Consider the following 112,984-nt stretch of genomic DNA (forward strand, 5'->3'; position numbering starts at 1 on the left):
CCTGTACGCCTTCCCGAAGATCGACACGGAAATGTACCACATCCACGACGACGAGCGCTTCATGCTGGATCTGCTCAAGAGCGAGAAGATCCTCATGGTGCAGGGCACCGGCTTCAACTACCCCACCCCGGATCACTTCCGCGTGGTCACGCTGCCGTGGGCGTCACAGTTGGAGAACGCCATCGAGCGCCTCGGCAACTTCCTTTCGGATTACCACCAGCACTAGCGGATGACTCGCCACCCCGCCTTGTGCCAGGTGGGGATATCGAGGGCGTTGCGGGCGTCGATAATTACTCGCTTGTCGACGCCCACCAGCGGCTCCAGGAACGCATCCCACTCGGTCGCCAGGATGCACAGGTCCGCGCCAGCGGTGGCCTGCGCGAGCGTGCCGGGAAAGTCAAGGTCGGGGTAGGCGGCGCGGGCGTTGTCGAGGGCCTTCGGGTCGTGGACGCGCACGCGAGCACCGGCCTCGAAGAGGCGCTGCGCGACGTCGAGCGCCGGCGAATCCCGGATGTCATCCGAGTTCGGTTTGAACGCCGCCCCCAACACCGCGATGGTGCGCCCCTCCAGCGTATCTAGCTCCCGTCGCACCAGGTCAACGATGCGGGCGCGGCGCCCCTGGTTGATGGCGTCGACCTCCCGGAGGAAGCGCACCGAATCCCCGGCGCCGAGCTCTTCGGCGCGCGCGATGAACGCCCGGACGTCCTTCGGTAAGCAGCCGCCGCCGAAACCGAGGCCGGCGTTCAGGAACTGGCGCCCGATGCGCGCGTCCAACCCGATCGCGTCCGCAAGCTGGGTGACGTCCGCGCCTGCGGCGTCGCACACCTCCGCGACCGCGTTGATGAACGAGATCTTCGTGGCCAAAAACGCGTTCGCCGCCACCTTTACCAGTTCAGCGGTGGGAAGTTCCGTCACCAACATTGGTGAGCCATGCTCAATAGGAGTGGCGTACACCTCCCGCAGCACCTGCTCCGCGCGCCCACCCGGACGCTGCCCCACCACGATCCGGTCCGGCGCCAACGTATCGCTCACCGCGTGGCCCTCGCGCAGAAACTCCGGGTTCCACGCCACCTCCACCACATCCGGGAGGCGCTCCTGCAGGCGGCGCGCCGTGCCCACCGGCACCGTCGACTTGCCCACCACCAGGTGCTCCCCCTCAAGGATTGCGGAGAGGTGGGAGGTGGCGTCGTCAAGAAATGAAGTGTCCGCGGCGAGCCCACCGGAAACCTGCGGCGTGCCGACGGCCAAAAAATGCACCCGCGCGAACCCCGCCACCTCGCGCAGATCCGTCGTGAAGCGCAGGCGACCCGACGCCGTGTGGCGCTTGAGTAGTTCATCGAGGCTGGGCTCGAAAAACGGCGCACTCCCCGACTGCAGGGCCGCAACCTTGCGCGCATCCGTGTCCACCGCCAGTACCTCGTGGCCCAGCTCAGCCATGCACGCAGCGTGTGTCGCCCCCAAATACCCCGCGCCGACCACCGACAATCGCATACGCGAGGCCTCCTACCGGAAGTTCAAGTACGCCTTCGACGGCGTCGGCCCCCGCTGCCCCTGATACTTCGAACCCAACGCGCCACTGCCGTACGGCACCTCCGCAGGCGACGTCATCGCGAACAACGCCAACTGGCCGACCTTCATCTCCGGCCACAACACAATCGGCAAATTCGCCACATTCGATAACTCAAGCGTGATGTAGCCCGAAAACCCCGGATCGATAAACCCGGCCGTCGAGTGCGTCAACAGGCCAAGCCTGCCCAGGGAGCTCTTGCCCTCCAGACGCCCAGCCAAATCCGCCGGCAACGTAAACTTCTCCAACGTCGACGCCAACACAAACTCGCCCGGGTGCAGCACAAACCCCTCGCCCTCAGGGACCTCCACCAGCGTGGTCAGATTCGGCATCTCCTCACGCGGATCAATATGGGTATAGCGCGAGTTATTGAACACGCGGAAGAACCGATCCAAACGCACATCCACCGACGAAGGCTGCACCAACGCAGCGTCATACGGCGCAATACCGAGGCGTCCCGAATCAACGGCGTCACGAATGTCATGGTCTGAAAGAAGCACGGCGCCAAGTCTAGCCTGCTTTGGGGTGGGGCTAAAGTAAACGCATGCACCGAATCCTCTCGACCATTCTCCTGACCGCCGCTCTCGCGGTCAGCGGCGCCCCAATCGCCACAGCGAACACCAGTGACATATTTAACGACGCCTCTTGCGTCCCCGCCGCCGACAAAACAACACCCGTGCTCTATGTACACGGCACCTCCGCAAACACCGAAAAGTGGGCCCAAAACGCCGTCGCCCTCAAAGCCGCAGGTTACTGCGTATGGGGCTTCAACTACGGCCGTGGCAGCGGACTGCCCTCCCTCTTCCCCGGTTCCTACGGCAACGCCGACATCAACAGCTCCGCGCGCGAACTCGCGCGCAACGTTGAACGCGTCAAAGAAGCCACCGGCGCCGAGCAAGTCGACCTTGTCGCACACTCCCAAGGCGGACTGCTGGTGAAGAAATACATCGCCGAACTCGGCGGCGGCAACAACGTCCGCCGCGCAGTCACCGTCGGCGCCACCTTCCACGGCACCGACCTCAACGGCGCCGGCCGATTCCTCTCCCCCATCGCCCGCGCATTCCCGCGTCTCGCAGCGTTCTTCGCAGGACCAGGCGCAATCCAACAACTCAACGACTCCCCCGAGATCCAGGCCCTCAACGCACTCCCCGACACCCAAGCCGGAATCGTGTACACCTCGCTCTATTCACCATCCGACGTCACCGCAACCCCAAACAGCACCTCAATCCTGCAAGCTGTCGACGGAGCGGACGTCGCAAACATCAACATCGAAGCATCCTGCTCGAACTCTGGCCGAGTCCTGCACCCCAACATGCAATCCGACCTCACCGTCGCAGCCCTCACCAGATGGGGACTCGAGCGCACCGCCGACGACCACGCCCCAAGCCAGCGCGCCTGCTCACTCAGCGCGCTCCCGGAGGTCGCCGGCGCCGACCGCTAGCGTTTGGTAATGCAGCAGCGCGGTGCTAAAATTACGCACTGCTGCATTACATGCGCTGCCGGCGTAGTTTAGTGGTAGAACATCAGCTTCCCAAGCTGAGAGTGCGGGTTCGATTCCCGTCGCCGGCTCCACTATGACGTCGAAAATGATAAGTAGGCGTTTGCGTTAGCGCGTACGCCCCAAGGGGGTCAAGAAAATCGCTTGCGTTAGCGAGTGTATAGCGCATTAGCTCTGACCTGCGGAAGCGCTTTCCTCTCTTTCGGCTGAGCGAGCGTTTGCGTTAGCAGGCGTTGATCTGGTCAAGGCGGACGCTATGGTCGGCGACCTCGGTAACGAGTTCAGCGTCGTGGGTGATGACAATGACGACGGCACCAGTGTCAGCGAGTTTACGCATTACTCGGGAAATCGCGACAAGGTGCTTGTAGCCAACACCGGACGTGGGTTCGTCGAAGATGTAAACTTTCTTGTTCGCAGCAAGCGCTGTAGCAATAACCAGGCGTTGGCGCTGCCCGCCAGAGAGTGCTTGGGGATGGTCAGCCTCGTGGTCGGCAAGGTCGAGTTCTTCAAGGATCGCGTGGGCATCGATGTGTTGCTTTTCGGCTTTGGTCGTGCCGAGCGTGACTTCGTCGATGACGGTATCTGAGAACAACTGTCGGGTAGGGTCTTGCATCACAAGGTAGGCGTCACGGCTGGGGAATTTTTGTCCATTGAGTGTGATGGATGCGTGTTTGGCTTTTTCTAGTCCGCAAACAATGCGTGCCAGGGTTGATTTCCCTGAACCGCACGGGCCGAGGAGCGCTGTGATTTTCCCTGCCGGAAACAACACGTGGTTAATATTGAGGACTGTGTTTCCGTGGCGGTAGGCAAAGGTGAGGTTGCTGATCTCCAGCCCCTCCCCTGCCGGTTCCGGAAGTTGTGGCATAGGCACAGTTACTAGGGATCGCAGTCCAAGCTGTTTGCGCTCCTCATCCGAGGTAGCGTAGAACTCTTCGCCGGTTGCGGTGAGGACGATGTTGCCTTTATCGAAGTAGTAGACACGGTCAGCGATCCCGGAAAGAAAACTTAGCCGGTGTTCAGCAATGATGATCGTGTGTCCATCAGCTTTGAGCCTGGCGATGAGTGTGGCGAGTTGGCCGATAAGATCAGCTGATAGGTTCGCGGTCGGCTCGTCAAAGACGATCAGCGACGTGTTGTTGCACATGGCGACGGCGCAGGCCACGCGTTGCATCTGCCCGCCCGACAGCTGTGTGACGCGGGATTCCAACAGGTCGGCGATACCTAACTCGGCTGCAACCTCGTCAATGCGGGCACAGATCTCCTGCGGGGCGCGGCCGAGATTTTCTGGGCCGAAGGCGAGTTCTTGGCGCACGTGAGTGGTGTAGAACTGGGTGCGTGGGTTTTGAAACACTGTCGAACAGTGGTGGGCAAGCTCTGATAGATCTACTCGTGCCACGTCAATGTCGTCGACTGTGACGCTTCCGGTAAGGTCGCCGTCGTGAAAGTGTGGGATGAGCCCGTTAAACAGCCGTAACGCGGTGGTCTTCCCCGATCCCGATGCGCCACACAGCAAGGTGACGGTTCCGGGTGTGATGGTGATGGTTGCGTCATTGATTGAGGGGTGGTCTGCTCCTCGATAGGTGAAGGTGACGCCGGTGGCTTGGGTTATTGTCATAGGACGATTCTCCATATCGCGAAACCGATAACGATGAGCAGAATGACTGCGTCGATCACACGGAATTTCACGACCGTGACTGAGGTGGGCTTTGCGGTTCCGCCCAGTCCGCGCACGAGGGCGGCCGATGCCAGTTCGTCCCCGCTGCGTACCACGGTCGATAGCAGCGGGATTGTGAAGTACTGGGCCGCGCGCAGGGAAAGCGCGGACATGCCGCGTAGTTTCATCGCATCTGAGATCGCTTTAACCTCGTGGCCGATCACAGGCAGCACACGTAAGGCAACCGAGATTGGGATCGTGAAACAGGTTGGGATTCGTGAGCTGGCGAGTGCTTTTTGCAAGGTGGCGGGTCGGATCACGCCGATCGCGTAGGCTCCCATTCCTGCGCTGACACTGAATCGCCACATCCACTGCAAAAACAGCACGAGGAACGCGCTGACCGTTGACTTCCACACCAGTGGTATCACGAAGACGAGCCCGCCGAGGACCGCAAACGTGGCCAGGTAGACGGCCACCCAGCTCGGGCGCACGAGCGTGTTGGGGTTGATCGCAGCGCTCGCCAGCATCACGGCGGCGAATCCGCCCAGAGCACACACGAACCACGGCGAGTAGGCACTGTAGATCGTGGTGGAGACGATGACGAGCGCTACGATAATCGTGCGCGGGTCGGGAAGTTTAGACAAGACCGGCCCGTTCAAAGTGCTTACGCGCCACCCTGGTTCCCAACAGACCAGCAAGCCAGCCCACGATGAGCATCACAACGAAGAAGCCCAACAGAATCGGAATCGTGACAACCTGCGCCATCTTCGCGGCATACTCGGCGCCCATTTGTTCGGCGATCTGCGACATATATGCGTCTTGGTCCATAAATAGCGGCATCCACGGGGAAACATAGATCGGCAGAATAAACAGTGCGTATGCCAGCGGAACGCGAACCTTCACGCTCTTCGGCCCCTTGGTAATGACTAGGTCGGCGAGCAGGCCGAATACAGCGGCCACCGCGATTCCCCCTACCCAGTGGCCGGTCACGAAGAAGAGGATTTCGATGATAATCAGCATGATTGTCAATGCCCCCATCTTCGGAGTGCGTGCTGTGAACAGCGCAAAGACGATGCCGTTAACGAGAATAGAAAGCAAGAAGCCGGCATACATGGCGGCGGGGATGAACCCGAGCATTCCGAATGCAAACACGATGACGAACATCAAGGCGGTGAAGACGCCAATGTTGATGAAGTCGCGCGTGTTGAGGCGCGAGGATGTAGGCGTAGACATAGTTTTTCCTTTCATGTGCTTATACGTGCTGTGTTTAGACGAGTTGCCATCCAGCTGCGTTGATGCGTTCTTGCCAGAAATCGCGGTATTGACCCGGCTGGTTGACCAGCTCGTCGTGGCACCCGCGCTGGGCGATACGCCCATCGTGGGAGAGCACAATGATTTGGTCAGCTTGGCGAATGGTTTCAAGTTTGTGGGCGATGACAATTAGTGTGGAGTGCTTACGCAGCTCGTTCATCGCCGCAACAATGTTGGCTTCATTTTCCGCGTCCAACGCGCTGGTGGCCTCATCGAACAGCACGATCGGGGCTTTCTTCACCAAGGCGCGAGCGATGGACACTCGTTGGCGTTCCCCACCTGACAGTGCACGCCCGCCAGCACCCGCCAATGAATTCCAGCCGTCTGGGAGGCGGTTGACAATTTCCGTCACGCCCGACAGCTCAGCGGCCCACCTGATTTCTTCATCAGTAGCTTCGGGATTGCCAAGGCGAATGTTGGCTTCGAGAGTGTCGTTGAATAAGTAGACGTCTTGGAAGACCAGAGATATCTGGCGCATCAAATCTTCGGTGGTCTGCTCGCGCACGTCCACTCCGCCAACGCGCACGCTGCCGGACTGCACATCCCAGAAACGTGCAACCATCCGGGCGATCGTCGTCTTCCCGCACCCAGATGGACCAACCAGGGCACACATGCCGCCTTGCGGGACATGGAAGGACATATCGTGCAGCACCGGGGTGTCCGGATCGTAGCTGAAGGTGACGTCCTCGAAACGAACATCACCAGGTGCCCTCACTGGTGTAGAGGCATCGGGTTCGGACAGTTCGGGGGCATCCATGACCTTGTCGACGTGGTTCATCTGCTGGCGGCGTTCTTCCAGCCCGGTCATGCAGCCACCGATGTCTTGGAGCATGGTGGTGAACCGCAGGCACATGCCGATTGTGACCACGGCGTTCAGCGCATTCATTTGCCCGCCGAGGGCGAGTTGGGCGGTCAGCCAGATCATTATCACGACGAGGGCTTGGACGAACATTCCATTAATCAGGTTCGCTAATGTTTCGATCCACAATGCTTTGCGGCTTTTGCGGTCAGCCTGTTTGAATGCCCGATCAAGGGCCGGGTAGTCGTCGGCGACATGGCAGGAGCGCAGCGCGCCTTGGCAGGTGGCGAATTCGACCATGCGAGCCGCCAATTCTGACTCAGCTGGTTCGGAAACCTGCTTACCTTTATCAAGAAGCACGCGGGAGATATGGAGGAAGGCGAGCATGATCGGGAACGCGATCGTCAAGGTCAGTCCCAGCCGCCAATCCCAGAACCAGGTTCCCACAGTGATCACCAGCACGGCTGAGAGTTTTTGGACGAGGGAGAAAATGAAGTGCGCCGCCGACTCGCCCAAGTTCATCATTTCCTGGGTGACCATGCGCGACAGTCGGCCAGAGCTACCCGAATCGAACACTCCCAACGGTAGGCGGGCTACTTTGTTACCTATTGCGTGGTGGACGTCGTGAATGAACCCGAGCGCGCCAATATAGCCGGTGCGCATGCCATAAAACTCGGTGCCTACACCCGCTACCGAGATCACCGCCAAGGCGATGAGCCAGCCCCAAAACGATAACCCCCACACCGGCATTCCGGTCGCTAGGGCACTTGCTGCGGGAAGCAGAATCAGCAGGGCAAAGCCGTGACACAGTCCTGAGACCGCACCCCACGCTTGACCGACCGAGAGGTCACGCCACGAGGCGGGTTCCATCAAACGCTTAAAGCGTGGCAGCAATAGTTGATTCATCGTGTCATCTCCTCACATGCACCTTGGGCAAGAAGTGCCTGATAGTGCGCATTACCCAACAGCTCGTCGTGTTTACCGACCACAGCAATGCGCCCGCGTTCCATGACGACAATCTGATCCGCGCCCCTGATCGAGGCCAACCGGTGGGCGATCACAATCACGGTTCTGCCTTTGGCAAGAGTCGAGAGAGCTTGTTGAATTTTCGATTCCGATTCCGGGTCCGCCATCGCCGTCGCCTCGTCCAGCACCAACACTGGGGCATCAACCATGAGCGCCCGGGCGATCGCGATACGGGCTGCCTGCCCGCCCGAAACGTGGGTGTCCTCCCCCAACACGGTGTCGTAACCATCTGGCAGGCTCATGATGAACTCGTCGATCTGCGCGGCTCTCGCCGCCTGTCGCACCTGATCCAAGGTTGCGTCTGGCGCGCCCAGGGCAATGTTGTTGTGGATGGTGTCGCGAATAAGCTGTGCATCTTGCAAGACGAACGCGACCGTCGAATACAACAAATCCTGGGAAATGCTCTTTAGATCAACCCCGCCGATAGTGATCGTGCCAGCGTCCGGGTCATCGAAGCGGGCAATTAAACTCGCCAACGTCGACTTCCCCGCACCCGACGGGCCAACCAGCGCGGTCACCGTGCCTGCCGGAATGCTCAGGCTCACCTCGTCTAATGCCTGGGTGTCGTCATAGGCATACGACACACCCCGAATCTCGATATCATGACCGTGTGGTGTCTGTGGCGCATCGGGCTGACTCAACGCTGGTAGCTCCATGACGTTCACCAGCCTCACTGCCGCAGACCCTGCGAGCTGGTACGACCAGGCGATGGTTGCGACTGCCATCAACGCTCCCGGCAGCACCAAGGCGATCAACGTCGTCGTTATCACCTCGTAGATGCTCACCCAACCGGCGTTCATCATCAACGCGCCACCGCCAAGGTTCACGATCAACAACACCGGGATCGACACCCACGAAAATGAGGCGACCGACATCGACACCAGCGGCATACACCACGCCCGGTAGAACTTAGAAAACTCGTTAGCCGCATCTAAATAGGCTTTATGTGCTCGGCCGACCTTGCCGAATGCTTTCACCACTGAGATACCGGCAACGAACTCGGCCATCGTTGCCGAAACCTGAGCGAGCTTGGTGTCCATTTGTGCGGTCTTCTCATTCATCCCACGCATCGACATGCCATACATGCCCACATAAATCGGAATCGTCGCAATCGACAGCAGAGCGAGCCGCCAATCCACCACAAACGCATACACCAACAAGGCGAGCGGGGATACGATCGCGTTCAGTTTCTCAATCGGCCCATGCGCGATCACTGTATGCACCGTGGCCGTATCATCCTGAATGGTCTTGCGGATCTTCCCCTCACCCTCGCGGGTAAACCACGACAGCGGAGCAGTCGACATTCGGGCGGCAATTTGCCGACGCATCTGATTACGCAACGACAGGTCAATAAAATGCGTCACGCCCAATGCAACAAAATATAAGGTCAACCGGGCCATGTATGCGCTGACGAGGAGCATGACGATCCAGTTCACCCGCGCCGGGTCCACCTGGTCTTGCATAAGTTCTCTGCCAAGCTCCACCAGAGCCACATACGGGGCAATAGCCAACACGCCTGAGAGAAAAGCCAAAACCTGCGCGATAAACAGTTTGCCTTTCACCGGCTGCGATAGCTGACGGATCGCGTTCTGGCCAGCGACAGATTTTTCCTTCGCGGACCCATACTCACCGTCAACAACCTGATCCGTTACACTATCGTTCACGTAAACACCATCCTTATTAGGTAAGTCTAACCTTACTCGCTTTCTGGGAGGTGTACCTAACCGTGCACATCAACCGATACGAGCATCACCCTTTCAAGGCCATGCTTACCTGTTCACCGGTGCGGAATACCAACCGGATCGTATCCTCGTCTACGATGGCGTGGTCAATGAGTGCGCTCCACTCTACATCTGTAAGAACGAAGGCTCTTGGGCTGGAAGTTTGCTGCGCCCGCGAAATGGGTTCGCACCGATCAAGCACTTCAGGACTGTCCAACACGAACTTGAAGCAAGTCCATCTACTGCTCAAGAGTACGAAACACTCACAGAGTTAATTCTCGAAACGCTCAATCAAGCCGGTATTGAAACACTCCGTGCCCTCCAACCACTAGCTGAAAGCGATGACACCCCCTAACCAGATACCCGCTAACGCAAGCCCACCCGCAGATCCCCTTGGCTTCAAACGGACGCCACCCCCAGTGGGCGTTACAGCGATGACTGCCGGATCGCCGAACCTCCAGCGAAGTAGCGAGCAGTCTCAAAAACAGCTAAATCCCAGCTCAACAGGGGTTTAGTGGCTCATGCGGCTTTTATCATTTTCGACGTCTAAGTCTCCACTAACACCCCTTTTGCAGGGGTGTTTACGTTTGCCGTTTTTGAGGTGGGCGGAGACGCGAGTGACAAAAGACGCAACCCGCGCCCGGAAAAATTTGGTCGCCATAACCGCAGGCCGTAAAGGGGCTAGACGTCAAGAGGTGCGTCTTTTGTCACTGAAGCGAAAGGGAAGAAGCCAAGAACAGAGACCCTACCCGCAGCGGACGATGGGCTGCGGGTCGTAGACCGTGGTGGTGGTTTCGCGACTGAGCTCGTTGCCGGCGAGGTCGGTGATCACGCGGGTGTCGGAGGTGGTGAAGCCGGGGGCGCCGCCGGATGGGGCGCAGTCGGGGCCGGTGACGGTGCGGGGCTGGGGCTGGGTGTAGGCCCAGCGTCCGCCGTTGATGGACTGCACGTTGACGGTCTTGACACCGAGGAGGCTGACGGTGATGTTGCCGCCGCCGTAGTTGGTGACAATTTTGACGGGGTGGTTGCTGTCGTTGCGGAAGGCGAGGTCGATGGCGCCTTCGTAGACGGTGGCTTCGCGCCCGGCTGGGTAGCGGGAGATGTAGTAGGAGTGCGGGGTGGATGCGACGTCGGTCATGCCGGCGAAGTAGGCAGCGTTGTAGAGGGTGGTGGCGAACTGGGAGATGCCACCGCCGACGGCGGTGCCGCCTCGTCCGTTGATGATGATGCCGGATTCGACGTAGCCCTGGGCGGTGCCGCGGGGGCCGGTGTAGCCGTTGAGGGAGAACGTTTCGCCCGGATTGACGATGGCGCCGTTGACGGTGTTGGCCACGATGCGGATGTTTTCCCCGGAGGCGCCACTGAAGCCGCCGGTGGTGAAGGAGCCGACGGTCTCGTTGAAGGTGGCTTGCTCGGCGTCGGCGGTGGTGAAGGTGGCGGGGACGTCTTTGTAGGTGGCGTCCCAGGTGCGGTCGGCGTTGTGGAGGAGGCGGTCGTCGAAGCCTTTGAAGGTGGCGTCCCAGTCGACGTTGATGCCGTCGACTGAGGGTTCGATGCCGCCGCTGGTGAGTACCCGGGCGTTCTTGGCCTCGACTTCGGACTCGTGCAGCTGCTCGCCGAGGATGGCGCCGGCTGCCTTGTGATCCACGATGGGTTTCAGGGATTCATCGAAGTGGAGGATCTCGCCGATGCGTTCCTTCGGGATCACGGCTGTGACGTCCTCGCGGCCGTTGACGGTGAGTGGCCCAGAAAGGGCGCGGTGGACCGGGCCGTCCATCGCTTCCTTCAGGGCGGAAGCGCCGATGCGTGGCGCTATTGGTTGCGGCTCAACGGTGACGCCGTCGGGGTTGAGCCAGTGGGCGGTCAGCTGGGTGCGCAGGGCGTCGGCGGGGACGTCCTGGCCGTCCTCGGGGGTACGCTCGCGGGCGGTGCCGCCCTCGAGGGTGATGGCGGCGTCGATGGGGTCGCGGTGTAGTTCTTTCTGCAGGCGGGTGATTTCGGGGGCGAGTTTCGCGTCGTCGACGCTGGGGACGACGGCCACTTCGTGCTCGCGGATCAGGCCGCTGAGGCGCTCAATCGGGCTTGCGGACTGCAGCCCCGCCGCCTCAATGGTCGCCGCGTAGTCGATGCCGAGTCCGGCGCGCTGCGGCACCACTTCGGCGCGCTCAGGTCCGGAGGTGACGGTGATGGGGCGCGAGGGGGCGTCGCCAAGTTGGGCTTTGAGCTCGGCTTCTGCTTCCTGCGGGGTGAGTCCGCCGATGGCGACGCCGCCGACGGTGGTGCCGCGCGGCACGTGGCCGCGGTTGAGCGCCAGGTCGGCGAGGTAGATGGCGAGCAGCACCGCGAGCACGCCCACGGAGAAGCCGATGAAGATCTTTGTTGCCCTATTCACCCGCCCCAGGGTAATAGAGTTTGGGCTATAACCCAACGTCAATGAGTTGTTGTTGGACGCGGGTGGCGGCCTCGTTGATGCGGGACTCGGGGATTTCGCCCTTTTCGACGCCCGCTACGACACCATCGATGATCCGCGCGATGTCGTGGCCGGAGGACCAGAGGGCTTGGTCGGCACCCGCGCTGATGGCGAGGCGGACCGCCTCGGGCGTGGGGGCGTATTCGAGGATGCCGCGCATGCCGGAGAGGTCGTCGGTGACGGCCACGCCTTCGAAAGGGACACCGCCGGGGTAGTCGCCTTCGCGCAGGATGCGGTAGGCCTCCGGGTTGAGGCTGCTGGGCACGCCCTCGGCGCCGAGGCCGGGCACGATCATGTGGCCGACCATGACGCTGGCGCGCGGGAAGCGCTGCAGCAGCTCGCCGTAGGGGACCAGGTCGAAGGCGTGCAGGTCCCCGATTGGGGGCGTAGTGGCGAGCTTCTTGTGGGTGTCGCCTGAGGCGCGGCCGTGCCCCGGGAAGTGTTTGAAGGTGGGGGTGACGCCGGAGTCGAGAAGGCCTTGGGAGAAGAGCCCGGCGATGCGGGCGACCTCGGCGGGGTCGCGGTGGAAGGCGCGGTCCCCGATGATGGCCAGGTCGGCGGCATCGATGTCGACGACCGGGGCGTAGTCCACGTTGATGCCGTGGGCGCGAAGCGAACGGCCGATGTCGTAGCCGGTGCCCTGGATCACCGCGGGTGTGCCGGCGGCGAGGCGACCGGGCGCGGGGAAGTCCCCCAGGATGTCGGTGTGGCGTTGGACTCGGCCGCCCTCGAAGTCGATGGCGACGGTGAACCCGCGCGGGTACTGCTCGCGGAGAGCGTTGATGTCGTGGCCGGGGTCGTCGAGAAGCTTGGGGTCGGCCCAGCTGGGGATGATAAGCCCGCCGACGCCCTGATCGAGGGCCGCGCGGGCCTGGTCGTAGTTCTTCACCCCGACAACCATGAGGGAGGCCACCCGCGCACGCAGGTCCTCCGGGACGCGCTGCTGGGCTGGCGTTTTGGGGACGATCTCGGTGATCGGCACCGTGTCGGTGGGCAAAAGTGGGATGTGGTTGTGGAGCGGAGCGGGCGTCGTCACGGGTTGTGGGGCCGGCTCGGGCGCGCACCCGGCGAGCACGACGACGAGCCCCGCCGTCACCGCGGCGGACCCCCATACACGTCTGGTACGCTTTTGCACATGTCAAACCGTACTACCTTGCCTTCCGTTGTGGCTAGCGCCGTCGTCGGTGTTGTGCTCGGCGTGGTGGGCGTGATTGGGGTAGCGGCGTTCTCCGGGCAGAATTCCGTGCCGGTGTCCAACGCCGTCCCGGCAGACGAGGCCGTGCTTGGCGGCCCGGAATATGGCGCGCGCTAAACTCCGCAGCCTCACTCCCCACTTGGTCGCGTGGGCAATCATCGCGCTGATTGTGTGGGCGCAGGCGCCGGGGCAGATCGCCGCGGACACCAAGTTCGACCTCACCACCAACCCGGCCGGGTTCCTCGCACAGGCGATGCACGCCTACACGGACCGCTTCACGCTCGGGCAGCTGCAGAACCAGGCGTACGGATACCTCTTCCCCCAAGGCGTGTTCTTCCTGCTGCCGCTGCCCGCGTGGGTGTTGCAGCGCTGCTGGTGGACACTACTGGTCGGGTTGGCGTTCTCCGGGACGTACGCGCTGGCCAGACGGCTGGGCATGCGCGGGGTGGCGGGCCCGGCGGTGGCCGGGGCGCTCTACGCGTTCAGCCCGCGAATCCTAACCACGCTGACCGCCATTTCTTCGGAGGCGTGGCCGGTGGCGTTGGTGCCGTGGACGCTGCTGCCGCTCCTGGGGGACCAACGCCGGGGGCCGCGCCTTGCCGCCGCGCTACTGCCGGTGGCGTGCATGGGCGCGGTCAACGCGACGGCCACCATCGCAGCCTGCCTACCCACCCTGCTCGTGCTGTGCGCGCAGCGCCACTGGCGCGCCGCCGCACTGTGGCCGGTGGGCGCAGTGCTGGTCAACGCGTGGTGGCTCGGCCCACTCGTGGTGCTCGGCCGCTACTCCCCACCGTTCACCGACTTTATTGAGTCCGCCTCAGTGACCACCGCGTGGCTCAACCCGATCGAGGTTCTGCGCGGCACCACCAGCTGGGCCCCGTTCGTCGACGCCGAGCGCGCCGCCGGGCACCTCCTGGTCACCGAGCCCGTATTCGTGCTGCTCACGGCGGGTGTGGCGGCGCTCGGCGTCGCGGGGCTAGCCCGGCGCGACATGCCCGCCCGCGGCCCGCTCGTCGCGGTCTTCGCGGTGGGCGTCGGCCTGTTGTGTTTCGCGCACGCCCACCCCTTACTTTTCGACGCCCCCCTCGCCGCCTTCCGCAACCTGCACAAGTTCGACCCGTTGGTCCGCCTCCCCCTGGCGTTGGGGGCCGGGTGGGTGGTGTCCCGGGCGCGAACCCCGCAGCTGGTCGGCGCCGTCACGCTGGTGGCGGTCGCGGTATCCCCGGCGTGGTCGCTGCGCCTCCTCCCGCAGGGCACCTGGCAGGAACCATCCGAAGATTGGGTCGCGGCAGCCCGCTGGCTCGACGAACACGCCACCGGCACCCGCACGCTCGTCGTCCCCGCCGCGCCTTTCGCCCGCCAGACCTGGGGCTGGACGCGCGACGAACCCATCCAGGCGCTCAGTCAGGCGCGCTTCGCAGTGCGCGACGCCATCCCCCTCGTCGACCCGGAGGCGATCCGCGGCCTCGACGGCCAGGTCCGCGCCGTGGACTCGGAGGCGCTGCGCGCCATCGGGGTGGGCGTCGTCGTGGTGCGGCACGATTTGGAGGAGGCGGTGGCGTCGACAAGCGTGCCTAATCTTGGCGAGCCGACCGTGCGCTTCGGGGACGTCGATATCTATGCGCTGGAGCCCACGCGCGACATGATGCTGACCAGCGCCACCCCCGTCCGCGTCGACGCCGGCGGCGAGGCCCTGCCCCTGTTGTGGCGCGAGTTCGGCTACTTCCCCGCCACCCTGACCAGCGGCGATGCGGACATCGTGACCGATACCCCGGCGCTGGCGGTGCGCAACTACGGCGCCGTGCAGCGCGCGCAGTCCGCGCACCTGGCCACCGCTTCGGAGGGCAAAGACGTGCGCAACCGGGTGCCAGACTACCCGTCTGCGGGCACACCCGTCGGCGTAGCCATGGCAGGCAGCGCTTCAGCTTCTTCCTCCGCCGCCGACGCCACCGCCTTCGGCGGCGCCCGCGCCTCCCGGTCACTGACCGCCGCATTCGACGGCCTCGACGACACCGCCTGGTGGCCCGCCGCCCAAGACCCCCACCCGTGGCTACGCTTCACCCCCAACGCCGACACCGCCACCATCACCGCCACCGCCAACACAAAAGTGCAGGTCACGGACGCTTCCGGCGAGCGCACGCTCAGCCTCGTCGCCGACCAACCCCGCACCATCAGCGTACGCGGCGAAACCACCCTCACGCTCACCGAACCCGTCGGCATCACCGAAATCGACGCCGGCATCCACCGCATCGTCGACGTCCCCGGCACAGCCGACACCTACTTCTTCCAACGCCTCATGCCCGAAACCACCACACTGCAGCGCGCCTTCACCACCGCCGAAGACGCCGAATGGCACCTCTCCTCCCCCGCCCTTATCGACGGCTCCTCCGCCACCAACACCGTCTTCCTTCCCGCCGGGCGCCACGAATTGGTCACGGACGCCGAAACGATCACGCTGCGGCGCGGGCCTGCGCCTGCTGTTTCTTGGGAGCCGGTTATTGGTGGCGCAGTTGTGCCCGCCGACCAGGACCGCCTGCTCATCACCACCCGCGCGTTCAACCCAGGGCTCCAAGCCAGCCTCGACGGCGAACCCCTCACCGCCCAACGCATCGACGCCGGCCAGCTCGCCTTCCGCATCCCCGCAGGCCACGGTGGCACCCTCACGTTCTCCTTCGCAGGCGAGCGCCCCTACCGCCTCAGCCTATTCGGCGGGGCGGCGCTCAGCCTGGTCACCGCGCTGGTGTTGCTGTGGTTCGCGTGTCGACGCCGGTTTGTTGGCACTCCGGCCCGCCCCATCCCCGGCAGGATGGTGGCAGCGTTGCCGCTGGCAGCCGCGCTGTGCATCAACCCGGTACTCGGGATCGTCAGCGCCATCGGAGTCTGGGCGGTGCGCCGCTTTACCCTCCTGGCCAGACGCTACATTGCCGCCGGCGCCATCACCGCCATGGGATTGTGGCTGGCCCGCGCGCCCTGGCCTTCCGCCGGGTACGCCGGCGACGCCGCCCTCATGCTCGTGGCCGGATGCGTCGCGGTGGCCTGCCTCGCCTGGCCGGACTAGATTTTGGTTGCCCGGCCGCCTGCTGAAAAAGTTCCCGCGCTCGGGAATTTTGGGTTTTCGGCCGGTTCCGGTCGACCGACGTGACGTTTCCCCAGGTCGCGTCGTCTGTCTACGAAGAAAGTTCCCACGACCGCTGCTTCTTCGCACCAGATTCCGGGTTTCCCGCGAGTGCGTTTGCAAACCCCCAGGTCGCGCAAACCTCATGCAGGAATTTGGTGCGCACCCGGCCGCCCCTCGCCTCGCACACTTTTAACACCTCGCCCGGAACGAATTCGAGTGACAGCGCGCCATCTCCTCAGCGCAGTGTCGGGGACATCCCGCTGCTTCTACTTCCCAAGGCGACAAAGTCACTCCATATACAAGCGCTCTGCGATGTGCGGCAGCAATCACTAGAATGATCGCAGTCGGTGCTCACAGCAGAGCTGACAAAAATTGCAGGAATCAAAGACCAGTGCTTTGAGTAGATAGCACGCCCGAGATATTGCGAAAGGTGTCGTTATGTCTGAGAAACTGACGATCATTGGATCATATTTGGCTCTATTCGCGGCGGTACTGGGGCTTCTTTCCGGCCAGTTTCTGCTTGCGACGGTAGTCGCGGCGATTGGCGTGTGGGGGTTGCGGTCGCATAATCGGCGCTCAGCACTCGATGATGTTATTGCTTCTGATCTGCCAATCCCTTCGGCAGCAGAGTTAAAGAGCTATCGGGAGAAGAATCCAGATCTCTCTTTTTCTGAAGCAATCGTTGCTTGGCAGAAGGGTGAATCAGCCTGAATTCTTCGGGTTGCAGGCGATAGCTTTACCGCGTCTTCAGTCCATCACGCCCCAACGATGCTGAAAGCGTGGGATTACAAGCGTGCGATGGGCCCACCGCGGACTAGGCAGGCTAGATGACGATAGCGGAGTACGAGGGGTGAATCTGAGATTTATTGGGCTCCACCCCGTAAATTGGCCCGTTCCCATTAGGGCACGGGCCAAAGAAACGTCGGAAAACTCTCACACAACAGGCGGGTGATCTACCAGTTCTGGAGCAAGCGAGCCCCAAGTGGCGACTGCAACGTCACCTTCATGGAGGCCGTGGAACCGATCAGGATGCACTTATCAGGCGATCCTGGAATATTCCCTTCGTACACTCTAACTTTTACTGATGTCGCGGTCTCCGATGTCTCCGCGCGGTATCCGTAGCAAGTTTCGGTTCCGGCGGGGAAGAACACTCGAATTTCTGTCGGACTAATTACTTGATAGCCTGCCCATTTGACTTGACGCTCATTTTTGAGATCGTTGCGCGCCTCTCGGTCGAAAGGTTTTTGTCGAGTTTTGTGGACGATCCCCATTGCACTGCTGAGTTCGTCGCCGACAGGTGTGGCTGAGACTATTCCTATGGTACTTCCCACTATCGCAAACACAGTTAAAATAACGCCGACCAAATGTACAGTTTGCGCATTCAAACCTGCGTTTATGCCGAATTTAGATAGTATGCCAGACATTCTCACTCCTTACTTCACTGGCCGACTCGCCGTTGAATCAAACATGTCCCAAATCTTGGAGGTTATGATCGGCGAACCGAGATACGACGCACCGTTTTCAGGACCAAACGAACTCACGGAGCGGATATGCCCCAGAGTTCCGTTGAAGTCTTCTAGCCATGCGCCACCGGATGCACCACCGCCAAAGTTGCACCCATATGACATGTAGAAATTGAAGGACGACCAATTTTCGTTTTTCACCGGTACCGTACACCGAAACATAGCGGAACCCAGGAAACGTTTGCGGGGATATCCAATTATGTCAGCTTTGAACGAACCTGCATTTCCGGAGCGCAGTCCATGGCCTCCAACCGCATCGACGAGACGTTTCCCTCTTTCTGAGTTGACAGTGACAAACCCGAAGTCAGAAGCAAACCCACGAGGTGTAGCTCCATAGTTGGCCCAGTCAGTAGTTGTGGTCATAAAATTGGCCTTGAATCTCCCATGGGGTGCAACACCGATCGTATATTCTGGAACGAATACCCAGTTTTTATGAAACTCACCTCCGCTCCCGCTATGAACGCAGTGACCGGCAGTAATTACGGTACTTTTGTTGTCTGAGTTTACGGCAGATGCGGAGCAGACGTGATCTTCATATTGGCCATTGACTTTCTTTGAGAAAAATACTTTTCCATTCGCAGCACCGGAATTGCCGATTCGAGAGTGCGCCTCACTGGCCGTTTGAGATGAGGAGAACGGTTCAATAGGTTCTGATGCTTCTTGTTCACGTTCTGGCACTTCAGGGGAAACGACAACCTCTTTGCTGTTTGACGTTGCTCGGTCCGCCGCAAATGGCAAGTCGAGGGTTGCATCAACAGGAGTGGCTCTCGACATGCGATCCAGTGTCCAATACTCATCCAGTGTCATCTCCGAGGAAACTGATCTAGTCGACTGATCATTCGGGTTAATTACTCCGACCGTGGTTTCAGCTTCTTCTCCGATGAATGATTCCTGAGCATGGACTGCCACTGGCGCCACAGCCATGGCCAGACAAGCCGATGATGCCAGGACTGTAGCCCGGTTGAAGATCTTTCTGATATGGGAGTTGAGATACATGACAGCTCCTTGAGGTAGGGATGAAGGCTGCGTTCGTATGAGATAAACACATTGGTGTCGATATTATCACGCATGTTACTCTTTTTCCATACTGTGATATGCAACACAATCTGTCTCTGGGGCTGGCATCGAAGTTACATATGCACCCCACCTACGCTGACTCTTGTTGAATGCCTACCCAGAACAGTTCCATACCAAAACGGATCAACCCCCTACCACCCCCTACGCAGGGCAGATGACGGGCGCGCCGGAGACTGGGTCGTACAGGACCCGGGCTTCGATGCCGTAGACCTCTTCGAGGAGTTCGGGGGTGAGTACGTCGAGGGGTTCGCCGTGCGTGACCACGCGGCCGGCTTTCATGACGAGGAGTTCGTCGCAGTAGCGGGCGGCGAGGTTGAGGTCGTGGATTGCGACGACGGCTTGGCGTTCGGTGTCGGCGACGATGTTGCGGATGATGGTGAGCAGGCTGACTTGGTGGTGGAGGTCGAGGGCGGAGGTGGGTTCGTCGAGAAGGAGGAGTTGGGGTTCGCGTACCAGCATCTGGGCGACGCCGACGAGTTGGCGCTGGCCGCCTGACATGTGGCAGACCATCCGGTCGGAGATATGGAGGATGCCGAGGCGGTCCATCATCGCGGCGGTGGCCTCGAGTGGGTTGGTGACGGCGCCTCCGGCTTTTGCGGCGACGACCATGGATTCGAACGCGGTCAGCGACGCGCTGGTCAGCAGGTCTTGGGGGACGTAGCCGACGTCGTGGGGCTCGCAGGTGGTGGTGACGGTGCCGGACGTGGGGGTTTTGAGCCCGGCGATAGTTTTGACCAGGGTGGACTTACCGGCGGCGTTGGGGCCGAGGAGGCCGGTGACGGCGCCGGGGGTGCCCAGGCGAAAGGTCATGTCGTGGAGGATAGGGGTGCGTCCGTAGGCAACGTTGAGGTCTGTGGCGACGATCATGGTTAGTGGCCTGCCTTGCGGTAGCGGGAGAAGATCAGGAAGACGAAGAATGGGACGCCGACGATGGCGGTGATGATGCCGATCGGGATCACCAGGCCGGGTTTGACGGTGATGGAGACGGCGTGCGCGGCGGTGAGCAGCAGCGCGCCGGCCGCGGCGGAGGCGGGCAGGTAGAACTTCTGGTCCTCCCCGACCAGCATTCGGGCGATGTGGGGGCCGACCAGTCCGATGAAGCCGATGACGCCTGCGAAGGCCACGGAGGCTGCTGCCAGCAGGGATGCCACGATCAGGGTGGTGACGCGCAGGCGGGAGACGTTGATGCCGAGGGAGGCGGCGCGGGCGTCGCCAAGTCGGAGGGCGGTGAGCCGCCAGGCGTTGAACACCACGAACGGGATTGCGGCGGCAAGGAGGACGCCGATGATGCCGTCGGCGAGCCAGGTGGCGCGCTGCATGGAGCCGAGCGTCCAGAAGACGATCTGTTGCAGCGCCTCAAGCGTTGCGCCGTACTGCATGAGCGACAGCAGCGCCTGGAAGAAGAAGGACAGGGCGATGCCGAGCAGGATCATGGTTTCGGCGGCGGCGCCGCGCCACACGGCTGCTGCGGCGACGACGGCCACCGCCACCAGGGCGGCCAGCGCAGCGGCGAGCGCCAGGTTGAACTGGGGGTGCGCGATCAGGTTGATGCCCAGCACGATCGACATCGCGGCGCCGAACGCGGCCGCCGCCGAGATGCCCAGCGTGAACGGCTCCGCGAGCGGGTTGTCCAGGATGGTTTGCATCATCCCGCCCGCAAGTCCCAGGGACGCGCCGATGAGCAGCGCCATCACCGAGGCCGGCAGGCGCAGGTCCCACAGCACCACGGAGGCTTGCTCGGGTGCGGTGTTGGGGTGGAGGAGGGCGTCGAGAAGCTGGGAGGCGCTGAGGTTGATCGGGCCGACCACCGTGGCAACGACGAAGCTGATGAACGCGACGAGCAGCAGCGCGCTAATCGCGATGAGTTTGCGTCGTCCTCGCTGGTGGTAGGCGCGGATCGCCTGATCTTGCTGGTTCATGGTTCCCCTACTGCTGTGCCTGGGCGAAGAACGCGCCGGAGTAGTCGAATGGCAGCCAGTCGGCGTGGAACTGTTCGAAGTCCTTTGCCGGGTCCATGTCAGCGAAGGCTTCTGGGTGCAGCCACTTCGCGAACGCCTCAAGTGCGAACACGTTGTACGGGTTGTCGTAGAACTGGTGGTAGACGGCGAAGTACTTGCCCTGCTTCGGTGCCTGCAGCAGGTCCAGGCCCGGAGTGCCCAGCGGGTTATTCAGGGTTTCGGCGGCGCGCTGCGGGCTGGACTGGTAGCCGAGCTCGACGTGGCTGAAGGTGTCCGGCTGGTCGGGCTTGCGTGCCCACTCGCCGCCGGTGACGATGAGGTTTTCGGGCTGCAGCTCGATCATCTTCTCAGCGCTGAACTGCTTAGAGTCGGCGGTGATGAGCTGTTCGCCCAGGTTGTTGCCGCCCGCGGCGGTGAGCAGCTGGCCGAGGTTCGCCTTGCCGGGGGTACTGCAGCAGTCAACGAAGCCCGCGGCGGACCAGATCAGGCCGTCTTTCTCTCCGTCCTTTGCGACGGCCTCTTCGACCCGACCCTTGATCTCTTCGACCTTCGATTCGTAGAACTCGCCGTATTCCTTGGCGCGTTCCGACTTGCCCAGCAGGTCGCCGAGCAGCTGCACGGAGCTGACGGTGTGCTCGAGTGGGGACTGGCGGAAGTCGGTGAAGACGTACTTCATGCCGGTCTGGTCCATCTTTTCCAGGAGGCCGGATTCCTCGGCGACTTTCTTCTGGTCGAGCGTCATCACGACGACGTCCGGCTCCTGCGCCATGAGGGTCTCCAGGGAGACGTCGCCCTTGCCGATGTTGCCGATCTCCTGCGCCTTCATGGCGCCCTCGCTGATTTCGAAGACCTTGTCCTTGAACGCCGGGGCGGCCTTGGTCAGGTCGTTGCCGTAGGCCACGACGTGGTCGAAGGGGTCCCCGCCGAGCAGCGCGGTGGCGAAGACGCCACGGCCCTCGCCGAGGACGATGCGCTCCGGCGCGTGGTCGAAGGTGACTTCGCGGCCGGTGACGTCGGTGACGGTCAGCGTCTTGTCCGCCGGGGTCGGCTCGGCGGATGGGGTGGTGTCGGCGCTGTTGCCCGAGCACGCGGCGAGTGAGGCGGCCGCGCACAGGGCGACGGCGCCGGTCATTGCTTTACGCAGGATGTTCACAGTGGTTTCCTTGCCGTATTACGATTGTTCCAATAGAGCGAACAAACGATATACCAGGCAAGGCTTACCTAACAACCCCCGCGCGGAGCTGGTGCACCACCCGCGCGCCGGGCACCTCCACCCACGAGTAGAACAAATAGCTCACCACCAGGCTCAACGCCACTGTCAGGGTGAGGACGGGGACGAAGTGGGCGTCGAAAAGCCCTACCCCCAAGATTGGGAACACGAAGTAGAGCACCGCCATGTGCCACAAAAACAGCGAGTAGGACCACCGGCCCAGCAGCTGCGCCGAGCGCGTGCACAGCGCGGTGCCGTGCAGGCGCGGCGCGAGCGCGAACGGCACGATCCAAAGCGCCGCGAACAGCGCGCCGAGCAGCACCCGGACGTTGAACTCGGCGGCGCTCGGGTGCTCCAGCCCCGCAGGGCCAAGCACCCCGCCCGCCCACGCGACCGGTAGCGACAACGCCGGGAACACCCAGCGCAGCGCCGGCACCCGCGGCCGCCACGTGCGCCCGGCGCGCTCGACTTCCGCGCACAGCAGGCCCACCGCGAACCACGGCGCAAAGGAGATCGGCCAGATCTGCAGGTTCAGCTCCCCTGGCGTCTGCTCCGGGCTGGGGATCAGGTGCGGCCACACCAGGGCGGCCGCCACCGCCACCGCCAGCACCACGGCGCGGCCCCGGCGCCCGCACGCTAGGTAGGCGGGCAGGACCAGGTAGAACGCCACCTCGACACAGAGGGACCAGTGCTGGGTGAGGCCGTCGATAAGACCGCCAGAGACGTAGAGCTGCGTGAGCGTCAGGTTGGCCAGAAGCGGGCCGGCGCGCACCCCCGCGAGCGGCGGCAACGTCACCACGATGATCGCCACCGACACCACGTACGCAGGCACAATGCGTGCGACGCGGCGCCAATAGTACTCGCGCGCCGGGCGGGGCTCGCCGCGCGCCAGCAAAAACGCCGACAGCGCGAAGAAGACGGCCACGAAGTAGTCGAAGCGCGCAAGCAGCGGCGAGTCGGTGGCCGTCTGGAACGCCACGTGCGTCACCACAATGCCGAGCGCCGCGATACCGCGCAGGCCCGCCAGTTCCGGGAGTACGTTAATGTTTCTGATGTGGACATTGTAAGCAAACGGCGCCTGGGCATCTGCGCCGCCATCATCGCGGTGTGCGTGGCGCTGAACTTCCTGTCCCCGCTCATCATCAACCACCAGCGGGTGCTCGCCCCCACCGAAAGCACCCTCCTTTTCGACGGCCCCTCCGCCCTCACCCGCACCCTCCTCATCACGGAGGGTCCCTCGGAGGAGCACCCGAAGAAGAAGGCGCTGACCATGTCCGCCACCGTCCGCAACGAGGGCACCGTCATCGCCGAGGACTCCTTCGAGGTCAACCCGGCCTCCGCCTACCCCACCAGCGGGCGCCAGGGCCTCGGCTACGTCCTGCCGTACAACCCGGAGCGACGCTCCTATCCCTTCTACGACCCGCTTGCGGACCTCGTCGTCCCCCTGGACTACCTCGGCGCCGGCTGGGTCGCCGGCCTGGAAACTTACAAGTACACCGCCACCATCGACGTGCCCGAATACCACGCCGAGCGCACCATCGACGTCGAGCGCCGCACCGGCCGCCTCCTCGACGAATCGTGGACCATCACGCGCGGCCCCCTCAATGGCCTCTACACACTCAGCGAAGAGAACAAGGCCACAGCGGCTTCCGCCGCACTTCACGACGTCCACATCCTCAAATCCCTCCAGGTCATGGCGTTCGTAACCCGCCTGGTGAGCGCGCTCGCGCTCTTCTACGCCTTCGTCCTACTGGTGCGGCGCCGCCGTGATTAAGGGGCGTCTGCTCTCCTGGCTGCTGTTCGCCTACGCGGCGGCCCTGGTCCTCGGCGTGACCTGGCCGTTCCTCGCGCCGGGCGAGGCGCTCGCGTACCGGGACATGCTCGTCCTGCCGGACATGGCGCTAACTCGCGCAGCCCTCGGCTTCGGGGACCTGCCAGCCCGCAACGTCCCCCAGGACGCGCTGCTCGCTGTCCTCCCCTTCCCGGTGCTGGCGGTGCGCGCGCTCGTGGTCGGCGCCGCCGCCGCTGCCGCGTGGGCGGGGTGGCAGATCGGCCGCGGCGGCTGGGGCCGGTTCGCGGCGATCACGGTCGCGGTGTGGAACCCGTTCGTCGTCGAGCGCCTGTTGCAGGGGCAGTGGTCGGTGGCGGTGGCCGCCTGGCTGCTGCCGCTGGTGGCACTTGGCGCGCGCGGCAGCATCGCTGCCCAGTGGGTTTGTTCGCTGACCCCCACCGGCGCCATCGCGGCTGCCCTCCACTCCAGGCGCTGGCTGTTCAGCGCCCTGACCTGCGCGCCCTGGATTGTCGCCGGTGCAGTTGCCGCTTTTAGCGGCGGACAGGGCACATCCTCGGCGCAGGCCGCCGCCATGTTCGCCCCGCGTGCGGAGGGGAGCGTCGGCACCCTCGGTGCACTGCTCGGCCTGGGCGGGATCTGGAACGCCCACGCCGTGCCCGCCTCCCGCACCTCGGGCTTCGCCGTCTTCGGCGTGCTGCTTTTTGCCGTGCTGTGCCTGGCGTGGCGCCACGTCCCGCGCCGCCTCCTCGTGCTGGCGGGCCTCGGGTTTGCACTGGCGCTCGCGTCGTGGGCAGGCTGGCTCACCCCCGTCATCCAGCACGTTCCCGGCGGCGGCCTCCTTCGCGACGCCCACAAACTCCTCATCCTCGCCATCCCCGCCTACGTCACCGCCGCCGGCAACCTCCCGGAGCTTCGCGCCCAGCTCGCGGGCAGTTTCGCCCTCCTCCAGCTTCTCGACGCCCCCTTCGCCCTCTCCGCCCTCACGCCAGTCCCGGCGTCTTCCCTCCCGATCCCGCACGTCGACGACCAGGGCCGCGACGTCTTCTTCGTCGACCGCCCCACCCTCACCCGACGCGCCGACGGCGCCACCATCGTCGACCCCGCCCCCAAAATCATGAATGTCGTCGAGTCCGGCGCGCTGCGCGTTGGCGACGTGGAAGTCGACCCGCCGTCCCCACGCTGGTCCGCCCTTAACGCGGATGTGGGGCTTGCCGCCTCGATGGGCGTCGGCGTGGTGGTGTACCCAGATGGCCGCTCGGTAAACACGGGTGCTGCGCCCGTCGGTCTGCCGCCGCTTGGCCTCGGACTGTTCGGTTTGTGGTGCGTCTCGCCCCTGATTGCGGTATTGACCAGGCGTATTAGATAGTTGGGGCGCGCCCATTATTGGAGCATTTGCAGTATTCTTGCGCGTAGGTTAAAGTGAACTCCAGGTAAACAAGAGTTTAACAAGGAGCGTAACCATGCAGATTCAGTTCAACACCATCCAGAAGCGCGTACTTCGCAACATCCGCCACGACCTCCTCGAGGCCTGGACCCCACAATTCAGCGAAGCCGAAATCAACAACACTTTCGACACCGTCCTCGCCGAGCACTGCAGCACCGCAACCGTCGAAGACTTCATCCCCGTCCTCGTCGAAGCCGAGATGCTCAACCGCCTGCGCACAGACAGCCTCCTCGCGGCCGCCTAAACTCCGGCTCGCTGATACTCAACGCGCTCTGTCCTACCCCATCCCCTTCCCCCTATCCGCGATAAAGTTCCCGCGTCCTGCGTCCGGGAACTTTTTCGCGTTTTCGGGGGCCTCGGCGGCCCTTCGGGAAAGGTTTCCCCAGGCCACTTCGTTTGCTCGCTCGTGCCCGCCGAAATAGTTCCCCAGCTCACCGGTTGTATCCGTTAGTGTCGCGCACAAGTAGCCCGCGCCCAGCCCCGTGCTTAGCGAAGATGCTCCTGCGCTACAGCGGATAATCTTCTTGGAGAAGTCACACCCTAGAAGCCCATGAGAGATAGCTGTTGTTATAAACAAAGCAGACAGCTAGACCTACAGGCCAAATAAGAGCCATCAGCCCGGAATAGGGAAACTCCACGTGCAGCGCACCGACGATAGGCACCGCGAAGACAGGAAAGAAGTACAGAAAGCTTTCCTGCAAGAACTCTCGAACTGGGCGCTGGGGAAAAAGGTGAACCGATCGCCATACTGCAACACCTGTCACCGCGAATCCGACAAGGCCAACACTAGTAGGCAAGACACCGTCTCGACTAAGAAAGGTATAGAAGCAGTAGTATAAGGCCAAACCCGTAAAGACCAAGGTGAAGCAAGCTTTTACCTTATTTTCCCGCGTAACCTTAGCCATTACGAAACAACCTCTTGAATAATGTTCAGGACTCTCTCCAATGGAAGGGGGCCAACATTACCAGTTGCTCCAACCTTTAGAGAGACAATTGTTCTGCGCGTGAGCAGCGGTAGCCCAACCTGAAATAACTACGCAGTGACCGCCCCACCAAATCGCAAGATTCTGGCCAAGTGGCAGCGGAATAGCAAACCAAAATGATGAAATAGCAGCTACTGCCGCAGCGCCCGCTGCCATTCGCCTAGTTCCTTCCTTACTGATATAGGGCTGATCAGGTTCGTAATACCACGTTTCAGGCCCTCCAGCGATGCACTCACCAGTGGAGCGCCCTCATATGGGAAAACAGAAAGACAAAAGCATCAAACGTTGAGTACTAGTTCAACACTTGATGCTCTTTCTGTGAAAACATTCAGTCAGTGAGCTGAATGGTCAGAGTAGGTTTTCCGAGTCTATTTCTTTCCATCGTTGAGCTGCCGTGCCACGTTGTTTAAATGCACTTACGAGGTCGCGAGCTACTGCGGGATGTCCTACGATGTGGCTTACTTTTGATAGTAGTTCGTTACTATCAGTCGCTTCTGAGTTGAGGAAATCTAGGATTTCTTGTCGAGTCCTGTATTCTTGTTCGAAGGTGAGGTCATGGCATAGGCACGCTTTATCCCACGCTTTATGCTCTTCGGGGGCTGAGCTGAGTAGGATTGCGATCCGTCCTTGGTTAAGTTCTAATTGGGAAATGCGATGCTCGATATTGTCCATGTTTTTATAGGGCCAGCCAAGCAATAACGTCTGCGATCATCAGCGAGTAGGACGTACCGACGATTGGTTCTAGGGCTGTTGTGAGCTTTTCTTTCACGATGTGGTGCTCCAGATCCTCCGTAGATATTGGCAGTGGTGCTAATAATGATAACTTCTACCGAGCTATCGCGCAGGCCGAATTTCGGCGATCTAAGATTGCTTCGGTCACCAACCTTCAACTTCCTCACACCTAGTGAACGGGGTGAAGGAAGTCAATTGAAGTGCCCCAGATTTTCCCATCTGCTCAGACGGAACAAAACCTGGGGCACTTCAGTCTTTCCAAAGGGAACGAAGAATGTCGGCAACATCGACTACGTAGCGGGTTGGTTCATCAAGGCCGCAGAGTACATGGACGACCACACCGTACGCACGGCATTCGTATCGACCAACTCGGTTGTCCAAGGCGAACAGGTAGCAAACATTTGGTACCCAATCACCCAATTGGGCTTCCACATTGACTTCACGCACGACACCTTCCGTTGGGCGAACGAAGCAAGTGACCACGCTCATGTCTTCTGCGTCATCGTGAGCTTTTCAAAGCAAAAGGTCACCCCGCGCTTATTCCACTACGAGACGCCAGACTCAAACCCGATGGATCTCCACCCGAGCCGCCTCAACACATACCTGGCCGACGCGCCGGATATTTTCGTCTGGAATCGCAATAGGCCCCTTTGGCCCGACACTGTCCCCTTGCAGGTCGCGCATTTTCACCCAGCCCGACCGTTTTTGGGCGACCAGCGGCGCACTCCTTGAACACCTCGACCGGAACGAAACCAGAACAAAACCAGTCCCGAAACCGGCACCACCCCCAACGCCACCAACCTGCTATCGTGGTGCACAGGCCACTCAGCGAGCACCAGCCCGACCGGTTTCCTCGGGCGCAATTGGAAACCACCCAAACCTGTAACCCGGTGGCTTTCCGGGTCCCTGTGATTGATCCCTAAGCCTGCACAAGGTACACGGGCACAGTGCACATGAGAATTGGGAACTACCACGGTGCTGGGGGTGGCCGCCTATTTTTGAAGGAGGATGCGATGTTGTTGGCAGAAGCGCTGGCGAAGCGGGCGCAGGCACAGGATCGGCTGAATGAGTTGGAGCGTCGTTTGACGCGGAATGCGCGGATCCAGGAGGGGGATACCCCGGTGGAGGATTCGGAGGCGTTGCTGCAGGAGTCGGCGTCGGTGTTGCAGAGCATTGAGACGCTGGTCCGCCGGATTAACCACACGAATGCGTCGACGCCGTTTGAGGGGGACGCGACGTTGACGGATGCGATTGCACGCCGGGATGCGTTTTTGCGCGCCCGGAGGTTTTATAGCGCGGTGGCGGATGCGGCGTCGGCACGCGCGGATCGGTATTCGGCCTCCGAGGTGCGGTATGTGTCCACGGTGGATGTGGGCCAGTTGCACGCGATGGCGGATAAGGCAGCGAAGGAGTACCGGGAGCTGGATACGAAGATTCAGCAACTGAACTGGTCGACGGAACTGCTCTAAGGGCGCGCGAGAGAGTCGATGAACTGGGTGAACTTGCGCCCAGTTTCCGCCCACGAGTAGGTCCCGGCGCGCTGTTGCGCCTGGGTGCCGAGGGTGTGGCGGAGGGGGGCGTCGTCAAGAAGGTGGGCGACTTCGGTGACGAACTCGGCGTGGGTGTCCACGAGCATGCCGGTTTGCCCGTGCTGCACTGAGTCGGCGAGGCCACCTGCCCCCGCGTAGCCGATGGTGGGGACGGCGTGTTGGGCGGCTTCGATAACGGCGATGCCCCAGCCTTCTTTGGCGCTGGGCATGAGGTGGAGTTGCGCGCGGGCGAGCAGGGCGTGTTTGTGGTCGTCGGCGACGTGGCCGTGGAAGATGACGCGCTCGCCTGCAAGGTCGCCGGCGTAGTCGCGGAGTTGGTCTTCCCACCAGCCGGAGCCGATCACGTCGAGCACCACGTTGTCGAGGGCAGCGACGGCGTCGATGGCGTGCTCGATCTGCTTGTGTGGCACGAGCCGGGAGAGGGTGACCACGTGGGTGCGGCCGTCGTCGGCGAGGGTGGGCAGTTCGGCGGGCACGGGGTCCACCCCGTTTTCGATGATGCGGATCGCGGCCGGGTCCACCCCGAGCGCCTCCAAATCACGTTTCGAGGCCTGCGAGACCGTCACGTAAGGCGCCCCGCGATACACCCGCGGCGCCACCTTGGATTCCAGCCACCACCCGAACCGCCCGATGATTGGCCCGGCCACCGGCCACTGTTCCTTGTGGCAGTGGTGGGTGAGCAGCACGGTCGTGGCCCTCGAGTAGAGGCGTGCGAAGAAAGGGATGCCGTTTTGGGTGTCCACGATGAGGTCGGGCCGGTGCCGCCACGCGGCGAATGGCGCGAGCAGGTAGACGCTGTATTTGCCGCCTGCGCGCTCGAAGCGGATGCCGTTTCGCCGGGTAACGCGCGGAGCGTCGGTGTGTTTCGCGGTGCGGTAGATCACCTGGTGGCCGGCGGCCGCGAGCGCTTCGCCGACGCGTTCCAGGTACGCCTCGGAGCCGCCACCTTGTGGGTGGGTGGAGTCGCGCCAACACATCAGCAGTATCTTCATTGTCATGTACCGTACCCGCCGCCTGGCCACGTTGGCACGTTCGTTGCGCTTGTTGCACTCGTTTCGCTATGAGCAGTTCCGCCCCCGCATCTTTTACGAGGGGTTGGCCCGCGACACCTACCAGCTTCTCGACGCCCTCTCCGCCGACCTCACCTCCACCCCCCTGCGGGGCAAGTCGGTGTTAGACGTGGGTGGTGGGCCGGGCTATTTCGCCAAGGCCTTCGCGGACACGTTCTACGTGGGCGTGGAGCCGAGCGTCTCCGAGCTGTCCGCCGCCGGCATTTCCGGCTACGGCTCCGTCCGCGGCGACGGCACCGCCCTCCCCTTCGCCACGGACTCCTTCGACGTGGTGTACTCCTCCAACGTTGCCGAGCACATCCCGGATTGGCAGACGATGGCTGAGGAGATGTTGCGGGTGGTCAAGCCCGGCGGCCTGGTGGTGCTGAGTTACACGGTGTGGCTGGGCCCTTTCGGCGGACACGAGACCGGCCTGTGGGAGCACTACGTGGGCGGCGAGTTCGCCAGGCGTCGTTACGTGGCCGTCCACGGGCACGAGCCGAAGAACAAGTGGGACGAGTCCCTCTTCGCAGTCTCCGCTAAGGAGGGTGTGGCGTGGGCGGAATCGACCGGCAGGCTCCTCGCTGCGTTCCCGCGCTACCATCCGCGCTGGGCCTGGTGGCTCACGCGGGTGCCCCTGCTTCGCGAGTTTGCGGTTTCTAACCTCGTCGTCGTGCTGCGCGGGTAGGATCGGCAACTATGAAACTCCCGATCCAATTCCAAGCCCCGTCCATTTTCGCAGCTGTGCTGGCGGTACTCTCCATCGTGGTGGCAGTCGTGGTTGGCGAAACCAACGCGAAGGCACCCGTCGTGGAACCGCGCGGCGAGCAGTCCGTCATCCAGGTGGTCACCGAAGACGGCAAGTCAGCGGGCGTATGCGCACTCGGTGGTCTGCGTCAGGAAAAGGTGCACTACACGGACAAGAACTCCGTCTACTACTGGAAGCTCGAGCCGGGGGAGGAACGCATCGACGCATCCTGCCCGAGTATTGGGGCACTGTCCTCCGGAAAGACACGGTTGGAGGGCCACGCGCAAGTCAGTAACTTTGAGAAGCCACAGGTTGTCACAATCACTGTTCAATAGCGTCGAGCGGTAGAGGCTTACAAGGAGCATCGTGAACTGGCAGTCCCGCTTCTCTTCCGCTTTAGCGTGATCTGCGATCACCTCACTGATGCCTTTTATTTGGTTTTCTTCCACCCCTCGACGGGGTGGTCACTTTTGTATACGGTTCCCCTGTTTGTGCTTGCCAAGTAAGTGGGTTGCTCTATCTTCTAAAGTGCATAGCAAATCCGCTGTGCTCCAGAGAGTAAGGAGAAATAATGCCTACATTCGCTCTTCGCACCGATTCCACTGAATCCCCGCGAAACCTGAATCTGCACGCAACCACCGCTCCAGCGGAATGCTGTGGATGTCCGTCGGAAAGCCGCTGTGCGGCTTACTGCCGAGACAACTACGAAGCCATCGGTGGCTACTGTGAGGGCTTCCTCGACCTGCGCTGCGTCTGCGTGTAAAAGAGAACAGGATTGTGTGCCGCCGATATCGGCGGCACACAATCTATTTTTCTAGGAGCATGGAACATATGCTTGAAGTTAGCGATATCAGCAAAACCCTCTCGGGAAAACGTATTTTCGATAAAGTTAGCCTTTCCGTAAAGCAGGGCGAATTAACTGCTATCACCGGACCCTCCGGGAGTGGCAAGACCACCTTACTTAGATGCATCATCGGAATCGAGCAACCAGACTCTGGTACGATTTCGCTCTCTGGCAAGACCTACTCAAGTTTCCCCGAAAAAGAGCGCCGTGACTTTCGGCTCAAGAATATCGGTGTAGTAGATCAAGGAAACCGCCTCATTGAGGATCTGACATGCCGCGATAACATCCGGCTGATTGCTGAGATGTCCCAAGGTGGAAGAAAGACGAGTCTCACTACGGCGAGGGAAATTCTCAGGCAATTAAATATGGAGTCGTATGAAAATCGTTATCCAAGTTCTCTCTCAGGGGGCGAACGTCAGCGCATTAGCGTTGGATGCGCGCTAGCTAACCGCCCCTCACTAATTGCTGCAGATGAACCAACCTCTAGTCTCGACGATGAAGCTGCCGGGGTTGTGATCGATCTGTTCCTAGAGTTTGCCCAGAAATTCCAGGTTCCGGTGGTGGTGGTTACTCACGATGCCCGAGTAACTAAGCATGTATCCACTGTCTACGAGATCGGTGGTTCGTGTGTATCTCGGTGACCTAGCGAAGCGGAATAGAAGCGAAGTATTCGTTGTGGGCTTTTTTAACCTGGCGCTGCTGGTGATTCTGCTTCTTCCGCTCATGGGAATAATGATGCTCGTAAATGCGGATGAACGCACCCAGTGGCAGTCTCCGGAGATTATCGCGGGACAGCAGAGCTCCGCAACATGGCGGATCGCTTCCGGCGACGGAGTTTTGGAACTGACATCCGCTACGCCTGCCTACCTCAGCAAAATTCCTCTTCAGGGGCAGGCTCGATCGTTCGACTGTGCCACAGGGGCAGGTGATAACGCTCCGGACAGGTTCGTTCGATACATGGAGGATTTGGAATGCACTTCCACAATTAAAAAGACGGCGGTCGCAGACTCCCGGATGGTGAACATTGTTATGCCAACAGATAAGGCAGTGGAAAGCTCCGTCACTGCAACCAAAGATTCAGCATCTGTATTTGATCAGACCATCATGTATATAGTTTTGGTCTACTTTATTGTTGTCGTGCTTCCTTGCCTGGTGTGTTTTTGGAATGTGTCCAAGATCTTCGACCCTGCATGGGAGGAAACTGCTCGGGTGCTTGCGCTACGAGGCGCAGGGAAGTGGGTCGCGGCTGCGTTGCTGTCGGCTGCACCGTTGGCCGGTCTTCTCGTGAGCGTTGTACTTTCAGTAGCCCCCTTATATCTCGTATCTCGCATTCTCGAAAAGGTGGTCTGGGAAGGCCGTGGGTTCCTCCCTGCGGATGCTTTGGCTGGCCTAGTAGGAGCATTTGGCTGCGGGGTCCTTATCACCATCATGGTGGGCGTCGCGACGTACCTGAGGAGGATGAAACTCTTTGCAACGACTGCATAAATGGCAATTAGCTGCTTTTCCTGTTGGTATGGTTGCAGCGGCTCTTATGGCCATCGCATCCGAGATATTTTCCCTCCCAATCCTGGTGCCTCTAGCCTTCCTCCCCATCATTGCTGGGCTAGTGTATCTTGCGCCATTTCTAGCCCTCGGCGCCGGCTGGTGTTATGAAAAGGTCTTCGGCGGAGGGATCCAAGGGACTCTAATATCAGCTTCCCTTCGCTACCGTGCAACCTCCATTGGTTCGAGCGTAGTGCTCTTATTCTGCATCTGCGCAGTATCGACTGTGACAGTTGGTTTAGCGAATGCCGGACTTGGACAGGTGAGCTCGGGACTGAGTTACTGGAAGCCGGGGATTCACTGGGGAGCTCTTCGCGATGATGCTGAGGTTGAGTCCACCTACGAAGAATTCATATCTCCGGGGGTAATGGGAACATTTGGACAAGGGCGACTACTGCGGGAAAACCAACGTTCAATAAACGCGTTCGTTATGTCCTGTCATGAATATGCAGAGCTAGCCACTGACGACCCCGAATGTCCAGCGGATGACGCCGAATCACTGCTGACCCCGGTGGGAATGGACGCAGCAGCTCTATCTTCTCAGTTTGTCATCCCAGTCACAGACACTGAACTAGACCTACCGCCACTACGGATCCAAGAAGTTCCCGGACTAACGGAAATTCTCATTTCGACCTCCAGTGAAGAAATCAACAACGTGGGCAGATATCTATACGCAGATTTGGATCAGCTCCCATCTAATGTTGTTTTGTCTGCAACCATGCAAACCAAGTCCGGATTGACATCGCAGGAAAGAATCGACAATGTCAACTCTGCCATGTCATCCGGGTACGGTGAAGCGGCATCTGCGTTGACGCTCAGTATTATGCTGTTCGGTTTAGCAGCAGTAAGTGGAATCACTATTGCAGCAATCAGAGACCGCACTAGGTTAGTCAAGGTTCTCACCTTACGGGGAGTACAAAATACGGTCGCTAAGAATCTTGTCCGCATCGAAACGATCAGCCTTACTCTCCCCTTCGCGCTGTTTGGATGTATCAGTGGCACTCTTCTAGCTGCTGCAGTCGCTCAAGTATCGAGTCTAAACCCTCGGGATGCTTTCACTCCTCATGCACTGGGGATACTGGCGGCTTACGTCGTTGCAGTACCTATCATTACTGAAATCCAGCTTCACAGAACGGACGGTCAAGATGATTAATCCTGCATGGTTGGTCCAGTTAGTGGGACTTCGGATTGTTGACAAGGTAGCTGATCCCAAGCGGAGTGATCTTGAAGTAATTTCGGCACTGGCAGAAGAAGGGATCTCTCACATTGAAGCCTCAATCCCGCATCAGCGGATGATCAGCAAGCGCTCCATTAATGCTTGGGCAGAGGAAAGAGGAACTCTGTTTCTAACATCCTCCAACCCAGGTGGTGTCTCGACTGGTTTCAGTCTTTCTGGCAGGTCTGTGAACCATCCGGGAATCACGATAGAGGATTGGCTTAACTCGACAGCTTTTTCTCTCGCGGAGTTTCCCATGAATTATCGAGAAGACGGCTCCATTCTCGCTATCAACCGTCTGGACAGGGAAGATACTAATCGTCTTATGTCATTTCTTGGAGTTCGGGGCCTTTTGTCCATCAGCACACAGGATCGTTACAAGCCATCGATAATAGAACGACTTCAAAGAGGGATGACTGGAGCAAAAAGAGCATCGGGACGGACGAAAGTAGTTGATAGTTCTAGTGACGATATCCCCCTTGGCGGACGCACATCATTCCAGATGCCTACTTTTTGGACTGACTGGGCCCTAAAACTATGCCAAGAAGAAGCATTGCGCTCCACCGCTATTTGGACCAGTGCCCTCAAAGAGCTTCCCGAAATGGCGAGCGCCGTCGTGTGGGAAAAAATGAATCCCCGCCTGACCATCCTCCAGGGAGTGGCGCGAGAGATGGGATATGCCCTCGAATTCGCAGTTACCGATAACGCATTCCTACGACACGTCATTGGTACTCCGGATTATTCCCGGATGGGGTATGACAGCCTTAGAAACACTGTAACTAGGGTCCCGGTCGGTTTTTGGGGCCACACGCTTAATGGTGCAACTGGTTCTGCGACGCGAGGGCGGCAAGAGCACCATTTCGTCATGGCTAACTCTCCGCGCATCTTCTCTGAACTGCACAACGGACGCCTCATGTCCGAAGGCGTTATCGATGAAGGGCTGCTGAGGGAAACTTTTAAATCCCCCCGAAATTTGTCCCAGGAGAGCTTTTTTATCTTTCGGAGTCTGGAGTTGGAGTTATGGCTAAAAAGGCGAGTGTAGCGAAAAACGGGGAAAGCTATTTTCTATTCAGCCTCTCACAGTGGGAAATTTACGAAATTCCCCATGAAGTTTATTTAGAGGTAAAAGCAATGGAAGCCCCCCTTACAAGCGAACAAAATGCTAGTCAGTGGGTTTCGGCTGAAGTAAGAAAAGAGATTGAGCGTTGGATACAATGACGACCCTAACTGGTCTCCCTTCCCTTGTGCTGACGGCAGGCCTAGTAGTACTTTCCTTCTCTGCAGTAAAGAAACTCTGGGCAAATCTGGTAATCCGGACGGGAAAAACCAAGTTAGTCGGGGTAGAAGTTTCCGACTGGTTAGCAATTTCATCAGAGATCATTGTCATAGGGATTGGGGCGTGCGCCCCCCTCCCTTACTCAAGCCTGGTGATAGCGCTATATTTCCTAGCTTTGCTAGTGGTTGCTTTCCTTCTCCGAGGAACACAATGCAATTGTTTCGGAATATCCGAAAATATTATTGACACAGTACACATATCGCTTCTAGCTATCATTTCGATAGCAAACATGGGGTCGATCTTCATAGAGAATCCTGCGCATTCAACCCGCTCGGTGTTACTAGGACTGCTGGCGGGTGGGGCCATTCTAATCATTTGGCAAAACAAGCGACCGTCTAGTCAGACCAAGGCCGAGAGTGCTTTACCCCCTGTACAGGAAGTGGGCTTCGAGAATATATCCGGAATCACCGTTTTCACCCAGCAGGGATGTAATTCTTGCCGCGTCTTAAAAAGTGTTCTCAAGGATCGAGACTTCTTTATACCTCTTATCTTCGAGGACGAGAAGCATAGCAGTTTGGTCCGTGCTCACCGGATTAGTAGTTTTCCCACTGCTCTTGTTCATTTCTCCGATGGTCCTGAATGCCCTAAGACTCGCCAGCTGAATGGGATTACTGAAATCATCGGATTTCTCGCAAGGAGCCGCGCGTAGATGAATCAGGAGCAAAAGGAAAAGCAGCTTTTCGGCCAACCCGTTTCTTGGGCTTTCGGACTGGCCAAGCCAACACTAATCTGGGTGATATTTAGCTGGGGAGTTTCGTTCCTTCAAGGTTTTTTAATGGTACTTCCGGCCAAGGGCTTAGAGCTGGCTTTAGCTGGGTACGCCCAAGGAAACATAGACACCGAAGACGTCATCTTATTCATCGCATTCACAGTCGCTGGGCCAGCCTCGCTGTTCATTAGCCAGCTCGTCACTCTAAAAGCGAACATAGTTCATTTAAGCTCCCTATTCTCCACTGCTGTAGAGGAGCTCTCCTCGCGGGGAGCCGCACGACCTGACCCAGATAGACTTCAATCCCGACTAATGAACGATGGTGGCGCCCTTGTCGACACGTGGCGAAGCTTGCCAAACACGGTTTTCTCGTCGATTGCGGCATTCTCGAGCGCATTTGTCGTCCTTGACGATATGACGGTCGACGCTATGATCATCATCGGAACGACATCATTATGCGCAATCCTCAGCTCCAAATGGCTGGCTAACAAATCCTCTCTAGCCTGGAAAGATAACATGGATAGCCTTGCCAGTTTTTCAAAAACAATGCGGCAACGATTTGTTCCTGATTTTGCAGATGTCGTAGAGGCAGCCGCTGCTGAGCAGTGGGCGAATCAGCGGACACAAACCAGCGCTAACAGTTATTTTCGGACCTCAGCCCGTCAATCCTGCTATTCCAGTATCACAACATTCGTACCGTCTCTGATCAATCATCTTTCCCCTGCGTTCATCTTACTCTGGTACCTTTACTTCGCCCAGCAGAACGATATTGCATCGACAGTCGCTGTAATGACTTTCGCTACGTTAGTCGCTCGTCCACTATCTAGCCTGGGAGATTGTTTCGAAATAGTGAAGAGAGGCTCCCTAGCACGAGAGACGCTCGGCTCACTGTTCCACAGACGAGATTTCCACCTAGTGCGCGGTTCCCAGGAAGTCCTTAACCCACCGAATGGTCTAGTCAGGGTAACAGGGCCATCTGGTAGCGGAAAGAGTACTTACCTAAAATCCACGATCCTTGACCCAGATAGAAAGATTTCTGGCCAAATCGGCTACTGTCCCCAGACCAATGTCTTCTTGGATGGCACAGTCGCAGAAAACGTTGCAATGGGCCGGAATATCCCTGCCAAAGAAATCGACAAGGTTTTAGACGCGCTTGGCATCACTTCTGAGCTTCAAGCTCGAGGCGGTTCGCAAGCACACATTGACGGAAGCGGTACGGACATATCCGGGGGTCAGGGCCGCAGAATATCCCTAGCCAGAGCGATCATTGGAACCCCCTTGGTCATAGCGCTAGATGAGCCATTAAGTGGACTTGACAACGATAACGCGAATCGCGCTCGAGCACTGCTGTCTGACCTGGCGGTCAAATATCCCTTCATTGAGGTCAGCCACCAAGGCAACGTAATCGACCTGCCCGCACAAACTATAGAAGTTGGAGAAATTTAATGTTACCATTTTTCAGAATTTTATCGTACTCCTTTTTTGTAGAAACAAGAAGCTGGGTAAGCGATAGGTTCATCAATGAGTTCATGGAGGTGGCTTCTGCCCTCGATAATGGAAAATATCTGCCCGTCTCTGCGCTATTGTGTACTAGCTCCCACTTTCTAAACCCGCATGGTCCATGGAGATGGAATGGAAAGAGCGTTTCCCTACAACAAAGCAGTCAAGCCGTTATGCCCGGTTTTATAGAAATAGGAACTAAAAAATCATCAATAAATAAGGCATTATTTCAAATGTCCCACAGCATACTTGTGGATATCGTCGACAATGAAACCAGAAGACCGCTCCTGGAAGGTTGTTGCGTGGCGGACGCGACCAGAGGCCGCGACATTGAAATCGTCACGACGAACGATATGGTCAAACGTCTGCTGGAAAAACGATGATCGAAATATTTAGCATCTCATTCTCTGGTTTTTCCCACACCGACATCCCCACTATCGAACTTATTAAGACAGTGAATGATTGTAAGGATGGATCCAGGGTCAGAACGTGCGCCATTAGCCTCCCGGTGAGCTCCCTCACCTCAGCATCTACGGCCATAAGATGCGCTAACCTTATCGTGAAGAAGCTTATTGAGATGCAGGGCGTTAATCTTGCGGGGGACCCGGTGCCTATTAATATCGTGGGCGTTAGCGAAAGCTGCGGTGTGATTAGGTTTATATTAAACAGTACGATAAATGTTCCAATTAACGCGGTTCTAGTATCAGCTTGCTTCGACCGTGCTCGAACCCCATTTGGCGGACCGTTTTCTATCAGCACTCCCATAAGTTCAGAAACTCCGCTGAGGCCCACCCCTCCGTGGTTCGATTGGAGAAGAGCCCAAGTTGATAACCGCCACCACTTGCTTGTTTGCCACGGAACGCAGGACTTGAATCCTTCTACCCCGTTCTTAGACGCGTGGGGTTTTTTCTTGCGAACAGCGTCTGAGCAGGAAGATGTAACTCTAATACAAGTGGGTGGGTTGTACCACGGGTACGAATGCTTATCGGCAGATGGTGTTTATGACCACGTAATGAAATGGATAGCAGAAAGAGAGAAGTAGTGAAAGAAGAGCTGTGCGTTATTCCTTACTCGTACAAGTATCCATCGCCTCTAAGTAAGAAGCAGAATCGTTTCACTTGGCGCCTACTCACGGAAATCGAGGGGAGCCATTTCGACGAAAAGTTAGCTCAATATGTTATTGCGAAATTTGCTGAGCAGAATATAGAGTGTCGAATTGTTATAGCGCGTCGAAACTATCCTGATCAGAACAGATCAGAGTGGACCGAATGGGTTGAAGTGAACGGAAATTATGCATGTTCCAACGCTACCGTACTGGAGTATTACACCCCTGTATTTGAAGTTTTCCTAGAGGCATAACTGGCACTTCACATCCAACGATCCGTCGAGAGTAAAAAGCAATGACAAACCCGGCATACACGAAGCTTTTCTTCGTCGCATATATGTAATGGCAGCCGCCTGCCCGCAGATTGTTCGGGTCCTGGGTTTGAATTCACACTCCACCCAATTTAGGCGCAGAACAGGCGCATTAGGCGTACGGGTTGTGATCCGCCTTTGCTTTCGCCAGAAACGTCGGCCTGTCGCTGTTGCGACCGGCTATTTGGTAGCAGTGTCGTGACTATCCGGTAGCGCTTCAGTGAGTTTCTGGTAGCAGCTCAGGGCGCTCGGGATGATACTTCCGGTAGCCGCACCACTCGGATGCGGCGTGTACTGGAAGGAGTCCGCTTATGACGGATTACCGTGCGGTGATGACGCTGCTGATAAAGAAGCGTTCTTACCGCCAGATTGAAGACCAGCTCGGGTGCTCGCATCGCGCGATTTCCCGGGCGAACCAAGCGCTGCGAAGCCTTGGCTTGACCACTGTTGAGCAGGTCGCTGCGCTGACGAATGACGAGCTGGACGAGATATTCGTTGATAAACGCACCAGCGGGCAAGGCGAATTCGTCCCGATTGACTTTGACACGGTCGTCAAAGCATGCACAGGGCGTACGAAGCAAACGCTGCAAGTATTGTGGGCTCGCTACACCACCACTGCCGCCCAGCCGGGCTAGCGCCATTACAGCTACGACCGATTCCGCCAGCTGGTTGCCTCCTGTCAGATGCGGCAGAAACTAGCGGCGATCTCTTCCGAGGTGAACGCGAAAATTTTGCTGAAATGGCTCTGCACTCACTTCAACTACCCCTCCCCCGACATCCCGGATTTAAAGGTCCAATTTGGAGTTGCCAGCACCAGTAGTAAACTTTCCGGGTAAACCGGATTCGTAAGAAGAGAAGATCAAATCACAGTACTTCCGCTTGTATACGAATTAGTTTTGCGGTGTTCGAAATCGTTACGGGCTACCAGTATCGGCATAAGAGCCCTTAATTCATCGTATGCTCGACTTGAACGGTAGTCATCTACAACATTTCCGCCGATACCTTTAGGGTCGTCACTTTCGATTACAATTACGCCGGCTTTTTCTCGCCCCACCTGAAGACGCAAAGCGGCCAAGCTTCGCGCTCTCAAGCGGAACTGTTTTGCAACTTCCGTAGGAATGGAGTGACGTTCGCTCACCTCGTCAACCCACTGATCTTTCTGGGCCGGTAGGTCAGTCTCGACGCCCCAACCAGTTTCCCACGCACGACTAATGAGTCCCTGGTCATCCGGATAGGACTTTCTCCCAAAATCTCGAAATCGGGGGTTCGTCGAGCGTCTTCCCAGCGGAATAAAAACTCGGTCCGTAGGGTCATGCGCGTAAATAGTGATCCGCACGCATTTACCACTCGAAAGCTTGGTGTTTCCGCCCGAAGTTAATCCTAACTCTTCGGTAAGCTCTTCTAATAGGTCGTCAAGCCGACGATCTAGTGTGGCTAAAACTTTTTGGGCTAGCTCGAGCTGCTCGTCTCGCTCTATTAGAGTCTTTTCTCGTCGTCCCTCAAGATACATTCCCCAAACAGCCAGACCCATCGCAGTGCAAATCAGGGTCGCGTCTGTACGAATCGCGAACTGCTCGGGCAGGAATCCAAAAGTCTCGTGCAGCCTGGAATTCCCCACCATAACGGTGAACCACGCTGGGACTTGGGCCCCAACCATTACAACACGAGGAAGATATTCTGATATCCGATCGATGCGTCTAGCAATCGATAACACGCGATCTGACGACATTGCTAAGCAGGGGCGAGAAGGTTAGTGCCGGTAGAGAGATCGTCCTGCTGAAGTTCGGGAATCAACTGCGTTAGTAAGCCGAATATTTCCGAGGTTGCACCTGCAGCTTCGGCAAATTTCTTAACCCGAAGATACAAATGCAATTCCAGATTGCCAGTTCTGGAATCGACACAAACGTCACCTTCAATCAGCGCAGAATGGGACACCTCCGCGAGGGCTCTTCCAAACTGATTCGCCAGACTGACGCTGTCTATTGAAGGATCGACGATGATGACCACTGACGACTTAACAGTTTTCACCGTTTCAACGGCATTCCACTTCCGCTTCTTCACTAGTCCACCTCCAAACGTTCCCCCTTATCTTAACCCACCCACACGAGACAATAATGAAGTGTCCTGGGTTTAGTTCCTACCTCAGGAGGTAAGGAAGGATTAGGCACTATGCCCAGAAAGTATGCCGTTGAGTTCAAGGAGAAGGCGATCCATCAGATCATCGAAATGGTCCGCCTAGAGTCTTGCTCACTGCAACGCGCCTACACGGAGGTCGGTGAGCTGCTTGGAGTATCCCACCACACGTTGCGGGCTTGGTACCGTGACAGCGCTTCAGTACGAGATAAATCTGATGCGCCAGGCGGCGAAACAATAGAAGAAGAACTCAAGCGTCTGCGCCGAGAAAACCGCGAACTGAAACGAGCAAACGGGATTCTCAAAACTGCTTCGGCTTTTTTCGCAGCGGAACTCGACCGACCCACGACCAAATGATCTCCTACATCGACGCGTACAAAGATCAATTTGGGGTCGAGGCCATCTGCCGAGTTCTAAAACAGGCAGATCGTGGATTTATCACCTCCCGCGGCTACCGAAAAGCCACCACGCGTGTTCCCAGCGCAAGGGCCTTAAGCGATAGCTTGCTCATCCCAGAGATACAGCGTGTGTATGCGGAGAATTTCTCGGTCTACGGCATCCGCAAAATGTGGCACGCGATGAACCGTGAAGGCTTTCATATCGGTCGTGACAAGACTGCACGTCTGATGAAACTCGCAGGTGTTTCCGACCGCAGACGCGGGCGAACTCCGGCCACAGCGATCAGCCCGAAGACACCGGATCATCGCCCGGACCTTGTTAGCCGAAACTTCCGTGCGCAGGCACCAGGCAGGCTTTGGGTTGCCGACATTACCTACGTTCGCACCCTGTCAGGATTCGCCTATACCGCGTTTGTCGTGGATGTATTCAGCCGAAAAATTGTTGGTGTCGCTACACGCTCGACAATGCGCACCGACGCGCTGCCGATGGAGGCATTGGAACATGCGTTAACGACTGCAGGACGAATCCATGGAAACCAGCTCATTCACCACAACGATCGGGGCAGCCAGTACGTGTCACTGAAGTATTCCACCGCACTAGCTGAATCCGGAATCCGCCCGAGTGTCGGAACAGTCGGCGACTCCTACGCCACGCATTGGCGGAGACAGTCAACGGTCTCTACAAAGCTGAACTTATCCACGCCCAAGGCCCGTGGACGTCGGTCGGAGAAGTCGAACTGGCCACCTTGCGGTGGGTGCATTGGTGGAACACTAAGCGCCTTCACGAAGCATTGGACTACGCCACCCCACAAGAAATAGAAACCGAGTACTATCTCACCCAGCCCATCAACGCGGGGCCGTAAAAGAAGCGGAACTAAACCCAGGACGCTTCAAACAAACCGCATCCGACACCGCTACCGGATACTCACTTAGGCGCTACCAGATACTCACCAGATACTCACCACACCGCTACCATTTCAATCTTCTGAACACCTGTCGCATCAACCGACAGTTTATTCACGAACGATATTGGTACGGCACGGCCCTCGTGCCATCACGTGCAATCAAGCGTGTGTCGATTCGAGGTAGTTGGCACACCGTATGTCCGCGTAGTCGGTACCAGGGGTTCCACGTACCTGGTACCGCAGCGTTGTTTTCTTCCAACGTGATGATCTCAGTGTTAGGACCACGGATTTAGTAACACTGTGGTGAGTATCCAGTAACGCCCGGGTGAGTATCGGGTAACACCCGGGCGTTGACTATGAGCCGCTACTGCGTATTGGCTTCGAGTCGCATGTTCGGACCTTCCAGCGTGATAATCTCAGCGCCAACGACAAGCCGATTCAAAATCGACTCGGCGATGACAGCATCCGGGATGGACTTGTACCACTCATCGGGCGTGAACTGGGAGGTGACAATCGTTGACCCGCGGTGTTCACGCTCAGCAAGAATATTGAGCAGTTGGTGTGCTGTGGCAGCATCAATCGGCGTTGTTAAGAAGTCATCAAGCACGAGTACGTCTGCCAGGTGGAGATCTTCAACGAAACTCCATGCGCGCGGTGTATTCATCATGGCATAGCACCATCAGTTGGTTGGCCAGGGTGTCTGTGCGGAAGAAACACACAGAGTAGTCGGCCGATCAGAAAAATTTCTACCACGACTTGCCCAATTTTGATTGGATCACTGTGATTGCCAAACTGAGTCTTGAGGTCGCGCCGAAGCGCGCGATGAGGTGAGAGACATGCTTTTTTACCGTCGCTTCGGAATACTTCATTGCGGAAGCTATTTCAGCATTAGATAGCCCCTGGCATATGCAATGTAGAATGCGCGCCTCTACCTTAGTTAGGTCCTCATAGGCTGAAAAGAAGTCCACTCGGTGGGCTGCTGGGGGTGTGGAAACTTTGTCAGGGATGTAATCAACGAGTCTGCTCAGGGCCTGTGGAGATACCGTGATTCCGCCAGTGGTTGCGTCTCGAACTGCGGAAATAATTGCCTGTGGTCGTGAACTCTTAAGAACATAACCAGCACCACCACCGGCCAACACTCTGAGCATTGTCTCGTCACTGTCAAGTGCAGTGATCGCCACGAATGGAGGCGGGTCCGTTCGTCGTTGAACCTCGCTCAACAACGTCACCCCGTCCATCTCCGGCATGTGAATATCGGCCAGAATGATATCGAGAGGGACGTTGTCGAGCACGGTGAGAGCCTCGACTCCATTGTGCGCTTCTGCCACAACGCGGATGTCTTTAGTAGTGGCGAAATACTGTCGGAATGAGGATAAGACCCGTGGGTCATCATCAACGAGAAGAACCTTCATTTGCGCAGTATGTTCGCTCATTTCTTGTAGCTCATTTGCACCATGGCAGGGCTGGATGATGTTTACAGGAGAAGATATCGGTAATAGTGCCGAGGATCGCAACAGCGTTATTTTCCATGTGGGACTCTTGAGGCTGGGAAATTTGCGGCGTTACGGAGACTTGTTCAGCCACCGCCGAGGGGGCGATTAGCAAGGTCACGATTAATGCTGCTGTGAGGGGAGCAATGGAGCGAGGTCGATGGAAAGGTATCATTCTCTGTCCTCTTTCTGCATCTAGGGGGCATCTCTGGGCTATCTCATTATCTCGCATCAAGTAGCCTCCGCTGCCCACAAGCGAAGGTTATAGACGAAAGTGACCACCGTTCTGGGGGTGTCATTGTTTCTGCTGAGGGATCCGTAACTCGGTATTCCATCGGGTGGAGCTTGAGACTGTCCGCATGTCGCCTCCGATACCTTCGGCTAGCTGTGAAATAGCCGGAAGACCCAGTCCGGTGGTTAAATCCGATGCCGGTTTTCTGCTGCCAACAGTATTGATGAAGCTGATGGTGACATAGCCGTCGTGGTCCTCCACAGTGAGTGTCACTGTAGAACCGGGATTTGCGTACTTGATGATGTTGGTGGCCACTTCTTTCAGTACCTCTCGGAGTACGACAAGGCCATCTGAGTTAAGGGAAAGGACCCGGAAAGAGCCCCTTGTTTCCACGGTAAAACCATGTGCTTTTAGAAAGCTGACTATCTGATAAAACTGGTCGGCGGCAGATGATTCCAAACCGCTCGAGCAGGATGGGGAGTCGCTGCTAAGAATACGCAGTAGACTCCGCACCTCTTTCATGGAATCGCGCGCCTGCTCTGCGATTGCGGCAAGTTCCGCCTGGGTTTCAGCAGCAAAACCTTGCTGCAGACTAAGCGTTTCTGCACGCATCACCACTGAGGTCAACGACGCTGCTACAGAGTCATGCAATGCTCTTGCTAACGATGTTCGGCGAGCTCGGATGTCATTATCCCACTGCTCCATCAAGTCTCTTCTCTGAATGATGACGCGGTAAAGGATGTGACCGAGAAGAACTGCAGCTGCAAGGAATAACGCCCAGACGGTAGATGCCAGCAGATCAGGAGGAAACAGGACCCCTTCTGAAGGGTTGACTGAACCTGAGTACCAAATCAGGGTACTTCCGGCTGCCGCCGCTACTGTGTGGCCACGGTAGGCAACAACTGCAGCGACAAGCGGAGCAAAGAAGGTAAAGGCCGTGGCTCGGATATCTGGCTGTGCCGATAAAAGAAGAAATAGAACGAGATATCCGGCCCAGGTAGGGAGCGGGAAACGAGGTACTGCAATGAGACATAAGAGATTCAATGCAGTCGCTGGAATCGTCCAGGGATTGGTAAAAGTACCAGGTTGCAGGAAAAAGTTAACTGCCACCGCCAGGATCCCTACGAGTCCAGTCCAGTAGGGGAGAGGCAAGGGCTTCAGCTTGGACCATATTTTTATCAATGATGCTGGCTTCATATTTACCCCATACTCCTGAAGCTTCTTCTGACTGTCAGCAATCTTAACTGTATGTGATTCTGAAGCTACAAAACGTAATTCCCTCTTACTTGTTTTCAGGCAGATACGACGACTCTTCTCCTGCAAAAGCACCTGTTTAAGCGCTCGGTTAAAGACCGTCGGACTTCTAGGCGCGTAATCCCCGGAAAAGTTTCTTGTAAATTAGTACAAGCTCGCCGACACTCTCAACCAGCATACTGAGGTGAAGTGTCCTAGGTTTTATCCTGTTTGATTAGACAGAAAAATCTGGAGTATGCCAAGATGATTTGACCAGGACGCAAAGGACCGTACGGCCCGCCTTATCGATGCTCGTATCTTGGTGGGCCGGAGACTATCCTCATGAGGATGCGTGCATGATCGTGGCATCGAAAACGCGAGGTTGCTCCGTGAAAATCAAGCGCTCCGCGATACTAATGAGACACTAGGGCTGCCTCACCTTTCCACGTCGGAAATAATCCAGTTCATCGATGAATACCGAATTCGTTTCTCTGTCGAGTTCATCTGTGAGACGTTGAAAGATAGCCAAGCTAGTGGGTGCGTCATATCGCGTGGTTATCGCCAGGCCAAGGCCTGCGGTTAAAGTGCTCGGCGCCATTGTGATGTTTTACTCGTTGAACGCATTAGTGCTATTCATCGGGCCCGGTGTCGGTGTGCGGAAATGCGGCATGCTCTTCACCGTGACGGAATCGATATCGATCGTGAGCAAACTGCACGGTTGATGCGACAGGCCGACGTTTCTGGCAAAAGCAAAAGCAGATCACAATCCGTAAGCCTGATGCGCCTCCTCTTCGCCAGAACTGGGTGGAGCGTGAATTCAAACCCAGGACCCGAACAATCTGTGGGTGGCTGACATTACGTATGCACGACGAAGAAAAGCTCGTGTATGTCGCGTTTGCCATTGGCGTTTATTCTCGACGGATCGTTGGATAGGCGCTATCAGATTCCATGCACACCGAAGTTTTACCGCTGCAAGCTCAGCCAGACGATCGCGTCTGCTGAAGAAACAACAGGTCTCAGTCACCACCCGGATCACGGGTCGCAGTATCTGGGCGTTGTCTACAACGAGCGACTCGCCCAGCACAGGTTCGCTGCTTCCACCGGAACTGTTGGTGACACCTATGACAATTGACAATGCTCTTGCTGTAATTGTGAACAGTTCCTACAAGAACGAGCTGATCCATACTCGCAGGTGAAATGATGCTGTCGAGGGAAATCGCGATGTTCGAATGGGCGTCATTGCGGAACGAGACAAAGCTCCACCAAAGCTTGAGATACCGGAACCTGGTCGAGGTGGAAACCGAATTTTGGAAGCAGATCCCTCCACTGGCAATAGAAATTAAGGCAAAACCTAGGAACAAAACCCGGTGCACTTCTGTCGCAGAGTATGCGCTCAAGAATCAACGCCCTGCTGCTAACACCACGCAAAGCAAAGCTCTGAACAGGCAATCGGCAGATTGCACAGCGACTGAATTACGCGGAAATCACTATCACAAAGAAAGTATCGGCCCTACTGCGTACCCACCGAATGCAGAGCAAAGCGGAGCTGGCAGCTCTGGCGAGTAAGTTCACATAAGTAAAGGCCCGCCACACGGCGGGCCTTTCATCTCAGCGGATTACTTACGCCAGAAGCTTACTTGGCGGCGTTGACGCGCTCCTCGAGCTTGTCCAGCTGCTCGAAGATTTCCTTCGGAACGCGGTCGCCGAGTCCAGCGAAGTACTCGCGGGCATCTGCGACGTCGCCCTCCCACAGCTTCGGATCTGGGTAGAGGGCTTCCTTGACGTCCTCGATTGGCTCGTCGAGGCCCTCCAGGTCCAGGTCTTCCGCGCGGGCGGTGTAGCCGACCACGGTCTCGTCTGCGCCGACGCGGCCTTCGATGCGGTCCACGATCCACTTCAATACGCGGGAGTTCTCGCCGAAGCCTGGCCACAGGTAGCGGCCGTCCTCGCCGCGGCGGAACCAGTTCACCAGGAAGATCGCCGGCATGCGGTCGCCGCCTTCGCGGCCCATGTCGATCCAGTGCTGGAAGTAGTCACCGACGTTGTAGCCGATGAACGGCAGCATGGCCATTGGGTCGTGGCGCAGGGAGCCGACCTTCGCCTCTGCGGAGGCTGCGGTCTGGCCGGAGGACAGCATCGCGCCGATCATGGTGCCGTGCTCCCAGTCGTGCGCCTGGGTGACCAGTGGCACGGTGTCTGGGCGGCGTCCGCCGAAGAGGATGGCGTCGACCTTGACGCCCTTCCAGTCGTCGTACTCCGGTGCGGCGGTTGGGCACTGTGCGATTGGGGTGCAGTAGCGGGAGTTCGGGTGGGCGGCCTTCTCGCCGGACTCCGGGGTCCAGTCGTTGCCGTGCCAGTCCACGAGGTGCGCTGGGGCGTCGCCGTCCATGCCTTCCCACCAGACGTCGCCGTCGTCGGTGAGGCCGACGTTGGTGAACAGGGTGTTGCCCGGCTCCATCGTCTTCATGGCGATTGGGTTGGACTTGTAGTTCGTACCAGGTGCGACGCCGAAGAAGCCGTTTTCTGGGTTGACGGCGTAGAGGCCGTCCTCACGCAGGTGCATCCAGGCGATGTCGTCGCCGACAACCTCGGAGGTCCAGCCCTCGAGCGACGGGGTGAGCATTGCCAGGTTGGTCTTGCCACATGCGGACGGGAATGCGCCGGTGATGTGGTAGACCTTGCCCTCTGGGGAGGTGAGCTTCAGGATGAGCATGTGCTCAGCCATCCAGCCCTCTTCCTTCGCCATGACGGATGCGATACGCAGGGCGAAGCACTTCTTCGCCAGGATTGCGTTGCCGCCGTAGCCGGAGCCGTAGGACCAGATTTCCTTGGTCTCTGGGAACTGGGAGATGTACTTCGTCTCATTGCATGGCCATGCGACGTCTTCCTGGCCTGGCTCGAGCGGTGCGCCGACGGAGTGGAGGCACGGTACGAACTTGTCGCCCTCAATCTTGTCCAGTGCCTCCTGGCCCATGCGGGTCATCACACGCATGGACATGACCACGTATGCGGAGTCGGTGAGCTGAACGCCCAGCTTCGGGTCTGGGTCGCTGATTGGGCCCATGCAGAACGGCACAACGTACATGGTGCGGCCCTTCATGGAGCCGCTGAAGTGCTCGCGCATTTCAGCCTTGAGCTCGGCTGGGTCACGCCAGTTGTTGGTTGGGCCTGCGCCGTCCTCGTCTTCGGTGGCGATGAAGGTGCGAGACTCAACACGTGCGACGTCGGAAGGGTTCGAACGTGCAAGGAAGGAGTTCGGGCGCTTCTCCTCGTTGAGCTTGATCAGCGTGCCCTTCTCCACCAGCTCGGCTGCGAGGCGGTCCCACTCTTCCTGGGATCCGTCCGCGAAAACCACCTTGTCCGGGTCAAAGAGGTCGACAGCGTCGTTGATCCAAGCAATGAGCTGCTCATTGTCGGTTGGTACGTTGCCTTCGATGCGCTTCACGGCAGTGGTCATAATCTCTCCTGGTCAAAATAGACAAACCTCTAGGTCCTAAGCCTATCGAAATCACGGTTACGCTGGTCTGCCTCCAGCTTTTCGACGCCCACCCCGGTCATAACCAGTGACATACTTCATAGAAACGACCAAGAGTGAGCATGTAAATGTGCCCCAAAAAGGGGTGTGCCCGAACGGTGGAGCGTCGATAAATATTGGCCGTACGCAGCGAAAACAACATTCTTTCACCGTGCAAACCCGTAAATAAACGTGACCGGACCCACATTCACCCCATTCCGGGGGCAATTGGGGGAATTGCATTTCAATCCACCGTGTGGACAATGAACACGATGAACATGTCTGAGAATTCACGCCCTGGCATGGGCGAACTGCCCCACGGGCGGCCCCCGCAAACTGAATTTGATACCGGCCTGGACTACCCGCGCCTCGGCTCGGTGACGTTCCGCCGCGGCACGCTGACGGACAACCAGGAGGCGCTCTTCGAGGAGCACTGGCCGCGCCTGGGGCAGATGCTCAGCGATACCCCCATCGACGTCGACGAGTGGTTCGGCCGCACGGGCCACCCGACGATCCTCGAAATCGGCTCAGGCACCGGCACCTCCACCGCGGCGATGGCACCGCTGGAGGCGGACACCAACGTGATTGCCGTCGAGCTGTACAAGCCGGGCCTGGCGAAGCTGCTCGGATCCGTGGTGCGTGGCGAGATCGAGAACATCCGCATGGTGCGCGGCGACGGCGTCGAGGTCCTGGCCCGCATGTTCGGCGAGGAAAGCCTCGACGGCGTGCGCATCTTCTTCCCCGACCCGTGGCCGAAGGCCCGCCACCACAAGCGCCGCATTATCCAGTCGGGCACGCTGAACCTCATCGCGACGCGCCTGAAGAAAGGCGGTGTGCTGCACGTGGCCACTGACCACGCTGGTTACGCCGAGTGGATCGACGAGCTCGTGAACGTGGAACCCATGCTGGAATACAAGGGTTGGCCATGGCCGGAGGCGCCGTTGCTGACAGACCGTCAGGTCATCACTAAATTCGAGGGGAAAGGGTTGGAAAAAGACCACACGATCCGCGAATACCTCTGGGAGAAGAAGTAAACCATGCAGGACCTGCAGGACAAGACGCACCCCTACACGCCAGGGGCCGAACCCGGCCCAGAAACCTACCTGCTCGTCTGGGACGCGCCGAACCTTGACATGGGGCTCGGCGCGATCCTCGGCGGGCGGCCCTCCGGGTCGCAGCGGCCGCGTTTCGACGCCCTCGGCCACTGGCTGATCGGGCTCGCGGCGAAGGCCTCGCAGGAGACCGGCTCCACCATCGAGCCGGAAGCCACCGTGTTTACCAACGTCGCCGCCCACAACGCAGAATCGGTCCGCCCGTGGGTGGACGCGCTGCGCAACGTGGGTTTCGCGGTCTTCGCAAAGCCGAAGACTGCTGAGGATTCGGACGTCGATCAGGACATGCTCACCCACATCCGCCGCCGCCTCGACGAGGGCGTGCTGCGCGGCGTCGTCGTCGCGTCGGCCGACGGCCAGAACTTCCAGGAGCCGCTCGAGCAGCTCGCGGAAGACGGCCTGCCCGTGACCGTCATCGGGTTTCACGAGCACGCCGCGTGGGCCGTCGACTCCCCACTGCTACGCTTCGTCGACCTCGAGGACATCCCGAACGTCTTCCTGGAGCCGCTGCCGCGCATCAACCTGGAATCCCTGCCGGACGGCGGCGCATGGCTGCAGCCGTTCCGCCCACTGACCTCGTTGCTGCACAACACCAAGGAAAAGTAGGAGCTGGCCGTGTTTTACAGGTGGGGACATTTCGCGTACCGGCAGCGCAAGGTGCTGCCGATTGTGGTCATCGCGGTGATCGTGGTGCTGCAGGTGCTCTTCGGCTCCAAGCTGGGCGAGCGCCTCTCGCAGGAAGGCTGGGAGGACCCGCGCGCGGACTCCACCACGGCCGCCACCATCGAGAACGACACGTTTGGCCGCGACAACGCCGGTGATGTCATCCTGCTCGTCCGCGCCCCACAAGGCGTGGCCGATCCCGCCGTGTTCAACGAGGCCAACCGACAAATCGAGGCCTTAAAAACCCAGTTCCCGGACCAGATCGACCACATCACCAGCTATTTCTCCGCGCCGAATCAGCAGCAGATCACCGAGGACGGCACGGCCGCCTTCGCCGCGATCGGCCTGGCCGGCGACGGCGAACAGACGCTGAAAGACTTCCGCACCATCCAACCCGCGCTCAACGACATCACGTTGCCCGGCGACGCCACCGTGCAGATCGCCGGCGCCACCGCCGTCGCCGACGCGCTGGACACCGGCATGGCCAACGACATCGCCCGCGCCGAAAAAGTCGGCCTGGTGTTCGTAGCCATCATCCTGCTGTTCGTCTTCGGTGGCGTGGTCGCCGCGGCAATGCCGCTGATCGTCGGCATCCTGTCCATCATCGGCTCCCTGTCGCTGCTGTCCATCCTGGCGCAGTTCCAGCAGGTCAACATCTTTTCCCAGTCGATTATTACGCTGCTCGGCCTGGGCCTGGCCATCGACTACGGCCTGTTCATGGTCTCCCGCTTCCGCGAAGAACTCGACCGCGGCGTCAGCACCGAGGAGGCCGTCGCCGCCACCACAACCACCGCCGGCAAGACCGTGTTCTTCTCCGCGCTGATGGTCGGGGTGGCGCTGTCCGGCCTGCTCATGTTCCCGCAGGCCTTCCTCAAGTCCGTGGCCTACGGCGCAATTAGCGCTGTGATGCTCGCCGCGGTCATCTCCGTGACCATGCTGCCGGCGCTGTTCGGCATGCTGGGGCCGAACATCGATAAGTGGTCGGTGCGGCGGACGTCGCGGAAGGGGCGTCGAATAGAAGACACCGTGTGGTACCGGCTGCCGGCGTGGGCGATGCGCAACTCCAAGAAAGTCGTCGTCGGCGCGACAGGCGCGCTGCTGCTGCTCACCGTGCCGATGGTCGGCATCACCTTCGGCGGCATCAACGAAAGCTACCTGCCACCCAACCAGGAAACGCGGCAGGCGCAGGACGCCTTCAACGAGGAGTTCCCGGCGTTTCGCACCGACCCGATCAAGCTCGTGGTCACCAACGCGACCAACGAGCAACTCGTGGACGTGGTCCTGCAGTCCCGCGAAGTCACCGGCCTAGCCAAGCCACTGTCCCCGTCCCAGGCGACGAAGGACGGCACCACGGTGCTCTCCGCACCGCTGGCGGACCGCAACGGCGGCCAGGCAGTCGTGGACCAGCTGCGCGCCATCGAGGCGCCAGCAGGCGTCGGCGTCTACATCGCGGGCACCCCTGCCATGGAGGTCGAATCCATCGAAGCACTCCTGGAGCGGCTGCCGTGGATGGCGCTCTACATGGTGCTGGCCACGTTCCTGCTGATGGCGCTACTGTTCGGGTCGCTGATCCTGCCGGCGAAGGCCGTCATCATGAACGTGCTCGGCATCGGCGCCACCCTCGGGTTCCTCACGCTCGTCTTCGTTGACGGCGTCGGCTCCGACCTGCTCAACTTCACCCCGGGCCCGCTGATGAGCCCGGTGCTGGTGCTCATCATCGCGATCCTCTACGGCCTGTCCACCGACTACGAAGTCTTCCTCGTCTCCCGCATGGTCGAGGCCCGCCACAACCGCGCCACCACCGACCAATCCATCAAGTACGGCACGGCGCACACCGGCGGCATCATCACCGCGGCCGCCGCCATCATGATCGTGGTCGCCGCCGCCTTCGCCATGAGCGACATCGTCATGATGAAGTACATCGCCTTCGGCATGATCGTGTCCCTGGCCCTCGACGCCACCATCATCCGCCTACTCATCGTGCCCTCCGTCATGCACCTGCTACGCGAGGACAACTGGTGGGCACCACGCTGGGTCAAACGCGCCTACCGTAGCCTCGGCGAAGGCTCCAGCTCCGTCCCACTTATCGACGCCCCCTCCGACCCCACCCACACCCCCGTCGACGAGGCGATCGCCCTCGACCCATCCCCCGCCCGCGCAGGCCGGACCGTCAACGAGGACTCCGAGCTTGTCCCCTTCACCGAACTGATGCAGGAACTCGAGGCCCGCCGGGCACTCGAGCAGCTGAAGAAGCGTGAACTTGAACGCTAAGTGGCTGCGCTGGACAGCACCCGTCGTCATCCTGATTGTCGGCCTGGTGCTGTTTCGCGACCGCCTCCCCTTCCTCGGCGAAGCCTGGACCACGCTGCGCCGCGCCCACCCGCTGCCGCTGGTCGGGGCCGTCGCCACCGCGTTCGGCGCCATCGCCGCCATGGCCGCCGTGATGCTGGTGCTCCTCAACATCGAGGGGCGCATCGCCGACCTGCGCGGTTGCATGAACATCACGCTCGCCTCCAACGCCTGGTCCACCACCGTCCCCGGTGGCCCGGCGCTCTCCGCGTGGCTGACGTTCCGCGTCCACCAGTCCCGGGGTGCGACCACCGGCCTGTGTGCCTGGTTCTTCGTCGTCTCCGGCGCCTTATCGACAGTCTGGATGACCCTCATCGGCATCAGCGCCGTCGTCTTCATGGGCGCGAAACTGTCCGTGTGGGCCCTGGCCGGATCGTTGCTGGGCACCGCCGCCGTGGTCGGCGGCCTCTACTGGGCCACCCGCAACCCCGCCGTGCTGAAACGCTGGCTACGCTTCCTGCCCGCCCGCGTCGCCACCAAAGCCAGCGGCGTCGTCGACCAAGTCGCCGCCATCCAAATGTCACGCCGCCGCTTCACCGCAGCCGCCGCATTCTCCCTGCTCAACCAGGTCCTCGACCTGGCCGTGCTCTACTTCTGCGCCTGGTCCGTCCTGGGCGCTGCCCCAGGTTTCGACCCCGGCCTCAACCAAACCTCCGCGATGGGCATCACCCTCGCGTTCATCATGACCAAACTCGCCGGCGCCGCCCAAGTCACGCCCGGCGGCGTGGGCACCGTGGAGGCCATCCTCGCCGGCTCCCTGGTCACCGTCGGCCTCACCCTTGTCGACGCCACCGCCGTCACCGTCCTCTACCGACTCATCTCCTTCGCCCTCATCACCGCCATCGGCTGGGTCGTCCACACGGCGGAGTACGCCGGGCGCGGCTACATGCTGGGCAAGGCGTGAGGTTGGTCCCATCGCCGCCGAAACCTAAATGGGAGTAACAGGATTGTAGTATTCCCCTTTTCGTATATATTTTCGAGGATTACTACAATCCTATTGCTACACTTTGCAGATTAGGCCGCGCCGTCCGGCCACAACCGCAAATCTGTTCACAAATTCGCTAAGCGGGTTTTGCGGCACCGACCAGCGACCTACCAGCGCAACCAGGCACCGGGTTAGACTGTCAGGCATGATCAAAAAACCGTACGCAATTGCTGCTGACTACGTTGCCATCGCCGCGTTCGCGCTGCTCGCGCGCATCGCGCACCAGACCGAAGAGATGCCGCTGAACTTCTTCGGCTGGTTGGAAACCTTCCTGCCGTTCGCGACTGGGCTGGGGCTGGCGTGGCTGGCCACCCGCAAGGATAAGGGGTGGCTGATCTGGCTCATCACGATCGTGGTCGGACTGATCATCTGGGGCTTCTACCGCCACAAGTTGCCGCATTACTCGTTCGTGATCGTGGCGAGCAGCATGTCGGCGCTGCTCATGCTGGGATGGCGCGGTGCAGCGAAACTGATTCTGAAGCGGCGTTAGCTCGACAGCCAACCCATGTTGGCGAGGAAGTCGCCGCCCTGGAGGGCGTAGATCATCCACACGAGGTGGTTGATGATGTCTCCGGCGATGTCGAGTGCAGAGGAAAGCATGAAATTCTTCTCCTTTGAATTTTAGAGGGGACTGATGGTGTGCTTCTTCGGCAGGTCTTGCTCTTGTTTGGTGGCAAGTTGGCGAAGGGCGCGTCGTAACGAGATGCGGGTTTGGGACGGCTCGATCATTGAGTCGATGAACCCGCGTTCGGCGGCGACGTATGGGGAGGTCATGGTTTCGTCGTAGAAGTCCATGAACATCTTCTTCATCGCCTCGCGCTGGACGGGGTCCTCGATGGCGGCGAGCTGCTTGCCCTGGATCATCACGACCGCGGCGGAGGAGCCCATGACGGCGATCTGCGCGGTCGGCCAGGCGAGGTTGATGTCGCCGGTGAGGTTCTTGGACCCCATGACGGCGTAGGCGCCGCCGTACGCCTTGCGCACGATGAGGGTGACCTTCGGCACGGTGGCCTCCACGACGGCGAACGCCAGCTTGGCGCCGCGGTGGATGAGGCCCTCGCGCTCCTGGTCGACGCCGGGCAGGTAGCCGGGCGTGTCCACGACGAAGACGAGGGGGATGTTGTAGGCGTCGCAGGTGCGGATGAAGCGCGCGCCCTTGTCGGCGGCGTCGGCGTCGATGCATCCGGCCTGGTACATGGGGTTGTTGGCGACGAAGCCGACGGTGCGGCCGTCGATACGGCCGAAGGCGCAGATGAGGTTCTCGGCGTAGCCTGCCTGGATTTCGACGAGGTCCTCGTCGTCGCCGAGTTGCACGAGGAGGTCCATCATGTCGTAGCCGGCGTTGGTGTCGTCGGGCATGAAGGTGTCGAGGGCGGAGTCGTCGAGGTCTTCGTCTTCGGGGGCCCATTCGACGGGGGCTGGGTCGAAGGTGGACGTCGGCAGGTGAGCGAGGAGGTCGCGGACGTAGTCGAAGGCTTCTTCCTCGGAGCCGACGACGGCCTGGATGTTGCCGGACTGCTCCTGCACGCGGGCGCCACCGAGTTCGGCGGAGGTGATGTCTTCGCCGGTGACTTCGCGGATGACGTTGGGGCCGGTGACGTACATTTCGGACTGGCCGTCGACGGCGACGACGAAGTCGGTGGTCACTGGCGCGTAGACGGCGCCGCCGGCGGATTTGCCCAGCATGATGGAGATCTGCGGGCTACGGCCGGATAGCGGGAGCTGGCGACGGGCGATCTCGGAGTACATGGCCAGGGACGTCACGGCGTCTTGGATGCGGGCGCCGCCGGAGTCCTGGATGCCGATGACGGGGCAGCCAATCTTGATGGCGAACTCCATGACCTCGACGACCTTGCGGCCGAAGGTCACGCCGACGGAACCGCCGTAGACGGTTTTGTCGTGGGCGTAGACGGCGACGGGGCGGCCGTCAACACGCCCGTAGCCGGTGACGACACCGTCGGAGTAGACGGCTTTCTCGTCGCCGGGTGTGCGGGCCAGGGCGCCGATCTCAACGAAGGAGCCTTCGTCGAGCAGCGCGGCGATGCGCTGGCGCGGGGTGGTGTTTCCGGCGTCGTCGCGGCGCTTCCGCGAGCGCTCAGAACCGGGGTCCTGCGCTTTCTCTAGACGTGCACGCAGGTCAGCGAGCTTTTCTGCGCTAGTTGCCATTATCAATCCATTCGTTCATGTACTTGCCCACGATGCCAACCGCGGGCTCGTCAACTACTGCCAAATGGTCGCCCGGCAGGTGGACGATCGTCAAATCCTTCACGATAGCGCCCCAGCCACCGTCCTCGTCAATGTGGGCGTAGGCCGGCTCCAGGGTAATGGCGCCGTCGTGCATGCGCTCGGCGCGGAACAGCAGCACCGGCACCTGCACGTCTGCCCAGCGGGCGAAGTCGAGGCGGTTGAGGATCTGGTTATCGACGAAGGACGCGCGCTGGTGCTCCAGCACACCGGCGGCGAGACCGTGCTCGGAGGCGTCGGTGGTGGCCAGGAACTCGGCCAGCATGTTGAGCACCGCGTCCTCCCCTGCCGTCTCCAGCAGGTCGAAGGGCACCGGGAAGTCCAGCCCGTAGGTGTCCTTGGCAAACTTGGCGTAGCGCTCCCAACGCGCCTTGGTCTCCTCCGGGGTGTCGGGGGCTGGCTCGGACGGCTGGGTGGTGTCCAGCAGCGCGATGTACGCGATGCGGTCGTTGCCCAGCTGGTGCGCCACTTCGTAGGCGAGTGCGCCACCGAAGGACCAGCCCGCGAGCACGACCTTGCCCTCGGGCGCGATGCGGTTGATGTCTTCCACGTAGGCCGCGGCGCGCTCTTCGAGGGTGCCCTCGAGACGCTCGACGCCGTACACCGCGACGTCGTCTGCTAATCGACGAGCCAACGGCTGGTACACCGCACTGGACCCACCGGCCGGGTGGAACACGAACACTGGCGGCTTGGTGGTGTGCTCTGGCTGCTGCAGCACCCGGATGTTGCCCTCGACCTCGGTTTCGAGGCCCTCGCGCACGATGTCGGCGAGCGGCTCGAGCGTTTCCGCGTCCTTGACCTGCTCCGCGGTCACGGTGATGCCGGAACGCTCGCTCAGGTGGTTGGCGATGGCTTCGGCCTGCGCGTCGTCGATGGCGGGCAGCTCGGAGGTCACGCCCGCGGCGGCGGTGCCGGTGAACTTGGCCCACGCGCCGAAGACCATGCGCTCGGAGGCGTCGCGGGGTGCGACGCCGACGCCCTGGGCGCCCTCAGGCTTCTCGGCGGGCTCGGCGGCAGCAGCATCGGCGGGCTCAGCGGGCTCGGCGGCAGCCTCAGCGGCCTCCGACTGCACCCCGGCGACCGCGTCCTCGACGATGCGGATGACGTCGGCGACGGAGGCGTCGCGAAGCGTTTGTACTGGCAGTGGCGGGATCTGGAAGTCGTTTTCCACGCGGTTCTTGATGCGCATGCCCATCAGCGAGTCCAGGCCGAGGTCGATGAGCGGTAGCTCGTCGGGGAGGTCCTCGGCGTCGTAGCCCATGGACTCGGACACGATGGAGCGCAGGCGCTGGGCGACGGACTCGCCGGAGTTCGGGTCCCAGCGGATGGCGTCGACGTCGGCGAGCTCGTCGGCGACGGGCGCGGCGTCACCAGCAACGTCAACCGCCGCGGCCGGAGCAGCGGTCGTTGAGTCTTCCTCAACAGCACCGCCAAGGTCGAGCGCGGTGGCGAAGCCTTCCGCCAGCAGGGTGTCCTCGTGGAACACCTTCACGCTCACCCCGCCGAGCGAGGTCGCCGCGATCGTGGTTACGTCGCCCTCTGCAGGCAGTACGTCGTGGTCCTCGTATGCCACCACCCGGGAGCCGGGCAGAACTTCGGCGGCGACGGCGTCGATAATCTGGTGCGGGCTAAACAGCGTGTCCGCGGCGGTCGAGTACGCGACCTGACCCTCCGGCAGGCGCACCTTCGCGCCGAGCAGCGAGGTGTGCGCGGACGCGGGGCGCGCATCGGTCCAGAATTCGGAGCGCTTGAACTGGGTCAGCGGGGCGTCGATACGCGGGCCGCGCCCGTAGAACGCGGTGAAGTCGACGGCGGTGCCGGTGACGTACAGCTTCGCGGCGAGGTCCAGGATGGACTCCACTTCGTCGACCTTGCGCTTGCAGGTAAACAGCAGCTGCGCGTCGGGCTTGCCCGAGGCGAACGCGGTGTTCATCAGGCCCATGATCGCGACCGGGTTCGGCGCGACCTCCACGAGCGTGGTGTAGCCCTCGGCGAACGCGGTCTCGGTGGCCTGCTGGATGTAGACCGGCTGGCGCGTCATGCGCAGGAAGTATTCGTCGGTGTGCACGACCTGGCCCGGCTGGTACACAACGCGCTCGTCGACGCTGCTCAGCAGCGGGATCCGCAGCGGGTGCGCCTCAATGCCGGCGATCTGGGCAGCCAAATCGCCCAATATCGGGTCGAGCGCACTCGTGTGCCCGGCGCCGCGCACGCGCATCAGTCGCGCGAACTTACCTTCCTCTTCCAGCTTTTCGACGAGCCCCTTCACCGCACCGACGGGGCCGCCGACGGTGAGCATGCCGGGCCCGGCGAACACGGCCGCTTCAACACCCGTGCCCTCCAATTGATCGGCGCTCAATTCGACGACGGCCATAGCACCCTCGGCGTCGGTGTCGGCGGTGAGCGCTTCGCCCTCACCCATCAGTCGAGCGCGGTGGCACGCGATCACCATCGCGTCCTTCGCGCTGATGCCGCCGGAGGCGTAGCCCGCGGCGATCTCACCCATGGACATGCCCATCACTGCTGCCGGGCGGATTCCGGCGGCGTCGAGCATGTCGGTCAGCGCGATCTGGTAGGCGGTCACCGCGACCTGGCCGGTCTCGGTGTCGTAGGTCAGCCCGTCGTCCTCGATGATTTCGATGATGGACCAGCCGGCCTCGAACTGGACGATGGAGTCCAGCTCACGCATCCGCTGCGCAAACAGCGGCGAGGATGCCATGAGCTGCTTCGCCATCTTGCGGTGCTGGGAGCCGAAGCCGGAGTACACAAACACCGGGCCGAGTGCGTTCGGCGAATCCGCCACGGCGATCCCGGGACCGATTTTGCCCTCGGCGACCTGGCGCAGCCTCTTTACTGCCTCCTCGGTCGTGGCGGCAGTGACTACCGCGGCGGAACGGCCGTGGTTACGCAGCGCCAACGAACGCGCAAGAGGAATAAGGTCGGCGTCCGGGCGTCCCTCGAGCGCGTCGGCCAGCTCGGCTGCCGCGGACTTGCGCCGCGAGGTCAACAGGCCACTGACGGGCAGGACGGCCGCTGATACACCGGTGAGCGCCTCGGGGCACTGCGGCGCTGCCTCGTAGTCTGCGGGATCGAACTCCTTGACCACGACGTGCGCGTTCGTGCCGCCGAAGCCGAAGCCGGAGACACCCGCCACGCGACGGCCGGAGTACTGCGGCCACTCGCGCGGGTCCTCGACGACCTCGAGGTTGTTGGCGTCGAAGTCGACGTAGCGGTTCGGGCCCGCGAAGTTCGCCATGGCCGGGATCGTGTCGTGCTGCAGGGCCTGGACGACCTTGATCAGCGCGGCCACGCCCGCGGCGGACTCCGAGTGGCCGATATTCGACTTCGCCGAGCCGAGCAGCAGCGGCTGGCCAGCCTCGCGTCCGGCACCGCAGACCTGGCCCAGCGCGGTGGCCTCAATCGGGTCGCCGAGGATGGTGCCGGTGCCGTGGGCCTCCACGAGGTCGACGGTGCGCGGGTCCACGCCCGCGTCGGCGTACGCCTGTTGCAGCACATCCACCTGGGCCTCCGGGTTCGGGGCGGTCAGGCCGTTGGAGTGGCCGTCCGAATTGGTGGCGCTGCCCTTGATCACGGCGAGGATGTCGTCGCCGTCGGCGATGGCGTCCTCCACGCGCTTGAGCACGATGAACCCGGCCGCTTCCGAGCGGACGATGCCGTCCGCGTCATCAGAGAATGCGTGGATCTTCCCGGAGGGCGAAATCACGCCCAGCTCCGAGAACATCAGGGAAGCAAACGGGTTGGCCAGGATGTTCACGCCGCCGGCGAGGGCGACGTCGGCTTCGCCCTCGCGAAGGGCGCGCACCGCGTGGTGCACCGACACCAGCGAGGAAGAGCAGGCCGTGTCCACGTTCATGGACGGGCCACGGAAGTCGAAGGCGTAGGAGATCCGGTTCGGGATCACCGCGCTGGACGCGCCGGTCAGCGCGTACGGGTGCGCCTGCGCCGGGTCAGCGCCCATGAGCATGCCGTAGTCGTTATTCGAGGAACCGACGAACACGCCCACGCGCTGCCCACGCAGCGAGTCGGCGGGGATGTGGGCGTCCTCAAGCGCCTCCCAGGCGACCTCCAGCATGATGCGCTGCTGCGGATCGATATTCTTCGCCTCCAGCGGGGACAGGCCAAAGAACTCGTTGTCGAAGGCGGCGATGTCGTCGAGGTAACCGCCGTCGGTGGCTTCCTCGCGCATCTTGGTGCGCAGGAACGGGTCCGAGTTGTACTCGGACCAGCGGCCCTCCGGCAGCGGGCCGGTCGTGACCTCGCCTGCGGCGAGCAGCTCCCAGTACTCGTCCACGTTATTCGCGCCCGGGAACCGCCCGGCCGTGCCGACGATGGCGATGTCGTGACCCTTCGCCTCCACGTCGCGGCCGGTGGCGACGACGTTCGACGCCGCCGGGGCGTCAGCGGTCAGCGCGTGGGCCAAGGCAGCGATCGTCGGGTACTGGTAGGCCACGGTGGGGTCAATGCGTCGGCCCAGTAGCTTCTCCAGTTCCCCGGAGAGAACCACTGCGTCGCGGGACGAAAGTCCGTAGGACTCAAACGGGGTGGTCGCGTCAACGCTTTCCACACCCGTCGTCTCCGCAACCCACTGCTGCAGCCACTGGTTCAATGCATTCTCACTCATAGCATCCAACCCTATCGGTCGTGCCTTTCTTTTCGTTATCAGCCTTGGTAGTTCTTCGCGTTGACTTGGCGCGCAATTTTGCCCGAGGATGAACGCGCGATTTCGCCCGGCGCGTAGAAGCGGATGTCCGCCGGCGCCAGTCCGTGCTTCGCGGTCACGGCGGAGCGGATCGCGGCGATGGCGTCGGCGTCGCCGTCCGGGGTGGCGGTGTCCGCACGCTCTACCAGCAGCACCAGCTTTTCGACGTCCTCCCCCGGCACCGCAAACGCAGCCACCGAGTCCTTGCGCACATGCTCACTGGCCTCCATGACGGTGGCCTCGATGTCCTGCGGGTAGTGGTTGCGTCCTGCAACCACGATGAGGTCCTTGACGCGGCCGGTGATGTAGAGGTGGCCGTCGAGAAGCGTGCCCAGGTCCCCTGCTGCTAGCCAGCCGTCCTTCGGCAACCCTTCTTGGCGGGTGGCGCCGATGGTGTTGCCGAAGGTGTCGGCGGAGTCGCGCTCGCGGTCCTGGTAGCCGAGGGCGATGTTCGGGCCGTGGGCCCACAGCTCGCCGATGGTGCCCGGCGCGACCTCGTCGTGGGTCTGCGGGTCGACAACGGCGAAGTGCATCCAGGACACCGGCTGGCCGTTGGAGGCCATCGCTACGCCGTCTTCGGCTTCCACTGCCTCTACCGCAAGCCCCTCGGTGAGCTTGTCGCGGTCGAGGGTGACGAACTTGGGGCGGTCCGGGGTCTGCGGGGTAGAAACGAGCAGGGTCGCCTCCGCGAGCCCGTAGGAGGGGCGCAGCGCCTTGCGGTCCAGGTTGAAGCCCTCGTAGGCCGCAATGAAGCTGTCGACGCTCGTCTTGGTCACCGGCTCCGAGCCGATGATGAGCGCCTCCAGGACGGACAGGTCCAGGTCCTGCGGCGCGTGCTCGACAGCACGTGCGCACAGCTCGAGCGCGAAGTTGGGCGCCGCGGTGAAGACGTGGATGTCCTCCGGGTCGCTCTCGCAGCGGCCGAGGCGTTCCACCCAGCGCATCGGCTGCTGGATGAAGTCACGCGGGGTGAATAGCTCGAACTCGCTGCCAAGGATGATCAGCATCATCGAGATGATGATGCCCATGTCGTGGTGCAGTGGCAGCCAGCACGGCACGCGCATCGGCTGTTGCAGCTTCGCGGCCGTGTAGATCTGGATGACGTTGGACACGATGGACTCGTTGGTGAGCATCACCCCGGCCGGGTTGCGGGTGGAGCCGGAGGTGTACTGCAGGAAGGACACATGGTCCGACGTATCGACGGTCCCCTCCGCCTGCCCAGCCACCCAGCCGGCAGCGAGCGTGTCCGGCAGTGCGTCGACCGCGATGATGCGCGGGCGTTCCTTGCCCGGCAGCTCCGCGAAGAAAGCGCGCACTGCTGGCGCGCCCTGCTTGTTGGTGAGCACCACGTTGGCCTCGGCGTCGGCGAGGACGGCGCGCAGGTGGCCTTCGTGGCCTGGCTCGGTCGGGTCGTAGAGCGGCACAGGGACCTGGCCGGCGTACATGGCGCCCATGAAGCCGAAGATGTACTCGGGGCAGTTGCCGGCCAGGATGGCCACGCGGTCCCCCGGTTTGCCGATCTGTTGCAGGCGCGCAGCCACGGACTTGATACGTGCGTTGACTTCGGCGCGCGTGAACGTGCGCAGCGCCCCGTCTGGGTCCGCGGAGTAGTCCCACGAGCGGATGTTGATGGTGTCTGTCGCACCGGCCTGGGCTGCCGCCCCGTAGAGCATCTCGGTCAGGGCCGGGATGGTGAAGTTCGGCGGGAGTTTGATCTGGCCGGTTTCGTCGATAAACCGCTGAATCAGTGCTTGGAGATCCATGGGCACTCCTTTTGTCAGGTCCTAGAATCTAGTTAGTTTCTAGAAAGAATCAATTACGGACATTGCCCAATCTACAGCCCATTGCGGCGTAGTGGTACCCGGAATCACATCCGGGTTCGAGGCATACATCGCGTGATTGCCGTTAGCCAGCAACAACGCAGCCGCGCGATCCACAGCATTTCCGACATTCTGCGGCGCGTCACAGATCGAATCGTTCGGCGCACAAATCTCGTACGCGCGGTCAGCCACCTGGCCGAAGCCACCCTGCCGCGCACCGGTCATCGTTGCGCCTGGCGTCGCCGCGCTCACAACCATCTGCAGTGGGCGCAGCGCAATCTCAGCGCCAACACCACGCAGTTCAACACCAGGGTTCACGCCGACGCCGTTCTCACGACGCCCGTCCGCAATCATCAACGAGCCCAGCAGGCGCTCCGGCGGCAACGCGTGCGTGCCTGCGCCAATCTGGCTCGTAATATCGCCCGCAATCACCGCGCCCTGGGAGAAACCAGCCACAATGAACTTCGTCTTCGAGCACTGCTCCGCCACAAACGCAATCTCACCGTTCGCGCGCGCCGTGCCCTCGGCACGGGACTCGTCGTAGCTCATCTCGTTGCGGCCCTGCGGAGTCTGGATGTTCCGGAACTGCGCCGTGTACGGCACCGTGAACACGCGCACCTGGTCAATCGGGTAGCGCTCCTGCAGCGGCTTCGTAATCGACAGCATGAAGCTGTTCGGGTTCGCCTGCGGGGCGAAGGGGTCGTCGTCAATTGACGATTCCCACGTGCCCGGAATCGAAACAAACTCCACCGCCGGGCACCAATCTGGCTCCTGGCGCGCCTCCGTCGACGTGCCCGGCTCACCCGGCTCAACGACACTCGGCCCGTCCTGGTTCTTGAGCCACTGGAATACCCCCAGCCCAATCGCCGCGAGCACCACAATGACCGCAGCTACAACGCCTGCTCTGCGCATATTACTCCCTTACTTGCACAGCTTGGACTGCGCGGTTTCACCAATCAGCGCCGCCACGGCATTCGCATCCAAATCGGTGCGGCGCTGCTCTACCAGCTGCCCCGCAACCGCATCGCGCGTCACGGAGTCACCATTGCACACCGTCGCGCCCGTCGCCGTCAACTGATCCTCGACGCCCTTCACATTCACGCCGCTTTGCTGCAGCTGGTCAAGGAACGCCTGCTCTTTCGGGCTAAACGTCGGCGCCTGCTCCGGAATCGAGGTCACCTCACGCGCCGGCTGATCCGCCGGGCCCGAGTGTTTCGACGCCGGCGCCGCGCTCCCCGACGTCGTCGGCTTCGCAGTGCCAGACGCCGACGACGTTGCCGTCGGCGGGGCCTGCGTCGCCGTTACGTCATCGCTTTCCACCGTCGTGCCACCGCAGGCCGCCAGGCCCAACGCGAGGCAGAGGCTTGCGCTCGTCAGCAGTCGCTTCATCGCCGCTCCTTACTTCCGCTCGCGGACCACGCCGTTGACCTGCTCCAGCGTTCCGTGCTGGAAGTCAATCACCAGGCCACCGGCAGGGATTTCGCGCATGTCCGAGGTCGGCCAGCCCATCGCGCCCTGCTCGTAGCCGCGCTTGCCCCACTCCTCGAAGATGTCGCCATAGAGCACCACGTGTGCGCCGGTCTCTGGCGACCAGTAGATGTTGCCCTTCTCGAACTGCTGGAAGAACCCTCCGCGGATCGCGATCTCGTTGCTCTTCGGGTAGCCCAATGCGCTCGTCGCCGTGCCCAGCTCGCCGTACTTCTCGGCGATCGCGCCGTGGACAATGTTGTGGCTCTTGTCCGGGTTGCGGGTCAGGAACCCGCCCTGGAACTTCTGCACGTAGCCCTTGCCCACCTGGTTCGCCTCAGCAACCGGGTACTTCAGGTCGCCCGTCTCGTAGCCGTTCTCGCCCCAGGCCTTGAACATGTCGCCAGGGATGGCGTACGCGCCGGTCTGCGGCGTCCAGTAAATCGAGCCGTTCTCGAAGTGGACGAAGCGGCCGACGCCGTCCGGCGTCTTAGTCTCACCGGTGGTCGGGAAACCGAGCCAGCTCGACGCGCCACCCAGGCCGCTGTACTTCGCCAAAATCGCGCCGAACAGCGGGTACGCACCCGTCTTCGGGGACCAGAACGCGGTACCACCACGGAAGTCCTCGGCCTTGCCCTTGCCGTCAGCGACGTCGTACTCGTTGTTCACGCAGCTGCCGATCACGCCAGACTTCGTCGCCTCAGCGATCGCGCCCACCGGGTTGCAGTCCGAACCACGGTCAGCCTCCGCCAACGCCAACGCATTCGCGATGTACGGCCAGGCCTGCGTCATCTCAAACTGCCAGTACTCCCACGAGTGCACACCCGACGGACGGAACTTCACAACCGGCTTCACCGGCGTCCGCGACGCGTAATCGACGAAGGTCTGCGTCGACAAGCGAGAAATCACCTCAAGCCCGACACCAGCCGGGTTCGCAGCGCCCTTCGCCACCGACTCCGGGTTACCAAAGTCATCGCGGCCCGAGCCCGAGGACACGTACACCGTCATGTCCTTCAACGCCTCAATGCCAAGCTTCGGGTCGTGGTCAATCCAGTCCTGCGACCCAGCCGGGCCCCACATCGCCTCCGAGTCGTAGCCGCCCGCATCCATCTGCGCGGCCTTAATCGCCGTCGGCATACCCGTGGTTGTGGTGTCCAAGTAACCAGAGAAGGAACCCACGAACTTGAACAGGTGCGGGTTGCGCTCCACCAGGTTAATCGCGGCAGTACCACCCATCGAGATACCCACCACGGCACGGCTATCATTCGAGCGGAACTCGTTGTTCAGCACCGGGACGAGCTCCTTCGTCAAGAAGGTCTCCCACTTGTAATTCTTCCCGTTGTTCGGGCGCTGCCAATCCGAGTAGAACGAAGACTCGCCACCAACCGGCAGGATCACGTTCACGTTCTTGTCAGCGTAGAACTGCTCAATATTCGTCTCGATGGTCCAGCCATTCTCATCATCACGAGCACGCAGACCATCCAGCGCCCACACCTCAGGGAACTTCGCCTGCGGATTCGAGTGCCAGTCACGCGCCAGCAGGATCTGCACCTGCATCAACTGCTCCGGCATCGCCGCCGAACGAATAAACACAGCCACGCGGCGGTTCGTCAACCACTCAATGCGGTCCACGCTCACGCCCTGGGGCAGGCCCGGGATCTGCGGGTTCTTATCCACCTCAATCGGCGTCCGCTTCGGCGGGTCCGACGGCCGAATATTATCCGACAGCCCACCACGGTTACTCGACAGCGGCAACGACGACTGCGCCGCAGCCGACGTCGACAACACCGGAACTAACGACGCCACCATCGGCACCGCTGCCGCAACAATCGCAGCCTTCTTCATCCGATTCATAGGGGAACGGGTCTCACGCATGAATTTCCTGCCTCAACTCTTCTTCTGGGCTTTTGCCATTTTTTGGGTGTGCACAACCAGCGCCGCGTGCTCTACAGCCAACTCCGAGGGTTCCCCTCCCCCGGAATCAACCAGCGACGGCGCTAACAAATCACTCTAAAGGTTAAGTATGCCTTGAGAGTTTAGCCACCAGACACGCCGTTGCGCCACCAAGATATTTGTTTGTGGGTGGATATCGGTGCCAAAAGACGCAATCATTTTCGACTAGCCCTTTTTTGACCTGCAAATACGAAAAGTACCAGTTTGCGAATTGCGTCCTGTGGCACTCGCGCCCTTAGCGCAGACAAAAAGAACCCCGCCAGGCGAGGCTGACGGGGGCAAGGGCCAAAAACTACCAGGCGTTCATCACGTTGAGGATGCGAGGCTTCGTGTACTCGAGCTGCTGGCCGAACTGTTCCCAGTTGTGCAGGCCAACAGGTGTGAACACGGCGGTGTGCTTGACGCCGGTGGCTGTGGCCTTGGCGCTCCACAGGCGTGTGGTGAAGTTCGCGACCATCTCGAGCGCGATACCGGCGGCCTTGTGCTGTGGCAAGTAGCGGTCGTCGCGTGCGGATGGAGTGCCGCTTCCGGCGGAGACGTAGACGTCGCGGCCCCGCAGGTTACCCATGTTCAGGAATGGGTCGTTCTCGTAGCGGCGGGGATCAAAGATGGAGCCCCACATGGCGTTGAGGTTGTAGAGGCCGCCGTCGAGAAGTGCGAGGCGCAGCGCGGTTTGGGCGCCGGGGATGGTGGTGGTGAGGTAGCCGGAGTAGGACAACACCTGGCGGAACTGCTGCGGGTGCAGCGCGGCGAGGTTGATCGCGGCGGTGCCACCCATGGACAGGCCGAGGATGGAGTTGTTCGTCGGGGATACGCCGAAGTGGCGCTGCAGGTATGCGGGCAGCTCCTTGGACAGGAAGGTGTCCCACTTGTAGGTGACGGGGCTGTTGAAGTTGTAGGTGGCTGGCGCGTTCCAGTCGGTGTAGAAGGAAGACTGGCCGCCGACAGGCATCACGAGGGTGATGTTGTGGTTGACGAAGGTGCGTGCTGCGTTGACGTCTTGGACCCAGGCGTTGGTGCGTTCGGTGGCGCGGAGGCCGTCGAGCATGTAGAGGCCGGCGTTTCCGCCGCGCTGAGCGGGCTGGATCTGGACGGTGATGTGGCGGCCCATTGCTGGCGACCAGACGGTGCAGCGTTGTACCCAGTAGCCGACGCGGTCCCACTCGCAGGTTCCGGTGGAGTCGGGGCGCAGCCAGTCACGGTTAGCGGCTTGTGCTTGGGGGGCGGCGACGATCATCGACAGCGCGGTCAGGAGCGCTACCACTAGGCCCATGAGTCCGTGGCGGTTCTTCATACAGCGTTTCCCTTTCTCAGCAGTTTGCTACCAAACTACACGGGTACCGCTATGGATACCCAAATCCTCGCCTTGGCTGAGCCGTGCCTGTTCGTCGTCTGTGAGGTAGCTGAGGTAGGTGGAGGGGTCGTCGGAAAGCTGGAGGGTTCGGCCGTTACCCAGCGAGTATTTGATGTTCTTCCAGAAGCGTTCGCGGCTCATTGGCTCGCGGGAGGTGGCGAGCAGCTCGGCTATTTCGGGGCTACGGAGTGCGGCGCGGGCTTGGCGTGCTTCGTCCTGGTCGATCCACTCAGGTAGCTTTGAGAGGTCGACGGCCGTGTCCGCAACTTGCCATTCGGCGGCAAGCTGCTTGTCGTGCCCGACGCGCCCTTCGGGGTCGCGCGGCATACGGGCCGCGAGCGGCGTCGCGAGGCCGACGGTATCGAGGACGCGCACGTCGAGCGGCGCGTTCATGCTGGTCATCCCGAGGTTGATCAGGTAAAGCGACAACGGGTAGGCCTGCAGTTCGCTGTCAGCCTCGGGGACGCGGGGGCGCGGGTACCAGGAGTAGAGCTCCGGGTCGCGGCTGATAAGCCCCGGTGCGATTTGGGCGGCGTGGGCGTCGCGGGCCTCGATGACAGCGTCTGTGTAGTTCGTCATGAGTTTCGAGCCCAGGAAGTCTTCGGCGTAGCGCGGCGGGTTGTCTGGTTCGCGGTTGACGGCCATCGTCCAGAATTCGCGCTCGTCTACGATGCCCAATTCTTTCGCCGACCTGCTGTGGATGTCTTCGTCGAGCGGGTGGGCACGCACCACAATTATCGACGCCCACACCACCAACACCAGCGCAACCACCAAGTTGAGGCGCGTCAGTGGGGCGGCCATCACCGGCAGCAGCAGCGCGAAGAGCGGCAGCAGCCACATGCGTCCGTGCATGAAGTCGCCGCCGACGCGTAGCACGTACAGGATGTGGATCAGCGCGCACCCCACGACGAGCGCCACGATGGCGGCGCGACGTCCGGTGACGAGGAGGCGTCGTAAAGAAATAAGGAGTACCGCGATGACCAGCAGGAGCGGCAGGTACAGCGCGTAGGGCCCGATGAAGTCCCAGGCGTATGTGGCGCCGTCGGCCCACTCGCTGCCGGAGGCGGACTTGGCCACCGCGGTGTGCGGGGTGAGCAGGCCGTAGTAGCCCATGCGGAAGATCTGGTACGCGGCGGGCACGGGCAGCGCGGCCGCCAGGATGCCGAGCGTCTTGCGCGGCGAGTACACCAGCAGGACGAGGCCGGTGAGACCGCCGTAGAGCGCGAGCTCTGGGCGGACCAGCCACGACAGCCCGCACCAGAAGGCCAGCCAGTAGCCGACCACGGGGGCGGCGCGGCGTGCGGTGCCACCCGCCCACTGGACGAGCAGCGCCCACCACGCGGCCAGCCACAGCAGGGACAGGCCCCACTCCAGCCCGGAGGTGGCGAAGTCGCGCGCGGGCGGCAGGGCGAAGTAGACCAGGATGCCCAGCGGCACCACCGGCGCGGCGCGCCAGAACCTGCCCGCAGCGTAGGTGGCCAGCACCGCCGCGACGACCGTGCACAGCAGCGCGAGCCACATCGCGATGGTTTCCAGGCGGGCGTCGCTGACCATCGCGAACGCGGTGATCAAGTACTGCCACAGCGTGGAGGTGTTCGCCTCCACGCGCTCACCGGCATTGAAGACTGGGCCATTGCCGGCCAGCAGGTTGCGCACGGTGCGCAGGACGATGAGGCCATCGTCAGACATCCAGCGCCTGGTCCACCCGCCCCAAAATGCGAACACGCCCGCAATGGCGCACGACAGCAGCAGCGTCACCCGGGCGTTGATCTTCATTGCGCCAATGTTACTAAGCCAGCGCTGGCACCACGTAAACTGCCAGCACAATGCACAGGATCCAGGCCGCGGCCAGCATCTGCAGCACGCGGTCTTCCAGGGCAATCTCGTCAGGCGCGCCGCCGTGACCACCGTCAACCTTCGCGGCGTAGCGCAGGATCGCGATGACGAACGGCACCATCGAAATCTGGTACCACACCGCGGCCGCACCCTCGACCGAGTTGGAGAGCTGGAAGCCCCACAGGGCGTAGCTCATCACGACGGCGGTCGCGGACAGGGTCCACACGAAGCGCAGGTAGGTGGCCGTGTAGCCCTCCAGAGCCTTGCGGATCTTCGCGCCCGTCTCCTGTGCCAGCAGCAGCTCCGCGTAGCGCTTGCCCGACGCCATGAACAGCGAACCGAACGCCGCGACCAGCAGGAACCACTGCGACAGGTCAATGTTCGCCGCCACGCCACCGGCCATGGTGCGCAGCATGAACCCGGAGGACACCAGCGCGATATCAATGACCGGGATGTGCTTCCAGCCGAAGCAGTAGCCGAGCTGCAGCGCAATATAGATGCCAATCACGAGGGCGAGGGCGAAGCCGTCCGTCGCTAAGAAAGAGAGGCCAAGCGCTGCGACGATGAGCACCACCGCCATCGCGTAGGCCAGGTTGATCGGCAGCATGCCCGAGGCGATCGGGCGGAAGCGCTTCGTCGGGTGCTCGCGGTCGCTCTCCACGTCGCGGGCATCGTTGACAAGGTAGATCGAGGAGGCGCCGAAGCAGAACACCACGAACGCCAGCAGCACGTCCAGCGCGGTGCGCGAGGTCCACGCCTCCGTCCCAGCGGCCAGCGGAGCCGCCAGCACCAGGACGTTCTTCACCCACTGCTTCGGGCGAAGGCCCTTCACCATGGCGTCGGGAAGGTTCTTGGGCGGGACGCGTACCTGCTGGTAGTCGACGCCCTCGGTGTGGGGCTCTGGCTTCAAAAAGGGTTCGTGCGGTTGCGTGTTGCTCACTTCAGCTGCCTTTCCACCTTGATCGTCGCTTTGGCGCACCCGGCGCCGAGCAAAGCACCGACAATAGTATCCGTCGGGTAGTGGACGCCAAGGAGGTTGCGGGAGAACATCATCACGGGCACGAGCAGCAGCGGCCACTTCTTGCCCGTGATGTCCATCAGGTGCACCGCGGCCGCGCCCGTGTTCGTCGCATGCGAGCTCGGGAACGAGAGCTTGGAGGGGGTGGCCACGCCAATGTTCACGCGGGGGTCATGCGGCCTTGGGCGCCGCACAATCCGCTTGATGACGACGCTCGCCGCGTGCGCCACGAAGGTGCCCACGCCCAGCGCCAGCCACTTCGAACGCCTCTTCTTGTCGACGCCCGCCCCGAGCCCCGCGACGGCCAACCAGCCAAGGTCGTGCTCGCCGAAGTGGCTCAGGCCCCTGGCCGCCTTGACGGCTGCCGGGGAGTACGCCGCGTTCTGGATCGCGACGAGGATATCAGCCTCACGCTTGCTCATCGAACACCTTCCCCCAGTTCTCTGCGCTAGTCAGCGCCGGTTTCGCGCTCTGGTACTGCTGGCGCAGTTCCTGCCAGCGCTCCTTGATTTCTTCCTGTAGCGCCTTGGTGTCGCGCAGCAGGTCGTCGGCAAGCGCCTTGTTGCGCTTGCGGAACGCCACACCCGTGCCACCTGCCGTGGCCACCGTCGCCGAGTCGAGGCGGGCCAGCGTGAACCAGCGGGCCTCCTCCGCGGTGAGGTTCAGCTGCGGCGCCTGCCAGTGCTCCTGGTTCTCCTGGGTGAACTGGTGGCGCAACGCCTTGACTGCCCACGGGATCTTCTTCAGCTTGGCCAGGCGCCCGCCGATGTTCTTGGTGGGTACGCCCGGCGCGCCCGTCGGCGCTGGCAGCTCCGTTGCGGAGGCGACGACCTTGGCGTCGTCGTAGTTTGCGCGGATCTTCTGGATGCGCGGCAGCGAGGTCTCGAGGATGTCGAACAGCTGGTCCGGGCCTGCGAGGAAGTCCTTCATGGCCTCCAGCTGGATGGCCATGGTGGAGTACTCCATGCACATGATGTGCTTGTAGGTGGACTTCAGCATGTTCTTCAGCATCGCGTCCGGGGAATCCGGGCCGTACAGGGAGGCGACGATGAGGCGGTTACGCATGTGGAAGTACGCCTGCCAATCGATGGCGTCGTCCTTATCGGCCCAGGCCATGTGCCAGATTGCGACGCCCGGCCAGGTGACCGTGGGGAAGCCGGCCTGCTTGGCGCGCAGGGCGTACTCGTTGTCGTCCCACTTGATGAACAGCGGCATCGGAAGGCCGAGCTTCTCCGCGACGACGCGTGGGAAGAGGTTCATCCACCAGCCGTTGTAGTCCACATCGACGCGGCGGTGCAGGGCACGCGACGTCGTCTTGCGAGGGTCCAGCTCTTCTTCCTCAGTGCCGAGGTAGCCCAGCGGGTACTTGGCAAAGTCATGGTCGTACACCGCGTGCTCCGCGGCGCGGAACATGAACACATCCTTATCGACGGCCTCTCCCGTCGTCCGCAGCTGCGACCGGTCCTGCAGGTTCAGCATCTGTCCGCCGACCAGGATGGGGGCCTTCGCGTAGCGGGCGGCCTGCACCGCGCGCAGGATCGAATCCGGCTCGATCGCGATATCGTCGTCCATATAGAGGATGTATGGGGCGTCCGTGGTGCGCAGCGCCTCGTACATGATGCGGCCGTAGCCGCCCGAGCCGCCCAGGTTGCCCTGGCGGAAGATCTGCAGCTTACCCTGCAGGTTCTTCTCCGCCTCCTTGAAGTCCGGCAGGTCCGACGGGTGCTGGTCGCCCTGGTCGGGCATCAGCACATCGGAGATCGATTCGAGCACGAACGGGTCCTCTGCCAGCGCGTGCAGGGCGTTGACGGCGTCGCGAGGCCTATTGAACGTCGGGATACCCACCGCGACCTGCTTCGGCTCCGGGCCGGTGGTCGTGCCGTCCGGCATCGTCTGGGCCTCCGGCTCCTTGTCGGAGAACCAACCCGCGTTGCGGATCGTCGTGTCCGTTTCCGCCGTGACGTCGAACCACAGCCAGCCGCCGTCCTCGAAGTTGCGCAGCGGCAGCACTACCTCCAGCACGCCGTCGCTGGCCTCAGCGTTTTGCACAGCGATGCGCTTACCGTCGTGCTTCGAGCGGTAAATGGAGACAGTCGCCTGCCCCTCAACCTCCATCGCCAGCACAACGTTTTCCAACTGCGACCAGCGCCGCCAATAGGATGCCGGGAACGCATTGAAGTACGTCTCGAAGGAAACTTCCTCCCCGGCGGGGATGGATACGCTCGTCCGGTCCGCCCACGTCAGGCGCTGCTTGTTCTGCTCTGCCTCGATGAGGTACAGCATGCGGACGTCGTGCGGTTCGCCCTTCTTCGGCATCAGCACTCGCTGAAGGACTTCTACTGCAGTCGTGGTTTCCACAGGTCTCACTTTCGGTGCCTAGTTAGAGTTTCGTCCTAAGCGTAGTGCGTTCGCGGGCGCCGGTGCATGTTCGGCGCTCTCATATGTGGGTGCACATGAAAAATCTGGCGGGCACCAACCCCCTTGTCGGTGCCCGCCAGTTCGCGTTCGCTCTGTGTTAGTTGTTAGTTCGATGCGCGGTCGATCGCCTCAAGGATCGTGCGCGTATCGTACGTGAGCAAGTATTTGAGGAACTTCATGACACTCTCCCTTCGGTTTTCATTTACTTTGTTGCCCGTTTGTTAACTTGCTGTTTACTTTAAAGAATTAGTGGGTGAAAGTCAAGCATTTATTTTCACCCACTATCTCGCTTTTCCGTTTACGCAGTTCAGAGCGACTTTTCGACGCCCCCACCGTTACCCCTGTGACTGGTGTGAAACTGTGCTAGGTTGCAACCATGAACCGCAAAGCCCTCGGAGCCCTCGCAGCCTACTGCTGCGTCGTCATTGCGTTAACAATGTGTAAAGCGTTCTTCCGCATCGGCTACCTCTGGGACCCAGCCAACCAACGCCGCCGCGGACTCTCGCTACAGCCCCTCGCCGAGCTTCACGACGCCCAATCCTGGTTCGCGCCCCTCTTCGGCTACGGCGGCAACATCGCCTTCTTCATCCCCATCGGCGTGCTCGCATACGTTGCCTTCCGCGACGCCCGCTGGGCCGTGCTGTTCGGGTTCGGGCTGAGCCTGGCCGTCGAAACGGGACAATACATCTTCTCGCTCGGCTACTCAGATATCGACGACCTCCTCATGAACACCGTGGGCACCCTGGTGGGCGTCGGCATCGCGCGCGCATGCGGCCCGCGCCTGCACACCTTCTGGATCGTGCTCGGCTACGTCGTACCACTCTGCTTCCTCGGCCTCGTGTTCGTCGGCGAGCGCCTCGGCGACCCCTCCAAGGTCACCGAAGTCTACTGACATGCACTAGCCTTGCAACCTATGGATTTCTTAATTGGCGGGGCAGGAATTTTGCTCTCCGCATTCGCGGCCATGTTCATCTCAGGCTCGACAGGCGCCATCATCGCGGCCGCCAGCGCGATCGTGGGCGTGGTGTTCCTTATTAAAGGTGCGCAGCGCTAGCGCCGCCGCACCAGCTGGACCGCGCTCAACAACACCACCAGGCCGATGGGAATGAGGAACATAAAGAGGTTGATGATCGGCAGGGACATCTCCGCCCGATACTCTTCCCACCGCGCCACCGCCATCGACCCCCACCCGACCACCAGGCACACCGCGGCTACCCACGCCGTCACAACTGCCCTTCTGTAGCCGCGCCCCCACGCAGCTTGCGTGAACCAGACCGCGCCGCCCAGCGCAAGCAGCGCCGTCGATGCCTCCACGATGCCGCACACCATGGTCATAGTCATGAATTCCACGGAGCTACCGAGCAGGATCTGCGTACCGATCGCCAGCGCGAGGCACACAACCATCGCCGTCGCGTAGGTCCGGAGAATGCTTCGAGGTTCCATGTGCACATGGTACAGAGGTTTCCCCTCCTATCCTTTTGAAAAAGTTCCCCGCCCAACTTTTTCAGTGACCACCACCCGCGGAACAGCACGTCAATCCCTCCGCTACGGACCCAACGCCCCAATCGGCGCAACAATCACACCGTCCGCACGCCTGTGGACCGGACCCCCTGAGGTCACGATGAGCAAAACTGTTTCCTGTTCAAGCTGATCCGCAAACCGTTTAAGCGTATCTGCGGCGTGGTCAAGAATCTCTGGCGTATAGCCAAGCTTCACTTCGACGAGTAAATCAACATCGTCAAAGCTGACTACAGCATCCACTTCGAGCTTTGTATTCAGCCTTGCGTGGTACACCGTCTTGCCAGTCAAAGCGCGTAATTCGTGCACAACGAGCGACTCAAACAGTTGCCCAAAATAGCGGGCATCCTGCATCAGATGATGTGGGCCTCGCTCAAGGACAGCCATGGCGAACGAAGGGTCAGCGAGGTGACGCTTGGGAGACTTTCGCAACGTTGCTTTTGTCCTCAGGTGAGTCGACCAGGCTGGTTGATCCACGGAGACGAAAATCCGAGAAAGCGCGTCAAGGTAGTCACGCGCCGTATCGCGACTCACTTCGACGTCGGTTGCAATCGTCTGTAGGCCAAGCTCTGTCCCCACGGCTCTTGCAATAGAGCGCAAAACTCTACGAACCCGTTCCGAGTCGCGAGTCACATCCCCAACCGTGTGAATGTCTACGTCCGCGACTGTTTGCATGTAGTCGCGGACGTTTTGAATGGCATCTTCCAAAGAAAGATCCACGTTGTAGGGCAGGCCACCACGACACATCCGATTCGCTAGATCCGCAAATACGAGCGGCGGAGTTGCAAAAGCAGGAGACTTGCCAGCAACGACATCCCGCAAAGATACTGAGCCATCCGATTCGCCCGATTCAAATAGCGTCATGGTCGACATCGTCAATCGCGCAAATCTACCTGCCCCGGAGTGGCGAGTCGCGTTCACCCCAGGCGCTGTCGAGCCTGTGAAAATGAACTGCCCTTTCGCTTTGCGTCGATCAATTTCGTGTCGCGCAAAATCCCACAGGCGAGGATGCAGTTGCCACTCGTCGACAAGGCGAGGTGCCTCCCCATCGAGCAGCAACCGTGGATCGGTAGCCATCGCCAATGGGACGCTGGGATCGGTTTCAACATTCAAAATGCTTCCCGCTTGTCGGCTTGCCGTCTCTGTTTTCCCGCAGCCTTTTGGTCCCTGGATGAGCACCCCACCTTGCCGCCGAAGCGCTGCCTCTAATTGAGCGTCCGCAATGCGGGCAATATACGAATCCACCATGAGGATAAATCATAGCCATGAACTGCCTATTCCGCACTTTGAAATGGTTTCACTCGTCATTTTGAAATACTTTTACTCGGCAGTTTGGAATGGCTTTACTCGCCACTTTGAAATCCACTCCTACCAAAACCGAAAATCTGCTACAGCCTTGCCCCTGGCCTGGAATACGAGACACGTTGTGCGGTCCCGCTGCCGGGATAGCCGCGCGTAAATCCGCTAACGCCACCGAAGCCATTCCTATCCGCTCGACTGAGAGAGGCTTCATGGCTACGTCTCCATCCTCGGCAGCTCAGACTGCAGAAAATCGGCCGCTGTCCATTATGTTTGCGGCGGCGCTTGCTGCGTTTATCGCTACGTTTAATGAAACGTTCCTCAACGTCGGCTTCACCAACATCATGGCCGACTTCAACATTGGCGTCTCGACTGTCCAGTGGCTCGCCACGGCATACATGCTGGGCGCGGCCGTCATGACGCCCACCACGGGCTTCGTCTCCGACGGCGACGTGCTCGACGTCATCGGCGACTCCGTCCCGGCGCTCACCACACCGTATGCGCTGCTCGCGCACAACGACTCGACGGAGTTCGGTACCGACGTCGCCGTAGTCCTCGACCGGCCAATCGTCTCCATCGCGACCAAGTCCGTCATCACGGTGAACGTCAACAACGACCTCGGGCACATCTCCTCCGTCCTCGCCGATAAACACCTAAAGAAGGCGCTGGTTGTGGCGGATGACGACACCGTCGTGGGCATCATCAACCGCTCCGACATCAACCGCTACCTCGTATCGACGTTCGTCGACCCGGTCCCGAGCGCCTAGACAAGGATTGCCCATTAGGCAAGGCATACCTTAGAGTGGTCACGTTAGGTCAGGGAGACCTAACGCGAAATTCTTTAACCACCTACGAAAGGTGCAACCTTGACACTCTTTACCCCTCGCGCCCTGAAGGGGATCGCAGCCACGTTCACTGCGGCGCTCATGCTTGCCAGCTGCTCCACCGGATCAAGCGATTCGACAACCGCTCCCGAAACCTCCAATGCCAACGGGTCAGAGGAGCGCATTGTGACAATGGGTCTCGGCGACGTCGATACGGTCCTTGCGCTCGGTGAACAACCGGTCGGTTACGCCACCTGGCAACAGGAAGGTTCGGGAGACCCTTCCGGACTTGGACCATGGGCCAAGGACAAACTCACAGTCGACCCAAACCCGATCCGGGATACGACCACCGAGTTCAGCACCGACACTGCCGAAAGAGTTGCCTCGCTCAACCCGACAAAGATCATTGCGGTGAACAGTGGTCTCGAAGCTGACAAGAAGGCGCTGCTCGAGCAAATTGCGCCAACTACCTTCCACTCGGATGCATACGAAGATTGGCAAGTGCCGTGGGATGAGCAGATTAAGGAAATCTCCAAGGCGTTGAATAAGGAAGCCGAAGGCGAAAAACTCATCGCCGATTCCGAGCAGGCTTTCCAAGATTTCCGCGAAGCTCACCCTGAGTTGCAAGGCAAAACAGCGGTAATCGGCATGCCTTACGACGGAAAGTTTGGCGTATACACCTCGGGCGACGGCCGCGGCTCCTTCATTGAAAAGCTTGGTTTCAAGATCCCAGAGAAGTTCAACGGCGATGGCTCCAGCTTCTTCCTCGACTGGTCGCCTGAAAACTACGTCGACTTCAACGACGTGGACTACCTCTTCGTGCTGGACTACTACGGCGCAATCGATGCGCTGAAGAACGACGAGAATTTCATGGACCTTGATGTCAACAAGCGTGGCGGGGTCTACTGGCTAGACACCGATACCGCCAATGCAATGAGCATGCCGAACCCCCTCACCATCCCGTACGCAATCGAGCAAATCAAAAAGTCGCTCTAGAAGTGGTGCTTACCGGGGGACAACCAGTGGGCCCCCATTTACCGGGTCGGTTGCCACGACAGCAGGCAGATCAAAAACGCTGTTCAGCAAAGTCTCCGTGACCACCTCGGCAGGCGCACCGACCGCACGAACCTCGCCACGCTGCATCACGATAAGTTGATCCGAGTAGCGTGCTGCGAGGTTCAAATCATGCAACACCATGAGCACGGTTCGCCCCTCTTGATCAGCGAGTCGACGTACGAGCGACAAGACCTCGACGGAGTGAGACAGGTCGAGGTATGTCGTCGGCTCGTCCAAAAACACGAGCGGAGTGTCCTGCGCCAAGACCATCGCGATCCAGGCACGCTGGCGCTGTCCGCCAGAAAGCCGTTCGAGTGGACGATCTGCAAACTCTGCAATATTGGTCAGTTCCATCACCGCATCAACCGCACGCGCATCCTCAGCAGAAGCCTGTCGTAGCCAAGACTGATGCGGGTGGCGTCCGCGGCTGACCAAGTCACGAACCGTCAGTCCCTCGGGGGCGACAGGCGTCTGTGGCAATACTGCTAGCTGACGCGCAATCTCTCGGCGCTTCATTTTCGACGTGTCTACGCCGTTCAGCATTACCGTGCCGCCATCGCGCGCAATAAGCCCTGCTGTAGCTCGCAACAGCGTAGACTTGCCGCAACCGTTGGGGCCGATGATTGTGGTGACACCGCCTTGGGGCACGTCGAGATCAATGCCGTCAACGATGACGGAAGCCCCATAACTCACCTTGAGATTTCGAACCTGAAGCATCATACGGACACCTTTCGTGTTGCGCGTAGCAGTGTGTAGAGCAGTGCTGCGCCACCAATCGCAGTTGTAGCTATGCCCACCGGCAAGTTCCCCGGCACCAGGGTGCGCACTGCTAAGTCTGCGCCAGACACAATCGCCGCGCCAGCGAGCATCGCTGTTCCTAAAGGTGGCGTTGCTGCTTGTGTGATCTTGCGTCCAATCTGTGGCGCAACAAACGCCACAAAAGCTATCGGACCAGACGCCGCGACGGCCACCGATGCCAGCACTACAGCCATGAGCATGAGGATGAGTTGCATATGCCGGGGCTCCACCCCGAGGCCAGCAGCCGTATCCTCCCCGAGCGAGAGCGCCTGCAGATTGAAGGCTGCCCACCGCAAGAACGGAACGACGACTGCCAGCGCAATAAGTACGGCGAGTGCATCGCGCCAGCTAGCAGAACCCACCGAGCCGGTCACCCACGCCTGCGCCTTGCCCACGTCACGATAGTCGGCGCGAACGAGCAGGAACGAGGTATATGCCATCGCCAGTGCATTGATAATGATCCCGGCGAAGACAAGCTGGAAAGACCCGAGACCCGCGCCACGGCTCAGCCACCAGATTGCCGCAGACACTGCTAATCCACCGAGGAACGCACTGAGCGGGACCCCCAGAAGATGCAGCAGCATTCCGGAGCTTCCACCAGCAAGTAACGCAGTCAATGCGAAAGCGGAGGCACCCGAAGTGACGCCCAAGATGTCTGGGCTCGCCAATGGATTCCTCGTGATGGTCTGGAAGATCGCCCCCGCAAAACCAAGCGCAGCTCCTACTCCCAAAGCAGTTACCACCCGCGGCAGACGCCACTGAACAATCACCGTACGAGCCAATTCTGTGGATTGGCCCATGAGCGCAGAAGCGACATCCCGCACCGTAAGCCCGAAGTCCCCGACTATAACGCCGCTAAGGGCCGCGGCGAGAGCCAACACCGCAAGGACACCATTCGTCACGAAAACCCGCATCACAGTTTCGCCCCTTTGCGCAAGAGGTACAGGGCGAATGGGGCACCAACGAAGGCGAGCGTGATGCCCACCTGCAATTCGCCGGGCCTGGCGATGACGCGGCCGATAACGTCGGCAAGCAAAAGCAACGTGGCCCCAGCCAACGCGGAACACGGTAGTACCCAGCGGTAATCGGGCCCCGTGAAGGCGCGCACAAGGTGTGGAACAACCAGACCGACGAACCCGATTGGGCCCGCCCCAGCCACCGCGGCACCCGTGAGCAATGCAACCAGGACGATGCCCACGGCCCGCGAGAGGGGGACGCTCACGCCAAGTGCGCTTGCCACATCGTCTCCCAAGTTCAGGAGGTTCACCCTGTTTGCCATGGCGAAGGCCCCCACTAGTCCGAGGAGAATCACCGGGGCAAGCACCGCGACCACCTGCATGTCGCGCCCAGCGATAGCGCCCGCCGTCCAAAACCGCATCTCGTTGAGGCTTTGTGTATTGGTCAGCACGATGCCACTGGTGAGCGCACTACAAACCGCGCCCAGCGCAGAACCACCGAGCACAACCATGATCGGGCTCGATCCCAGGCTCCTCATACTGAGTGTGAACACGAGCGCCACCGCAAGTATTGCGCCGAGGAATCCCACCCCAACAGTGCCCAACACCGTCATTGAGCCATGAAAGGAAATGGCTGCAGCCACCGCAAGCGCCGCACCAGGGCCTACACCCAGCAAGTTTGTGTCCGCGAGCGGGTTTCGAGTGTGCCCCTGCAGCAACGCCCCCGCTGTGCCCAACGCTGCCCCCACCAACAGGCCGAGCAGGGTGCGCGGAACCCGAAGCTGTGCAATGATCTTCGCCTCGTCGCTGGAGGCCTCAAGCCTTTCGGCTCCTCCCGAGAATGCCAACACAATTCCGTCGCGAACCGCGCCCAACGTTGCCCCGAAACCCATTTCACGCGCCCCGAACAGAAGAGACACTAATGCCGCGCACACGGTGGAAGCCGCAAGGAAAGCGACAAGCCCTACACGTTTATCCACTTTGTAACCCCGTTATCGCCAATACCCCATAAACGACACGTGGTGGCGAGGCACACCCGCCTCTTTCACCAGGAGCCGCCGCATCGCCGTCACAGCCGTGTTCTTCCCTGCGATCCAGTAATAGGTGTGCCCTGCAGTATCCGACGTGGGACCTATCAATTCTCCACTGCTGGAATACGTGGGTGTCTCCCAGACTTCATCGAGCTGGGCTTCATCCACAAGACCAGGTTCTCCATTTTCCAACGAAGCGGAGGCACAACGGGATCCAACTTCCTGTTTCAGCTGCGCAAGAAGCAAGCCTCCATAGTCGAAGTCCCCCTCTGCACGAAAATGCCACCGGACATCAACCTGTGAAGGGAAGTCGATGGGCAGGTGATTGCCGGCGGGCACCTCGATATCAACCGAACCAGCGAGCCCCTCGGGCCAATCCTCCAGGATACGAGCCATTGCAGGCAACGCGGTTTCATCGCCGTAAAGACGGGCAATCCCAGCAGATCCGGGGTTAAATTCAATACCAACACCGGAATCATCGTCGCGGGTTGGTCCAATAATCAGCAGCTGCTGTCCAGGGTGAGCGTCTTGTGCCCACGCCGAGGCGGGACCGGGACTATCGCTGTGCAAAACAAAATCCACATCCACTTCGTCAGGGCTGTCAGCACTTCGCCGGAACTCCCGAATGGAATAGGTACGCAGGTGTCCGCGCGTGTGCTCCGGCATCGCACGCCATGTGTCCCACCACCCCTCTTCGGGAAGCTCGAACAGACCGCTGGCAGGCGGGATCAGCAGCTTGATACGCAAATCTCTGATCGGAACGGCGGGCCCCATGGCGTCGACCCCGGTGAACGTCACCCGCTGGAAACTCGGCGCAATACGTTCACTCCGGACGACGGTTGCAAGAAAAGACCTAAAACTCACCCCGTAAATTATATAGGCTTGCCTAACCTATAGAAAGTGTGAAGTGCGCAGTCCCCTAGCGCCCGCGTAGCTGGAGTCGGCTAGCCACCTTCAAAGCAGGTGACAGCAGGGGCATCATCAACCGCTACCTCGTATCGACGTTCGTCGACCCGGCGAAGTAAAAGGCGGATACATTCTCTTTAGCGATGGGTAGGACGCACTGATCGGAACCGGTTTAGTGCTTGTCCGACGCAAGCGGCCCTGAGCTTCCCTGTCACCAGGAGTGAGCGCGCTCGTTGTTCATATCGTCGTCGGCACCCATCCATTAAGCTCTGACACAGTGATTTCGACCCGCCATTTCGGCTGAAGGGAATAACATGCGCAGGCCTTACTACAGGACATCACGCGGACGCGTCATTGCAGGAGTCTGTGCGGGGCTCGCAGAACGCTACGGTCGCAGCCCAGAAACAATCCGTTGGTGGTACGCAGTAGCGCAACTATTTAGCTTGCCCGCCATTGCCACCTATATCCTCCAGTGGTTGTTGTATCCGCTCGACGATAGCCCTGAGCCGCCGGAAACTGAACAACCTGCAAGCTGACCAGCCAAGAGACGAGGTGGCGTGCCAGGTACCGCGCGCCACCGAATCTATCGGCAACGTCCTACACGTACAGGTGCAGTCCCGTACATTTATGGCATACCTATTAGTAGCTACATGCCGCTAGGTGTTTCCACATGTTTCATTTCCTTCCGTTACTAGCCATCCTTCTCGACTACTTCCTCGAAGTTCCGGATACAGCATCGGAGCCTGAATCACTGATAGGAAGCATCATCAGCACCTTCGGGCCATTTTCCGCGTTGGTGTTTGGAATAGTGGCACTGCTCTTGCGGCCGCTACCTCGGAAGTTTGCTGTTATCTCCAGCGCAGCCGGCCTGCTAGGTCTCATCGCAATCATTGTGCCCATGGTCCTGGCCCCCAGCCCAGAATCGTTTATACACGTTTGGATTCCGCTTCCGGCAGGGTTACTGCTCGCAGGAATCTACGTCCTCATCATTTCCCACATAGAGCAGGCCAATCCCGTGTTAGTACTTCGTCAAGACACGAGCAGGCTATCGATGCCCGGCGCGATCACGGCCGCTTTTCTCATTCTTACTGCGGGGCGGCTACTCACTGCCCATGCGTGGCCGTCCCCGGAGGCAATCTTGGTAGGCACCGTCTGTACCCTGGCCACGCTCGCGTTTTATGAGATGAATTGGAAGTACCTGGTTGGCGCTGTGGTCATTATTCAAGCTGCGCAAATGTTTTATTCCGTACTCCCATTCGAGGCATACATGCTCCACGAGGTGCAGCTTGCCGTCAAGGTTGCTTGCATTCTCGAGATTATCCGCGCAGGCACCCGCGAACATCTGCTGAAGCAAGCATCGCGCAGCGAATCCCCGCGCAGCTGCTGAGGAAAAACGTGTAAGCGTGGCTTGTGCCTTCCGGCGGATCTGCACCGATCAGATCGATAGCACTACCCGCTCATAGTCTTCTACCAGCACGTTCGGCACTTTGAAATGGTTTCACTCGTCATTTTGGAGGTCCATCCCCACCGACAGCACAAAGCCCTCAACCGAGCGCCCATGCCACTTCGCCCTGACAGATGCTCTAGACACTGCCATCATGCCCAGGCTGGCAATTGTTCACCCATTCGGTACAGATGGTGAGGCAATCATTGGGAGCAGGTGCGCTTTCCACCTATCCTTTGATGTTGCTTCAAATAGCAAAGGATAGATGTCTAAGTTTATAGGTTAGGTACGACATCACAACTTTGCATGCTAACTTATGACGTATGGTGTGGCCGAGTGTGACTTATGAGACTTTGCCGTGGCAGGCTGCAACCGAGAATATATCGCGTCGGGCGCAGCTATGTACGCCGCGAAAATACGAGAGCGCCATAGTCCCGCGCATCGCTGACGAGGAATTGCAGCTACGCCCTGAAACGCTTGCAGCCGCGGATCGAGCAACCATCGCGGTGACGCGTTTCGACGCCACACACGCCACAGACCTCATTCCTTTTATCCCACTTTTGCTGCGCGGTGAAGCCGTCGCATCGAGTAGAATTGAACAACTTACCTCCTCGTCTCGCAAGATATTTGAAGCGGAACTTTCTGGTTCGGGGTCGGCCAATGCAAAGCTGATCGTGGCGAATGTTCGACAGATGCAACGGGTGATTGCAGTTGATACAGCAACAACTGAAACGTTGTTGGCGATGCACAGTGTGCTTCTGCAGGACACTGCACCGAGGATCGCAGGTCGCCTGCGCGAGCAGCCGGTGTGGATCGGTGGACCGTACAACCACCACCCGGGCGGTGCATTGTTCGTTCCGCCGCACCACGATCATGTACCGGAGCTGTTGGCGGATCTGGAGAGGTTCATGTCGCGCCGCGACATCCCAGCGTTAGCGCAGGCCGCGATCGCACACGCTCAATTGGAAACCATCCATCCCTTCCCTGACGGAAACGGGAGGACAGGGAGAACCCTCGTTCATGTGTTGCTGAAAACCCACGGCATCAGTGTCAATGGGTCGGTGCCAATCTCTGCAGGTTTGCTATCCCATATTGATGACTACTTTGCTGCACTGGACGCATACCGGCAAGGTGACGCCGACCAAATCGTCAACCTTTTCGCAGCAAGTGCGCTCGAAGCCGTCGAGTACGGCACGTGGATCGCAGATGAACTGAATACGCTGCTGGATGAGTGGAAGCAACAGTTGGCCGCACGCTCCGATGCCCTTGTATGGAGAGTGCTCCCGTTGTTGTTGCAGCGGCCGGTAATCACCACGCGGATTGTGGTAGAGGAATTAGGAGCGACGCAGACCTCAGCAGGAAATGCGCTCGAAGCACTCGCGCAGGTCGGCATCGTTACCGGAGCACAGCTGGACAGACGCACCCGCGCCTGGCGAGCCCCCGACGTGTTGGATTTGCTCGATGAGTTCGCCGAGCGGAGGCGACGCACTTGAGACGCAGAGCCCAGCGCCGCGATACCTTCGGCGAGAATCACTTGGTTGGCCTTGATGGCAACGGCGGCGCTGGCACGCATCGCACTGATCGTGGCAGGACCTGTGCCGAATATTCTGTGGGCCACGCTGGTGGGCGCAGCCGCTGGCTGCCTGGTACGCATCACCGATAGGAAGAAGCCGTAGCGTAGGGCCAAGAGCGACCCGCGCACCAAATCCCCGAATTTCGGTTGGGCGCCGAGACGTTTCCCCAGGTCGCGCGAAGTCGACGCGGGAATTTGGTGCGCGTACAAGAGAAAGAGTGCCAATAGACACAACCCGAATTACCCTAGACATTCAAACTAGCAGGTAAGAAATGTTCTAGATATAAACGGGTGCGTCCTTTGGCACTCACCCCTCAAGACCCCGCCGAAACCCCAAGCGAACCCCTAGTGCCCGCGCTTCTGGTCCAGCGGCTCGCCGTCCTCGAAGTGGGGGCGCAGGTGATTGTCGAACAGGGACAGGGCAGCGCCGATGGCCATGTGCATGTCCAGGTACTGGTAGGTACCCAGGCGGCCGCCGAACAGGACGCCGTTCTTGCGGGATTCCTCGGCGGCGAGTTCGCGGTATTTCAGCAGCTTGGCGCGGTCTTCAGGGGTGTTGATTGGGTAGTACACCTCGTCGTCGTCGGTGGCGAAGCGGGAGTACTCCTTCACGATCACCGTCTTGTCCGTTGGGTACTCGGTGCGCTCTGGATGGAAGTGGCGGAACTCGTGGATGCGGGTGTAGGGGACGTCAGCGTCGTTGTAGTTCATCACCGAGGTGCCCTGGAAGTCGCCTGTGTCCAGTACTTCCTGTTCGAAGTCGAGGGTGCGCCAACCGAGGTGGCCTTCGGCGTAGTCGAAGTAGCGATCGAGCGGCCCGGTGTAGACCACTGGGATGCCGGTGAACTCGTCGCGGATGTCGAACCAGTCGGTGTCGAGGCGGACGTCGATAAGTTCGTGATCGGCCATGTTCTCGAGCCAGGCGGCGTAGCCGTCGACGGGCAGGCCTTCGTACTTGTCGTTGAAGTAGCGGTTGTTGAAGGTGTAGCGAACTGGCAGGCGGGAGATGATTTCCGGCGGTAGTTCGGTGGGATCGGTCTGCCACTGCTTGGCGGTGTAGTGCTTCACAAATGCCTCGTACAGCGGCTTGCCGATCAGCGCAATGCCACGCTCTTCGAGGTTCGTAGCCTCGGCGGGGTCGCGACCCTCGCGCTGTTCTTCGATCAGCTTGCGGGCCTCGTCCGGCGAGTAGTACTTACCGAAGAACTGGTTGATCAGGCCCAGACCCATTGGGAACTGGTAGGCGGTGCCGTCGTGCATCGCGAAGACGCGGTGCTGGTAGTCGGTAAAGGAGGTGAAGCGATTGACGTACTCCCACACGCGCTCGTTGGAGGTGTGGAAGAGGTGCGCACCGTACTTGTGCACCTCAATGCCGGTTTCCGGCTCCTTTTCGGAGTAGGCGTTGCCGCCGATGTGGTTGCGCTTCTCCACCACGAGCACCCGCTTACCCAGCTCGCTGGCGGCTTGCTCTGCCACGGTGAGGCCGAAGAATCCGGATCCAACAACAATGAGGTCGTAAGTCATACGGCCATTTTGTCACATTTCTTTTCGACGCCCCTCCGCACGACACGCCAAGCCTCAAGATTCACTTGAGACTTTAACTTGCACTACACTTCACTGGAGTAACCTTTATCCCTATAGCCACAGGAGTTGAATCGTGCAACAACGCAAACGCCTGAACGGGTCCCCCAGCAGGGTGCGCCCTCTCATGGCTGCGGTGATGTCCGTGGCCCTCGTTGTCGCCGGAGCGTTCGGCGGCAACCACATTGTCCAGGTCCAGTCAGCGGCACCGGCGCAGATGGACGTCTATAACGCCAGCGAGTCCTTCGCCAAGGGTGCGAATATCACCGTGGATGACGCAGCGGTGCGCACCCAGGGCGGGGAGACCGAGGAGCGTCGTGTGGTCAAGGAGTTCACCCGCGACCGCGAGTTCACGCTGTTTGGCCTGACGTGGAAGGGCGACCGCGACATCGTCGCCTACGTGCGTGCCCAGCGTGCCGACGGCAGCTGGACGGAGTGGTTCGAGATGGATCCGCTCGATGCAGCACCCGGCACCGACACGTTTGGCACCGAGCCGATCTTCGTGGAGCCGACGAAGCGTGTTCAGGTCTCCACGGGCAACGTCGATCTCCTGGAGAACGGCCGCAAGGACTCCACTGCACCGAATACGGCCACCGACATCCAGGCCGTATTTATCGACGGCGGCACCGGCACCGTCAACGGCAACATCAAACCAGTCGTGGACTCCTACACCTACGGCATGCCGAAGGTGATCACGCGCGCACAGTGGGGTGCGGGCAAGAACAGCAACCCGACGTACACCGCGCCGGTCACGGCCGCGACGGTCCACCACACCGCTGGTTCCAACAACTACACCGAGGCGCAGGCGCCGGGCATCGTCCGCGGCATCTGGAACTACCACACCTACACCCTGGGCTGGGGCGATGTGGGCTACAACGCCATGGTGGATAAGTACGGCAACATCTACGAGGGCCGCTACGGCGGACTCGACCGTGCGGTCCAGGGCGCGCACGTGGGTGGCTTCAACCAGAACACCTGGGGCGTGTCCGTGCTGGGCAACTACCAGACCGCGGTGCCGACGCAGGCGTCGCTGCAGGCGCTGGGCGACATCATCGGCTGGAAGGCTGCTGTCTCCGGGTTCGACCCGATGGGTTCGAGCTACCACTACGCTGACTTCGATTTCAAGGGCAGCAAGTACCGCGCCGGCCAGGGCGGGATGTTCCCGAACATCAACGCGCACCGGGACTTCCACTACAACGAGTGCCCAGGCCAGAACCTCTACGACCGGATGAACACGGTTCGCACGATTGCGAACACGAAGTACCGCGCGCTGAAGAACTCTTCCGAGTTCACCCCACCGGGTGATTACACGGGTCCAGCCACCGACACCACGGTCGGCGACCTGCTCGACGCACTGGGCTCCGGGAAGAAGGAGTCAGGCACCGTCACGAACCCTGACGGCACCACGACCCAGGTGACCAACTCGGGCTCCTCCGACAACATTTCCCTGTCAGGTATTGCCTCGGGTGACGCGGTGGCGATCGCAGCGGCCGTCGGCACCTTGGCTGGCCTGATCTTCCTGTACGCGAAGGCGAACGACCTGCTGCCGGGAGGCATCCAGAACCTCGCAGGTGTGGAGATCGCTCCGGGGCTGACGCTGCAGCAGATCGCCCCGTACATCGAGCCGATGCTGAAGTTCGCTGGCCAGAACGACCTGGCTGCGGTGTGGAAGCAGTTCGAGCCGACGCTCGGCGCCGTCATCGGTGGCGTCGGCGGCGTGGGCGGCAACGACTTCGGCTTCTTCCAGAACGGCATCGCCGTGCGCAACGCGAAGGGCGAAGCGTTCACGATGTTCACGAAGATCGCGAACGCCTGGCTCCAGCAAGGTCTCGACGCCGGCCCGCTCGGCCTGCCGGTCAACTCCGAGCACCCGATTGGCGACGGCCTCTTCCGCGTCGACTTCCAAGGCGGCGACATCACGTACAACCAGCACACCAACACCATCAACATTGGCGTGCACTAGCAACGGCTAGCGGCTAGGCAAGGTTATAGGAACGGCGTACCGCATCTTCCCACGCGGCGACAAGCACTTCGCGAGTCGCCGCGTTTGCCGTATCTTCCCAGGTTGTGGGCGTGCCGAGGGAGAGTGGGGCGTCGAGAAGCCCGGCGCCCATCCCCGCTGCCGACGCTGCCCCCATGACGGTGGTTTCGATGTTGCCGGGGCGCACGACGCGGGTGCCCAGGATGTCGGCCTGCATCTGCATGAGGAGGTCGTTGGAGGTCATGCCGCCGTCGACGCGCAGCTCGCGCAGTTCGACGCCCATCGCTTCGACGACCTCGCGGGTCTGTAGGCATGTTGCTTCGAGGGCGGCGCGCGCGATGTGGCGGCGGTCCACGAAGCGGGTCAGACCGGTGATGACGCCGCGGGCGTCCGGGCGCCAGCGCGGCGCGAACAGCCCGGAGAACGCAGGCACGATGACGACACCGCCGCTGTCCTGGACCTCGCTGGCGAGTTTCTCGGATTCGGCGGCGGTGCGCAGGATCCCGAGCTGGTCGCGAAGCCACTGGATGAGCGATCCGCCCACCGCGACGGAGCCCTCCAGGGCGTAGACGGCGGGCTGCCCGGCGCACTGGTAGGCAACGGTGCTGAGCATGCCGGTCTCGCTGAAGGTGGGCGTGGTGCCGGTGTTGAGCAGCATGAACAGGCCGGTGCCGTAGGTCATCTTCGCAGCACCCTCTTCGAGGCCGCCTTGGCCGAAGAGCGCCGACTGCTGGTCGCCGAGCACGCCGCAAATGGGCACGTTGGCCAGCGGACCCCGGTTGCGGACCTGGCCGAAGTCGCCGACGGACGGGCGGATCTCCGGCAGGATTTCGGGCGGCACGCCGATGGCTTCGCACAGGTCGGGGTCCCACTGGAGGGTTTCCAGGTCCATCAGGAGGGTGCGGCTGGCGTTCGTGACGTCGGTGACGTGCAGTGCGTTGTCAGGGTCGCGCTGGCCGCCGGTGAGGTTCCAGATCAGCCAGGTATCCATGGTGCCTGCGAGCAGCTCGCCACGGGCAGCACGCTCGCGGGCGCCGTCGACGTGGTCGAGGATCCAGGCCCACTTCGGCCCGGCCGGGTACGAGTTGCGCAGCAGCCCGGTGGTGGCCTGGAACTCGGTGGCGTCGCCGTCGTAGGAGGTGCGGGTGTCCTGCCACACGATGGCGTTGTAGATGGGCATGCCGGTTGCGCGTTCCCAGATGACGGCGGTTTCACGCTGGTTGGTCAGGCCCAAAGTGGCGATGGCGGCTTCGTCGATATCTGCGCTGGCCACGGCGTCGCTCATGGCGCGGCGCGTGTTGCGCCAGATCTCGAGTGGGTCGTGCTCGACCCAGCCTTCGCGCGGCAGGATCTGCCGGTGCTCGAACTGCGCCTGCGCGATCACCTTGCCGCCCGTAGTGGCGACTACGAACCGGGTTGATGTTGTGCCTTGATCAATAGCCGCCAGCAACGTCATGAGTTAAAACCAGTGCTCCAGTACTTGTGCCACGCCGTCTTCATCATTCGATGCGGTCACAATATCAGCGGCGTCCTTCACCGCGTCCGTCGCGTTGCCCATGGCAACGCCCATGCCGGCCCACGCCAGCATCTCAACATCGTTTTGCATGTCGCCGAACGCCACCACCTGAGACGGGTCGATCCCGTATTGGGCCGCCAGGTAGGAAACACCTGCCGCCTTGGTCACGCCGGGGCGCGAGAACTCGAGCAGCCCCTCCTCCATGGAGTAGGTCACGTGCGCGATGTCCTGGTCGATCTCGGGGGCGATCATGTCGAACATCTCTGCTGCCATCAGGTCCGGGCAGCGCACGAGCAGCTTCGCCGCAGGTTCTGCCAGCAGCTCCTCGACGTGGACGACGCCGAAGCGGGCGTCCCAGGCGTCCGGGTTGTACTCCGGCGTGATCAGGAAGCACTCTTCCTCCGGGTCGAGCGCGCTCTGGCTCAGCCGTTCCACCCCGTAGCCCACGGTCACGTCGGCTTCCCCCATCACCTTTTCGACGACCTCCACGGTCTCCTGCATACTCTCCGGGGACAGCGCGAAGGATTTCACCACTTCGTCGTGTTCTGGGTCGTAGATGACGGCGCCGTTGGCGGCCACACAGACCGGCTCGAACGGCAGCTGCTCGAGCACCGGCAGCAGCCAGCGGTGGGGGCGCCCGGTGGCCAGCCCGAACTTGGTTCCGCCGCGCACAGCCCGCGCGACGACCTCCAGCAGACGAGGTGTCACCCGTCCGTAGGAGTTGAGGAATGTGCCATCGATGTCACTGATGATCAGGCTGGGGGCGTTCATGTTATTTCCCTTTCTTTGCCTCGCGTTCTTTTCGGCGAATTTCGGCTGCTTCTTCAAGAGTCGGTGCGCTCCCTCCGAGCGAGGCCGGCATCCATGGCTCGCCGGGCTCGAAGGGTCCGAAGCGCGTTTCGTATTCGGCGCGGGTGGTCTCCAGCATGGCTTCCATCGCTGCCTTGAGCCTACCCGTGGCTTCTTCAACGGTGCCGTCGACAGCAACGGGTTCCCCGTAGCGGATGATGACCGGAATGCCCGAGCGTCCGAGCCGTTTCGGCTGGTCTTTGGTCCACAGGCGCTGGGAGCCCCAGATCACGCAGGGCACGAGCGGCACTCCGGCCTGGCGAGCGATGCGCACGGCGCCCGTCTTAAAGTCCGCAATCTCGAAGGAGCGCGAAATCGTGCCCTCCGGGAAGATGCCGACGATCGCCCCTTCGCGCAGGGCGGCAACGGCGGCGTCGATAGCCCCGGCGCCCGCCGAGCGGTCCACAGGGACGTGCCCCATGTTGCGCAGCAGCCACCGCAGCACCGGAATGCCGAAGACTTCCTTCTTCGCCATGAACCGCACCAGGCGCTCCCCGCGCAGGTACGGGCCAATGCCCGCCAGCATGAAGTCAAGGTAGCCGGTGTGGTTGATCGCCAGCATCGCCCCGCCGTCCAGCGGGACGTGCTCGAGGCCGTGGACCGTCGCCTTCGTCCCGGCGAACCGGAAGTAGCGCTTTGCCGCGCGCACAATCCGCTGGTAGAAGCGGTTCTGCATATCACCGCTGTGCGGCCGCGGGGCGGTATAGCCGTCTGCTACTTCAAACAGTCCATCAATCGTGCGCATTAGGGAACCAGTACGTCCTTCCCAACCCACGGGCGCAGCGCCTCAGGCACCTTCACGGAGCCGTCGGCCTGCTGGTTGTTCTCGAGGATGGCGACGAGCCAGCGCGTCGTCGCGAGCGTGCCGTTCAAGGTGGCGGCGGTCTGGGTCTTGCCGTTCTCGTCGCGGTAGCGGATGGACAGGCGGCGCGCCTGGAACGTGGTGCAGTTCGAGGTCGACGTCAGCTCGCGGTACGTATCTTGCGACGGCACCCACGCCTCGGTGTCGAACTTGCGTGCAGCGGACGAGCCGAGGTCACCAGCGGCGACGTCGATAATGCGGTACGGCACCTCGACTGCGGCGAGCATCTCGCGCTCGAGTCCGAGCAGCTTCTGGTGCATCTCTTCGGCGTCCTCAGGCTTGCAGTACGCGAACATCTCCAGCTTGTCGAACTGGTGGACGCGCAGGATACCGCGGGTGTCCTTGCCATAGGAGCCGGCCTCGCGGCGGAAGCAGCTGGACCAGCCGGCATAGAGCAGCGGGCCGTCCGAGAGGTCAATAATTTCGTCGGTGTGGTAGCCGGCCAGCGCCACCTCAGAGGTGCCAACCAGGTAAAGGTCGTCGCGCTCGAGGTAGTAGATCTCCTCGTCATGCTCGTCAAGGAAACCAGTACCCTGCATGACGTCCGGGCGGACCAGGACCGGCGGGATCATGACCTTGAAGCCGGCCTCGCGGGCTTTCTGCGCGGCGAGCATCATCATGCCCAGCTGCATCCAGGCGCCGTCGCCGACCAGGTAGTAGAAGCGCGCGCCGCCAACCTTGGTGCCACGCTTCATGTCAATAATCCCGAGGTTCTCACCCAGCTCGAGGTGGTCCTTCACCTCAAAGTCGAAGGTCGGGACCTCGCCGACGTGCTCGAGGACCACGAAGTCCTCCTCGCCGCCAGCCGGTGCGCCCTGGATCGGGTTCGGGATCTTGTACTGCAAGTCCTGCACGGCCTGCTCTGCCTCAGCCTGCTTGGCCTCGGCGGCCTTCACCTTAGCCTTGAGTTCGTTCGAGCCCTCGAGCAGCGCCGGGCGCTCCTCCGGGGAAGCCTGGCCAATCTTCTTGCCGAAGGCCTTCTGCTCCGCACGCAGCTCATCTGCTGCCTGGATAGCCTCGCGGCGCTGCTCGTCGGCCGCTAGCAGCTGATCGACGAGGGAGGGATCCTCGCCACGGGCGGTTTGGGACTCTCGGACGTCGTTTGCATTCTCGCGCAGAAATTTCAGATCAATCACGCACACAACTCTACCCGGTTCCGCCCCTCCATACGCCACCTGCGCCGCCGCCCCGCTCTGGTAATAACCAGTGCGCTATGGTGGGGGTATGTCCACGCCCGAGCAGCCCCCCACCGAAATCCAGGAAGGCCCCCTCCCGAAACACGCGCAGCTGCGCATCATCCTCGAAGAGTACTGCCGCAATGAGCTGTCTCCAGGAGACCCGCTGCCCGGCGAACGCGCCCTCGAAGAAACCTATAACGTCTCCCGCATCACGGTGCGTCGCGCGATCGGGGATCTCGTCGCCCAGGGGAAACTCCGCCGAGTCCGGGGCAAGGGCACGTTCGTGGCGCCGAGCCCGCTGGTGAGCAAGCTGCAGCTGGCAAGTTTTTCTGAGGAGATGCAGGCGCAGGGCGTAGTGGCGTCGTCAAGTATTTTGCTGGCGGAGCGCGCGCCAGCGCCTCAAGAAGTCGCTGAGTACTTCGGCACCCCGCCGCACACAGAGCACATCCACCTGCGTCGCCTCCGGCTTGGCGACGCCCAACCCTACGCCGTCGACGACGGCTGGTACAACGGCGAGCTGGTCCCCGACCTGCTGGAACACGACCTGCAGGCGTCGGTGTACGAGGTACTCGATAAGCGTTACAACCTCGGCATCACCAAAGCTGAGCAGACCGTGACCGCCGTGAATGCCGGCGCGACCGTCGCCCCGTTACTCGAGGTGCCGGCGAACCGCGCGCTGCTGCGAATCGTGCGCTATGCGCAAAGCCATGGCACACGTGTGGAATACTGTGCCAGTGTGTACCGGACGGATCGTTATAGTCTGCACACACAGGTACTGCGCAACCTCGAGGGATAGGAAATGCACATGGCTAGCAGGACAACAGCGCTGCGCGGCTTTCTCGTCGCGCTGCTCGCGGGTGCGGTCGGCTTCGGCTCCTACACCTACAACGCCTCACCCGCGCCGCAAGGCGGCACTGATGCATCTGGGGTATCGACGTCCACTCCGAAGCGACAGAGCAAGAACAAGCCAGCGCCGTTCACCACGGCGGACCAAGGCGCCTGCCTGACCTGGGAAGCCGATGCCGAGGGCCACATCACCGCCTTCGAGCAAACCGACTGCGCACTCGAGCACCGCTTTGAAATCTCCGCGCGCGAGGACCTGGCCACCTATCCCACCTCCGAGTTCGGGCCGTCTGCGCCGATGCCGAACCAGACCCGCCAGGCACAGCTGCGCGAGGAGCTGTGCGGAGGCGCAACCCTGCGCTACCTCAACGGCGCCTTCGACCCGAACGGGCGCTACTCCATCGCGCCGATCCTGCCACCCGCGGCCGCGTGGGAAGAGGGTGACCGCACCATGCTGTGCGGCCTGCAGGAAACCGACCGCGACGGCACCCCAATCCTGACCACGGGCCGCGTGTCCGAGCAGGACCAGGCGCGCACCTTTAATCCCGGGGAGTGCGTAGCCATCGACGGCACCTCCAGCCTGAGCAGCGTGGATTGCAACGAGCCACACCAGATGGAGATCACCAGCACGGTGGACCTCGCACCGGTTTTCCCCGACCACACCCCGAGCATCGAGGAGCAGGACAACCACCTTCGCGACGTATGCACCGACGCCGCCCAGAAGTACATGGGCGCGGAGGAAAACCTCTACCAGATCGCGCTGCAGCCGTTCTGGACCACGCAGAAGCCGTCCGCATGGGAAGGTGGCTCGCACAGCGTGAACTGCGCGCTGGTCTTTTCGAATCCGGAGGGGCAGTTCGCTACCCTGACCGGGTCCGCGACCGCCGGGCGCGAAGTGCTCAAGATCGACGGCAACCCGCCACCGGAGCGTCCCGAGCGCCGCCCGCTTCGGGAGGAGCAGCCCCGACCATGATGGAGCCGGTCAGCCAGGACGCCTTCGAGGAGATGATCAACGACGCCCTGGACACCATCCCCGAGGAGTTCGCCCGCCACATGACGAACATGGTGGTGCTGGCCCGCGACTTCAACCCGGACGAACCCATGCTACTCGGACTGTTTGAGGGCATCCCCCTTACTGAGCAGCACTCAAACCACAGCGGGTTCCTGCCGGACGCGGTATTCGTGTACAAGGACGCACTCGAGGCGATGTGCAGCGACGAAGAAGAACTGCGCCACGAAGTAAAGGTGACCGTCCTCCACGAGGTCGGCCACTACTTCGGGCTCGAGGAGCACGAGCTGCACGAACTCGGCTGGGGTTAGCCGAAGCTATCCCTGCTTAGCGCAGCCCGTCCACCCATGCCTGGGCCTCCGCCAGGCGCGGGTTGCCGCTGGGCCACGTGGCCTGCTGCGCGCACGGCCACGACCCCAGATACGTAATCTGCGAGGACCGCAGGTACACAGCCCGCAGCGCCTCCGCCACGGCGGTGTCGTCGATATGCCCCACGATGTCCACGTGGAAGGAGTACGTGTTCGGCTCCTTGCGTGTTGGGCGTGACTCAATACGGGAAAGGTGCACGCCGCGGAACGCGAACTCCTGCAGCGCCGCCACCAGGGTGCCAGGCTCGTTCGGGGTCTGGAACACGATCGACGTCCTATCGTTGCCTGTACGCGGCGTTGGTTTCCCGGACGGACCAACCAGCACAAAGCGCGTCCGCGCCGTGGACAAGTCGGCCACGCCGCGCGCGTGCACCTCGAGCCCGAGCAGCTCCGCCGCGCGCTCCGGGGCCGCGGCCACGTCCGCCTCCCCCTCAGCGACGAGCTGCGCCGCGGCGCCGTTCGATGTCGTCGGGTGGAAGGTCGCGTTCGGGGCGTGGTCGGCCATCCAGCGCTTGACCTGCTGGTAGGCCACGGGGTGGGTGGCGAAGCGGGTGGCGTCGACAAGTGAAGCACCGGGGCGCGTCATGATTGCGAAGGCGATCTCCAGCTCGGTCTCACCGTAAATCTGCACCCCGGGCGCCTCGGTCAGTGCGTCCGTCGTCGCGGTGACCGCGCCGTCAACCGAGTTCTCCACCGCAACCACCGCGTAGTCCGCGCGCCCGGCGCGCACCTCGTTGAGCGCCTCCGCCGGGGAATCCACAGGCACAAGCTGCGGGTCGGGCAGGTCAAAGTTCCAGACGGCCTGCTCCGTGAACGTTCCCGCCGGGCCGAGGTACGCAATCGTTGTCATGGGGCTACTGTAGCCTGCATGCACACTCGGTACCGCGTCGAAGTCCTCCTTGTGCTGGCCGTCACCTTCGGCGCCAGCGGGCTGCGCGCCGCGCTGCGTCTAGTCGACTCGCTGTTGCAGGCGCCCCTCAACGAGCAATCGACGACGCTCTACTCCCAGGCGAGCTCCATCGGCTGGCTCGACGTGGCGCTCCAGGCGGTCTCAGCCCTTTCGCTTATCGGGTGGGGTGGCCTGGCGTGGTACCTGCTGGGCACCGCGTGGGTTGCGCCGAAGTGGCGCGACTGGCTGCGCGGCGCCGGGTTCGCGGCACTTATCGGCATCCCGGGGCTGGCGCTCTACATCGGGGCGGTGCGCTTCGGCTGGTCCAAGGTAGTCATCCCCACCACCGAGGCTGTCCAGATCCCCACTTCCCTCTTGTGGGCGTTCGCCAACGGGTTCGCCGAAGAAGTCGTGGTGGTGATGTACCTCTGCACCCGGCTGCGGCAGATGCGCTGGTCGGTACCCGCCACGATCGCCGCCTCCGCGATCCTGCGCGGCTCCTACCACCTCTACCAGGGGGTTTCCGCGGGCTTCGGCAACCTCGCGATGGGCGCCGTCTTCGCCTACTACTACCACCGCACCGGCAAAGTCTGGCCACTCATCCTCGCACACTTCCTTATCGACGCCGTCGCTTTTCTCGCCTACCCACTCCTGCCGTCTACACTGTTGCCATGAGTACGCCGCATTCCAACGATCCCCGGGATAACCTCGAGGACTTCGTGCTTGGCAGGGACGGCCAACCGCTCGTGGACCGCTACGGACGCCCCATCCGGAAGCGTCGCCCGCAGCGGGAGCAGCAACGGCCCCCTGCCTGGCAGGAACGGCCAGCCATCCGGCCGGAGCGGCGCGAGCCGCAGGAAACACGACAGTACAACCCGCGCGACTACGAACCGCGCGAATACCGGCCGCGCCAGTACCCGGCGCAGCAACGTCCAGCGCAGCACAGGCCGCCGCAGCAGCGCCCGGAGCGCGAGCACGTCCCGATGCAGGTCACGCAGCGGCCACAGCGACCCCCACGGCAGCGCACGCAGCGGCGGAGGGGGCGTCGAAAAGGTGGCTGCGGCCGTCTGCTCGCCGCCCTCCTCGTGGTGCTGCTCGCCCTCACCTTCCTTGTCGACGCCCGACTCTCCCGCGTCGACGCCCTGCCCGCCGAGCGCATCGCGAACACCTCGGGCACGAACTGGCTGCTCGTCGGGTCCGACTCGCGCACGGGCCTGAGCGAGGAGGACGCGGCGCGCCTCGGCACCGGCGGCGACCTGGGCACCACCCGCACCGACACGATCATGCTGCTGCACCTGCCGCTGTTCGGGAAGGCGACGCTGGTGTCCATCCCGCGCGACTCCTATGTGGCCGTGCCCGGCTACGGGCAGGAAAAGATCAACGCGGCGTTCGCCTACGGCGGCCCGCAGCTGCTCATCCAGACCGTTGAGCAGGCATCCGGCCTGCGGGTGGACCGCTACGCGGAAATCGGCATGGGTGGGTTGGCAAACATCGTCGACGCCGTCGGCGGCGTAGAAATCTGCGTGGCGGAGCCCATCCAGGACCCGCTGGCCAACCTGTTCGTCGAGCCCGGCTGCCAAACGATGGACGGCGCGACCGGCCTTGGGTACGTGCGCACCCGCGCCACCGCCCAGGGCGACCTGGACCGCGTCGGGCGCCAGCGCGAGTTCCTCGGCGCCCTGACCAGCCGCATCCTCTCTCCCGGCGTGCTGCTCAACCCCTTCCGGGCGCTGCCACTGCTGTGGACTGCCCCGGCCATGTTCACCGTGGGCAGCAAGGACCACGTATGGAACCTGGCCCGCATCGGGCTGGCGTTCAGCATGGGTCTGAACACGGAAACCATCCCGGTGGGCGGGTTTATGGACGCGGACGTCGGCAACGTGATCCTGTGGGACGAGGTCGCTGCCGAGCAGCTCTTCTCGTCACTCAGGTAGGCCCCCGAATAGCCCCCGTGTAGCCCGGTCGCCCTCTGTTTAGATGGTGACCTGGCGGGACTTGATGTTGTCCAGCTGCTTGCGCTCGTCGGCGCTGAGCTGGGCCTCGTTCGCGTACTCGGCCTCGATGGCCTTGTTCAGCGCCACCAACGCATCCGCGTAGGACGCAGGCTCCACCGCCGGGTCCAGGTCCCACACCGGGACCACAACACCATGGGTGCGGAACGCGCCAGCGAACTTCGTGCCTTCACCCAGGTTGAGCTCACCGCGCGCCGCGATGCGCGCCAGCGCCGAGAGCATCTGGTTCTCGTTATCCTCGGTGCGCACCCAGCGGATGTGCGCCTTGCCGCCGCCCGGGTTGACCCACCACACTGCACCCGGCGCGTCCGACTTGACCTCGACGGACGGGATGACGGCGTCGTTCGCGGCCGCCATCGCCTGCTGGATCTGCGGCGGGATCTGCGCGTCCTCCGGGAACCACCAGGAGAAGTCGTCGTAGGAGGTGACGTCCAAGGCGTCGTCAGCCGGGAAGATGTCCTTCAGGGCCGGCTGCTGGCCGTCGGCCGCGGTGGACTGGAGCTGCTCGCCCTCCTTGGCACTCAGCACCCAGTTCAGGGCGTACGCGAGGTCGCGGCCCGGGTTCTGGGAGTGCGCAGCAACCTGCAGCGCGACCAGGCGCTCGCCGCCCTCGCGCACCATCGCCGCAACGGCGCCTGGCAGCACCGTCACCAGCTGCACCGGGGTGTCCTTCACGGTCACCTGCGCGGTTGCGGACGGCACGAACTCCTGCAGCGCCACCAACTCGGCCTCAGCGGCCAGGCCCTCGTACGGGCGTGGGTCCTTCTGCAGCGCCTCGCGCTCAGCGGCGCGGGCAGCGAGTTTCGCCTGGCGGCGGCTCATTCCCTCTGGGAGATTCTCTTGCTTTCTACGGTTCTTTTTAGCCATAGACACACATCGTACAGGCGCTACAGCAGCCCTGCGTACGTCTGCAGCGCCAGCTGCGGGTGGTCCGTCGCAATCGCAGCGATGCCGTTTTCGGCACACCACCGCATATCCTTCGGGTCGTTGACCGTCCACACGTACGTCGGACACCCATGTTTGCCGATCAGCTCCGGGCGCCGCTGCACATGCGCCAGCCCCGGCCCAATCCCATACGGGCTCGACAGCATCACACTCTTCGGGTTCCACTTCGCCTCACGCACCCTGAACAGGTAATACGTGAGCAGGTTCGGCGTCATCCGCGTGAAATACCGCACCGCCTTATGCGAGAAAGAAATGATCGCGACCTGTTCCGAATCCAGCATGCCCGCGTACGCCAGCGCCCGAAACGTCGCCTCGTCCACCTCGGGGCCGTAGCGCGTCGGGTGCTTCGTCTCAATATAGAGGTGCTTGTCCGGGTAGTCCTGCAGCAGCTCGAGCAGCTCTTCGAGCAGCATCACCTGCTGCGGGCACTCATCGGTGCCGCAGTTCAGCTCGCGCAGGTCGCAGAAGTCCATCGTGGATACGCGTCCCATCCCGTCCGTCGTGCGGTCCACCAGTCCGTCATGGAACACCACCAGGCGCCCGTCGCGCGTCAGCCGCACGTCGCACTCCACGCCGTGGATCGGCAGCTTCAGGCCAGCCTCGAACGCCAGGTGCGTCGACTCCGGGTACATCGCCGAAAAGCCGCGATGCGCCACAATCTTCGGCAACACTAGATTCCACACTCCACGCCCGTCGAGTGGTGCGGGCAATACCCGTTCGGCACCTTGTGCAGGTACTGCTGGTGCTCATCCTCCGCCAAGTAATAATCGACGCCCCATCGCACCTCAGTCGTAATCGGGGCATAGCCGACGTCGACAAGCTGCTCACCGTACTGCGCAACCCACCCCTTGATGTCCTGCGCCTCGTGCTCCGTGTCGGTGAAAAACGCCGAGCGGTACTGCGTCCCCACATCATTGCCCTGACGGAAACCCTGCGTCGGATCGTGCGCCTCAAGCGCCGCACGCACCAACTCCTTCAACGAGACACGCTCCGGGTCGTAGACCACCTCCACCAGCTCAACGTGGTTCGTCTGCCCGCTGCACACCTCTCGGTACGTCGGATTCGGCGTCACACCCCCGCCATAACCAACCGACGTCGACTCCACCCCCTCCATCTGCCAAAACATCTTCTCAGCACCCCAAAAACACCCAATGCCCACCAGCAAGCGGCGCTGGCCCTCGCGCCACGGGCCAGTAATCGGCGTCCCCAGCACAGCATGCGGACACGGATGCGCCAACACCGGCTCGTCACGACCCGGCAACGTGCGATCTTCAGGAACCAGCTTCGGCTCCGGTGCAAACAAGAAACCCATAAAAGTTAGCGTACGCCATTGCGGGAATGTGATTCTTGTCTATTATGGGGCACGTCACCAACCCCCAAACGAAAGGAACTGACAATGGCTGTTTACGAACTTCCAGAGCTCCCATACGCATACGACGCACTCGAGCCACACATCTCGGCCGAGATTATGGAGCTGCACCACGACAAGCACCACGCGAACTACGTCGCTGGCGCAAACGCCGCCCTCGAGGCCCTCGAAGCAGAGCGCAACGGCGACGCCAACCCAGACAAGCTGCGTGCACTGTCCAAGAACCTGGCATTTAACCTGGGTGGCCACACCAACCACTCCATCTTCTGGAAGAACATGGCACCGAACGCAGGCGGCGCACCAACCGGCGCAATCGCCGAGGCAATTGACCGCGACTTCGGTTCCTTCGAGAAGTTCCAGGCACACTTCTCCGGTGTTGCAACAAGCCTGCACGGCTCCGGCTGGGCAGTCCTGGGTTACGACCACATCGCAGGCCGCCTCATCATTGAGCAGCTCACCGACCAGCAGGGCAACATCTCCGTTGACTTCACCCCACTGCTGATGCTCGACATGTGGGAGCACGCGTTCTACCTGCAGTACAAGAACGTCAAGGGCGATTACGTCAAGGCTTGGTGGAACGTTGTCAACTGGGACGACGTCAACGAGCGCTTCGCAGCGGCTTCCAAGTAAGTCGGTATAGACAACGCCATGTAATTCTGTTAGATTAAAGGCGCTCTCGCGAGGAGCGCTTTACATGGCCACCCGCCGTGTTTCATACAGGGGTATGAAACACGGCGGGTTTTATCTGTATTCACGACGAGTCCGTTGAAGGAACCAGGACCCACTAGGAATATTAGGGTAGGCTAACCTGTCACGCAAGAGGGGGTAGGGGACGGGGTTAACCGGGCCTGTTCCCTGTTTCGGCGGTTCTGCGTTCCGGTCGACCTGCTCCGGTCGACCGATGCAGGTCACGGCGTTTTCGGTCATTTTGGTACGTTTTTGTCGATTTTGCGCTGACCAGGGTTGGTCGACCGAAAGAGGTCGACGGGAGCGGTTTTCGGGTGGCCGTCTCACGACCTGCGCACCACATTCCACCACGCACACAAACCGACCTGGGCTTTTACAAATCCGTCCACCAAAACCAGGAATGTGGTGCACGCATCCTGAACGCTCCTTGAGGTCCCCGCCACAAAGTGCCAGGATATGGAGCATGAAGAAAGGGAGCCCGGAGTATCGTCGCGCAACGATTGCGATGCTGCTCGCCGGGCTCGGAATCTTTAACGCCCTCTACGCCACCCAGGCGCTACTCCCCACCCTGGCGGAGGCGTTCGACGCTTCCCCGTCCACGACGGCGCTGACGGTGTCGGCGGCGACGGGAGGGTTGGCGCTGTGTGTGGTGCCGGCGTCGATACTTTCGGAGAAGTATGGGCGCGGGCGCGTGCTGATCGTGTCGGCGCTGGTGGCAACGGGCATTGGCCTGTTGTTGCCGCTGGCACAGTCGATGGAACAGCTGGTGCTGCTGCGAGCCCTGCAAGGCGTCGCGATTGCAGGCACCCCGGCCGTTGCGATGACCTGGCTCTCCGAGGAGCTCGACGCCAAGGACCTGCCCGGCGCGATGGGCTTGTACATCGCCGGCAACACAATCGGCGGGCTGACGGGTAGGTTGATCCCGACGGGGTTGCTGGCGGTCACGTCGTGGCGGTGGGCGCTCGCGGCCAGTAGCGTGACGGCGCTTGCACTGGCGATTGCAACGGCGATCCTGCTTCCTGCGCAGCGGAACTTCACGCCGAAGGCGAAGCTGCGGCCGGGTAATGAGTTCCGCGCGATGGTTCGGCACGCGAGGAACCCGCGGATTCTGGCGCTATGTGCGACGGCGTTCATCGGGATGGGCGTGTTCGTCTCCCTGTACAACTACCTGGGGTTCCGCGCGATTGACTACTTTGGCCTGCCGCCGTCGCTGGTGGGGCTGGCGTTTTTGCTGTACCTGTCGGGGACGTGGTCGGCGTCGCGTGCGGGTGCGCTGGTGAGCAAGTACGGTCGCGGGCACGTGGTGATTGGGGGCGCGTCGCTCATGGTGGTGGGCCTGATACTGGCAGCGATACCGAACCTGGTGGCGCTGCTGGCCGGTCTACTGGTGTTTACGGCGAGCTTCTTCGCGATGCACTCGACGGCCTCTGCGTGGGTGGGCATCATCGCGGAGCGCGACCGCGCGGAGGCGTCCAGCATGTACGTGTTCTGGTACTACATGGGGTCCTCTATGGTGGGGGCGGCGTCGGGCTGGGTGTACGAGCTGCTGCCTTGGGCCGGGTTCACGATGGTGCTGGCCTGCCTCGTTGTGGTGCTGGTGCTGATTACCGCGGCAGTGGCCCGCAACACCAGGCGTTAAAACACCAGGCGCTAAACCCCCAAAGCTAGAGCAAAGGGATGCCGGGGGCGTCGGCGGCAAGGAATTCGCGGACGGCACGGGTGGCCCGGCAGTCGTCTTCGTTGTACTGCAGTAGGGTCTGTTTTGCGTCCTCGTCGCCGCGGACGGCGGCGAAGCGGCGGTCGATGGAGGCTTCGCCGTCCATGTCGTCGTCCTCCCAGTGGAAGCCGACGATGGGCCCGAGCACCTTCAGCCCCAGCCCGTCGGTACCGACGAGGTGCTTGCGCACCGCCGCGAACACGTCGACCCACTCGTCGGAGGCGATGAACTCCTGGACTTCCTTGGCGTCGATGCTGGCGAAGCGCTGCGCGGACATGCGCAGCCAGTGGTTTTCGCCGGCGGCGGCGTAGCAGTAGGCGGCGAAGGTCTTGCCTTCCGCGTGGGCTTGGGCGCGCTGGTCGAGGAGCCAGCGCCAGAACGCACCGAAGTTGGCTTCCTCCGCGTCGCCGCCGACTTCCTCCCACGTCACGAACGGCCGGTAGCGCTCGCCGTCGAAGGTGCCCCACAGGTAGGCGCCTTGGTCCATGTAGGACTCCATGTCGATGTCGATCTCGACGTCCGCGCGGCGAATACCGATCGGCCCCGGTCTCCTGAGCAGGGGGATCCCGGCGCGCCAGGCTTCGGCGATGCGGGAAGGTTCGCCGAGCTGGGCGTCGATAAGCTGTTGGACCGTCGTGATGCCCTGGGCGCGGAAGCGGTCGCCCTTGCCGCCGGGCAGCACCAGCGAGATGTCGTCGCGCGCCTCGAGCTCAGGCAGGCACAGCGGCCAGAACCTGCAGGTGGCGCACTGTTTGTAGCGGGTTGGGTGCTCGGGCGTGGGCTCGGCGAGCGCGAGCAGCAGCGGCGCGACATACTTTTCGACGTCCACTCCGTACGCCAGCGACCTATCCTGCCCAATGACGCCGCCGCGGCCCGCGGAGCGCTCCCCAAGCAGGAGGTGCGCCATGGCCAGCCGGTAGCCGTCGACGGTGTGGTGGCGGTACTTGCCCGCTACCCGCAGTGGCGCCCCCAGCCCAAGGCGCCCAACCGGCACGGCCTGCAGCGTCGAGGTCGGGTGCGTGCGCGCGACTCTGTGGTTCGAGATGATCACTGGCACGTACCCGTCGGCGGTGCGCACCAGGATGTCGACGTCCACCTCGACCGCCACCCCGGCGATGTCCCCATGGAGCGTCGCCCGCGTGATCAGGTGGGTGCCGCGGCGCATCAAGTCGAAGACGCCCTCGGTGGTGGCGTCCGCGGCGTCGGCGCGGGTGAAGAGGCGGCGCCGGCCGTCGCCAAGCGCTGGCTTGGTAGGCAGCTGGGCGAGTACCGCCTCCTGCACCGCGATGCGCTGCGGCATGTGCGCCTCAGCCTCCTCGCGCGACGGGTAGTCCGGGAACTGGCACCTCCGGCGGAACCGGAAGCGGCACCCCACAAGATCCGACGGCCGCATGCGTGTGCCATCCTGCCGCTTCGACGTACTCACAATGGGCAATATTCTACTAGGCGCAGTGGAGAAACAGGTAAGGTTGGTGTCCAAACGAACGCTGAAGCGTAAAGGAGTTAACTCGCATGGGACTGTTCAAATCCATCCGGAAAGCACGCACGAAGGCCAAGGCTGAGATTAAGGCCGCGCAGGCGCACGCCCGCAAGCTTGCCAAGGAGGAGGCGAAGCAGGACTTCCGCACCGCAAAGCTGCTGGACAAGGCCGAGAAGCGCCTGCTGAAGGCAGAGAAGCAGGGCCTGAAGCAGAAGCGCAAGCACGAGGAGCGGCTAGCGAAGGCACATCTGCAGCGCATTGAGGAATCCGGCATTACGAAGAAGAAAGCCAAGCAGTGGCTCGGCGCGACCCGTCTGCTCCTGCCGGTGCTGTTGCCGCTGTTCTACAAGGGCTGGACGTCCTACCAGCAGAAGCAGGTACAACAGCGCGCGCAGAGCGTCGGCCTGTCCTCCCAGGAGGTCTCGCGCTTTTCTGAGCGCGGCGGGCAGCTGAAGTCGCGCGTCGACGCCCTCGAGGGCCAGGTCAAGACCGCCGAGCTGCCGAAGGGCTTCGCCACCGACGCGAAGGTCCGCCTCGCGGAGCTGCAGACCGCGGTGGAAAACGCCGAGCACATGAACCCGGTACAGCAGCGCCTGGCACACAACTCTATTGATGAAGACCTGCAGAAACTGTCCGCGGAAGTGCAGAAGAAACTTAATTAATATTATTGGCCAAAGTATTTGCTAGACTTCCTCCAAACGCGAACACTACTCCCAAGTATCGTTCTTGGGAGTACCGGAGAAAGGACAGCCTTCATGGCCCGGCAAAATATCACCCAGTTTTTCGATGCCCTGGACCACACGCCCCTGCACGAGGCGGATGTTCGCGTGATCCGCTTCGGGTTACAGGGGAAGAATTACGTGCTGGACCTCAAGCCGGAGAACGCGGAGCGCTTCCTGGCGCAGCTCAAGCCGTACGTCGAAGCAGCTAGGGAGGCGTGCGACGCGACCGATCGGGCCCTTGACCCCGCCGAGATCCGCCGTTGGGCGCAGACCGAAGGCCTGCCCATTGCCAACCGCGGCAAGATCCCCCTCGGCATCGTGGAAGCGTTCCACGAAGCCCACCCCTACTACTAGAGCACGCCCTGCTCGCGCGCCGACGCCACGGCGGAAGTACGGGAACGCACACCCAACTTGTCGTAAATGTGCACGAGGTGGGACTTCACGGTCGCCTCAGAAAGCATGAGCTCCGTGCCAATCTCCCTATTCGACGACCCCGCCGCCACCAACTGCAGCACCTCCAGCTCACGCGGCGTGAGCGAGGAGCGCGGAGTGCGGTCGCGCGTCTCGAGGCGCTCGCGCACCACCGGGGACATTGTGGCGTCGCCACGCGCGGTGGAGCGCACCGCGGCGACGAGCTCCTCCGGCGGGGCGTCCTTCAGCAGATAGCCGACGGCTCCGGCCTCGATCGCGCCAAGGATGTCGGCGTCGGTGTCGTAGTTGGTCACCATGAGCACCTTCGGCGGGTTCGTCATCGAGGCGATAATCTGCGCCGTTGCCTGCGCGCCCGTGGTCACGCGGGTGCCCTCGACGCCCGCGCCGAAGCGGAGGTCCATCAAAATCACGTCGATGCCACCGGCCTGCGCCATCGCGATCGCGCCCTCAGCTGTGGCAACTTCGCCGACGACCATAATGTCTTCGGCCTCCTCGAGCACGGCCCGAAGCCCCAGCCGGACGATCTCATGGTCATCAGCCAGCAACACACGAATCATGAAGTTTTCCTCTCCACCTGGTCAGTCTTTTGTTTGATACTACTCGGTACCGCCACAGAAAGTGCTGTCGGCCCGCCGGGCTGGGACTCAATTGCCAGCTCACCGCCCAATTCCTCGGCCCGAGAACGCATCGCATCGAGACCCAAATGGCCTAACCCTGAGGGCTTTTTGGCCTGGCTCGCTACGTCGAAGCCCTTGCCGTTGTCCACCACATCAAGGCGGACCTCGTCATCCCCAAACGTCAGCGTGATGCGCATGCGGCTCGCCTCGGAGTGCTTCACCGCGTTCGACACCGCGCCCTGCGTAATACGCAGCAGGCCGGCCTCGATCCGCATCGGCAGCTGCTGCGGTTCACCGTCGACCTCCACCTCGATGTCCATGTCGCCCGTCGTACCGAAGTCCGCCGCGATGCGCCGCAGTGCCTCCTCCAGCGACGTCGTGCTCAGCGGCGCCGGCGTCAGCGCCGCAATAATCGCACGGGTCTCCGCCAAGTTTCTCGACGCCGCCCTGCGTGCCGTCTCCATCCTCTTCAACGGCGCCGCCAGCTCTTCCTCCGAAAGGTCCGTTGCCAACAGGTCGCGCTCCGCGGCGTGCAGCAGCATCTGGATCGAGGACAGGTTCTGCGCCACCGTGTCGTGAATCTCGTGCGCGAGCCGTTCCCGCTCCTGCGCCACACCGGCTGCGCGCTCCGTAGTTGCTAGCTGTTCGCGTGTCTCCAGTAACTCGTTGATGAGCTCGGCGCGCTCGTCGCTCACTTTCGTAATCGTGGTGAAGGCATAGTTGATCGCCAGGACCACCACCGCCGACAGCGCCGGCCCCAACACGCTGCCCAGCGTGAGATGATCCGGCAGCTGTATCAGCACCGTGATCACAAGCCCAGCAGCAACCCCGGCAATACCTCGCCAGTCGTTGAACGCCCGCATGTACACGAAGAACAGGATGAACACCCAGTACATCGCAACCACGGAGATGGTCGTGTCCAGCATCCACACGCCGGTCAGCCCCACGAGCCACAGCACGCGGCCCGGGGTAGCCCAGTAGTGCATCTCGGTCATCCCGTAGAACAGGAGGAAGGAAAACGTCGTCACCAGAGTGATGTGCAGCAGCGCCTCATCCAGCGACATCCGCGCCAGCGCCGCCAGCGACACCAGCACCAGCGACACCGACAACACCGTGATACCGATATCCAAAGAACGGTTTACCGGCACCTCAGTGGTTTCGCCGGGGCCCGGCGACAACACAGCTAATCTGGAACCCATGCGTTTGACACTACCCACCCTCGCAGCAGTCATGGCATTTGGCGTCCTCGCCGGGTGCGCCGCCCCCGACCCGGATCCGGCGCCCGCGGGCGAAGGGGGCGTCGAGAAGCAACAAGCCGCCCTGCCTCTCGACGCCCTGCCCGCCACCGACCGCAACGCGTGGCAGCCCTGCCCATACCTCGACACCGACTGGGTCGCCGACGCCAACGGCCAGCGCGTCACCGGCGTAGGTATCGACGCCCGCTTCGACCCCCCAGCCTGCCAGTTCTGGTCCTACCCGCCCGAGCCACAGCTGACCGTCATCGTGCGGCACATGGACAGCCCCGAGGACGCCATGGCCGTAGTCGACTGGGCAACACCCATCGACTACACCGAGCCCGCCAACCAGCCAGCCGGGTGGAACGGCGGGCGCCACGGCGGCGGCGCCGTGCCCAACCGGATCGGCGCCGCCTACTCCGTGGCCAAGGGCAACACGGCCGTGACCGTGTTCACCAACCAGGACGAGTCCATCAAGGCGCAGCTCGTCGCCGAGGAGACCATCAAGAACCTGCAGCTCTAGAGCGTTACACTGCGACGTCGTTGTAGGGCATCTGCGCCGACACCCACGGAAACACCACTTCCATCAGCAGGAAGAACACGGCCACCGCGATCACGATCGCGAGCAGCCACTTCACCGGCGTAGGCCCCGGCAGCATCCGCCAAAGTGCTCCATACATTGTCTATTTCACCTCCGACATCGCCTGCGGCAGCGTTTGCTCGCCCGGTGTTTTCGCCAGCACCTCAGTCTGCACGGCGTGGATGATCATGCGCTCCGCGTTCGAAAACTGCGGGTGGCACGTGGTCAGCGTGATCATGCCCAGCATGTCCGGGCGCACCTCAATGGAGGGCTGCTCCGGGATCGGGTTGATCACGTTCACGTCTCCCGGCAGCGTAATGTGCCTGCCCACCACGTTGCGGTACTCGCCCGTCGCGATCGGCTCGTTGATCTCGGCTGGCACGCAGCCCGCCGCCACGTCCCGGCGCTCCTGCGGGTCCAGGCCCATCGGCAGCACGCGGTACGTCACCCAGGAATCCTGTGTCTCCACCACGATGGCGTCACAACTGTTCAGCGCCCCAAGGTCGTTGAACGGCGCTCCCTTGCCCACGCGGTGGCCCGCCACCGCGAAGTTGCCCGGCTCGCCCGGCATCTGCGTGTCCGGGTAGCGGCCCGGACCCACCAACAACTCGTTCTCGTCGGTGCCCTCGATGATGGCGAACTGGTAGTCCGACCCGAACGCAGGGATGTACATGCGCGCGAATGCGTCGCCAAGCTGTGGCGCGCGCAGCTGGCGCGGGTTCTTCCACTGCTCCGACAACGTGTCCTGCGCTTCGTTCTGCATCTTGCCGGACGCGATATTCGTCCAATAGGACTCGTAAAACGCGAACAGCAACAACAACGCCCCGATGGTCAGCAGCACCTCGCCGAACACCTGGGAGGCGCGCACCTTGCGTCTGGGTTGTTGGTAAACCATGGCCTAACATTAGCGAATGATGGAAATCCTCGTCTATCCCGTATCCGCCGTGCTGCAGTTCTGGCACTGGCTCCTCGCCGACGTCCTCGGCGCCCCCGTCTCTGGCGCCTGGATCGCATCCATCATCCTGCTGGTCATCACAGTGCGCGGCGCCATCGCACCGTTTTCCTGGAAGACGTACAAGGTAGGCCGCACCAGCTACATGATGCGCCCGCACATGAAAGCCATCGCGGACCGCTACGGCAGCTCCACCGCACTCGAGGACATCGAGGCGGAGCGCGAAGCCATCAAGAAACTCCGCAGCGAGCACGGCTACAACCCGCTCGCCGGCTGCGTTCCCGCCATGATCCAGCTGCCGTTTTTCTTCGGCCTGTACCGCCTGCTGTACTGGCTCGCCGTCCCCGACGTCGGCGACGCCCACCGGATCGGCCTGCTCACCCCAGACGAGATCGAAAGCTTCCGCAACACCACGCTTTTCGACGTCCCCCTCCCCGCCTACGTCTCCATGACACCCGAGCAGTTTGCCTCCCTCGGCACCACGGTCGACGCCGTTCGCGGCCTGGCCATCCCGATGCTCATCGCCGCCATCTGCTTCACCAGCATCAACCTGCTGCTCTCCCAGATCCGCAACCGCACCACCCTCGAGTGGGAAAACGCGTTCACCCGCGGCAGCTACCGGTTCCTGTACTGGATGATCCCCTTCATTGCGCTGTCCCTGACCACGGCGGGCCTGCTCGGCCTCGTACCGATCGCGCTACTGCTGTACTGGGTAGTCAACAACTTCTGGACTGCCTCACAGACCGTTCTGCTCTGGGCGTTGCTTGTAAAGCGTTTCCCATCCGAGGAGATTCACCGCAACCATGTACGCGAGGCGCGCGAAGCGTACGTCGAAAAGAAGCGGGAGAAGCGGGAGCGCAAGCGGACCTGGCGCCGCAAGAAGGCTGGCGCGCTCGTGCGACCAACGACCATCCCAGCGGTTCGCCGCGACATCCGCGCAGAAAAATCCGCCCTTGCCGAGGCCAAGCGCGAGGAAAAGCGCGCCAAAAAGGCCATCGAAAAAGAGCGGTCGAAAGTGCAGCGGGAGGCTAAATCGAATAGTCAGCAGGAGGAGTCCCAAGCGTAGCTTTCGCCAACGAACGAGCGGTTTCCAGCGGCGCGGTATCGCGCACGAAGCGGGCTCCCGCCAGTCCGCCGTCGAGGAAGATCAAAAGCTCATTTGTCTGCGAGGCCGAGTTGTAGCCGTTCTTCACGCTGAGCAGGTGCGTAATCGTGTCGTACATCCACTGGCGGTGCTTCTTACACGCCGCAACGATGCGCTCCTCCGACTCCGTGTCCGGGCGCGGATACTCGTTCGCCGCGTTCAGGAACGGCGAGCCACGGAATTCCCGGTCCGGCTCCTCCTCAATCGCCATGTCGAAGAACGCCAGCACCTTGCCGTCCGCGTCGTAGACATGCTCGGTGCGCTCCGCCCAACGCTGCCGGTACTCCTCGTCCAGCCGCTCAATGTACGCGATGACCAGGTTGTCTTTCGACCCAAGCAGAGAGTACAACGACGCCTTCGCGACGTCCGCCTCCCTCAAAATACGGTCAATACCGATGACGCGGATGCCTTCTTCTTGGAAGAGTTTCGTGGCGGCGTCCAGCAGCCGCTGCCGGGGGCTGGGACGATTCCGCCTCCTGGAAGCACTCTTTGCCTTGCTGGTTGTACCGCTGCTCACGCGACTGCTCCTCCAAAATCTCTAGTAGACAAACCAGTACGTTCACCATACCGCGTACCGTAGTTTCTGAAAAGAAAAATACCGGCCGGGGGTGTGCCCCTCCGGCCGGTACATACATCACGCGCTTTTCGCGCTACTGGCTATTGGCGTTGTTTGCCTTTCACAAAGTTGACAATGGTCAGCAGGATCACCGCACCAAGGATGCAGGTGAAGAAGCTAAACCAGAGTCCGCCATTGTCGACGTCCACTCCGAACTTCGCCAGCAACCAGCCGCCAATCAGACCACCGATAATGCCGACAATAATATTCAGGCCGATGCCCATGTCGGCGTCCTTGCCCTTAATCTTCGAGGCAATCCAGCCTGCAAGTCCACCAATAATAATCCAGCCGAAAAAGCCAAGTCCCAGCATGTCTACGTTCCCTTCTATAACGATCGTTTAATGTCTACTGACCATGGTGCCTCCTATTCGGGCATAATGCCACTACGATTCGGACACCAACAGGTAACGATCCGGGAACGGCACCGCTGGGACTTGGTTGCGTGCCGCGAGATTAGTCGTTCGGACGAACAACCATCATCGGGCACGGCGCGGACTGCAGCAGCGCACGCGACGTCGAGCCGAGCAGCATGCCCTTGAACCCGCCACGACCGTGGGAACCGGTGACCAGGAGCTGTGCACCCTCAGCGGCTTCGGTCAGTGCGCGGACTGGACGGTCACGCGTAATCACCTTGCGGATCTGCACATCTGGGTACTTCGCGGCGGAGTCCTCCAGGTAGCCATTGAGGATCTCGTCCTTCTCCTCCTGCACAGCCTTCCAGTGCTCGTCCGTGACAGAGAACCCAGCGCCCGGCCCTTGCACCTGCGTATCGATCCAGGTGTGCACCGCAATCAACTCCGCACCGCGAGCGTGCGCCTCCTCAAAGGCGACCTCCGTTGCGTGGCGGGAAACCTCAGAGCCATCAACGCCGACTACGACAGGGCCGTACTTATTCTCTTCCGTCACGTTGTTGTCCTCGCGGACCACCACAACCGGGCAGCTTGCGTGGGAGACAACCGCACCAGACACAGAGCCGAGGACCATCCCGGAAAGCCCGCCAAGGCCACGCGACCCCATCACGATCATGGTCGCGGTACGCGACATCTCAAGCAGCATGTCAATCGGGGATCCCTCCGCGATTGCGTGCCCAATCTTGATATCTGGGGCGACCTCAAGCGCGATGTCACGCGCCTCCTCGACCTTCTGGATGGTTTCCTTCTGCAGATCGTCGAACAGCTCCTTCGGCGGAACCATCCCCTCCGCGTACAGGAACTGCGGCATGGTGTAGCTTGCAGCCAGCTGCAGCGCGATGCCGCGCTTCGCAGCAGTGTTCGCCGCCCAGCGGACCGCGTTGTGGGAAGCCGGGCTTCCGTCCACAGCTACAACGACCATTTCTTCATTCGACATGTGTTTCGCCCTTTCTCAAGAAGGTAGGCAGTTTCTACCCCCATTGTAGACAAAACCCACATCGATATCGTGGCCCTTATTTGGGAATTTCCACGGGCTTCGCGCCCTCAGAGTTCGCAGGGAAGAACGTCTCATAGAGTGCTCGCAACACGTCCGCGATCACCTTCCCGATACCTTCATTGAAGAACGCCAGTACTGGTTGCAACATCGCTCCAAGATCCATAGCGACTAATCTAGCAAAGGACATGAGTAGAAAACGAAGGAAGTCGCCCCCGCCACTGCCTCCGCGCGATGGCCTCGGCGCGTCACGAGTCCGCGTCCCCGACGCCCCCATTACCGCCGGCGACTTCCTCACCGAAGTCATCATGGGGCAGCGCCACCGCCACCCCGATGACGACGCCGCAGCCGTCCTCCAGCGCTTCGCCGTCGGCGAAGTCGTCCTGCGCGACGGCACCCCGCTCTCTCCCAACGATATTTTGCAGCCAGGCACGGACGTCTTCTTTTATCGACGCCCCGCCCCCGAAACCCCCGTCCCCTTCATTCCCACCGTCGTGTTCGAGGACGACAACGTCCTCATCGTCAACAAACCACCCTTCTTAGCGACGATGCCACGAGCCGCCCACATCACCGAGACCCTCACCGTCCGCCTTCGCCGCGAGGCCGGCAACGAGGAGCTCACACCGGCCCACCGCTTGGACCGGATGACGAGTGGCTTGTTGCTACTGACGAAGCGCCGTGACGTCCGCGGGGCGTACCAGGACATGTTCGCCCGCCGTGAAGTCCGCCGCCTGTATTCCGCGGTTGCTCCTTATGATCCTTCGCTACCTGCCGGACCTTGGCGGCATCACATCGTCAAAGAACACGGCGAAATTGCTTCCAAGATTGTCCGCGGCGCGGAACCCAATTCAGAGACGCTGTTCCTTGGCGCGTCCCGTTTGCCTTCGAACGAAGAATCAGTGCTTCAAGAACGCTACGGAGTGGAAGAGCCGCTCGGGCGCTATCTCCTCGAACCGATCAGTGGACGCACGCACCAACTGAGAATCCAGATGTTGGATGCCGGGGTGCCCATCATCGGCGACTCTATCTACCCCGTCCCACATCCTTTTGGGGAGGACGACTTCACCAAACCAATGCTGTTGGAATGCATTTCCGTTGCCTTCACCGACCCGCTCTCCAGCAAGGCCGTCCACTTCACGACCGACCCATCGGTGCCCTGGCCATAAACCCTCTCGGAGTACCAATAGTGTGTCTCCAACGGTAGCCGAGGCAGCTGTGCACCACATTCCGGGTCTTCGAGACTGTGCGGTGACGTTTCCCCAGCTCACGCCCCCTACGTAAAGGAATCTGGTGCACACACCCCACACCCGAGCCACACCACACCCCCACCAAAACAAAAAAGTGTGGTGAGCATGTGCCACAACAACACACACCCACCACACACAATAAAATGAAGTTATAGGCCGGCGGTAACCTACTCTCCCACACCCTCCCAGGTGCAGTACCATCAGCGCGGGCGGGCTTAGCTAACCGGGTTCGGAAAGGGACCGGGCGTTTCCCCGCCGCCATCAACCACCGACACGACCAAAAAATCGTGCCAACACAATACTGTTGATAACAACGACAATATTCAAATAATCAGCACAGGCATGTTATGCCAGACACTGCACAGTGGACGCAAACACTCTCTTCTCGCGGAAGAACACTCAATAATTTGACCATAAACAATGCACACCATGTGTTTTGTTTTAGTCTCGGTGTAATTAGTACCAGTCACCTTACACACCTCACAGTGCTACCAGATCCGGCCTATCAACCC

The 112,984-nt window shown here is 61.4% G+C and carries 104 protein-coding genes, 1 tRNA gene, 1 rRNA gene and 1 pseudogene (1 of these 107 running past the window's edge); 50 read left to right on the forward strand and 57 right to left on the reverse strand.

The features are described from left to right. Positions 1-226 carry the end of a pyridoxal phosphate-dependent aminotransferase gene (locus KBX14_RS04950; RefSeq protein ID WP_256041965.1) on the forward strand. 1,061 nt of this gene lie to the left of the window's left edge, so 226 of the gene's 1,287 nt are visible here — the last part of the coding sequence; its start codon lies beyond the left edge, outside the window; it ends in the stop codon at positions 224-226. Here the strand turns inward: KBX14_RS04950 and KBX14_RS04955 are convergent. Together KBX14_RS04955 and dcd are read right to left on the reverse strand one after the other, a co-directional pair. Further along, positions 223-1,491 (reverse strand): UDP-glucose/GDP-mannose dehydrogenase family protein, encoded by a 1,269-nt coding sequence (locus KBX14_RS04955; protein ID WP_256041966.1) that lies wholly within the window; start codon positions 1,489-1,491, stop codon positions 223-225. The genes KBX14_RS04950 and KBX14_RS04955 overlap by 4 nt on opposite strands. A gap of 12 nt (positions 1,492-1,503) precedes the next feature. Beyond that, positions 1,504-2,067, reverse strand: a complete 564-nt coding sequence (dcd, locus tag KBX14_RS04960) for a dCTP deaminase (protein ID WP_070479603.1) — start codon at positions 2,065-2,067, stop codon at positions 1,504-1,506. 44 nt (positions 2,068-2,111) lie between these two features. Between dcd and KBX14_RS04965 the strand changes: the two genes are divergently transcribed. Beyond that, positions 2,112-3,008, forward strand: coding sequence for a triacylglycerol lipase (locus KBX14_RS04965; RefSeq protein ID WP_256041967.1), 897 nt, complete (start codon positions 2,112-2,114; stop codon positions 3,006-3,008). A gap of 57 nt (positions 3,009-3,065) precedes the next feature. Then, a tRNA-Gly gene (locus tag KBX14_RS04970) sits at positions 3,066-3,139 on the forward strand. Between the two features lie 149 nt (positions 3,140-3,288). On the opposite strand, the gene KBX14_RS04975 is transcribed toward KBX14_RS04970, so the two are convergent. The 7 genes from KBX14_RS04975 to KBX14_RS05005 form a co-directional block, all read right to left on the reverse strand. Further along, positions 3,289-4,680 carry an ABC transporter ATP-binding protein gene (locus KBX14_RS04975; RefSeq protein ID WP_256005627.1) on the reverse strand — a complete coding sequence of 464 codons (1,392 nt, stop codon included), beginning with the start codon at positions 4,678-4,680 and terminating at the stop codon, positions 3,289-3,291. Then, complete coding sequence (locus KBX14_RS04980) at positions 4,677-5,363, reverse strand: energy-coupling factor transporter transmembrane protein EcfT (RefSeq protein WP_256005628.1); 687 nt, start codon at positions 5,361-5,363, stop codon at positions 4,677-4,679. The genes KBX14_RS04975 and KBX14_RS04980 overlap by 4 nt, the downstream gene beginning before the upstream one ends. Further along, positions 5,356-5,952, reverse strand: coding sequence for an MptD family putative ECF transporter S component (locus KBX14_RS04985; protein WP_070361801.1), 597 nt, complete (start codon positions 5,950-5,952; stop codon positions 5,356-5,358). Before KBX14_RS04985 ends, KBX14_RS04980 begins: the two co-directional genes overlap by 8 nt. Before the next feature lie 34 nt (positions 5,953-5,986). After that, the gene (locus KBX14_RS04990; RefSeq protein WP_070975613.1) at positions 5,987-7,735 is read right to left on the reverse strand and encodes an ABC transporter ATP-binding protein; all 1,749 of its coding nucleotides are present in this window, start codon (positions 7,733-7,735) and stop codon (positions 5,987-5,989) included. Next, positions 7,732-9,519 carry an ABC transporter ATP-binding protein gene (locus tag KBX14_RS04995; protein WP_256041968.1) on the reverse strand — a complete coding sequence of 596 codons (1,788 nt, stop codon included), beginning with the start codon at positions 9,517-9,519 and terminating at the stop codon, positions 7,732-7,734. Before KBX14_RS04995 ends, KBX14_RS04990 begins: the two co-directional genes overlap by 4 nt. 802 nt (positions 9,520-10,321) lie before the next feature. Then, positions 10,322-11,968 carry a VanW family protein gene (locus KBX14_RS05000; RefSeq protein WP_256041969.1) on the reverse strand — a complete coding sequence of 549 codons (1,647 nt, stop codon included), beginning with the start codon at positions 11,966-11,968 and terminating at the stop codon, positions 10,322-10,324. A gap of 25 nt (positions 11,969-11,993) precedes the next feature. Beyond that, the gene (locus tag KBX14_RS05005) at positions 11,994-13,181 is read right to left on the reverse strand and encodes a glycoside hydrolase family 3 N-terminal domain-containing protein (RefSeq protein ID WP_256041970.1); all 1,188 of its coding nucleotides are present in this window, start codon (positions 13,179-13,181) and stop codon (positions 11,994-11,996) included. Here KBX14_RS05005 and KBX14_RS05010 point away from each other — a divergent pair, their 5' ends adjacent. The 3 genes from KBX14_RS05010 (at position 13,182) to KBX14_RS05020 (ending at position 17,070) form a co-directional block, all read left to right on the forward strand. Continuing rightward, a complete protein-coding gene (locus KBX14_RS05010; RefSeq protein ID WP_071565697.1) occupies positions 13,182-13,358 on the forward strand; it encodes a DUF2613 family protein in 177 nt (58 codons plus the stop codon). It abuts the gene before it with no gap. Then, positions 13,345-16,299 (forward strand): alpha-(1->3)-arabinofuranosyltransferase family protein, encoded by a 2,955-nt coding sequence (locus tag KBX14_RS05015; protein WP_256005632.1) that lies wholly within the window; start codon positions 13,345-13,347, stop codon positions 16,297-16,299. Before KBX14_RS05010 ends, KBX14_RS05015 begins: the two co-directional genes overlap by 14 nt. 498 nt (positions 16,300-16,797) lie before the next feature. Beyond that, positions 16,798-17,070 (forward strand): hypothetical protein, encoded by a 273-nt coding sequence (locus KBX14_RS05020; RefSeq protein ID WP_070361796.1) that lies wholly within the window; start codon positions 16,798-16,800, stop codon positions 17,068-17,070. 242 nt (positions 17,071-17,312) lie between these two features. Here the strand turns inward: KBX14_RS05020 and KBX14_RS05025 are convergent, their stop codons facing one another. The 6 genes from KBX14_RS05025 to KBX14_RS05050 all read right to left on the reverse strand — a co-directional run bounded on the left by KBX14_RS05025 (position 17,313) and on the right by KBX14_RS05050 (position 23,376). Continuing rightward, entirely contained in the window at positions 17,313-17,783 is a 471-nt protein-coding gene (locus KBX14_RS05025; protein ID WP_083433200.1) for a hypothetical protein, read from the reverse strand. Between the two features lie 9 nt (positions 17,784-17,792). Then, positions 17,793-18,878: a serine protease gene (locus tag KBX14_RS05030; RefSeq protein WP_143000809.1), complete on the reverse strand. Its 1,086-nt coding sequence runs from the start codon at positions 18,876-18,878 to the stop codon at positions 17,793-17,795. Between the two features lie 222 nt (positions 18,879-19,100). Beyond that, positions 19,101-19,826: an ABC transporter ATP-binding protein gene (locus tag KBX14_RS05035; RefSeq protein WP_256041971.1), complete on the reverse strand. Its 726-nt coding sequence runs from the start codon at positions 19,824-19,826 to the stop codon at positions 19,101-19,103. A gap of 2 nt (positions 19,827-19,828) precedes the next feature. Beyond that, positions 19,829-20,878 carry an iron ABC transporter permease gene (locus KBX14_RS05040; RefSeq protein ID WP_071573041.1) on the reverse strand — a complete coding sequence of 350 codons (1,050 nt, stop codon included), beginning with the start codon at positions 20,876-20,878 and terminating at the stop codon, positions 19,829-19,831. Positions 20,879-20,885: 7 nt separating this feature from the next. Continuing rightward, positions 20,886-22,070: an ABC transporter substrate-binding protein gene (locus KBX14_RS05045; protein WP_256041972.1), complete on the reverse strand. Its 1,185-nt coding sequence runs from the start codon at positions 22,068-22,070 to the stop codon at positions 20,886-20,888. 64 nt (positions 22,071-22,134) lie between these two features. Further along, positions 22,135-23,376 carry an acyltransferase gene (locus tag KBX14_RS05050; protein ID WP_256041973.1) on the reverse strand — a complete coding sequence of 414 codons (1,242 nt, stop codon included), beginning with the start codon at positions 23,374-23,376 and terminating at the stop codon, positions 22,135-22,137. A gap of 21 nt (positions 23,377-23,397) precedes the next feature. Here KBX14_RS05050 and KBX14_RS05055 point away from each other — a divergent pair, with 21 nt between their 5' ends. From KBX14_RS05055 to KBX14_RS05075, 5 genes are all read left to right on the forward strand, one after another. After that, positions 23,398-23,901: a porin PorA family protein gene (locus KBX14_RS05055; protein ID WP_256041974.1), complete on the forward strand. Its 504-nt coding sequence runs from the start codon at positions 23,398-23,400 to the stop codon at positions 23,899-23,901. Positions 23,902-24,250: 349 nt separating this feature from the next. Continuing rightward, positions 24,251-25,285, forward strand: coding sequence for a hypothetical protein (locus KBX14_RS05060; protein WP_256041975.1), 1,035 nt, complete (start codon positions 24,251-24,253; stop codon positions 25,283-25,285). Positions 25,286-25,379: 94 nt separating this feature from the next. Continuing rightward, positions 25,380-25,607 (forward strand): three-helix bundle dimerization domain-containing protein, encoded by a 228-nt coding sequence (locus KBX14_RS05065; RefSeq protein ID WP_070361790.1) that lies wholly within the window; start codon positions 25,380-25,382, stop codon positions 25,605-25,607. Positions 25,608-27,162: 1,555 nt separating this feature from the next. Further along, positions 27,163-27,810 (forward strand): DNA methyltransferase, encoded by a 648-nt coding sequence (locus KBX14_RS05070; protein WP_256041976.1) that lies wholly within the window; start codon positions 27,163-27,165, stop codon positions 27,808-27,810. A 281-nt stretch (positions 27,811-28,091) separates the two neighbouring features. Beyond that, on the forward strand, positions 28,092-28,547 hold the full coding sequence (locus tag KBX14_RS05075) for a DIP1984 family protein (RefSeq protein ID WP_256041977.1): 456 nt from the start codon (positions 28,092-28,094) through the stop codon (positions 28,545-28,547). On the opposite strand, the gene KBX14_RS05080 is transcribed toward KBX14_RS05075, so the two are convergent. After that, positions 28,544-29,620, reverse strand: a complete 1,077-nt coding sequence (locus KBX14_RS05080) for a glycosyltransferase family 4 protein (protein WP_256041978.1) — start codon at positions 29,618-29,620, stop codon at positions 28,544-28,546. The genes KBX14_RS05075 and KBX14_RS05080 overlap by 4 nt on opposite strands. Before the next feature lie 4 nt (positions 29,621-29,624). Between KBX14_RS05080 and KBX14_RS05085 the strand changes: the two genes are divergently transcribed. The 11 genes from KBX14_RS05085 (at position 29,625) to KBX14_RS05135 (ending at position 39,623) form a co-directional block, all read left to right on the forward strand. Then, positions 29,625-30,365, forward strand: a complete 741-nt coding sequence (locus KBX14_RS05085) for a class I SAM-dependent methyltransferase (protein WP_256041979.1) — start codon at positions 29,625-29,627, stop codon at positions 30,363-30,365. Between the two features lie 11 nt (positions 30,366-30,376). After that, complete coding sequence (locus KBX14_RS05090) at positions 30,377-30,760, forward strand: hypothetical protein (RefSeq protein ID WP_256041980.1); 384 nt, start codon at positions 30,377-30,379, stop codon at positions 30,758-30,760. A gap of 236 nt (positions 30,761-30,996) precedes the next feature. Next, positions 30,997-31,188, forward strand: a complete 192-nt coding sequence (locus KBX14_RS05095) for a hypothetical protein (protein WP_256008329.1) — start codon at positions 30,997-30,999, stop codon at positions 31,186-31,188. 59 nt (positions 31,189-31,247) lie between these two features. After that, positions 31,248-31,910, forward strand: coding sequence for an ABC transporter ATP-binding protein (locus KBX14_RS05100; protein ID WP_256008328.1), 663 nt, complete (start codon positions 31,248-31,250; stop codon positions 31,908-31,910). A 34-nt stretch (positions 31,911-31,944) separates the two neighbouring features. Further along, entirely contained in the window at positions 31,945-32,754 is an 810-nt protein-coding gene (locus KBX14_RS05105; RefSeq protein WP_256008327.1) for a hypothetical protein, read from the forward strand. Further along, positions 32,738-33,964: a hypothetical protein gene (locus KBX14_RS05110; RefSeq protein WP_256008326.1), complete on the forward strand. Its 1,227-nt coding sequence runs from the start codon at positions 32,738-32,740 to the stop codon at positions 33,962-33,964. The genes KBX14_RS05105 and KBX14_RS05110 overlap by 17 nt, the downstream gene beginning before the upstream one ends. Continuing rightward, complete coding sequence (locus KBX14_RS05115) at positions 33,957-35,069, forward strand: hypothetical protein (RefSeq protein WP_256008325.1); 1,113 nt, start codon at positions 33,957-33,959, stop codon at positions 35,067-35,069. The genes KBX14_RS05110 and KBX14_RS05115 overlap by 8 nt, the downstream gene beginning before the upstream one ends. Continuing rightward, positions 35,048-35,245, forward strand: coding sequence for a hypothetical protein (locus KBX14_RS05120; RefSeq protein WP_256008324.1), 198 nt, complete (start codon positions 35,048-35,050; stop codon positions 35,243-35,245). The genes KBX14_RS05115 and KBX14_RS05120 overlap by 22 nt, the downstream gene beginning before the upstream one ends. A 767-nt stretch (positions 35,246-36,012) precedes the next feature. Then, positions 36,013-37,518: an ABC transporter ATP-binding protein gene (locus KBX14_RS05125; RefSeq protein WP_256008323.1), complete on the forward strand. Its 1,506-nt coding sequence runs from the start codon at positions 36,013-36,015 to the stop codon at positions 37,516-37,518. Positions 37,519-37,607: 89 nt separating this feature from the next. Beyond that, positions 37,608-37,955 carry a hypothetical protein gene (locus tag KBX14_RS05130; protein ID WP_256041981.1) on the forward strand — a complete coding sequence of 116 codons (348 nt, stop codon included), beginning with the start codon at positions 37,608-37,610 and terminating at the stop codon, positions 37,953-37,955. A 1,344-nt stretch (positions 37,956-39,299) separates the two neighbouring features. Next, a complete protein-coding gene (locus KBX14_RS05135; protein WP_256008321.1) occupies positions 39,300-39,623 on the forward strand; it encodes a hypothetical protein in 324 nt (107 codons plus the stop codon). A gap of 1,096 nt (positions 39,624-40,719) precedes the next feature. Here KBX14_RS05135 and KBX14_RS05140 read toward each other — a convergent pair. After that, complete coding sequence (locus KBX14_RS05140; protein ID WP_256008319.1) at positions 40,720-41,049, reverse strand: hypothetical protein; 330 nt, start codon at positions 41,047-41,049, stop codon at positions 40,720-40,722. Positions 41,050-41,157: 108 nt separating this feature from the next. Between KBX14_RS05140 and KBX14_RS05145 the strand changes: the two are divergent. Next, positions 41,158-42,382: pseudogene (locus KBX14_RS05145) on the forward strand (IS3 family transposase). A 406-nt stretch (positions 42,383-42,788) separates the two neighbouring features. Here the strand turns inward: KBX14_RS05145 and KBX14_RS05150 are convergent. From KBX14_RS05150 to KBX14_RS05160, 3 genes are all read right to left on the reverse strand, one after another. Further along, positions 42,789-43,091, reverse strand: coding sequence for an ATP-binding protein (locus KBX14_RS05150; protein ID WP_256008318.1), 303 nt, complete (start codon positions 43,089-43,091; stop codon positions 42,789-42,791). Positions 43,092-43,170: 79 nt separating this feature from the next. Continuing rightward, positions 43,171-43,857 carry a response regulator transcription factor gene (locus tag KBX14_RS05155; protein WP_256008317.1) on the reverse strand — a complete coding sequence of 229 codons (687 nt, stop codon included), beginning with the start codon at positions 43,855-43,857 and terminating at the stop codon, positions 43,171-43,173. A gap of 352 nt (positions 43,858-44,209) precedes the next feature. Continuing rightward, positions 44,210-45,469, reverse strand: coding sequence for a sensor histidine kinase (locus KBX14_RS05160; protein ID WP_256008316.1), 1,260 nt, complete (start codon positions 45,467-45,469; stop codon positions 44,210-44,212). Positions 45,470-46,265: 796 nt separating this feature from the next. Between KBX14_RS05160 and KBX14_RS05165 the strand changes: the two genes are divergently transcribed. Then, entirely contained in the window at positions 46,266-46,511 is a 246-nt protein-coding gene (locus KBX14_RS05165) for a hypothetical protein (RefSeq protein ID WP_256041982.1), read from the forward strand. 501 nt (positions 46,512-47,012) lie between these two features. Here KBX14_RS05165 and KBX14_RS05170 read toward each other — a convergent pair. Next, positions 47,013-48,836: a phosphoenolpyruvate carboxykinase (GTP) gene (locus KBX14_RS05170; protein ID WP_083290995.1), complete on the reverse strand. Its 1,824-nt coding sequence runs from the start codon at positions 48,834-48,836 to the stop codon at positions 47,013-47,015. Between the two features lie 329 nt (positions 48,837-49,165). Between KBX14_RS05170 and trmB the strand changes: the two genes are divergently transcribed. The 5 genes from trmB to KBX14_RS05195 all read left to right on the forward strand — a co-directional run bounded on the left by trmB (position 49,166) and on the right by KBX14_RS05195 (position 54,492). Next, a complete protein-coding gene (trmB, locus tag KBX14_RS05175; protein WP_256021419.1) occupies positions 49,166-49,927 on the forward strand; it encodes a tRNA (guanosine(46)-N7)-methyltransferase TrmB in 762 nt (253 codons plus the stop codon). Between the two features lie 3 nt (positions 49,928-49,930). Beyond that, complete coding sequence (locus KBX14_RS05180; protein WP_256021346.1) at positions 49,931-50,611, forward strand: NYN domain-containing protein; 681 nt, start codon at positions 49,931-49,933, stop codon at positions 50,609-50,611. A gap of 9 nt (positions 50,612-50,620) precedes the next feature. After that, positions 50,621-52,939: an MMPL family transporter gene (locus KBX14_RS05185; protein WP_256041983.1), complete on the forward strand. Its 2,319-nt coding sequence runs from the start codon at positions 50,621-50,623 to the stop codon at positions 52,937-52,939. Next, on the forward strand, positions 52,923-53,921 hold the full coding sequence (locus tag KBX14_RS05190; protein WP_256041984.1) for a lysylphosphatidylglycerol synthase transmembrane domain-containing protein: 999 nt from the start codon (positions 52,923-52,925) through the stop codon (positions 53,919-53,921). Before KBX14_RS05185 ends, KBX14_RS05190 begins: the two co-directional genes overlap by 17 nt. A gap of 226 nt (positions 53,922-54,147) precedes the next feature. After that, positions 54,148-54,492 carry a DUF3054 domain-containing protein gene (locus KBX14_RS05195; protein ID WP_071565725.1) on the forward strand — a complete coding sequence of 115 codons (345 nt, stop codon included), beginning with the start codon at positions 54,148-54,150 and terminating at the stop codon, positions 54,490-54,492. 131 nt (positions 54,493-54,623) lie between these two features. On the opposite strand, the gene KBX14_RS05200 is transcribed toward KBX14_RS05195, so the two are convergent. The 11 genes from KBX14_RS05200 to KBX14_RS05250 all read right to left on the reverse strand — a co-directional run bounded on the left by KBX14_RS05200 (position 54,624) and on the right by KBX14_RS05250 (position 72,772). After that, positions 54,624-56,168, reverse strand: a complete 1,545-nt coding sequence (locus tag KBX14_RS05200; protein WP_256041985.1) for an acyl-CoA carboxylase subunit beta — start codon at positions 56,166-56,168, stop codon at positions 54,624-54,626. Next, entirely contained in the window at positions 56,158-60,888 is a 4,731-nt protein-coding gene (locus KBX14_RS05205; protein WP_256041986.1) for a type I polyketide synthase, read from the reverse strand. The genes KBX14_RS05200 and KBX14_RS05205 overlap by 11 nt, the downstream gene beginning before the upstream one ends. Positions 60,889-60,926: 38 nt before the next feature. Beyond that, entirely contained in the window at positions 60,927-62,729 is a 1,803-nt protein-coding gene (locus tag KBX14_RS05210) for a FadD32-like long-chain-fatty-acid--AMP ligase (RefSeq protein WP_256041987.1), read from the reverse strand. 39 nt (positions 62,730-62,768) lie between these two features. After that, positions 62,769-63,698 carry a cutinase family protein gene (locus tag KBX14_RS05215; protein ID WP_256041988.1) on the reverse strand — a complete coding sequence of 310 codons (930 nt, stop codon included), beginning with the start codon at positions 63,696-63,698 and terminating at the stop codon, positions 62,769-62,771. A gap of 9 nt (positions 63,699-63,707) precedes the next feature. Beyond that, on the reverse strand, positions 63,708-64,175 hold the full coding sequence (locus KBX14_RS05220; RefSeq protein ID WP_070975638.1) for a DUF732 domain-containing protein: 468 nt from the start codon (positions 64,173-64,175) through the stop codon (positions 63,708-63,710). Between the two features lie 9 nt (positions 64,176-64,184). After that, positions 64,185-66,128 (reverse strand): alpha/beta hydrolase-fold protein, encoded by a 1,944-nt coding sequence (locus KBX14_RS05225; RefSeq protein WP_256041989.1) that lies wholly within the window; start codon positions 66,126-66,128, stop codon positions 64,185-64,187. Positions 66,129-66,498: 370 nt separating this feature from the next. Further along, positions 66,499-67,500 carry an alpha/beta hydrolase family protein gene (locus tag KBX14_RS05230; RefSeq protein ID WP_070361775.1) on the reverse strand — a complete coding sequence of 334 codons (1,002 nt, stop codon included), beginning with the start codon at positions 67,498-67,500 and terminating at the stop codon, positions 66,499-66,501. Between the two features lie 27 nt (positions 67,501-67,527). After that, positions 67,528-69,336 carry a hypothetical protein gene (locus KBX14_RS05235; protein WP_256041990.1) on the reverse strand — a complete coding sequence of 603 codons (1,809 nt, stop codon included), beginning with the start codon at positions 69,334-69,336 and terminating at the stop codon, positions 67,528-67,530. 13 nt (positions 69,337-69,349) lie between these two features. Continuing rightward, on the reverse strand, positions 69,350-70,336 hold the full coding sequence (locus KBX14_RS05240; RefSeq protein WP_256005663.1) for a decaprenyl-phosphate phosphoribosyltransferase: 987 nt from the start codon (positions 70,334-70,336) through the stop codon (positions 69,350-69,352). Continuing rightward, on the reverse strand, positions 70,333-70,836 hold the full coding sequence (locus KBX14_RS05245) for a phosphatase PAP2 family protein (RefSeq protein WP_256005665.1): 504 nt from the start codon (positions 70,834-70,836) through the stop codon (positions 70,333-70,335). The genes KBX14_RS05240 and KBX14_RS05245 overlap by 4 nt, the downstream gene beginning before the upstream one ends. Next, positions 70,823-72,772: a glycosyltransferase gene (locus tag KBX14_RS05250; RefSeq protein WP_256005666.1), complete on the reverse strand. Its 1,950-nt coding sequence runs from the start codon at positions 72,770-72,772 to the stop codon at positions 70,823-70,825. The genes KBX14_RS05245 and KBX14_RS05250 overlap by 14 nt, the downstream gene beginning before the upstream one ends. Positions 72,773-73,208: 436 nt before the next feature. Here KBX14_RS05250 and KBX14_RS05255 point away from each other — a divergent pair, with 436 nt between their 5' ends. Both KBX14_RS05255 and KBX14_RS05260 read left to right on the forward strand, forming a co-directional pair. Further along, positions 73,209-73,724, forward strand: coding sequence for a VanZ family protein (locus KBX14_RS05255; RefSeq protein WP_256000765.1), 516 nt, complete (start codon positions 73,209-73,211; stop codon positions 73,722-73,724). Positions 73,725-73,745: 21 nt separating this feature from the next. Next, positions 73,746-73,886: a hypothetical protein gene (locus KBX14_RS05260; protein WP_256005667.1), complete on the forward strand. Its 141-nt coding sequence runs from the start codon at positions 73,746-73,748 to the stop codon at positions 73,884-73,886. Here the strand turns inward: KBX14_RS05260 and KBX14_RS05265 are convergent. Together KBX14_RS05265 and KBX14_RS05270 are read right to left on the reverse strand one after the other, a co-directional pair. Continuing rightward, complete coding sequence (locus KBX14_RS05265; RefSeq protein WP_256005668.1) at positions 73,883-74,275, reverse strand: hypothetical protein; 393 nt, start codon at positions 74,273-74,275, stop codon at positions 73,883-73,885. The two genes, KBX14_RS05260 and KBX14_RS05265, sit on opposite strands and share 4 nt — an antisense overlap. A 102-nt stretch (positions 74,276-74,377) precedes the next feature. Then, positions 74,378-75,598: an ATP-binding protein gene (locus tag KBX14_RS05270; protein ID WP_256041991.1), complete on the reverse strand. Its 1,221-nt coding sequence runs from the start codon at positions 75,596-75,598 to the stop codon at positions 74,378-74,380. Positions 75,599-75,861: 263 nt separating this feature from the next. Here KBX14_RS05270 and KBX14_RS05275 point away from each other — a divergent pair, with 263 nt between their 5' ends. Beyond that, complete coding sequence (locus tag KBX14_RS05275) at positions 75,862-76,416, forward strand: CBS domain-containing protein (protein ID WP_256041992.1); 555 nt, start codon at positions 75,862-75,864, stop codon at positions 76,414-76,416. 99 nt (positions 76,417-76,515) lie between these two features. Continuing rightward, positions 76,516-77,469 (forward strand): iron-siderophore ABC transporter substrate-binding protein, encoded by a 954-nt coding sequence (locus KBX14_RS05280; protein WP_246814977.1) that lies wholly within the window; start codon positions 76,516-76,518, stop codon positions 77,467-77,469. Positions 77,470-77,478: 9 nt separating this feature from the next. Here the strand turns inward: KBX14_RS05280 and KBX14_RS05285 are convergent, their stop codons facing one another. Genes KBX14_RS05285 through KBX14_RS11290 form a run of 4 tightly spaced genes read right to left on the reverse strand, consistent with a single transcriptional unit; the run spans position 77,479 to position 81,178 of the window. After that, on the reverse strand, positions 77,479-78,249 hold the full coding sequence (locus KBX14_RS05285; protein ID WP_070361767.1) for an ABC transporter ATP-binding protein: 771 nt from the start codon (positions 78,247-78,249) through the stop codon (positions 77,479-77,481). Then, entirely contained in the window at positions 78,246-79,241 is a 996-nt protein-coding gene (locus tag KBX14_RS05290) for an iron chelate uptake ABC transporter family permease subunit (protein WP_256041993.1), read from the reverse strand. The genes KBX14_RS05285 and KBX14_RS05290 overlap by 4 nt, the downstream gene beginning before the upstream one ends. Continuing rightward, entirely contained in the window at positions 79,241-80,263 is a 1,023-nt protein-coding gene (locus KBX14_RS05295; protein ID WP_070975646.1) for an iron ABC transporter permease, read from the reverse strand. Before KBX14_RS05295 ends, KBX14_RS05290 begins: the two co-directional genes overlap by 1 nt. Before the next feature lie 12 nt (positions 80,264-80,275). Next, a complete protein-coding gene (locus tag KBX14_RS11290; protein ID WP_256041994.1) occupies positions 80,276-81,178 on the reverse strand; it encodes a siderophore-interacting protein in 903 nt (300 codons plus the stop codon). Positions 81,179-81,534: 356 nt separating this feature from the next. Here KBX14_RS11290 and KBX14_RS05305 point away from each other — a divergent pair, with 356 nt between their 5' ends. From KBX14_RS05305 to KBX14_RS05320, 4 genes are all read left to right on the forward strand, one after another. Then, complete coding sequence (locus KBX14_RS05305; protein WP_256041995.1) at positions 81,535-81,756, forward strand: PspC domain-containing protein; 222 nt, start codon at positions 81,535-81,537, stop codon at positions 81,754-81,756. A 134-nt stretch (positions 81,757-81,890) separates the two neighbouring features. Further along, positions 81,891-82,607, forward strand: coding sequence for a hypothetical protein (locus KBX14_RS05310; RefSeq protein WP_256000760.1), 717 nt, complete (start codon positions 81,891-81,893; stop codon positions 82,605-82,607). Between the two features lie 395 nt (positions 82,608-83,002). Beyond that, positions 83,003-84,157 (forward strand): Fic family protein, encoded by a 1,155-nt coding sequence (locus KBX14_RS05315; protein WP_256041996.1) that lies wholly within the window; start codon positions 83,003-83,005, stop codon positions 84,155-84,157. A 45-nt stretch (positions 84,158-84,202) separates the two neighbouring features. Then, complete coding sequence (locus tag KBX14_RS05320) at positions 84,203-84,340, forward strand: hypothetical protein (protein ID WP_256041997.1); 138 nt, start codon at positions 84,203-84,205, stop codon at positions 84,338-84,340. Positions 84,341-84,582: 242 nt separating this feature from the next. Here the strand turns inward: KBX14_RS05320 and glf are convergent, their stop codons facing one another. Continuing rightward, positions 84,583-85,761, reverse strand: a complete 1,179-nt coding sequence (glf, locus tag KBX14_RS05325) for a UDP-galactopyranose mutase (RefSeq protein ID WP_070361762.1) — start codon at positions 85,759-85,761, stop codon at positions 84,583-84,585. Positions 85,762-85,945: 184 nt separating this feature from the next. On the opposite strand from glf, the gene KBX14_RS05330 reads away from it, so the two are divergent. Then, on the forward strand, positions 85,946-87,781 hold the full coding sequence (locus KBX14_RS05330; protein ID WP_256041998.1) for an N-acetylmuramoyl-L-alanine amidase: 1,836 nt from the start codon (positions 85,946-85,948) through the stop codon (positions 87,779-87,781). 13 nt (positions 87,782-87,794) lie between these two features. Here the strand turns inward: KBX14_RS05330 and glpK are convergent, their stop codons facing one another. The 4 genes from glpK to serS are packed head-to-tail and all read right to left on the reverse strand — an operon-like array spanning position 87,795 to position 92,162. Further along, on the reverse strand, positions 87,795-89,255 hold the full coding sequence (gene glpK / locus KBX14_RS05335) for a glycerol kinase GlpK (RefSeq protein ID WP_256005686.1): 1,461 nt from the start codon (positions 89,253-89,255) through the stop codon (positions 87,795-87,797). Positions 89,256-89,258: 3 nt separating this feature from the next. Further along, a complete protein-coding gene (locus tag KBX14_RS05340) occupies positions 89,259-90,086 on the reverse strand; it encodes an HAD family hydrolase (RefSeq protein ID WP_070361759.1) in 828 nt (275 codons plus the stop codon). Between the two features lies 1 nt (position 90,087). Next, on the reverse strand, positions 90,088-90,909 hold the full coding sequence (locus KBX14_RS05345) for a 1-acyl-sn-glycerol-3-phosphate acyltransferase (RefSeq protein WP_070361758.1): 822 nt from the start codon (positions 90,907-90,909) through the stop codon (positions 90,088-90,090). Beyond that, on the reverse strand, positions 90,909-92,162 hold the full coding sequence (serS, locus tag KBX14_RS05350) for a serine--tRNA ligase (RefSeq protein WP_070361757.1): 1,254 nt from the start codon (positions 92,160-92,162) through the stop codon (positions 90,909-90,911). The genes KBX14_RS05345 and serS overlap by 1 nt, the downstream gene beginning before the upstream one ends. An 88-nt stretch (positions 92,163-92,250) precedes the next feature. Here serS and KBX14_RS05355 point away from each other — a divergent pair, with 88 nt between their 5' ends. The 3 genes from KBX14_RS05355 to KBX14_RS05365 are packed head-to-tail and all read left to right on the forward strand — an operon-like array spanning position 92,251 to position 94,367. Beyond that, positions 92,251-93,000, forward strand: coding sequence for a GntR family transcriptional regulator (locus KBX14_RS05355; protein ID WP_256005688.1), 750 nt, complete (start codon positions 92,251-92,253; stop codon positions 92,998-93,000). A gap of 3 nt (positions 93,001-93,003) precedes the next feature. Continuing rightward, positions 93,004-94,020, forward strand: coding sequence for a septum formation family protein (locus KBX14_RS05360; RefSeq protein WP_070361756.1), 1,017 nt, complete (start codon positions 93,004-93,006; stop codon positions 94,018-94,020). Next, positions 94,020-94,367: a metallopeptidase family protein gene (locus tag KBX14_RS05365; protein ID WP_070363411.1), complete on the forward strand. Its 348-nt coding sequence runs from the start codon at positions 94,020-94,022 to the stop codon at positions 94,365-94,367. The genes KBX14_RS05360 and KBX14_RS05365 overlap by 1 nt, the downstream gene beginning before the upstream one ends. Before the next feature lie 16 nt (positions 94,368-94,383). Here KBX14_RS05365 and pheA read toward each other — a convergent pair whose 3' ends face one another. Then, positions 94,384-95,274: a prephenate dehydratase gene (gene pheA / locus KBX14_RS05370; protein ID WP_070361755.1), complete on the reverse strand. Its 891-nt coding sequence runs from the start codon at positions 95,272-95,274 to the stop codon at positions 94,384-94,386. An 18-nt stretch (positions 95,275-95,292) separates the two neighbouring features. Between pheA and KBX14_RS05375 the strand changes: the two genes are divergently transcribed. Together KBX14_RS05375 and KBX14_RS05380 are read left to right on the forward strand one after the other, a co-directional pair. After that, complete coding sequence (locus KBX14_RS05375) at positions 95,293-95,988, forward strand: CPBP family intramembrane glutamic endopeptidase (protein ID WP_070361754.1); 696 nt, start codon at positions 95,293-95,295, stop codon at positions 95,986-95,988. Beyond that, positions 95,985-97,247, forward strand: a complete 1,263-nt coding sequence (locus KBX14_RS05380; RefSeq protein WP_070361753.1) for an LCP family protein — start codon at positions 95,985-95,987, stop codon at positions 97,245-97,247. The genes KBX14_RS05375 and KBX14_RS05380 overlap by 4 nt, the downstream gene beginning before the upstream one ends. 39 nt (positions 97,248-97,286) lie before the next feature. On the opposite strand, the gene KBX14_RS05385 is transcribed toward KBX14_RS05380, so the two are convergent. Genes KBX14_RS05385 through msrA form a run of 3 tightly spaced genes read right to left on the reverse strand, consistent with a single transcriptional unit; the run spans position 97,287 to position 99,582 of the window. Next, positions 97,287-98,192: a DUF5926 family protein gene (locus KBX14_RS05385; RefSeq protein ID WP_256005690.1), complete on the reverse strand. Its 906-nt coding sequence runs from the start codon at positions 98,190-98,192 to the stop codon at positions 97,287-97,289. A gap of 20 nt (positions 98,193-98,212) precedes the next feature. Beyond that, complete coding sequence (locus KBX14_RS05390) at positions 98,213-98,980, reverse strand: glycerophosphodiester phosphodiesterase family protein (RefSeq protein ID WP_256041999.1); 768 nt, start codon at positions 98,978-98,980, stop codon at positions 98,213-98,215. After that, on the reverse strand, positions 98,941-99,582 hold the full coding sequence (msrA, locus tag KBX14_RS05395; RefSeq protein WP_256008286.1) for a peptide-methionine (S)-S-oxide reductase MsrA: 642 nt from the start codon (positions 99,580-99,582) through the stop codon (positions 98,941-98,943). Before msrA ends, KBX14_RS05390 begins: the two co-directional genes overlap by 40 nt. A gap of 84 nt (positions 99,583-99,666) precedes the next feature. Here msrA and KBX14_RS05400 point away from each other — a divergent pair, with 84 nt between their 5' ends. Both KBX14_RS05400 and KBX14_RS05405 read left to right on the forward strand, forming a co-directional pair. Further along, a complete protein-coding gene (locus KBX14_RS05400) occupies positions 99,667-100,269 on the forward strand; it encodes a superoxide dismutase (protein WP_070361750.1) in 603 nt (200 codons plus the stop codon). Positions 100,270-100,789: 520 nt separating this feature from the next. Further along, entirely contained in the window at positions 100,790-101,965 is a 1,176-nt protein-coding gene (locus KBX14_RS05405; protein WP_256005694.1) for an MFS transporter, read from the forward strand. Between the two features lie 25 nt (positions 101,966-101,990). On the opposite strand, the gene KBX14_RS05410 is transcribed toward KBX14_RS05405, so the two are convergent. Beyond that, on the reverse strand, positions 101,991-103,469 hold the full coding sequence (locus KBX14_RS05410; RefSeq protein ID WP_370687062.1) for a TM0106 family RecB-like putative nuclease: 1,479 nt from the start codon (positions 103,467-103,469) through the stop codon (positions 101,991-101,993). An 86-nt stretch (positions 103,470-103,555) separates the two neighbouring features. Between KBX14_RS05410 and KBX14_RS05415 the strand changes: the two genes are divergently transcribed. Together KBX14_RS05415 and KBX14_RS05420 are read left to right on the forward strand one after the other, a co-directional pair. Beyond that, on the forward strand, positions 103,556-104,185 hold the full coding sequence (locus KBX14_RS05415; RefSeq protein ID WP_070361747.1) for a DUF6474 family protein: 630 nt from the start codon (positions 103,556-103,558) through the stop codon (positions 104,183-104,185). Positions 104,186-104,278: 93 nt separating this feature from the next. Continuing rightward, positions 104,279-104,599 (forward strand): Lsr2 family protein, encoded by a 321-nt coding sequence (locus KBX14_RS05420; protein WP_256042000.1) that lies wholly within the window; start codon positions 104,279-104,281, stop codon positions 104,597-104,599. Here the strand turns inward: KBX14_RS05420 and KBX14_RS05425 are convergent. Continuing rightward, the gene (locus KBX14_RS05425) at positions 104,596-105,234 is read right to left on the reverse strand and encodes a response regulator transcription factor (RefSeq protein ID WP_070361745.1); all 639 of its coding nucleotides are present in this window, start codon (positions 105,232-105,234) and stop codon (positions 104,596-104,598) included. The genes KBX14_RS05420 and KBX14_RS05425 overlap by 4 nt on opposite strands. Beyond that, on the reverse strand, positions 105,231-106,493 hold the full coding sequence (locus tag KBX14_RS05430; protein WP_070361744.1) for a sensor histidine kinase: 1,263 nt from the start codon (positions 106,491-106,493) through the stop codon (positions 105,231-105,233). The genes KBX14_RS05425 and KBX14_RS05430 overlap by 4 nt, the downstream gene beginning before the upstream one ends. Here KBX14_RS05430 and KBX14_RS05435 point away from each other — a divergent pair. Continuing rightward, on the forward strand, positions 106,492-107,052 hold the full coding sequence (locus tag KBX14_RS05435) for a DUF2020 domain-containing protein (protein WP_083291002.1): 561 nt from the start codon (positions 106,492-106,494) through the stop codon (positions 107,050-107,052). The two genes, KBX14_RS05430 and KBX14_RS05435, sit on opposite strands and share 2 nt — an antisense overlap. Before the next feature lie 4 nt (positions 107,053-107,056). On the opposite strand, the gene KBX14_RS05440 is transcribed toward KBX14_RS05435, so the two are convergent. Together KBX14_RS05440 and KBX14_RS05445 are read right to left on the reverse strand one after the other, a co-directional pair. Continuing rightward, entirely contained in the window at positions 107,057-107,209 is a 153-nt protein-coding gene (locus KBX14_RS05440) for a hypothetical protein (protein ID WP_168156155.1), read from the reverse strand. Positions 107,210-107,212: 3 nt separating this feature from the next. Continuing rightward, entirely contained in the window at positions 107,213-108,004 is a 792-nt protein-coding gene (locus tag KBX14_RS05445; RefSeq protein WP_070361743.1) for a class E sortase, read from the reverse strand. Positions 108,005-108,020: 16 nt separating this feature from the next. Here KBX14_RS05445 and yidC point away from each other — a divergent pair, with 16 nt between their 5' ends. Beyond that, positions 108,021-109,127, forward strand: a complete 1,107-nt coding sequence (yidC, locus tag KBX14_RS05450) for a membrane protein insertase YidC (RefSeq protein WP_070361742.1) — start codon at positions 108,021-108,023, stop codon at positions 109,125-109,127. Here yidC and KBX14_RS05455 read toward each other — a convergent pair. From KBX14_RS05455 to KBX14_RS05470, 4 genes are all read right to left on the reverse strand, one after another. Continuing rightward, positions 109,090-109,722, reverse strand: coding sequence for a TetR/AcrR family transcriptional regulator (locus tag KBX14_RS05455; protein ID WP_070361741.1), 633 nt, complete (start codon positions 109,720-109,722; stop codon positions 109,090-109,092). The two genes, yidC and KBX14_RS05455, sit on opposite strands and share 38 nt — an antisense overlap. 140 nt (positions 109,723-109,862) lie before the next feature. Next, the gene (locus tag KBX14_RS05460) at positions 109,863-110,132 is read right to left on the reverse strand and encodes a GlsB/YeaQ/YmgE family stress response membrane protein (RefSeq protein ID WP_070361740.1); all 270 of its coding nucleotides are present in this window, start codon (positions 110,130-110,132) and stop codon (positions 109,863-109,865) included. A gap of 142 nt (positions 110,133-110,274) precedes the next feature. Then, a complete protein-coding gene (locus KBX14_RS05465) occupies positions 110,275-111,168 on the reverse strand; it encodes a universal stress protein (RefSeq protein WP_070361739.1) in 894 nt (297 codons plus the stop codon). A 76-nt stretch (positions 111,169-111,244) separates the two neighbouring features. Continuing rightward, a complete protein-coding gene (locus tag KBX14_RS05470) occupies positions 111,245-111,391 on the reverse strand; it encodes a hypothetical protein (RefSeq protein ID WP_168156154.1) in 147 nt (48 codons plus the stop codon). Positions 111,392-111,413: 22 nt separating this feature from the next. On the opposite strand from KBX14_RS05470, the gene KBX14_RS05475 reads away from it, so the two are divergent. Beyond that, positions 111,414-112,391 (forward strand): pseudouridine synthase, encoded by a 978-nt coding sequence (locus tag KBX14_RS05475; protein ID WP_256042001.1) that lies wholly within the window; start codon positions 111,414-111,416, stop codon positions 112,389-112,391. A 235-nt stretch (positions 112,392-112,626) separates the two neighbouring features. Here the strand turns inward: KBX14_RS05475 and rrf are convergent. Beyond that, a 5S ribosomal RNA gene (gene rrf, locus KBX14_RS05480) occupies positions 112,627-112,745 on the reverse strand. Between the last annotated feature and the right edge of the window lie 239 nt (positions 112,746-112,984).

The organism is Corynebacterium sp. CCUG 61414 (assembly GCF_024453945.1).
Classification (GTDB): domain Bacteria; phylum Actinomycetota; class Actinomycetes; order Mycobacteriales; family Mycobacteriaceae; genus Corynebacterium; species Corynebacterium pseudogenitalium.

Coding starts and splice junctions, on each gene's coding strand:
- KBX14_RS04975 (WP_256005627.1), bottom strand. CDS start 4,680: ATGACAATAACCCAAGCCACCGGCGTCACCTTCACCTATCGAGGAGCA.
- KBX14_RS05400 (WP_070361750.1), top strand. CDS start 99,667: ATGGCTGTTTACGAACTTCCAGAGCTCCCATACGCATACGACGCACTC.
- KBX14_RS05115 (WP_256008325.1), top strand. CDS start 33,957: ATGATTAATCCTGCATGGTTGGTCCAGTTAGTGGGACTTCGGATTGTT.
- KBX14_RS05080 (WP_256041978.1), bottom strand. CDS start 29,620: ATGAAGATACTGCTGATGTGTTGGCGCGACTCCACCCACCCACAAGGT.
- KBX14_RS05305 (WP_256041995.1), top strand. CDS start 81,535: ATGCGCAGGCCTTACTACAGGACATCACGCGGACGCGTCATTGCAGGA.
- KBX14_RS05070 (WP_256041976.1), top strand. CDS start 27,163: ATGATAACTTCTACCGAGCTATCGCGCAGGCCGAATTTCGGCGATCTA.
- KBX14_RS05445 (WP_070361743.1), bottom strand. CDS start 108,004: ATGGTTTACCAACAACCCAGACGCAAGGTGCGCGCCTCCCAGGTGTTC.
- KBX14_RS05120 (WP_256008324.1), top strand. CDS start 35,048: ATGGCTAAAAAGGCGAGTGTAGCGAAAAACGGGGAAAGCTATTTTCTA.
- KBX14_RS05275 (WP_256041992.1), top strand. CDS start 75,862: ATGGCTACGTCTCCATCCTCGGCAGCTCAGACTGCAGAAAATCGGCCG.
- KBX14_RS05155 (WP_256008317.1), bottom strand. CDS start 43,857: ATGAGCGAACATACTGCGCAAATGAAGGTTCTTCTCGTTGATGATGAC.
- KBX14_RS05460 (WP_070361740.1), bottom strand. CDS start 110,132: ATGCTGGGACTTGGCTTTTTCGGCTGGATTATTATTGGTGGACTTGCA.
- KBX14_RS05355 (WP_256005688.1), top strand. CDS start 92,251: ATGTCCACGCCCGAGCAGCCCCCCACCGAAATCCAGGAAGGCCCCCTC.
- KBX14_RS05340 (WP_070361759.1), bottom strand. CDS start 90,086: ATGAACGCCCCCAGCCTGATCATCAGTGACATCGATGGCACATTCCTC.
- KBX14_RS05035 (WP_256041971.1), bottom strand. CDS start 19,826: ATGATCGTCGCCACAGACCTCAACGTTGCCTACGGACGCACCCCTATC.
- KBX14_RS05095 (WP_256008329.1), top strand. CDS start 30,997: ATGCCTACATTCGCTCTTCGCACCGATTCCACTGAATCCCCGCGAAAC.
- KBX14_RS05065 (WP_070361790.1), top strand. CDS start 25,380: ATGCAGATTCAGTTCAACACCATCCAGAAGCGCGTACTTCGCAACATC.
- KBX14_RS04955 (WP_256041966.1), bottom strand. CDS start 1,491: ATGCGATTGTCGGTGGTCGGCGCGGGGTATTTGGGGGCGACACACGCT.
- KBX14_RS05210 (WP_256041987.1), bottom strand. CDS start 62,729: ATGGATCTCCAAGCACTGATTCAGCGGTTTATCGACGAAACCGGCCAG.
- KBX14_RS05310 (WP_256000760.1), top strand. CDS start 81,891: ATGTTTCATTTCCTTCCGTTACTAGCCATCCTTCTCGACTACTTCCTC.
- KBX14_RS05415 (WP_070361747.1), top strand. CDS start 103,556: ATGGGACTGTTCAAATCCATCCGGAAAGCACGCACGAAGGCCAAGGCT.
- KBX14_RS05475 (WP_256042001.1), top strand. CDS start 111,414: ATGAGTAGAAAACGAAGGAAGTCGCCCCCGCCACTGCCTCCGCGCGAT.
- KBX14_RS05195 (WP_071565725.1), top strand. CDS start 54,148: ATGATCAAAAAACCGTACGCAATTGCTGCTGACTACGTTGCCATCGCC.
- KBX14_RS05125 (WP_256008323.1), top strand. CDS start 36,013: ATGAATCAGGAGCAAAAGGAAAAGCAGCTTTTCGGCCAACCCGTTTCT.
- KBX14_RS05290 (WP_256041993.1), bottom strand. CDS start 79,241: ATGCGGGTTTTCGTGACGAATGGTGTCCTTGCGGTGTTGGCTCTCGCC.
- KBX14_RS05440 (WP_168156155.1), bottom strand. CDS start 107,209: ATGTATGGAGCACTTTGGCGGATGCTGCCGGGGCCTACGCCGGTGAAG.
- KBX14_RS05270 (WP_256041991.1), bottom strand. CDS start 75,598: ATGGTGGATTCGTATATTGCCCGCATTGCGGACGCTCAATTAGAGGCA.
- KBX14_RS05385 (WP_256005690.1), bottom strand. CDS start 98,192: ATGGCTAAAAAGAACCGTAGAAAGCAAGAGAATCTCCCAGAGGGAATG.
- msrA (WP_256008286.1), bottom strand. CDS start 99,582: ATGGGTTTCTTGTTTGCACCGGAGCCGAAGCTGGTTCCTGAAGATCGC.
- KBX14_RS05040 (WP_071573041.1), bottom strand. CDS start 20,878: ATGAACCAGCAAGATCAGGCGATCCGCGCCTACCACCAGCGAGGACGA.
- KBX14_RS05090 (WP_256041980.1), top strand. CDS start 30,377: ATGAAACTCCCGATCCAATTCCAAGCCCCGTCCATTTTCGCAGCTGTG.
- trmB (WP_256021419.1), top strand. CDS start 49,166: ATGAACATGTCTGAGAATTCACGCCCTGGCATGGGCGAACTGCCCCAC.
- KBX14_RS05135 (WP_256008321.1), top strand. CDS start 39,300: ATGACGGATTACCGTGCGGTGATGACGCTGCTGATAAAGAAGCGTTCT.
- KBX14_RS05375 (WP_070361754.1), top strand. CDS start 95,293: ATGCACACTCGGTACCGCGTCGAAGTCCTCCTTGTGCTGGCCGTCACC.
- KBX14_RS05405 (WP_256005694.1), top strand. CDS start 100,790: ATGAAGAAAGGGAGCCCGGAGTATCGTCGCGCAACGATTGCGATGCTG.
- KBX14_RS05015 (WP_256005632.1), top strand. CDS start 13,345: ATGGCGCGCGCTAAACTCCGCAGCCTCACTCCCCACTTGGTCGCGTGG.
- pheA (WP_070361755.1), bottom strand. CDS start 95,274: ATGACAACGATTGCGTACCTCGGCCCGGCGGGAACGTTCACGGAGCAG.
- KBX14_RS05030 (WP_143000809.1), bottom strand. CDS start 18,878: ATGTATCTCAACTCCCATATCAGAAAGATCTTCAACCGGGCTACAGTC.
- glpK (WP_256005686.1), bottom strand. CDS start 89,255: ATGACGTTGCTGGCGGCTATTGATCAAGGCACAACATCAACCCGGTTC.
- KBX14_RS05345 (WP_070361758.1), bottom strand. CDS start 90,909: ATGCGCACGATTGATGGACTGTTTGAAGTAGCAGACGGCTATACCGCC.
- KBX14_RS04985 (WP_070361801.1), bottom strand. CDS start 5,952: ATGTCTACGCCTACATCCTCGCGCCTCAACACGCGCGACTTCATCAAC.
- KBX14_RS05430 (WP_070361744.1), bottom strand. CDS start 106,493: ATGGGTTCCAGATTAGCTGTGTTGTCGCCGGGCCCCGGCGAAACCACT.
- yidC (WP_070361742.1), top strand. CDS start 108,021: ATGATGGAAATCCTCGTCTATCCCGTATCCGCCGTGCTGCAGTTCTGG.
- KBX14_RS05245 (WP_256005665.1), bottom strand. CDS start 70,836: ATGAGCAAGCGTGAGGCTGATATCCTCGTCGCGATCCAGAACGCGGCG.
- KBX14_RS05010 (WP_071565697.1), top strand. CDS start 13,182: ATGTCAAACCGTACTACCTTGCCTTCCGTTGTGGCTAGCGCCGTCGTC.
- KBX14_RS05420 (WP_256042000.1), top strand. CDS start 104,279: ATGGCCCGGCAAAATATCACCCAGTTTTTCGATGCCCTGGACCACACG.
- KBX14_RS04965 (WP_256041967.1), top strand. CDS start 2,112: ATGCACCGAATCCTCTCGACCATTCTCCTGACCGCCGCTCTCGCGGTC.
- KBX14_RS05150 (WP_256008318.1), bottom strand. CDS start 43,091: ATGATGAATACACCGCGCGCATGGAGTTTCGTTGAAGATCTCCACCTG.
- KBX14_RS05235 (WP_256041990.1), bottom strand. CDS start 69,336: ATGAAGATCAACGCCCGGGTGACGCTGCTGCTGTCGTGCGCCATTGCG.
- KBX14_RS05075 (WP_256041977.1), top strand. CDS start 28,092: ATGTTGTTGGCAGAAGCGCTGGCGAAGCGGGCGCAGGCACAGGATCGG.
- KBX14_RS05425 (WP_070361745.1), bottom strand. CDS start 105,234: ATGATTCGTGTGTTGCTGGCTGATGACCATGAGATCGTCCGGCTGGGG.
- KBX14_RS05380 (WP_070361753.1), top strand. CDS start 95,985: ATGAGTACGCCGCATTCCAACGATCCCCGGGATAACCTCGAGGACTTC.
- KBX14_RS05200 (WP_256041985.1), bottom strand. CDS start 56,168: ATGGCAACTAGCGCAGAAAAGCTCGCTGACCTGCGTGCACGTCTAGAG.
- KBX14_RS05470 (WP_168156154.1), bottom strand. CDS start 111,391: ATGGATCTTGGAGCGATGTTGCAACCAGTACTGGCGTTCTTCAATGAA.
- KBX14_RS05435 (WP_083291002.1), top strand. CDS start 106,492: ATGCGTTTGACACTACCCACCCTCGCAGCAGTCATGGCATTTGGCGTC.
- KBX14_RS05085 (WP_256041979.1), top strand. CDS start 29,625: ATGTACCGTACCCGCCGCCTGGCCACGTTGGCACGTTCGTTGCGCTTG.
- KBX14_RS05260 (WP_256005667.1), top strand. CDS start 73,746: ATGGATTTCTTAATTGGCGGGGCAGGAATTTTGCTCTCCGCATTCGCG.
- KBX14_RS05020 (WP_070361796.1), top strand. CDS start 16,798: ATGTCTGAGAAACTGACGATCATTGGATCATATTTGGCTCTATTCGCG.
- KBX14_RS05170 (WP_083290995.1), bottom strand. CDS start 48,836: ATGACCACTGCCGTGAAGCGCATCGAAGGCAACGTACCAACCGACAAT.
- KBX14_RS05465 (WP_070361739.1), bottom strand. CDS start 111,168: ATGTCGAATGAAGAAATGGTCGTTGTAGCTGTGGACGGAAGCCCGGCT.
- KBX14_RS05255 (WP_256000765.1), top strand. CDS start 73,209: ATGAACCGCAAAGCCCTCGGAGCCCTCGCAGCCTACTGCTGCGTCGTC.
- KBX14_RS05230 (WP_070361775.1), bottom strand. CDS start 67,500: ATGAAGAACCGCCACGGACTCATGGGCCTAGTGGTAGCGCTCCTGACC.
- KBX14_RS05220 (WP_070975638.1), bottom strand. CDS start 64,175: ATGAAGCGACTGCTGACGAGCGCAAGCCTCTGCCTCGCGTTGGGCCTG.
- KBX14_RS05265 (WP_256005668.1), bottom strand. CDS start 74,275: ATGGAACCTCGAAGCATTCTCCGGACCTACGCGACGGCGATGGTTGTG.
- KBX14_RS05215 (WP_256041988.1), bottom strand. CDS start 63,698: ATGCGCAGAGCAGGCGTTGTAGCTGCGGTCATTGTGGTGCTCGCGGCG.
- KBX14_RS05055 (WP_256041974.1), top strand. CDS start 23,398: ATGTCCGCCACCGTCCGCAACGAGGGCACCGTCATCGCCGAGGACTCC.
- KBX14_RS05025 (WP_083433200.1), bottom strand. CDS start 17,783: ATGTCTGGCATACTATCTAAATTCGGCATAAACGCAGGTTTGAATGCG.
- glf (WP_070361762.1), bottom strand. CDS start 85,761: ATGACTTACGACCTCATTGTTGTTGGATCCGGATTCTTCGGCCTCACC.
- KBX14_RS05285 (WP_070361767.1), bottom strand. CDS start 78,249: ATGATGCTTCAGGTTCGAAATCTCAAGGTGAGTTATGGGGCTTCCGTC.
- KBX14_RS05100 (WP_256008328.1), top strand. CDS start 31,248: ATGGAACATATGCTTGAAGTTAGCGATATCAGCAAAACCCTCTCGGGA.
- KBX14_RS05180 (WP_256021346.1), top strand. CDS start 49,931: ATGCAGGACCTGCAGGACAAGACGCACCCCTACACGCCAGGGGCCGAA.
- KBX14_RS05165 (WP_256041982.1), top strand. CDS start 46,266: ATGTCGCGTTTGCCATTGGCGTTTATTCTCGACGGATCGTTGGATAGG.
- KBX14_RS04990 (WP_070975613.1), bottom strand. CDS start 7,735: ATGAATCAACTATTGCTGCCACGCTTTAAGCGTTTGATGGAACCCGCC.
- KBX14_RS05205 (WP_256041986.1), bottom strand. CDS start 60,888: ATGAGTGAGAATGCATTGAACCAGTGGCTGCAGCAGTGGGTTGCGGAG.
- KBX14_RS05360 (WP_070361756.1), top strand. CDS start 93,004: ATGCACATGGCTAGCAGGACAACAGCGCTGCGCGGCTTTCTCGTCGCG.
- KBX14_RS05330 (WP_256041998.1), top strand. CDS start 85,946: ATGGCTGCGGTGATGTCCGTGGCCCTCGTTGTCGCCGGAGCGTTCGGC.
- KBX14_RS05225 (WP_256041989.1), bottom strand. CDS start 66,128: ATGCGTGAGACCCGTTCCCCTATGAATCGGATGAAGAAGGCTGCGATT.
- KBX14_RS05365 (WP_070363411.1), top strand. CDS start 94,020: ATGGAGCCGGTCAGCCAGGACGCCTTCGAGGAGATGATCAACGACGCC.